This window comes from Haloechinothrix aidingensis (genome assembly GCF_013450155.1).
In the GTDB taxonomy this organism is placed as follows: domain Bacteria; phylum Actinomycetota; class Actinomycetes; order Mycobacteriales; family Pseudonocardiaceae; genus Haloechinothrix; species Haloechinothrix aidingensis.
The window spans coordinates 115,343-212,011 of the sequence record NZ_JACCKD010000005.1; the positions used below are offsets into that span (position 1 = coordinate 115,343).

Genomic DNA, 96,669 nt, shown 5'->3' on the forward strand with positions numbered 1-96,669 from the left:
TTCACCTCAGCCGGGCACGGAGCCGCCGTGTGGATGACGAGCGTGAGGCTCGACAGGTCATAACGGGCGCGCGTCGCGCGTGGGAGCCTGGCCATCTCGGACAGCACGCGCACCGAGCACAGGGTGTGCGATCCGCGGTAACGTCCGATCGCGCCCAGCACCGCCTCGGCAGAGGGCTCGGCGAGCGTGACGACAGTGCCACCTGCCATCTGCACCGCGACGAACGACTGGAGTGATGTCGGCTCGTACAGGGGCATCGCGCACAGGTAGACCGTGTTCGCGGTGATGCCGCAGCACGGCGCGATGTGTCGTGCGGGTCTCGCGCGGTCATCGGGAGCGGCTCCGTACACGCCGAGCGGACGAACCCCCTTCGGCCGACCCGTCGTTCCCGCCGAGTACACCAGCTCGGACCCGTTCCACGGATCGCCGACCGAGACGGAAGCCGAGCTCAGCGCACCCTCGTAGTCCTCGTGATGTTCGATGCCGGAACCACGCACGAAGCGAACGTCGACATGCGGCGTCAACGCCGCCAGGGAGCCGGCGAGCTCGCTCATCGACTCCGAGATGAACAGCGCTCGCGCCCCGCTGTCGTTGATGACGTAGGCGATCTCCTCCACGCCCAACGAGTGATCAACCGGGGTGAACGACAGACCCCGCCGCATCGCTGCCCAGTAGACCTCCGCGCTGAGCACGGAGTTCTCGGCAAGGAGCGCGACCACGTCACCCTCGCGCAGTCCGGCGTGCTGGAGCAACCCCGCCACCCGGGCGGACCTGTCGTCGAGCTCGCCGTACGTCATACGCAGGCCGGTATCGGCGACCACGAGAGCGAGGCTGTCCGGATCCCGCCGCGCATGCTCAGCGAGGTGCATGGACGTATCCCTTTCCGCGTCGCCCGGATCGCCGGTCGTCCGTGCACGGTTGCTGCCGCTGCCGGACACGGGAACCCGTCACACCCTCACGCGCTACGAGGCGCTCGAGCTTGCGTAACGCGCGCAGCTGGAGGGCGGATATCGAACGCGGGTCCCGGTTCATCCGCTCGGCGACCTCCGTGACGGAGAGCCCGCGCAGGAAGCGCAGCTCGACGCACCGCTGCTGGTCGCCGGTCAGGTGAGTCAGGCTGCGACGCACGCTTCCCGCGAGCTCTCTCTCGCAGACGACCTCGGCCGGGTCCGCCGAGCCGTCCGGCGGCTCGACGGACTCGAGAACGGGCGACTCGTATCGCCGGTTCGCCGAGCGCTGGTCGTCCATCACGGCATTGCGGGCGATCGTGATGAGCCACGCCCGGAAGGTCGAGCGCCGGTGCGTCAGCGAATCGATACGCCTCAACATGCGGATAAAGACGTCACTGGTCAGGTCTTCAGCCCGGTGACGCTCACCGGTACGGCTGTAGATGTAGGTGAAGACGGCATCCGCGTGCAGCCGGTACAGCGCCTCCATGGCAGCCATGTCACCGGCCTTGGCCTCCTCCACGAGGTCCCAGATCGACCCGTTCTCGGTAGGCGTCTCGGCCGCCCGGCCGTACGTCGATGACTCGGTCATCCGCGCTCCCGGCCCGCTGTCCTCCGAACGCCTGCGAGCTCGCCGGCCGACGAGCCGCTCGGCGCCGGCAAGAGCGCCCCTGTCGTCACATACGTACCCGGCATGTCCGGCCACTCCTCACGAAACGCCCGCTACAGCACGCCGGCTCTCGGCGAACGACAGCGCATCCCGCCACGATGCCTTCTTGGCGATCATGCCCCGGTACTTCATGATCTCTGTCGGAGCGTTGATCGTCATCGCTCCGGCAACCGAATCCCCGGCGCGGTACAGGGCAACGCAGCGACTGCCCGGGTCCGGGTCGGCGTCGACGATGACCAGTTCGTCGGCATCGGCGACGCCGACGAACTGGATCCTGCTTCCGTACCAGTCGGACCAGAAGTACGGGACAGTGGAGTAGCTCCGCGCCGTAGCCGGATCGAGCGCGTTCCGGGCTGCGCGCGCTCCCTGTTCGGCGGCGCTCGTCCAGTGCTCCAGACGCATCGCGCGGCCGAACAACGGGTTGTACCAGCGCGCCACGTCTCCGGCGGCGTAGACCCCCTCCACACCGGTCCACAGCGTCGCGTCACAGTGGATCCCGTCGTCGACGACAAGGCCGGAGCCTGCCAGCCAGCCGGTCGACGGTGCCGCTCCGATACCCACCACGACAAGGTCCGCATCGAGCACGGAGCCATCGGACAGTACGACACGCTCGACGCGCGCCCGCCCTTCCACGGAATCAACGCTGACTCCGCACCGCAGCCCGGTGGCGTTGCGGGTGTGCAGCGAGCTACAGATCTCCCCCATGGTGCGGCCGACCGCCGCCTGCAACGGTGTGGGCAGGGTCTCGACCACCGTCACGTCGAGACCTCGTTTCCGCGCCGTCGCGGCGACCTCGGACCCGATGAACCCCGCCCCTACGACCACGGTGCGCGCGCCCCCTTCGAAGGCCGCGCGCACGGCCACCGCGTCATCGACGGTGCGCAGGGTGTGCACCCCGTCCAGGCCCTGAGTGCCCGGTAGGTCGCGCGCGGTGGCACCGGTGGCGAGCACGAGAGCGTCGTACGCCACTTCCCGCTGCCCGACGCACACCACCTTGCGCTCCGGGTCCAGCACGGTAGCCGGTTCGCCCAGCATCAGGTGCACGTCGAGCTCGTGACGGAAGGTCTCGCCGCTACGGAACAACGGGATCTCCGGCGCACCGTCGAGGCGGTCACCCTCCAGGAAAGCCTTGGACAGCGGGGGACGATCGTACGGCAGGTGCTCCTCCGCCCCCACCAGCGTGATGCGCCCGTCGAACCCCGCCTTCCGAGCCGCCTCAACCGCCCGGAGGCCCGCCAGCGAGGCGCCGACCACGACCAGGTGCTCCACCGACATGCCGCAGCCCCTACTCGGTGTCCGCGCTCGAGTCGTCCGGCTCCAGCCGGAGCGCCTCCGTGGGGCAACCCTCGACGGCCGCCTCCACGTCCTCCAGCTGCCCTTCCGGCACGGACGACTGTTTCAGCTCCAGCTCACCGTCGTCATTGACCTCGAAGACATCGGGCGCCAGCGACTCACAGATTCCCAGACCGGTGCACTTGCCGTAATCCACTACGACCTTCATCATCGCTTCCTTAGCTACTCGGCGGCTCATCCGACCGGGTTCACGCCCGGCGTCGCGTCCGTCATGTCGGTGATCGTGTGCCACTGCGCCGCGACGTCGTCCATGGACGGTGTCTGCTCGAACCGCAGGCCCGCGGACTGGAACGGCTGCACGCGGTAGTACGTCCCACCCCCGGCGACCAGGGTCATCCCGGTATCGGTGCACTCCTCGGTCAGCAGGTAGCCGACGAGCGGTGCCACCTGCTCCGGCGGTAGCTTGGCAAGCATCTCCGGCGGAGCCACGTCCTCCGTCATCCGCGTCGCCGCCATCGGCGCAACCGCGTTGGCGGTAATGTTGTGCTTGCTTCCCTCAATCGCGAGGGTGTTGACCAGCCCTACCAGGCCGGCCTTGGCACTACCGTAATTCGCCTGACCGAAGTTGCCGAACAGCCCGCTCGTCGAGGCCGCCATCACGACGCGGCCGTACCGCTGCTCCCGGAAGTACGGCCACGCGGCGCTGGTGACGTGATAGCTACCGAACAGGTGTACCCGTAGCACGGCTTCCCAGTCCTCGGCGGTCATCTTGTGGAACGCGCGATCACGGAGGATGCCGGCGTTGTTCACGATGCCGTGGACCGCACCGTACTCGGTCACGGCCGTCCCGATGATCGCCCGTGCGCCCTCCTCGGTGTCCACACTGTCGTAGCTGGCCACCGCATCGCCGCCTGCTTCCCGGATCTCCCGCACGACCTGGTCCGCCATCGCGGTGCTCTCGCCCGATCCGTCACGGGCACCTCCGAGATCGTTGACCACGACGCGCGCACCTTCGCGGGCGAGCAGCATGGCGTACTCACGCCCCAGGCCGCCACCCGCGCCCGTCACGACGACTACGCGATCCTTGACACCAACCAATCGATCCTCCGGCTCTACTGGCATGCCGGTGCGCCGTGTGATCCGGCTACCGTTCCGGGATCACCACACCGGCATGCGTTACTTTTTAATTAATAATAAATAGATTCAGTCGGCTCGTCAAGCTGACCGCGCTACCCCGTGCGATCCGGCCCGACCACGGCGACGAAGGAGACACAGTTGCCGGGCCTGCCGCCGAGGTTGTGTGTCACCGCCAACCGCGGGTCGTCGAGCTGACGCTGTCCGGCCTCACCCCGGAACTGCAGCCAGCACTCGTACAGCATGCGCAAACCACTGGCACCGACGGGATGGCCGAACGACTTGAGGCCACCGTCCGGGTTCACCGGGAGCCTGCCTGTCAGCTCGAAGGCGCCGTTGAGCACGTCCTTCCACGCTCGACCTCGCTCGGCGAATCCCAGGTCCTCCATCAGCACCAGCTCGGTCGGTGTGAAGCAGTCATGCACCTCGGCCAGCGACAGCTCGGTAGCGGGATCGGTTACTCCCGCCTGCGCGAAGGCATCCCGCGCGCTGTGCACGACCTCGGGGAATGTGGTGAAGTCGTAGGCCGGGTCCGATGCTCCGCCGGCAGCCCCGGCGACCAGGGACAGTCCCTTGATGAACAGCGGCCGATCGGTGTACAGATGCGCCTCCTCGGCAGGCACGACGAGTGCCGCCGCGGCGCCGTCCGATACGCCGGAGCAGTCCAGCACTCCGAGACGGCCTGCCACCACCTGTGCCTGCTCGACCTGTTCCTTCGTCACCCCCGAACGGAACTGTGCCTTGGGGTTGAGCGCGCCGTTGGCGTGGTTCTTCCACGCGATGTGGGTCATCGCCTCCCGCATGTCGTTCTCGTGCACGCCGTACCGCGCGCAGTACGCGGGATCCAGGAACGAGAACGCAGCAGGCGCGGTCAGGCTCAGCTCGGCGGCGGTGCCGTCCCCAGGAGGATCGGATCGCACCAGCCCCGAGAATCCGGAGTCCTTGAGCTTTTCCACCCCGACGGCCAACGCCCGGTCATAGGCACCGGAGGCCACCGCATAACACGCGTTTCGCACCGCCTCGGAACCCGTCGCGCAGTAGTTCTCGACGCGGGTGACGGGTTTGTAGTCGGGGCACAACGCCGTGCTCAGCGTCATGCCCGACTGCCCGGATGCCAGCGTGCCCAGCCAGTACGCGTCGACGTCGTCCTTGTTCACCACCGGAGTCGCGGCGAACAGCTCCTCGGTGGCGTCCACGAGGAGATCCGCTGCGGAGGAATCCCAGTGCTCGCCGAAGCGCGTGCACCCCATCCCCACGATCGCCACGCGGTCCCGGATCCCGCTGCTACCCATGATCCGCACCTCGTTTCGCATCGGGCGTCGCCTGCCGGTACCCGGGTGCCTGCGTGTCGGCGACGCGTGCTTTCCAGAAGTAGTTGTGCACGCCGTGGGAGGTGTAGAGCATGCGGAAGGTGAGCGTGACCCGGGTACCAACGGTGATCGTCTCCGGCGCGGCGTCGGCGACCTCCAGCGTGTAGCGCCCGCCGCCGTCGAAGTCGATCACGGCCTCGATGAGCGGAGGTGACGGCGAGAAGGCGAGGTGGTCCACCGTGTAGGTGGCCACGGTCCCCGCCGAGCGGGCCAGCGGGCACGGCACCATGTCGTCCGCGGCGCGGCAACCCTTGCAGACCCGCTGCGGGGGCAGGTGTACGAAACCGCACCGCAGGCACCGTGCGCCGGTGAACGCGAACTTCCACCGCGCGCCGCGCGCCGACGGCGGTCCGGCGGGCCGGTCCGGCTCGGGCCGCCGCGGGGGTTCGCGCTCGAGCAGCCCGCGCCAGGCGAGGTAGGTCGGGTACGGCACGTCGATCCCGCAGGTGAGCTGGTCGGCCACCGGATGTGGCTGCCGCGCCGCGGCGATCCGGTCGGTGACCCGCAGCATCAGCGCGTCGCACCCGTCCGCAACACTGAGCACGAGGATCGTCTCGCCCGGCTGTGCCCGGTCGAGCGCATCGGCCAACCCGAGGCCGGCATCGGCGGCACCCGCGTGACCCACCGGCGAGCCGGTCGTCGAGACGGCACCGGCGGCGAGCCGGCGTACCCGCTTGGCTACCCCGGGATTCGGCGACACCACCACGGCATGGTCGGGCGCGACACCGCCCGCGGCATCCGTCACCGCACGCACCGCTCGCTCGGCAAGGGGCTGGTAGGCCTCCACACCGAACCGCTCCTCCCACTGGCCGGCAGCCGCACCTCCGGGGGCGCGCCAGCGATCGAGAATCTCGGCGGTCTCGGAGACCTGCGCGACGATCTCGGCCACCGCATGGTCCGCGTCGCCGAACAGGAACGCCGCAGCGCCGTCCCCACCGGTGCGCTCGTCACCGGAACCCGGCAGCCCGCGCCGCACGTCGGACATGATCGCCATCCCGCCATCGGCGGCCGCCGCGCGCCACGCCGCCATCCCGGATCGGGCCGAACCCGCGACGTCCGCGGCGAAGGCCGAGGACGGCAGGTCGAGCGCGGCGTGCACGGCTGCCGCGTTGGCCTTGTCGGCATAGGCGGGCGAGGTTGTCGCCAGGTACAGCCCGCCTGCGGGGGCACGGTCTCCCTCCGGCAGCGTGGCGAGCAGTGCCGCCGCGGCCTCGACCCCCATCGTGGTGCTGTCCTCGTCGAAGCCCGCTACCACGCGCGCTCCGGGACCGGACTGCGCACCCAGTCCCGCCGCCATCTCCTCTCGCTGCACGCGGTAGCGGGGAACGTAGCCTGCGTAGGCCACGATGCCGTTGGCGCTGCTCATCCGAACTCCCTCCACACTCGACCGTCACGGTGCCTCGAGCAGCGCGGCCATACCCTGCCCACCACCGACGCACATGGTTTCCAGCGCGTAGTGCCCGCCACGACGACGCAGCTCGTGGAGTGCCGTCGTCAGGATGCGGACCCCGGTCGCGCCGATCGGGTGTCCCAGCGAGATTCCCGAGCCGTTCACGTTCAGCCTCGGCAGCACCTCGTCCATCGGCCGCTCCCACGCCCGCAGCACGGCCAGGACCTGGCAGGCGAACGCCTCGTTCACCTCGATCAGATCCAGGTCGTCGAACCCGACACCGGTGCGCTCGAACAGCCTGGCCGTCGCGGGCACCGGGCCGATACCCATCGTGGTGGGGTCGCACCCGGCGGCGGTCCAGCCCCGCAACCACCCGGCAGGCTCCAGCCCCAGCACGTCAAGCATGTCCTCGGCCACCACGAGGCACGCCGCGGCCGCGTCGTTCTGCTGGCTGGCGTTTCCCGCGGTGACGGTGCCGCCTTCCCTGATCGGGCGCAATGCACCCAGCTTCTCCGCAGTCGAGTCGGGGCGGATGCCCTCGTCCTCGGCCACGACGACGGGATCACCCCGGCGCTGCGGCACCTCCACCGGAACGACCTCGCCGGTGAACCGACCCTCGCGCCAGGCCTGGTCGGCCCGTCGATGGCTCCGGGCCGCGAACTCGTCGGCCTCCTCGCGGGAGACACCGTACTGCTCCGCAAGGTTCTCGGCCGTTTCGACCATGCCGCTGACGGGGCCGAAGCGCCATTCCGGTTGCGAGCGTTCCCGCCCGCGATCGAGCCGGTCGTACAGCGCGACATTACCCGCGCGGTTACCCCACCGGACGGCCGTCGTGTAGTGCTCGATATTGCTCATGCTTTCCACGCCGCCCGCGACGACCGCGTCGGCAGCCCCGGTCTGCACCATCATCGCGGCCGTGGCCACTGCCTGCAGGCCGCCACCGCAGCGACGGTCGAGCTGCATGCCGGCGACATCGATCGGCAGCCCAGCATGCAGCGCCACCCACCGACCGATACACGGGGCCTCGGAGTTCGCGTACGACTGCGCGAACACCACGTCGTCGATCCGCGCGACGTCCACCCCGGAACGGCGCACCAGCTCGCGCACGACGTGCGCGGCGAGCTCCTCCGCGGGCAGCGGCCGCAGGCTGCCGCCGAAAGCGCCGACCGGAGTACGGACCGGGGCGACGATGGCCGGGCGTTTCATGATCGACCTCCCGATGACTCGGCGGCTTCCGCAAGGGCCTGCCGGTGGTCGGGATGCGCGATCGCCAGCATCCGCTCGACACGCTCCGCGAGCGGCACGCCGCGGAGGTCGGCGACCCCGTACTCCGTGACCACGACCCCTGCGTCGCAGCGCGGTGTGGTGACCGGCCCGCCGAGCCGGGCCACGATGCGGCTTCGTTCCCCTGCGGTGGCCGGAAGGGCGACCACGGGTAGGCCGCCCCGCGCCCGAGCGGCGCCGCGCAGGAAGTCCACCGCGCCGCCGACGGCACCCACGTAGGAGCCGCCGACCTCCTCGGCGTTGGTCTGGCCGGTCAGGTCGACCTCGAGCGCGGTGTTGATCGCGACCAGCCCGTCCAGCGCGGCCAGCACACCCGGGTCGTGCGTGTAACCGGTCTCCCGCAGCGTGATCGCCGGGTTGGTGTCGGCGAGCTCCGCGACGCGCCGCGACCCCATGAGCATGCCCGCCACGGTGCGTCCCCGGTCGAGGCTCTTGCGCGCGTTCGTCACGACACCCGCGGCTATCAGGTCGGCTGCCGCGTCGCTCAACAGCCCGGTGTGGATGCCCAGGTCGGTGCGCTCGCCGAGCTCGGCGAGCACGGCGTCGGGGAGGGCACCGACACCACACTGCAGGGTCGCGCCGTCCGGGACGAGCGAGGCGACCTCACGCGCCACCCGCCGCGCCGTCTCACCCGGACTGCTCGGCTCGACGTACGCGGGTTCCCGTGAGGTGTGCACCACCAGGTCCAGCTCGTCCTCGCGTACCTCCCGGCTTCCGGCCGTGCACGGCGCCTGCTCGTTGACCTCCGCAAGCACCACGCGCGCGGTGTCGATGGCTGCCGACAGGTAGTCGTCGCCCGCGCCGAGGCTGTATATACCGGGCCTGCCGGTCGGTGCCAACTGCAGCAGCGCCACGTCGGCACGCAACGGCCCCGCGCACAACAGCCGTGGCAGCACCGAGTAGTGGCACGGCACGATGTCCAGAGTGCCTGCGTCGTACAGCGCGCGGTTGCTGCCGCCGGCCGTGTAGGAAACGAACGACACGTGATCGGCATGCTCGGGGCGCACGGTGTCCGAGACGGGGATCCCGAGGAAACACCGGAATCGCCCGATGTCCGCGCGCTGCCGCATCAACAGCTGCGTCAGGCTGGTCGGCTCGGCGCACGCCTGGCCCCAGGCCACGGTGTCGCCGGGCCGCACGTAGCGGGCCAGCTCCAGCTCCTCCACCGCCGTCGCGCCCATCAGCGGTCCGGTTCCTCGCGCCACCGCGTCGTGGACGGGTCGAGCAGCTGGGTCAGGCGCTCTTCCGGGAGCCAGATGATCGTTTCCAGCTCCAGCGCATCCAGGTTCCGCACGCGGCCGGTGCGGTAATCCTCCAGGCGCAGCCGCGGGCCGTTCCCCGAGTGATCCACGGCGACGCCGACCTCGGCGAACTCGTTGCCCACGATACCGCCGCCGGAATCGTCCACCCGTACCGTACCCGCGCCCGGGGCGTACGGTGTCACGTCGTGCGCGTCGCCGGTGTTGGAGTCGCGTTCGGACATTCTCTCCCGTTCCGGGTCTCAGATGAGGAAGGCCATCGTGCGAATCGGCTGGTCCCGGTTGACCAGGAGGACCTTCTTGTACGCCAGCCGGACCTCGCCGTCGACCACCCGCAACCTGTACGTGGTGCGACCCGCCCAGGTTTCCATCCCGCGCGATGTGGACTCGACGAGCACGAAGTTCGCGCCGACCTCGGTGTCGCCGCCCGCGACCCCGAGGATCTCGATGTTGGACAGGATGCGGCGAAGGTTTGACGGCGGCGACTGCGAGTACCGCTTGCCGGTGCGGAGCTGGTTCAGCCGGGTGGAGATGCGGTTCCGGTTGTCGTGGATGATCGACATCGACGTGGCGGGATCGCTCGTGGCATCGCCCGCCGGAACCCAGTAGAGAGCGTCATCTGTCCACAGCGCCTCCCACGCGTCGTAGTCGTGCTCGTCGGCGTACCGCGCCTCGCGGTAGAGGAACTCCTCGACCTGGCGCAGGGTGAGCGGGCTGTCGGTCACTGCGGTCACGTATCCACCTCCATGAGGCGCCGGTAGTGCGTCCAGAACCCGCGTATTCCCGTCTCGTCGGTCGCCGCACCGGTCCGGTACCCGTCCTCGTCGAGAGCCTCACGGTGCATCCCGCGGCGGATGTCGAGCCATTCCGGCTGCCGCATCTCGAGACCGCGCTGGTTGCGCTCGTACATCTCGGTGTCGTCGGCCAGCAGCATGCCCGCAGGGCCGACAGAGCCGATACTCTGGGAGACCATGCGCGAGTTCAGCTCTTCCGCGCCGCCGAGCTGGACCGCCGTCGAGTGCTGCACGCACTCGTCGACCGAGAGCGGCTGGATGACGAATACCTGGATCTCCGCGATGAACAGGTTGGGAAAGATCATCACATGGGGTGCGCCCTCGACCAGGATGTCCTCGGCCGCCTCGCCGTACGCCTCGCGCATGCGCGCCACGTAGTTCGGTACCCGTGACTCGCTGGTACCGAACCACCGCAGGGTCTCACCGTGCCTGCGGAACTCGGGTCGCAGATCGTTCTCACTGTGGCCGTTACCCAGGTCGCGCGTGACGGCTGTCGAGTTGTCGCTGTAGAGCGGCCCGATGGGGCTCCCCGTGACGCTGAAGATCGAACTGTGTACGAACTGCGGGTGATACCCGTCCGTCTCGTTCTCGGCAAGCAGCTTCCAGTTGGCGCGGGTGCGATGCTGCAACCAGCCCGCACCGAGGTCGATCCTGCCTTCGGGCGACAACCGCGCCAGCCTGTCGATTTCACCGGCAGCAGCACCCAGGTGTTCCGCCAGCGTCGGCCCGTCCTCGGCAAGGCTGGCGAAGACGAAGCCGCGGTAGGAGTCGACGCGCGGCACCCTGCCCAGGGACAGGTCGAGGTTGCCCTTGCCGCCGTAGCCCTTGTTGTACGGGTAACCGAGCAGCTCGCCGGTGTTGCGGTAGGTCCAGCCGTGGTAGGGGCAGCGGAACGCGTTCGCATTGCCACGGGCGTCCTCGCAAACCAGGTTCCCGCGGTGCGCGCATCGGTTGAACACCAGGTGCACGTCGCCGTCTCGCCCCCTGGTCATGATGATGTCCTGCGGCCCGATGCTCTTGCGCACGTAGTCGCCGGACTCGGGGACCTCGCTCTCGTGGCCGACGAACACCCAACTTCGGTACCAGATCCGTTCGAGCTCGTCGGCGAATACCCGTGGGTCGGTGTACAGCGAGCCGTGCACCCGGCTCGGTTCGATCAGAGCCGCGTAGTCCGGCCGGGAGGTCGCCCGGGCCGAATCGGGCACCGTGGTGGTCATCGTGGTCCTTCTCCCTGGCGGGCTGGGCTGGTCGCCATCCCGTTCTCGGTCGGTTGCCGTCGCGCGGCGCCGGCACGGTCGAGGCGCAACGCTTCATGGTCGAACGTGCGTCTTCTTATTTAATCAGTAATAGATTAACTTTTCCACCATGCTCGGAACAAGGCATCGTCGAGGTACGTGACGCACCCCTCAGCAGGCAGGCGGCCTCACACAACGCGGCTAGCCGGGGATGTAACGCCGTACCGCGTCCTCGACACGTACGTCCACCGCGCCGCGCAGCCGCAGCACCTCCAGGTGCGCACCGGTCTCGGTCACGGCGAGCATCTGGTGATCGAGCTCCAGCTCGTCGAGTGCGCACTCGTGCCGTGTCCACGGCACGGCACGCGCAACGTCGTAGGCGGTCCCACCGCCACGGCGGATCTGGCGGCGCACCAGCTCCAGCCGCTCCTCGTGGTGCTGCAGCAGCTCGCGTACCCGGGCGTGGGTACTGTCGAGCACCGGTCCGTGTGCCGGGAGCAGCACGGTGTCCGGCACCGCGAGCGCCGCGGTGAGCGAATCCAGGAACGAGCGCAGCGGTTGCGGTTCCGGTGCCCACTCGAACCCGAGCGACGGCGTGATCCGCGGCAGGATGTGGTCGCCGGAGAACAGCACATCCCTTGCGGTGTGCCGCAACGTGATGTGCCCTCGGGTGTGGCCCGGTGCCCCGACTACCTCCAGCTCACCGCCATCGACGGGGATACGCTCCCCGGGATGCAGCCAGCCGTCCGGAGGGCCGTACGGCACGCTGCGTTCGTACTCCGCGAAAGCCTGGTTCGCGACCTGCCGTGCCAGATCCGGAGCGCCGCACCGCACCAGGAGATCGATGTGATGCGGGAAGCGGCTCCGCTCGAGCCCGAACTCGCCGATGCTGTGCCGTTCGCCGTACCCGGTGTAGAGGGCGGTGCCGAGCGTGGTGCGCCACCGGTACGCCTGCGTGTAGTGATCCCAGTGATGGTGCGTGGCGACACAGACCGCGACATCGGCGAGCCGGTAGCCGAGCTGCCGGAGCGCCTGGTCGACCGTCGCCTGTGTCCGCGATGTGGCCCACCCCGGATCGATCAGTACGAGCCCGTGCGGCCCTTCCAGCACATAGCAGTTGACCGCGGCCGGACCTTCGAACGGCAGGCCGATCGGGATCCGGTGGACACCCGGCACCACAGGGTGCGCGCCGGGCTCGGTCCAGTCCCGCGGTTGGGCGTACGGAATCGACATCACCGGTCTCCCTGCCGACCCGACGGACCACGCGGTCGGGTCGTTGCGGCGTCGGCGTGACACACATGGCGTGGCAACGGCGCCTCAGCTCTCGCCGGCGAGCAGGGCGCCGAGCCGGTCGTGGACGATGTCTTCCGCGCCGGCGACGATCCGCCGGATCAGCTCCGACACCCGCGGGATGTCGTGGATGAGGCCCTGGGCCAGGCCCGCGCTCCACACACCGCGTTCGAGGTCGCCGGTCTCGAAGACCTCCCGTCCCCGCGAACCCGCTACCAGCTCCCGAACGTCCTCGAAGGCGCCACCCTCGTCCAGGACCTCGACAACCTTCCGGCTCACCGAGTTGCGCGCCACACGCGCCGTGTTCCGCAGAGGCCGGAAGATGAGGTCGGTCTCGCGCTCGTTCGCCTCCACCAACCGCTCCTTGACCGCCTGGTGCACAGGGGCCTCGACCGTCGCGAGGAAGCGCGTCCCCATGTTGATGCCTTCTGCACCGAGCGCCAGCGCGGCGACCAGGCCCCGCGAGTCGGCGAACCCTCCCGAAGCGATCATCGGGATGCCGACCCTCTCGGCGGCGGCCGGGATCAGCACGAGCCCGGGGATGTCGTCCTCACCCGGGTGGCCCGCGCACTCGAACCCGTCGATGCTGACGCCGTCGACTCCCAGTTCCTGAGCCTTCACCGCGTGCCGGACACTCGTGCACTTGTGCAGTACCTTCACACCTGCAGCGCGAAACGCGGGGACGTGCTCGGCAGGGTTGAACCCTGCCGTCTCCACGACCGGTACGCCCGAGGAGATGATCGCGTCCCGGTACTCGGCATACGGCGGGGGATCGATGGTGGGCAGGATCGTCAGGTTGACCCCGAACGGCCGGTCGGTCAGCTCGCGGCACCGCGCGATCTCGCGGGTGAGCTCCTCCGGCGTGGGTTGCGTCAGTGCCGTCAGGAACCCGAGCGCGCCGGCGTTGGCCACCGCGGCGACGAGCTCCGCACGCCCGACTCCCTGCATTCCTCCCTGGACGATCGGATAGTCCACACCGAACTCGGTACAGAATCGCGTCGTCATCATGGCGCCGTGTCCCTCCTCGCCGTACGGTCATTCGGTCGGCGGGCCTGCGCTCCGGTCACATCCGGTGCCCGGCTCCCCGGCCCGGCGACACCCGGGCCGCCAACCGCCCCGCGCGCGGCCTCAATCGATCGCATCGAGCGTGCCCGCGTCGGCCACGAAGCGCGCGATCCGTTCGATGGCGAACAGCGTGTAGTCCCGTGGCTGCAGCTCCGGCTCGATCCGGCTGCCACCGAGCGTGAACAGGCCGAACACGAGCCCGTGCAGCGGTTGCTGGCGGTAGGCGAGCCACGCCTCGTCGAACGTGGGGGGCTCCGCGACGCCGGACGCTTTCAGCTGTTCCAGATACAGCTTCAGCAGGTCCTCCTCCCATGCTCGCCGGTCCGCGGGCGCCAACCCACACGCGAGGGCGTAGGAGTAGTCGAGCGCCCAGTGTCCCTGCGCGACGCATTGCCAGTCGTACAACCCCATACCGCCGTCCGCGTCGCGGAGCCAGTTGCCGAGGTGCACGTCCTGGTGCAGTAGCGTGCGAGGACCCCGGCGGTGCAGCTCGAGCGAGCGCATGAAGCCGGGAAAGACCTCGGCACCTCTGGCCCGCAACTCGGGCGGCAGCACGTCCATGGCCCGCCGGAACCCGACGCGGGTACGCCTGGCGAACCCCACCCTGCGGTTGAGGTTGTCCTGCCATTCGTAAGTACCGCGCAGCTTCCCCAAGTCCGCCGACAGCCGCGGGCTTTCCCAGAAGGCAGCGTGGTACGTAGCCAGCTCACGCACCATGTCCTCGGCATCGTGGCGGGTCACGGGATTGAGCATGGGATCGGGGAAGGTCCATCCCATGGCGCTCAGGTCATCCAGGACGACCAGCGAGCGGTACGACATCGGGTCGTAGCCTGCGTAGTACGCACGGGGGCTGCGCAGCCGCAACCCCGGTCGCGCACGGGTGTAGAACAGCGTCTCGCCCTCGACGATCTCGGTGAGGCCCAGCAGCATCCGTGACGCGAACGTCGCCGTGGACTTGGTGAACACGGTTTCCGGAAGGCCGGCAGCCACCCCGGCGTCGTTGTACACGATCGACAGCCGACGTCGCGAGCTCGTGCCGTCGTCACCGCCGGTGACCCGGACCTCCACCACCTCCGCGCCGGGAACGTCGTGGCACAGCACGGCGGTGAGCCAGTCCGGCGTGATGCTCTCCGCCGACGGTGGGACCGCACCCGGTTTCGCACTCAGGGCGCCGGGCCGGGCCTTGTCGCGCAGCACCTTCGCAGCCACGCGCACGGCAGAGCCCGCCGCGGTGATGGTGTCCGTCGTCGCCACGTGGTTCTCCTCCGGTTCGTTGACGGTCCGTTGTGTTCGATCGGTTCGGCCGGCGCTCGCGCTCCTGCTCAGCGCGCGCTGCCTGCCGGGTACCGCTCCGTGATCTGGTCGACGACCAGTTTCGCTGTCTCGGCGCACGCGGTCGTCCCGCCGTTGCCGTACTCCTTGACACCGTCACCGACGTTCCACAGGTTCGGTATCGGAGTCGTGGTGGGCAGGTCGAACCCCGCCACCGCACGTTGTGGCGGCCAGTCGTCACGTGTGATCTCGGTCGACAGGATCTCGGTCTCGTCGAACCCGTGAATCTGCTCGCGCAGGTCCGCCATCAGGTACTCCTTCTCGGCCTCCTCGTCGAAGTCCCCGACCGCCGGTTTCGGCACCGAGGTCCCGGCGTAGAGGTGCCACCCTTCGGGAGCCATCTCGGGACACGTCTCGGTGAAGTTCGCGACGTAGCACAGCCTGCGCGTCTTGGCGAAACTCAGCATGCCGGGCGCATCGAGCAGCTTGCGCCTGCTGGCGACGTTGACGGTCAGCATCGCGCTGGGCCGGTCGGCACGGCGCACGGAGTCACGGTAATCCGCGGGAAGGTTGTCCTCGCCGACAAGGCGCACCGTCGCAGCCGGTCCGGCGTCGCTCACCACGAAGCGTGCCGGGACGTCGGTGACCTCCCCGCCCCTGTCGATGCGCGCGCCGGTCACCATGCCGTCGGCCACCGTCAGCGAACGCACCTCGCTGGACAGCCAGACCTCGCCACCCCCGGCCGTGATCACGTCAGCGAGCGCCCGCCAGATGCCGATCGTGCCCTCCGGGCAGAAGCCGAACTTCTTGAACGCGCTCTTACGCGTGAAGTAGGTCAGGAACACCTTGGCGGGTAGCTCCTCCGAGCCCACGGCGAAGACGGAACCGCACATGTTGTGGAAGATGCCGTGCACCGACTCGTTCTTGGTGTACTTCGCCACCCACTCCGCCGTGGACAGCTGCTCCTCGGGCAGACCGCTGTCGTCCCGGGCCGCGCCGAGCCCGTTGAGCAGCTTCGCGCCCTGCTTCGTCAGCTTCGACAGCAGGTAGCCCCACCCTCCGCCGGAGACATCCACGTCCTTCCCGCCGATGCGGTAGAGGATCGGCGGGTCGGGGCGCCGGATGTCGAACTTTGCCCCGACCTCCTCGAAGGTCTGCTGTGTGATGCCATCGACCTCGATGACGATCGCGCCGTTGTTGACCTTGAATCCATCGATATCCACTGTGGAGGCACGTCCGCCGACACGGTCGCGGCGCTCCACGACGAGGGTCCGGTATCCCTGGTGGGTCAGCCGCGCGGCCGTGAACAGCCCGCCCGCGCCCGCGCCGACGACGATCGCGTCGAAATTCCCTTCGGTGCCGGTCATCTTTTCCTCACCTTTCCTCGCAATGGTCTCCGCGCTCGGACCGATCCGGCTGCCGCGCCGATCGGTCGCCCGGCCCGCACCGACGAGCCGTCAGTACGACTCCGGAAGCCCCAGGCTGTGCCGGGCGACGAAGTTCAGGATCATCTCCCTGCTCACCGGTGCGGTCCGCATGAGCCTGGTCACGAACCACAGGTCGGCGAGGCCGTACTCGAGCGCGAGACCGTTACCGCCGTGCGTCTGGATGGCCTGATCCAGCGCACGCAGCGCTGCCTCGGCTGCCACGTACTTCGCGATGTTGGACGCCTCGGCCGCGTGGCGGCCGCTGTCGTACAGCTGTGCGGCGTGCGCCGTGGCGAGACGGGCCGTCTCGACGTCGATATAGGAGGCAGCCAGTGGGTGGGCGATGCCCTGGTGCGCCCCGATCGGGGTCGACCAGACCTGCCGCTCGCAGGCGTAGGTGCTCGCCTTGCCTGTCGCGTACCTCCCGACCCCGTTGCACAGCGCGGCGGCCAGCACCCGCTCCGGGTTGAGACCGGCGAACAGCTGGCGTAGGCCGTTGCCCGGATCGCCGATCAGGGCGTCGGCGGGGACCTCGACGTCGTCCAGGAACACGGTGAACTGCTTGTCCGGAGCGACGAGCGCCGTCTCTATCGGCTGCAGCGTCAGTCCCTCGGCATCGGTGGGAACCACGAAAAGCGACATTCCGGCCTGCTCGCCGGCGGCCTGCTCGCCGTTGCGTGCCGCCACAAGCAGGGCAGCGCACTCGTTCGCCGCAGAGATGTAGTACTTCCCGCCGGAAAGAGTCCATCCCGTGCCGTTCCAGCGGGCGGTGGTGCTGACGTTGTGGCTGTTCGACCCGGCATCCGGCTCGGTCAGGGCGAACGCCATCTTCCTGCCGCCCGAGGCGATGTCCGGTAACCACCGGCTCTTCATCTCGGCCGAGGCGTGTGCGGTGAGGATCGAGCCGCAGATCGCGGGGGAGATGACCGCGACAAGCAACGGCACTCCGTGCGCGGCCAGCTCCTCCACCACGATCACGAACTCGGACAGCCCCGCACCGCCGCCCCCGTACTCCTCCGGTAGGTGCACGCCGAGCAGGCCGGCGTCACCCAGCTCCTGCCACAGCTCGCCGATGTGCTCGCCGGTGCGCGAGCGCTCGGCGTAGTACTCGTGACCGTACTTGTCGGCGATTGTGGCGACGCTTTCCCGCACGAGCCGGTGCTCGTCGCTGTCGGTGATGAGTCCCGTCATGTCACCGTCCTTGGAACGAGGTCGTGGATTTGTGGACGAAGCTGCGAGCCGCCCCGGCGGCGTCCTCGGTCCCTCCGGTGCGGGCCAGCGCCTCGATCTCGGCGGCGAGCTGGTGGGGCAGGCTCGACGACCAGGAGTTCCACAGCAGTTGGCGGATCTGCCCGTACGCGCGCGTCGGACCCCGCGCCAACCGGCGCGCCGTGGACATCGCCTCGCGCTCGAGGCCATCCGCCTCGACGGTGCGGTTGACAAGGCCCCATTCCACGGACTCGCGGGCGTCCAGCACCCGCTCTTCGAAGTAGAGCTCGGCGGCACGACGTGGCCCCACGAGTCGAGGCAGGAACCACGAGCTCCCGCCGTCGCCGGACAACCCCAGCCCGCAGAAGCCGGTCGCGAACTTGGTGCCCTCCGCGGCGAGCGCGATGTCCGCGCAGTACAGCAGCCCCAGGCCGCCACCCCCGACGGAGCCGTGTACGGCTGTCACGACCGGCACCTCCAGCGAGCAGAACGTCCGGATGGCGTCGTGGTACGGCGTCACCATGGCCCTGAGCAGCCCCGGGAGCTCCTCCGGCTGCACGCGTGCGAACTCGGCGATATCGCCACCGACCGTGAACGCCGGACCGTTCCCCATCAGCAGCACCGCACGGAGCTCGCTGTCGGCAGCGCATCGCCGCGAGATCTCGGCGAGCTCGTCGGCCAGTCGCTGGTCGATGGCGTTGCGCGCGTCCGGCCGGTTCAGCCGGACGATGCCGAGCCCGTCGCTGACCGTGTAGTCGACGGCCGGTGCGCAGTCGTCCCGCTCCGGCAACGCGCTCCGCCAACGCTCGCTGTCGGTGAGCTGCACCAGGTCGGCGATCCGGTCTCCTACGAAGCTCAGCACGTGCGCGAAACCGGCGTCCAGAGTTCCGCCGTTGCGCGCGTGCCCGGTGTAGCGGCCGGTCACCAGCAGCCTGCCGTCATCGAGAAGGGCGAAGTCGTCCGGTTCGGCAGTGGCGACGTAGTGCGCCGCGATGCGGCCCCAGAACTCGCGGCGCATGGCCTCGGGGCCCTCGTACCGGCCACCGAGTTCCAGCGGGAGGCCGTCGGTCGTGCATCCGGTGAAGTCGGGGTGCAACAGCTCGTCGAGCTCGGCCGAGGCGCCCCGCGACAGGGCATGGTAGAGCCGGGAGGCGATCGCCACCGCGCGGTCCTTGTCGACCGGCCGGTCGCGTTCCGGTGCGGAATCCACCGCGTCCCCGCCCGTCTCGTCTCGCATCACGTTATCGCCTCCGCTATATTATAATATAACATAAATAAAGTATTGGCACCGTGTCAAACTCCGGTCGCGGGGCCCGTCACTCGCCGGTCGTTCCGCCGACCCGGTCGCCTGCCCAGCGCGCGAGCCGGAACTTCTGGACCTTGCCCGTGGGGGTCGTCGGTAGCTCGTCGGCGGCCAGGAACAGCACGTGCTTGGGCACCTTGAACCGGGCGAGCTTCTCCCGGCAGAGCTCGAGCACCTCGTCGGCCGAGAGGCGAGCGTCGGGGGCCGGCACTACGCAAACGCACCCGGCCTCGCCCCAACGCTCGTCGGGCACACCGACCGCGTACGCCTGACTCACCCCTGGATGCGTGCTGAGCAGGTCCTCGATCTCCCTGGGCATGACCAGCTCGCCACCGCTCTTGTAGAGCTCCTTGCTGCGGCCGGTGATCTCGAGGTAGCCGTCCTCGCGCACGCGCCCGAGATCCCCGGACCGGACCCATCCGGCGTCGATGGCGGCCGCGGTGTCCTCCGGCTTGCGCCAGAAACCGAGCATGTGGGTCGGTCCCCGCGAGACGAGCTCCCCTTCGGTGTGGGGTGGCAGGTCGGCACCGGTTTCCGGATCCACCGTCCTGTACTCCGCCAGCGCGTCGCTTCCCGGCAGTCCCGCCGCTCCGGCGAGCTTGGGCCTGCCGACGGTCTGCGAGGTCAGCGACAGCTCGTCCTCCGGCAACGTCAGCGTCATCGCGCCGCCGCACTCGGTCATGCCGTACCCGGTCACGATCTCGGTGACGCCCAGCTCGGCACGCACCTGCTCCCACAGCCACACCGGCGCCGGTGCCGCGCCGGACAGGATCGCCGACAGCGACGACAGGTCGTAGGCCGAGCGGTCGGGGTGTTCCAGCAGCGCAACGCTCATCGTCGGCACGCACAGGATGTCCGTCGCGCGGTGCCGCTGGATACCGGCGAAGTAGCCGACCGGGTCGAACTCGGTCTGCGGGACGATCGCTCCCCCGACGGTCATCGCGGCGAGCAGACCCTCGACGTAGCCGAACATGTGGTAGCAGGGCAGCGAGAACAGGATCCGCCTGCCGTCCTCGAACGCACGGGTCAGCGCCGACGCGTAGGCGGTACGTAGCACCGCATCGTGGGTGACGAGCACGCCCTTCGGGGAGCCGGTAGTCCCCGAGGTGTAGAGCATGTCTCCCACATCGTCCGGCCGTGCCCGGGACCCGTCCGAGGCGCCGGGATCACCGTCGCCGAGCGCCGCCAGATCCTCGACCGTGCGCACTCCTTCCGGAGCGCTGCCGCCGGTGGGCAGCACGACGACGTGTGCCAGGTCCGGTAGCTCGGCAGGCTCGCCCTGCCGCCATGCCGGCGCGATCTCGTCCAGCATGCCGGGGTAGTCGAGGCCGCCGTACTCCGTCATGGTCACCAGCACGGAGCATTCCGACTGCGCGAGCACGTAGCCGAGCTCGCCGGTGCGGTAGAGGTAGTTGAACGGGACGGCGACGGCTCCGGCCCTGGCGATGGCGAACTTCAGCGGCACGAACTCGGGGTGGTTGGCCATCAGCATCCCGACGTGGTCACCGCGGCGCACCCCGAGCGCGGCCAGGCCGTCGGCCAGTCGCGCCGCCCAACGTGCCACCTCCTCGTAGGTGAGCGTCCGCTCGTCGGTGATCACGAAGGGCCGCTGGGGGTGTTGCGCCGCACAGTGCTCCAGCCACGCGTCGAGGGTGCGCGGCGTCCATTCGTCGAAGCGCTCCCGGAGGCGCTCGCGTCGCTGCTCGATCTCGGTCGGCACGGTCCCTCCTGCGATCTCGGTGTCTGTGGCTGTACCTGCCGCGCTCCGCCGGTCCCGCCGACGGCGCACCGTTACTCGAGCGGCGTGAGGTCGTCATGGTCGACGGCATCGGTCAGCCGGAACTTCTGCACCTTCCCGGTCGGGGTCACGGGCAGTTCGTCCACGGCGAACCAGCGTTGCGGAACCTTGTACGGGGCGAGCCGCTCGCGGCAATGCGCTTCCAGCGCCGCGCGGAGCCCGGCCCGACGCTCGCCGCGCACCCGGACGGCGGCGGCGACGATCTCGCCCCAGCGCTCGTCGGTGAGGCCGAACACCGCGACCTCCCGTACCGCGTCGTGCTCGGCAAGGCACGACTCGATCTCGGCAGGTGCGATGTTCTCCCCACCACGGATGATGAGGTCCTTGAGCCTGCCGGTCAGCGTGATCATGCCGCGTGCGTCCATCGACCCGAGGTCCCCGGTGTGTACCCACCCGTCACCGTCCACGGTCCGTGCGGTCTCGTCGGGCGCGTGCAGGTACTCGACGAGCTGCTGGTAACCGCGCGCGCAGATCTCCCCCGGCTGACCGAGCGGCTGGATCTCCCCCGTGCTTGTGTCGACGATCTTGCAGTCCACCTGCGGCAGCGGGCGCCCCACCGTGCTCACCAGATCGTCGCGCGAGTCGTCGCGGCGCGTCATGGCAAGCACGGGGGCTAGCTCGGTCTGCCCGAACAGGTTGTGCACCGCCGCCCCGAAGCGCGTCTCCGCGCTCTCGATCATGGTTCGTGGCACGGCCGCGGCACCACCCATCGCGGTACGCAGCCGCGGCACCCGGCCGGTGGCGTTGCGCGCGGCCTCCAGTAGCGCCCCCAGTACCGTGGGCACGTAGAACAGCACGTCGGCACCTTCCCTGCCGATCTGTGCCAGCGCCGCCTCCGGTTCGAACCGCTCGACGAGCACGGTGCACCCGCCGAGCCACAGCGGGCCCAGCGTGCCGATCACGCACGCGGCAGTGTGGAACATCGGCAGCGGGTTCAGACCGATCATCCCCCGCTCCACCTCTGCGCCCTCCATGGTCAGCTTCGCGACGTTGACCAGCGACCGGTGTCGCAACACGACACCCTTGGGGGTACCGGTGGTGCCCGAGGTGTACTGCAACATCGCCACCGATCCCGGCTCGGGCCGCGGGAGCGGTTCGCTGCCGGCGCCGGAGGCCAACCATGTGTCCCATTCGGACAGGCTGATCACGGTGCGCAGGTGCGGGCAGTCCGCGCGCACCGACCGGACGGCGGCGGCGAGGTCGTAGTCGCGGCTCCGGTCGGCATGGATCAGCACCGCGGCGCCCGAATGGCCCAGCGCGAAGCGGAGCTCGTGCTCGCGCAGCACAGGGTTCAACGCGACGAGCGTCATCCCCGCCAGCGCAGCCCCGTACTGGACGATGGGCCACTCGGCGACGTTCGGTGCCCACAGGGCGACGAACTCGCCCGGGTCGGCGATGCCGAGCAACGCTCGCGCAACCTGCTGTGCCTCGCCGTAAAGCTGGCCGTAGCTCAACCGCCGCTCCCGGCCGGTACCGTGCGCGTTGCCGACCAGCGCCGGTGCATCCGGCTGCTCGCCGGCACGCTGGGCGAGCAGCGACCCCACGGTGTGCTCGACCAGCGGCACGCTCTCGTCACGCGGCCACAGCGATTCGCGGATGCGCGAGCCGGGATCGGAAACTGCGGTCATCGTTGCGACCTCCCTGGACACTGCGGGTACCGGAGTCCCACGGCACGCGGTCACCGGTTGCTGAACCGGGCGGTACTGCCGTCGCGAAGAGCCCGCAACGCCACCGGCATGTCCTCGGTCCGGGAGGCCAGTACCTGGTTGCGGTTCTCGATCCCGACCGCGGCGGCGAAGGACGGCGCGTCGATACCCGCATGCAGGGACCGCTTCGTCAGGCGCACCCCGAACGGGCTGTTGGCTGCCACCTCGCCCGCGAGCTGCAGCGCAGCCGAGCTCGACTCCGCGTCGGCGCAGAGCCGGTTGACCAGCCCGAGCCGGTGGGCCTCGTCCCCGTCCACGGACCTGCCCGTGAGCATGAGCTCCGCGGCAACGCCCATACCGACAGTCCGCGGCAGGGTCCACGACAACCCGAGATCGGCTCCGGCGAGGCCGACGCGCACGAACGCCGCGGCGAACGAGGCATTCGTGGTACCGATCCGGAGGTCGGCCGCCAGGGCGAGGGACATCCCGGCACCGACGGCCGGACCGTGTACCGCCGCGATCACCGGCAACGGCAGGTCGACAAGACGTTGCGCGGTCGCTGCCCAGCGTTCCTGGTTGGCCAGCAGCTCGGGTACGCCCATCGACCAGGTGGCTTCCAGCTCGGTGAGATCGAAACCCGCGCAGAAGGCGCGACCCGCACCGGTAAGCACCACGGCACGCACATCGCCGTCGCGTTCGGCCGCATCGAGCACCTCGTCGAGCCGGTCGAGGAGCCCGGGTGTGAGAGCGTTCAACTGCTCCGGGCGGTTCAGGGTGATCTCGAGGACCTGCTCCGCAGGCTCACTCACCAGCAGCGGCCCGTCGTCGATCGTTCGCATCCGCGCCCCACATCCTGTCCGTACGCCACCCGCACAGCGCTCTGATTGAATCAAACATAGATTATTCAGTGGGCGACGTCAACGAACGCCGGCAACCCGGATCGACAAACACCAGCGTATATAGGAAACCGCTACCCCACTTGCGATCCGTCGCGATGTCCAATTATATTCTCTGTTAAATAATGTATCGAGTGCCGCGCCGCCGGGTCGGCTGTGGCCCCGGTCGAAGCCCCGAAAGGAATCCCGATGACGAGCGTGAACGACCTCAGGTGCATCGTGACAGGTGCGGCATCCGGTATCGGGCATGCCGTGGCGGAGCAACTGTTGAAGGGCGGGGCCGAAGTCACCAGCCTCGACCGGAACGAGCCCTCCGCGGGCGTCCAGCGCCACCTCACGGTCGACCTCGCCGACCCGGACAGCATCGACACCTGCGTGCACGAGCTCGGTGGCGGCTGGGACGCCCTGATCAATGTCGCCGGGGTACCGGGCACCGCGCCCGCCGAGCTCGTGTTCAAGGTCAACTTCCTGGGCCTGCGGCACCTCACCGAGTCGCTGTTCGGCCGGTTCAACACCGGGGGTGCGATCGTCAACGTCTCGTCCACGGCCGGTTTCCAGTGGTCCGAACGACTCGGACAGCATCGCGACCTCATCACCACCGAGTCGTTCCACGCGGGGCTGCAGTGGTATCGCGACAACCCGCACGAGGGCAACGCGTACAACTTCGCCAAGGAAGCCGTGACCGTCTACACGATGGCGATGGGTACCGGACTCGCCGCGGAGGGACTGCGCATGAATGCCGTGCTGCCGGGCCCGGTGAACACCCCGATCCTGCCGGATTTCGAGACGTCCATGGGCAAGGACACGCTCGACGGGGTCAAGTTCCTGCTCGGGCGGCACGCCGAACCCGACGACATCGCTCCGGCGGCCGCCTTCCTGGCGAGCCCGGAATCGCGCTGGATCAACGGGCATCCCCTGGTGGTCGACGGGGGTATCACCGGAGCCGTACTGACCGGTCTCGTACCGCCACCCGAGCTCTGAGCATCACCGGTTCGTACGGGGCGAGCAGCGAACCCGGCCACGATCGGGTAGACAGCGAACGCCACGGAAGCTGCCCCTGGAGCACACATGACCGCGTACGCCGACGGCCACGAGCAGCTGGCCGCGTGGCTCGGTGCGCGCGTACCGGCACTGACGGCCCCGCTCGTGTCGTACCGGATCGGTTCCGGCCAGTCCAACCTCACCTTCCTGTTGCGGGATGCCGAGAGCCGGGAGTGGGTCCTCCGCCGCCCGCCGCGCAGCGACGAGGACGGCGGCGAGCACGGAGTGCTCCGCGAGGCGCGCATCCTGCACGCGCTCGCGACAACGGCGGTTCCGGTTCCGGCCGTGGTGGCGACCGGTGCCGGCGAGGCCGGAATCGACGGCCCGTTCGTCGTCACAGAACGGGCGCCCGGAGCCGCGCTCTCCGACGAGCGCGACGCAGCGCAGTTGCCGGCCTCCGAGCGGGCGGAGCTCGGGACCAACGTGATCGCGGCCCTCGCCGCGCTGCACGAGACCGATCCCGGCACTGTCGGGCTGTCGGAGCTGGCCCCGCACGACGGGTACATAGCTCGCCAGATCCGCCGCATGAGCCGCAACTGGCGGTACTGGGGGCAGCATTCCGATGCCGACGGCATGTGGCGGCGGTGCCTCGATCGTCTCGAGAACCGTGCTCCGCGCCCGCAGCGTGTGACCCTGGTCCACGGCGACTACCGGCTGGCGAACGTGCTCGTGGATCGCGCCCGCATCACGGCGGTGCTCGACTGGGAGTTGTGCACGCTCGGCGACCCCATCGCGGACCTGGCCTGGCTCCTCGACGACTGGCGGGCACCGGAAGACCCGGCGATCGCGGTGCCGAGCCCGACGCGAGCAGGTGGGTTCGCGCACCGCGCGGATATCGTCGCAGAGTATGCTGGCCGTACCGGCCTCGACGCGGATGCGCTCGACTACTACCGGGCATTCACCCACTGGAAGGCCGCCACGCTCCTGCAGGGTGTGCTGGTGCGGCGCCGGTCCGGCGAGCTCGGTGAGCACGGAGCGCCCGACCTGGTCGCGCTGGAGGACACGATCCGATACCTGCTGCACGAGGCCCTCGATCTCGCTCGCCAGTACCGCACGCCGTGAACGTGATGGCCGGCCGCCAGCACGAGTAAGGAGCTCACCATGACGCCGGACGACGATTACCTGCACACTCCGGGAGCCGATCCCGCATTCAGCGAGTCGATGTACTTCCACTTCTACGACCCGCGCGCTCGCCTCGGCGGGTTCCTGCGGATCGGTAACCGGCCGAACGAGGGCCACGGTGAGGTGACCGTCTGCCTCTACCTGCCCGACGGGCGCCTCGGCTTCGCCTACGAACAGCCCCGGGTTACGTCGAACGACCGCCTCGACGCAGCGGGGATGCGCGTCGAGGTGCGCGAGCCGATGCGACATCTCGAACTCGCCTTCGACGGGAACGTCACCGTCGTCGACGACCCGACCATGATGACCGATCCCCGTGCCGCACTTGGCGGGAGCCCGGTGCGCGACTGCTCGCTCGCACTGTCGGTGTACGCGATCGCGCCGGAGTCCGAGCACAGCTTCGACGCCGACGACGTCTCGTTCGTGCCGAACCACTACGAGCAGCCGATCGCCGTGGACGGGCGGATCCGGCTCGCGGGCGACGCGACAACCATCCACGGCCACGGACTACGCGACCACACGTGGGGACCGCGCAGCTGGCAGGCGCCCTGGTTCTACCGCTGGGTCCACGGCTGCACCGACGGGTTCGGCTTCATGGGTGCCTGGTTCGGCAGGCAGGACGGCTCGGCAATCCGTGGCGGGTTCGTCTGGGACGGTCGTGTCCAGCACCGCGTGACGGCGATCGATCTCGGTACCGTCCGGGACGACCGCGACGAGCAGGTCGAGGTCGATGTGGTGCTGCGTTCCGCCGCCCGCGAGTGGAAGCTGCACGGCCGGGCACGGGCCACAGTTCCGCTGCGGCACCGGCCGACCGACGACACGACCGGCAGGGTGAGCATGACGCGGATCGTGGAGAGCCTGATGACCTGGACGCTCCACGACGGCCGCGAGCTGTACGGCATGAGCGAGTATCTCGACCAGATCGTCGACGGCCGCCCCGTCGGCCTCGAGGTCTGAGGCTAGCGCAGCAGCAGCACGGCGCAGCCGAGGCACACCACGGCCAGCCACGCATCGAAGTACGACCGTACGCGCGCGGCGTGCCGCAGCTCCATGAAGTCGAGCACGACGAAGCGGGCCTTGGCGAACGCGAGAACCGTCGCGGTCGTAGCGGCGACCCGTGCGGTCAGCAGGCCGTGCGCGGCGCCGCCTGCCACCGCAAGCGAGATCACCGTGACGACCACGAGTCCGATATAGACGTTCCTCGGTCTGCTGCTCGGTTTGGTCATGCGTAGCTCCCGATGTAGAGGAGCGAGAAGATGATCAGCCAGAGCAGGTCGACCATGTGCCAGTAGCCTGCCACGCCTTCGGCCCAGCGAGGGCCGTACGGCGCCTTCCCGGGCGCCAGCGCACGCCGCCACGCCACGAGCAGGGTCGTCCCGATGGCGACGTGCATCAGGTGCACGCCCGTGATGACGAAGTAGTACATGAAGAATGGCGACGTCGTCAGCCCGTGCCCGGCTGCGATCTCCAGCGCGTACTCGACGAGCTTGAGCCCGGCGAACGTGCCGGCCCCCGCGAGCGTGCCGCCGAGGAACCGCCTGGCCCGGCCGAACGCACCCGACCGGTGAGCCTCGACCGCGCGCACCACGAGGAAGGAGGACGTCAGCAGCACGAGCGTGTTCACGAAACCGACCGGTACGGGCAGCGCGGCCGCGTCGGCGGTGAACTCGTGCCGTGCGGAGCCGAACTCCCAGAGATAGGCCCCGAAGAACAGCGCGAACACGGTCATGTCGGCGAGCAGGAACAGCCACATGCCGCGTTCTGCAGGGACGTGTTCCGCGGACCGCGCGATCGACCCGTGCCGGCCCAGGTGGTCGACCATCACGCGACCCCGGGGATCGGGTCACGGCCGGCGGCCCGGGCCACAATCACGTGCCGGATCGTCATGCCCATCGCGACGAGCCAGATCGCGTAACTGGTCAGTGCCAACCAGAAGATCAACAGGCCGTGCCAGGCGAACGGTCCGTCGTGGAAGGCGTAGGCGATCACGTCGAACGTGAAGGTGAACCCGACCCACAGGTTCAGGAAGCCCAGCCACCGCGGCAGTGGCGTCGTGCTGTTCGACAGGATTGCGGTCGCGATCGCCACGTTCTGGATCACGAACGGCCCCACGGGTGTGATGAACAGCAGCCACGCCGTGTCGTTCAGCAGTACCGTCAGTTCCGCCGGTCGCTCCGGGCGGAATCCGGCACTCGCCATGAGCAGCATCGGCACGAGGAGCAACACGGTCGTGACAGTCCCGCTCACCGCCTGGATCGACGTCAGCACCGGCGCGCCCGGCTCGCCGAGCCGCATGACGTACGTGATGGCGGCGATCACGGGGATGACCAGCGAAATCCCGATCGATGCCAGCGCGATCCCCATCGGTACGTGCGTCCCGGAGGAGTAGAAGTCCACGACCTCCCCGGTCGTGCTGCTCGCGCCCAGCGGCACGGGCAGCACACCGGCGATCAGCCAGCCGGTGAAGGCGACGACGACGGTCAGCGGGCCGCACCAGGCGCATGCGAGCAATGCCCGCCGCGAGGTACCCGTCAGTTCCCGTGTCATGACCTCGGTCCCCGGCGATCGTCCCGGTGCTGCGCGACCGCTGCGCGCGCGGTGGCGCGTCCCGCGGCGAGCAGATCGCGTGCGGCGCGCTCACCGGAGAGCAGCGCCGCCTCGATACCGGAGTGGCTCAGGTAGTCCCCTGCCAGCCGGATCCGGCTCGGCATCGCGTCCCGCGTAGCCCGCATGGCCTCGTAATGCCCGGGTGTGGGAGCGATGAGCGCTACGTCCATGCCGAACACCCGGTGGAAGTCCGGCACGGCGAACCCGAACGCGCGGTCGACCGCCGCGCGCGCCCGCGCCACGACCTGTTCCTCGTCGCTGTCGGGGGCCTGGGTGCGATCGAAGTACACGCTGACGGTCTGCCCGCCGGGCGGAACCGAGTACGGGGCACGACGGCTGTTGCGAAGCACCCCGTAGTTGTGGTGTTGCCCAGGGCCCGCTTGGACCACGAGGTCGTGACCGGCGTCGGGCCACGGGTCCGTGTGGTACCCGAGCAGGACGTGGTAGGCGGGAACGGGCTCGACGGCGTCGAGTGCCGCGCACACGCTGCTGTCCACCACGCCGTCGAGCAGCTCCCGGGCCTGCCGGACATCCGTGGCCACGATGACCCCCTGCACATCGAACGGCCCGCCGGGCGCGTGGACCGTCATGCCGTCCGGTGTGTACTCCAGCGCTCGTACCGGCGTGGCCGTGCGGACGTCGACACCGTCGAGGAGCCACGATGCGATCTGCCCCAGCCCGCCAGGCGGCACCCAGAGCTGCGTACGGTGCACCCGGCCCAGCAACGCGATCGTGAACGCCGCGGAGATCGTCTCGGGGTCGGCCCCGGTCAGCGGCCCCATGAGCGGGCGGACGACGTATTCGTACACGCGGTCGCCGAACCGGGCGCGTGCCCATTCCGCCAGCGTTCGCCCGTCGTCCACCGCGGCCAGCTCGTCGGTGTCGAACGGCGCCGGGCCGCGCCGCATCGCCAGCGTGCCGATCGCCCGCACCGCTCGCCGGCGGTCGCGCCAGGTGAGCTGCGGGAGCCGGAGGAACGTCCACGGCCGGTCGAACCGGACCGGGTGGCGCTCGCCGTCGCCGTCCAGCACGGCGGCCCGCGCCTCCCATCGCCGCAACTCGTGCTCGTGCCCGGCTTCCCGGAGGTACCGGAAGGTCGCATCGTAGGAGCCCATGAGGAAGATGGCTCCGGAGTCGGCGGCACCGTACTCCAGGCCGACCGTGCGCGTACGTCCCCCGACGGCCTCCGAAGCCTCCAGCACGAGCGCGTCCACCCCGTGACTGCGCAACGTTCGCGCCGCCGCGGCGCCGGCGACACCGGCGCCGATGACAGCCACCGTCATCGACGACCTCCTCTGCGCGACCGGGCGGACCTGCGCACCCACCCCGCGGCGTGCTCGCTCCAGGTAGCGACCGTGTGCAGCGGGGCGCGCCGGCAGTGGGCCCACAAGGCATGCGTTTAATATTTATTCAATTTTATACATATCCCGACCCGAAGGCAACCAGGAGGTTCGTCGGTGCTCGCCGGCTGCGAGCTCACCCGCCCGCGAGCCACGCGTGGAACCCCACGGCGAGGAGTACCCCTGCCACCACCCAGCAGGCGACACTTCCGCGACGCATCACGCGAGCGCGACGCCGGCGCTCGTTTTCCGGGAGCGACAGTGGTACGAGCCGGTTGGCGTTACGCATGCCCCACCGGCCGAGCAGGAGCAAGCCACCCGCAAGCAGTCCGAAAGCGACGAGCGTGCTCATACCCCTCCTCCGGCAACGTGTCATGCCCCCGGATCCCGCGTCCTGTCCTGCTCCCGCGCGTCCGCGTCCGCGAGCAGGACCGAGAACCGGAAGCCATCCACACCGAACGTCAGTTTCCTGGCTGCTGCGTCGGTTCCGCGTTCGATATGGACGGAGACGTCGGGGGCATCGTTGGTAACGCTTCGGGTTCCTCGGGTCGGTACTCGTCCGCGTAGACGATGTCCGCCTCGGCGATGCGCTCGCCGAGCCAGGATCGCCACTTCTCCAGGGCCGACTCGGTTCGTAGCTGCTGGGCCAGCTGATCCTTGATCTCGTCGAACTCGGCGGGCTCCGGGCTATGGATCTCGTCGACACGGCCGACGTTCCACCCGTGTTGGTTCTTGACGGGCCCGAACAGCTCACCTTGCTCGGCCTCGAACGCTACCTGAGCGTACGACTCCTCGAGCTGCCGTTCGCTGACCGTGCCGAGGTCGCCCCCGTCGTCCCGCGTACTGCCGTCCAGGCTGACCTCACGCGCGACCTCCGCGAACGGCGTTCCGGAGCGCACCTGCTCCAGCACACGTTCAGCCTCGTCCTCCGTCCCGACGACGATGTTGCTGATCGCGCGACGCTCAGGAGTGCCGAGCTCCTCCTTACGCTCGTCGAATGCCTTCTCGACTTCCTGATCGGTCACCTTCCCGACATCGCCTGCCACGGCGTCGGACAGTTCCGCTATCAACAACCGGCGTTTGAGCTCGTCGAGCACGACCTCCTCCGAGGTGCCCTGCTCACTCAGTGACTGGATGAACTGGTTGTACGCCTCGGGACCCTCCCCGAGACGGTCCGAGACGAACCTGGTCAGCGTGTCCCGAGCCTGCTTGTCAGCCACACTGATCTCCCGCTGCTGCGCCGCACGCTGCAGGACCAGGCTCACGGCGTACGACTTGGCGACGTCCTTGTCGAACTGCTGCCGTTCCTCCCCGTCACTCGGCGCACTGATCCCGTACAGGGAACGCAGCATGTCGGTGTGCTCGTCGAGTTCCTCTTCGGTAACGAGGTTCTCCCCGTACCGGAAGGCCACATCGTCCGGCAACCACGCGGGGACGAACGACAGCACACCTTCACCCGCGTAGGTTCCGAACACAGCACGGCCGGAATGCAGCCAGAAGTAGCCGCCGGTCGCGAGGAGCGCCACGACGAGTGCGGCGGCGACAGCCGCACGGCCGCCCCGTGCCCGCGGCCACCGCACGGACTTCCCTGCACGAGCGACGAACCGGATGGCGCGGTGGATCATTCCGCGATGCTGCCGGTCGCCACCCGCTGCTTCGCTCTCGACCGCAGCCTCCGTCCGATCCGAGTCCTCCCTGGCGGCATTCTCGGGCTCGTCGTACGAGGTTTCCGGTTCATCGCTCATGGAACAGCTCCCACACTCTCCGAGGCGTTGGTCTGTGTCGCGGTCGTAGCGGGACCGGCGCGCTCGCCCGGACCGGTGCCGGTCGCCCACACGACGCAGTGCGCCGAGATCAGCGACAGGAGCACGGACCCCGTCAGCAGGAGCCCGAACTCGCGAACGGCGGCCAAATCGGACATGGTGAGTACCACGTAGCCCAATGCGGACGTCGCGCTCGCAAGCAGGACCGACCGCCGCAGTGACGGGCTGCGTCGCCGGGTGGCTTCGGAAAGCATCACGGTGAACTCGCAGGCCACAGCGGCGGTCAACGAGCCGAAAGCAACCGTCAACGGGCTCAGCGGCACGCCGAGCAACCACAGGGCGAACAGGCCCGCGCCGGTCGCCGTACCGGCGGCGAGCACCGCACGGGCGGCGTCCGCCCGCCGGCGCAGAACGATGAGCAGCACGATACCGGCGGCCGCGATACCGGCGACGTTGCTCAACACGCGATTCTCCGACAGGAGCTCGTGTGCGCGCACCGCGGCCACCGGCAGTCCGGTGATCGCCATCTCGTACCCGTCGGGAACGTCCGGCAGCGACTCACGCAGGTCATCGCGAAGAGCATGCAAGGTATCGAGGTCGTCGAGCTGCACGCCGTAGCTCAGCAGCGCGACCTCGCTGTCACTGCGGAACACGGCGTCCGTCAGGTACGCAGGCAGCAGGCGCACGGCCGCCGCCACTTGTCCCGCCGTCGGGTCCGGGCCGAGGAAGCGCAGCAGGCTCGACGGCGTCGTCACCGTGCGCAACTCATCACCCTGATTCGCCACGGCGGTGTTGTGTGCCTGCTGTGCCCAGCCGAACGCCTCCGGCGCCAGCACGTCATCGCCCCGCAGCATGATGTCGAGCTCGCCGGATGATCCCACTACCGATTCGACGTGCTCGGCGTCGGCCATTTCCGGCAACCCCGCCGTGAACTGCCGGAAGCTCCCGTCCAGCCCCAGGTTCGGCAAGGCGAGCCAGCCCGAGGCGCCCACGAGCACGATCCCTGCCACCGCAACGAGACGGACGAAGGGCCGGGGCACTCGGCCGCCCGAAGCTCCCGTTGCCGCAGGCGGAGTCTCCCCGGCGGTGGCCGCCACCGGCGCCGCACCAGCACGGTGCGAACGCCGGAACAGCAGCGTCCCGATACCGGCTGCCATGAGCACACCGATGGCGAGAGCGAGACCGAGATCGCGCACGAACGGTAGCGGTGAGAGAACCAGTGTCGCGAAGCTCGCCGACGTCGCCAGGACGACCGCGGTCACGACGCGAGGCGCCGCTCGCTTCGCGAGGTATGTCGGGTAGTAACTGCCCAGTCCGAGCAGGACCGAGAGGAACGCAACCACCCCGAGGGAGATCGGTCGCCCGATCCACCCGAACACGGCCAACGTAGCTGCCACGGCCAGCAGCGCGCTCGCCAGCGGAAGTAGCCGGTAGCGCAGGCGCGCCCACGGGATCGCGATGAAGCAGGCTCCGATAGCCACGACCGCGATCCCACCCAGCAGCGGAACCTCGCTTCGTACCTGGGCTCCCAAGCCTGCCGAGACGGCAGGTACACCTGAGACCGTCACATCACGAGCGTCCAGGTCCGCGTCCGATACCGTGGAGCGAACGTCGCTGACCAGCTCGCCGGTAGCCTCCTCGCTCAGCCCGTGGCGTGGCCGCACGTGAATCGCGACCGCGTCGTCGCGAGGCACGACGAACCTCCACTGGGGACGTGGTGCGCCGTCGGCGTCGAACACGACTTGCTGGACGAAGTCGCTGTTGTGCAATGTCGGCAGGCCCGCAGGAAGCCCCTGTACGAGAAGGTCGCCGTAACGCTGGTCGAACTCGCGTACGGCCTTCTCGCCTGCTCGCTCGGCCGCAGCATCCGAGGCGCCATCTCGCTTCGCCTCGTCGACCGCCTGGGTACGTATGCCGTCCCGGCGTCCGCTGAGCTCGGCGAGCAGATCTTGGGTGTGTCCCGCGATCTGGTTCAACATCGTGCCCGGCCCGTATACGGTCGCTACGTTGGCGAGTTCGGAGAGCTCACCTTCCATACCGAGCAGCGGCAGTAGGTGGTTGTTCTCGAACTGCTGGCGGGGCATGTTCGACTCGACCAGCACCACGACAGGATCGCCACCGAAGGACTGGTTGACCGTTTCCAGGTCCTCCATGACCGGGTCATCGACGGGGAGGAACGAGGCGAGCTTGGTCTCCATCTCCACTTGTGCCAGCCCGGACACGACGAGGGTCCCGAGCCCGAGCGTGGTCACTGTGAGCCCCAGCGCCCGTTTCGTGGGTCGCCGTACGCCGCGCCTGATGACCGCGCAGCTGCGGCGAACCCGAGCGGATCCGCCGCGAAGCGCGGCGCCGAGACGGGGCTTCAGCGGCCGGGGCCGCCGGAAGGCCGGCAGCAACCTCACTCAGTTCCCCTCCTCCACGCGTGGGTAGCTTCCCTCGAAGGGAGCCGGGCGTTCCGCCTGGCCCGGGCCCGGGTAGGGGTTGACGCGCGGGCTGAGGTCGTTGGTCCCGCCGGGTATACCCGCCACGCTCTGCTCGTTCGGGACCACCGTGAACGGGACGTGGTGGCCTCCGAGCCGGGTCGCGTCCGCCGCGTCGGCGGTCGTGGCGAACCATGCCGCCAGGTCCTGCCCGTAGGGACGCAGGTACGCCAACATGGGGTTCACGTCGGCCAGTGCGGTACTCGCGTGCGGCAAGAGGCTGCGCACGTCCTCGCCGACCGGCGGTATGCGCTCCAGCGTCTCCGGCGCACGCTTCAGGACGCTGTCCAGGTGCGGCAGCAAGCCACGCAGATCGGCCGAGGTTTCCGGCAGTTGTCGCAAAGCGGCCGTGAGATCCGGAGCCGCCGCATCGAGATTGGCCGCGACCGGACCGAGGTCCTCGCCGAGGCGTTCCAGATCATCGCTGGCGCCGCGCGCGGTATCCAGCAGCCCCGGGAGCTTGCGCATGACGTCTTCGAGATGCTCGTTACCATTCGCGGTCACTTCGGTCAGCTTCTCGGCGTCGCCGACCAGTTGCGCGATCTGCCCTTGCCGGGTGTCGAGCGCGCTCAGCAACGTCGCCGCATTGCCGCTGAGTTCACGGAGTTCTGTGGATTGGTCCGCGAGCGCGTCCAACACCGTCTCTCCCTGCCGTCCCATGTGTCCCAGGCCACGGAGCGTCGCGGAGATCTGCTCAGCCGTACCGTCGGTGGCCATGCCCAGCGAACGCAGGGTTCCCGCAAGCGCTTCGCGTGTCGGCTGGTCAAGGCTGACCAGGACGTCGTTGAGGTCGACCGCTGGTTCGGCCGAACCTTCGGGTAAGGCCGAGCCGGCCGGGATCGCTTCGCCGTCACCGTCGTCGATCTGCAGGAACGTCTCCTGCAACAGCGTCTTGTACCGGACGGTCACCGCGGCACCCTCGTGCAGCGGAGCGTACTCGTCGTCCAGCTCCACAGTGACCCGAGCGTGATCCTGTTCCGTCTCGATCTCGACGACCGAACCGATCTCGACACCATCGGCCATCACATCCGACGCGTGGACGAGATTGTCCACTGTGGGGACGTCGAGAGATACGCGGTACCCTTCCTCGCTCACCAACGGGATCCGGCCACCCGCTCCCGTCCACAGGAAGACGAACACACCGGCGCACAGCGCCACGAACGCCAGCACGACGGCGAGTCGAAGGTATCCGAGTATCGATGTCGGGATCCGCATGATCGGCTCCTCAGTTCCCCTGGGACGGCAGGTCGTCGAGCAGTGGGATCGTGTCCGGCGCGCCCACCAGGTGGGCGCGGATCACCGGCGCGTTTCCGTCTCGCAGGCTGGTCACCGACGCCGTGTTGTAGGTGAACGCTCGCAGGTCCTCGAGGTAGGGCACGAGCGCCGCGGTGACCGGATCCAGTTGCGCGCTGATATCCGTGAGGTCACCGAGCGCGGCGCGCGTATCACTGAGAACGGGGCGCAGGTCGGCTGCGACCGGCTTCAGCCGTTCGACCACCGGGTTCGCCTTGTCGATAACGGTATCCGCCTCCTCCACGGTCGATCTCAGCTGCGCAAGGGCACCTGGCAGGTCGTCGGACGCCTCGCGGACATTGTCCAGAGTGGGATCCAACTGGCCGGACAGCTCCTGCACCGCATCGGTCGCCCGTCGGAGCTGCGAGGTGAACTCGGGGAGCTGTTGAATGGACTCGTCGAGTGGGTGGCTCCGGTCGCTCAGGACGCTCAGGCTCTCCTCCAGGTCCGCTGCCAACCGGGTGAGCCTCTCGTTGTCCTCGCCGACGGATCGCGAGATCGTCGCGAGCGCGCTCACCAGCTCGGCCAGCGTGTCCTGGCGTTCGTGCAGCTCTTCCACGACCGGGCGCAGGTCCCGCATGACCCTGTCGGTGCCCGCGACGCCGCCTGCCAGCTCCTCGCTGGCGTGAGTCAGCGCGACATCGGCTTCGTTGATCACCGCCGCCAGCGCGTCCCTGGTGTTCTCGTCCAGGTGTTCGGTCACACGGTCGACCGTCACCGGCGTCTCCGTGTTGCCCACGGGAAGCCGCTGGCCGGCCTCGATGGGTTCGCCGGGGGGACCGCCGGGATCGATGGTGACGTACATCTCGTTCAACGGGCTCTTCGGCCTGAGAACGAGGCTGGCGTTGTCGTAGATCCGGTGCTGGGGGTCGACACCCAAGCTGAGAACCGCCTTGCCGTCCTCGCTCACCTCGGATTTCTCGATCGTGCCGACCGTCACGCCTGCGATCCGCACCCCCTGACCCTGGCCGGCAGCGACACCGTGCGCTTCGTCGAAGACCGCTTCGAACTGGAAACGGTCGGTCCATGGCCAGGTGGTCAAGCCCGAGCCCTGATTGTTGACGATCACGACCCCAGAGGTGACGCCGAGCACGATCAGGCACAGGAGGACCAGCGCGTTCCTGCCGAACCGCGGTTCGGTCCGTACCCGTTGCCAGGTCTTGCGCAGTCGCCCGGTCGCCGTATTCATCGAGCACCTTCCTCACCGATGCCGGCCAGCCGGCCGAAAAGCTGTTCCAGGTTCACCGGCAGACCCCGAACCGAACCCGGCCCCACCGTCGCGGCCATGCGGAACTGATGACCGTCGGCGTCGAGTGTGCTGATCGACCCGGCCAGCCCGCTCAATGCGTACGCCAGTGCCTTGTAGAACGGGAAATCCGCACCGCCGCCTTCGTACTTCCCCTCGCCGTGCCACGGCGAGCGAACCGTATCCAGCACGGGTCCGCGAACCCGGTCGAGTACCGGCCCTCGAACGTCATCGAGCAACGTCGTTGCCCCGTCCACGGTCGGCGCGAGATCCTCCGCCATCGGTTCCACGTCCTTCAACGTCTCGTTGAGATTCGAGACCAGTGGACGTGCCTGGACCAGCACCGGATCGAGCTGCTCGAGTGCGGCATCCAGCTCCTGCGCGATCGGCCGAGCAGGGCCTGCGGTAGCCTTCACCTTCTCCAACGTCGTATCCAGCCGGGTGAGGCCCGATTCCGCGGAGTCGAGCGTGGCAGGCAGGGCGTCGAGCGTTTGCCGCACATCCCCGGAACGGCGCCCCAGAACGTCGCTCGTCTCCGCGAGTCCCTCTAATATGGACTCGAGTTGATGATCGGGTGTATTCAGGGCCGCCGCAGTATCCTCCAAACCGCTCACAATGGAGGTCAGATCCGTTTCCGGACGCCTACCTTGTGCCGCGCTCAACACATCCGCGGCCGGATCGAGAGTGTCCGGAGCGCTGTCCAGCAGGTCCTGAAGCGCGGTTCTGCCTTCGTCGTCCAACGCACCCTCGAGGTGCGTGACAGTATCCTGAAGGGCTCCAAGGGTGTCCGGTTGCAGCTCCCGCGTGATCTTGTCCAGCTCGACGGGCACGGACGTACGCTTCTCCGGGATATCGCCGTCGAAATCTCCGGGATCCCCACCCGGTATCAACTCGACGTAGTAGTAGCCACCGAGGATCGTCACCGGCCGTACGCGTGCAGACGGACGCGACCGCAGCTTGTCGTAGTCGTCACTGTCCACCTTGAGTGTGGCGACGGCACCACCCTCGCCGTCGCGCCGGACATCGGTCACGTCACCGATAGTCACACCGGCCATCCTGACGTCTGTACGGTGAGCGCGAATTCCGTACTTGTCCGCGAAATGGACGGTTACCTTGTCACCGGATCTCAACGTCTCGGAGATCGGCTCCTTGAACATGACCAGTGTCCCGACGATCGCCAGGACAAGGATGAACACCACTCCGAGCACGAAGGGTGATGCGGCCGACCGTTTCAGGTGTACGAACTTCGGCATCACGACCCGTCCCCCTTCGGTTCGATGAGACCGCTCTTGCGATCGTTTCCGGCCTCGCCCGGGCCCGGGTACGGGTTGCGCGCCACGGTCGGATCTGATCCGGGCAGCATGCCGGTGGCCGCTGACTCGCCACTCGGTACGTAGACCAGGCTGAGCCAGTGGCCCGACTCGTCCGAGTTGTCGAGCGTCCGTTTGAGATGCGTGAAGAAGTCGGCGATCTCCGACGAGTACGGCGCGAGCACCGCGAGCGGGTCCGTCGCCTCGCCGAGGGCCCGGGTGACCTGCGGTGCTACCGGGCGTGCATCCGCCATTACCTCGGTCAGCTCGTCGACAGCAGGCACCGCCTCGTCCGAGACGGCCGGTAGCCTGTCCAATGGCTGCGGGGCCTCACGCAGCACGCCCCGCAGATCCGGTAGCGCTTGCCCGAGCGCCTCGCCGCCCGGACGCAACTCGGTCATCGCCGACTCCGTGTGCGCCAACGGCTCGTCCAGCGCTCCAAGCGCGTGCCGGACGTCGCGCAACGTCTGCGGCGCCTGCGCGATGGATCGCCGCAACGGCTCTCCCCCGTCGACCGCGACCGCCCGCAGGGTAGTACCCAGCTGTCCTGCCAGGTCCGCGATCTGATCCTGCCTCCCCTCGAACCTGCCTGCCAGCGTGTCGAGATCGCTCAGCAGCCGGGTCACGTCAGCGCCGTCGTCGACGGCCAAGGAGCGCGAGACGGTGGCGAGGTCGGGTAGCGCTTCCGGTAGTCCCTCGATCGCATCGCTGATGTTTCGCTCGTGCCCGGAGAAGCCGGTACCCGTTTCCCGGAGGAACGAACCGAGGGACTCCCGAGTGGGTTCGTCCAGGACTTCGAGGAGCTCCGTGACGTCCCGGGCCCCACCGGTCTCCGTCGCGGCTAGCACCTGGCCGGGCTGGATCTTCCCGGCGTCCGGGGTGCCGGGGTTGAGTTCGACGTACTTGGCACCCAGCGCCGAGCGAGCGCCGACCGACGCCGTTCGTGCCTCGGCATTGCGGTAGACCGTGTCGATCTCCGTGAGCTCGAGCTCGGCGATCGCCCGGCCGTCTTCGTACGAGACCTCGCTGACCCTGCCCACGCGCACGCCGCCGACCCGGACATCGTCGTCCTCGCGGAGCGTTCCGACATCGTTGAAGGCGGTCTTGACCGTCATCTCGGTCGTCCCCGGCAGGCCGCCCGTAGCGTTCACGCTGAACACGACAGCTGCGGCGAAGACCGTGATGACGGCCGTTCCCACCACAAGGGAACGCCGCCACTGCTTCTCACGCCGCGTCATCACTGCCCACCTCCGATCAAGAGCTCCAACGCGCCGGCTTCCTGCTCCCGGCTCAAGCCGGTCGCGCCGCCTCCCTCGTCGTCCTGCGGAGCCAGGAGTCCGTGTGACTGGGAGGGCTCCTGAGTATCCGGCATACCGGACAGCAGATCGTCCACGTTCTGCTGCTCGTCGTCCTGGTCGCCGGATTCCTGCTCGCCTGCCGTGCCGGTCAGCTGCGGTAGCAGCATCTCGGCCATCTGCGGACTGACCACGAGCTGGCCGCGGAAGTAGTGCGAGATCCCGTCATGGCCGTTCGTGGCCAGCGCCCAGTACCGGATGAAGTCGAGAACATCACCGATGCTTCCCGCGAGCGAGTCCACGATCGGCTGTGCGTCCGACGCCACGGACCGCAGGTCGGGCGAGGCCTGGCGCAGTTGGGCCGTCACCGGTCGGGCCTCGGACAGCAGCTCCTCCCCACGGTCGAGGACCGGTTTTGTGCTGGCGAGCGCGGGAGTCGCGGAGTTCGCGAACGACTCCACCTCGGCGCTGAGCTCTTCGAGGTCGTCGGTCGTGGGCCGCAGCGCTTCGAGTGTCGGAGTGGTCTGTTCCGCGGTACCGGCGAGCCTGCCCAGCACGTTTCGCGCTTCGGCGAGCGTGCCCGGCAGCTGCGTCAGTGTATCCCTGAGGTGGCGCTGCTCCTCAGCGGTCACGGCGGTCAGCTGCGAGGTGGCCTCGACGAGCGCATCGAGCGTGCCGCCCTGCTCATCCGCGAGCGCGCCTGCGACGGGCTCGACACGATCGACGACGTCGCCGAGGAGCTCGTTCTGCTCCTTCAGGATGTTCACCAGCCTCCCGGTGTCTTCCATCGCCGGGGCCAGCGCCTCGATAGTGGCGTCGAGGTTCTCTCCCTGGCCGTCCATGCCACGACCGAGGGCGGTGATCAGCGCGGCGAGCGCCTGGCCCGTCGGTTGGTCGATCGTGTTGAGCACCTGGTCCAGCTGCGCGGCCTGATCGTTCTGGCTTACCGGGAGGATGTCGCCGTCGTTCAACGTCCGGGACGAAGGGGAGCCCCTGTCCAGATCGACGTAGTACTCACCGAGCAGGCTGGATGCGCGAACCGTAGCTGTGGCGTCTTCGTAAACCGGTAGGGCGTCGTTGGTCAGGTGCAGCGTTACGCGCGCCAGCTTCGTCGACTTCTCGCCGCCGGCAACCCCCATCTCGACGATCTCACCCACCGGGACCCCGTCGACCTTCACGTCGAGGCCGGCCATGAGCGGGCTCGCGTCACGGAACTCGGCACCGACCAGTATCCCGTCACGCTCGCCGGTGTCGACCGTCGCCCAGCCGGCACTGCCGAGGACGACCACGAGCGCGAGAGCGACGATGCGAGTCACCGAGGCGCGGCCGCGCAGCATCGGCATGGTCGAGCGAGCTGGACGTCTCACCGGACACCACTCCCTTGCGCGTCGCGCCACGGTTGCCCCACCAGCGCTCCGGGTGCGGGCTGGCGATTCGACTCGAAACCCGGTGGCACGACTCCGGGGTTCACCCCGGGCGTCATCGCGCCACCCAGCACGTTGAACCGGGCGTAGTGCCCGGTACCGGTATAGTTACCGGCCGCCGAGTTCCAGTTCGTGAATACCCCTGCCGCCTCCGGCGTGTAGGGGCGCAGGAAGTCCAGCGGTTCGAGCAGGCCCTCGACAACGGCCTCCGTGCCCGGAAGCACGTCACGTGCCGAGTCGAGCATCGCGGGCGTACCCGCCAGTGCCTCGTCGGCCGATCGCAGCGTCGGCCGTAGTCGGTCCATAACCGGCCGCAGCTCCGTCAGCACCGGCTCCAGGTTCCGCGCCACCGACGGCAGCCGGTCGGTCGCCGGTTCGAGCTCCTCGAGCAACGGGGATGCCTCGTCGACGACACCGGGCACCTTCCCGAGCGTGTCGTCCGCACGCTCGACTGTCTCGGGGAGCTTCTCCAGGGATTGCCCCAGCTTCTGCCGCTCCTCCGCGACGTCCGCGGAGAGCTGAGAGAGGTTCTGTACGATCGCCCGAACCTTGCCGTCGTCAGCGGCGAGCGTGCCGGTCATATCGTTCAGCTGGGAGACGATCTGCGAGATCGCCTCGCCGTCTGCTCCGATACCCTTCAACACCTCGCCGAGTGCCTGGAGAGCGGGGCCCGCCGACTCCAGCGTCGCCTGAAGGTCTTGCTCGTGCCCGCCCACCGTGGTGTTCAGACTACTGATCAGCGAGTTCAGGCGTTCCCGAGTCGGCTCATCGAGCGCCGCCAGGACCTGGTCGACCTCCATCGGTTCGGGCATCTTCCCCTTGAGCATCCCGCCTGCCGGTATCGTGGCATTCTCTTGTGGACCGTCGTGCACCTCGACGAAGCGCTCTCCCACAAGGGACTTCCATTTCACCGTGACCTTCGCCCCGTCGTGCAACGGCGCGTGGCTGCCATCGATCTCGAGCGTCAGCCGGGCGTGCCCGTCCTGCGCACGGACATCGGCCAACGAACCCGACCGGAACCCGTCGATCAACACCGGGCTACCGCTGTTGAGGTTGGTGGCCGTCGGCAGAACGACGTCGACGGTGTAGTCCTCGTCGTTGGCCAGCGACACGCCGCCGACCGCCGCAGCCACCAGCGCAGCGACCCCCACAAGTACCGCGATCCGTCTCATAGCTCAGTCCATCCCCAGAGGGCCTGCCGATGCTCCGGAAAGGAACTGTCGAACGAACGGATCCTCGCTGCCGAACGCACTGCTGGCATCACCGTAGTGGACCACGTTTCCCTTCCACAGAACGCCGACGTAGTCACTGACCTTCTTCGCGCTCTGGATGTCGTGTGTGACGACGAGATAGGTACCGCCGTGCTCGCGGTGAATGTCGAGTATCAGGTCGCACAGCAGGCTGGTACGGACGGGGTCCAGTCCCGAGTCGGGCTCGTCGAACAACACGATCTGGGGCTTCATCACGAGGGCCCTGGCGAAACCGGCTCGCTTGCGCATGCCCCCGGACAGCTCCCCCGGGTACTTGTCGATCGCCTCTTCGAGGCCGACTTCCTTGATGTGGGACATGACCGTGTGCTCGATCTCGTCCTCAGCCCTGTCGGTGTGCTTCCGCAACGGGAATGCCACGTTGTCGTAGATGTTCATGGACCCGAAGAGAGCACCGTCCTGGAACAGCACGCCGAACTTCTTCCGGATCTCGTAACGCTCGCTCTCGCTGATTCCCCAGATGTTGCGCCCGAAGACGAGTACCTCGCCTTCATCCGGCTCGAGCAGCCCGACGAGGTGTTTGATCAGCACGCTCTTGCCCGTACCCGACGGCCCGAGAATGGTCGTGATCGCCTCGTCGGCGAAGTCCAGACTCAATCCCTTCATGACGGCCGAGTCGCCGAACGCCTTGTGCAAGTTCCGAACCTGCATGCTGTTACCGTCGGCGTCGCCGTGCGAACCGTTGTCCGTCCGGTCCCTGCGACCACCGTCCGGTGCGGTCCCCGTGACGGGCCGCTCGCCACGGGCAAAGATCTTCTCCAGCATGAAATGGCTCCCTCAGGGTTCCCGCGACTCTAATTTGCTATGGGAGCGTTCGGGTCGACGCCCCATAGGAACTGCGTCATCAGTAATCCGACAACGTGGATCAACAGCAGGTTGAGTATCATCGACTTCGCCGTGTTCTTGCCCACTCCTACCGGCCCACCCGTAGCCGTGTACCCGTAGTAGCACGAGACAAATATGACCACAGTGGCCATAGCCATGACCTTGACCAGGGAGAACGTCAGGTCGACCGGATTCTGGAAGAGCCAGAAAACGAACTCGTACGTACCTTCCGACACGCCGCTGAGCATGTAGACGTTGACCAGGTAGGCGCCCGCATACGCAACACCCACGCCGACGAGGAACAGGAACGGGACCGCGATCCAGGCGGCGAGTATGCGCGTACCCACGAGGTAGCTTCTGGACTTTACTCCCATGACCTCCATGGCGTCGATCTCTTCCGCGATCCGCATGGAACCGATCTCGGCGACGAACCCGCATCCCACTTTCGCGGCGAAGATGTAGCCGAACATGTACGGCACCATCTCGCGCAACAGGCACCACGCGCTGAACGCGCCGGAGTACAGGGGAGCCCCGAGCTGGTCGAAGAAGTACTTGCCCTCCAAACCACACTGGTATCCCATGACGAACTGCATCATCCAGATGATGAGTCCGCTGGAGAGTATGAGAATGGCTGCCTGACTGAGGATCTCTCCACTGTGATGCCGGAGGTCCGGCAGGGAGCGAAGCACCTGCCCGGAGAACCGGATGATCTCTCCGCCTGTGGTCAGGGCGGCACGCACGTGGCGCCCCACCCCGGACGGGGTGACATCCACGTACGCGGCATTCCGGTGCGCCCCGTCCCGTTCGGGTTGCCGGTCGTCACCGTCTCCGTGCCGCACTGCGCGCGTCATAGTCGCCGATCCTCACTTGAATACCATCATGTCGGGGTTCAGGCCGAGAAGTATGGTCGTGAACACCGCGTTGAAAATCCAGATGGCCGCGAACGCGATCACTACGGCCTGGTTCACCGCCCTACCGACGCCGATCGGCCCGCCTCCGGCCGCGTAGCCCTTGTAACAACACACGACGCCGATGATGAGCCCGAACAGCGACGTCTTCACGACGCTGGCCCATACGTCCGTCGTCGTCGCGTTGGCGAAGAACTGCGAGTAGAAGCCTGCCGCGCTCGCTCCACGGATCGTCACGGCGCCGATGAAGATGCCGACGACACCGAATACGAGGGATACCAGGTTGAACAACCCGGTCACGATCGTCATGGCGACGACTCGTGGTACCACCAGCATCCTGATCGGATCGACGCCCAGTACCTCCATCGCGTCGATCTCGTCCCGGACACGCCGCGCACCGAGGTCCGCGGTAATGGCGGTGCCCATCACGCCGGCGATCACCATGGCATTGATCCACGGCGCGAACTCCCGGATGCTCCCCAGGACCGCCAGACCGCCGAGACGCTCCGGTACGCCGAGGAGGGTGGTCAGGTGTCCCGCCTGGATGCCGGCCGCACCGAGCCCGAACACCGTCGTCGAGACGATCAACGGGAACCAGCACAGCTTGAGTGTCAGGAAGATCTGGTCACGCACCTCGCCCCAGTAGCCGATGGGATGACGAACGGCCGACCAAAGGGTCCGTCCACCGAACATCACCATCGCGCCCGCCTCAGCGACCGGGACCGCGGCCGAACGCATCAACCGTCCCGACCGCCTGCGCGCGGGTGCCGAGGGTTGCTCTTCGCCTTGTTGCTCCGCGGTATCAGCGGGCGAAGTCATAGAACCCTCCCACGGTGTTCCGTACCGTCTGTCCTCTGATGCCTGGTCGTGTGATGCCTGGTCGTGCCCGTACGGCGCCGTACAGGGCACAGGAGAGGCGTCCGGCGCGCGTGAGGCCGTACTCGGAAGGCGCCCCACCTACCTCGGCGCGTGCGGTACGAGATGCCTCCTACCCGGTCCACTCCACCGCCTCTCACCGGTGGCCATGTCTCAGTGTGTGCTTAATTTAACCTATTATAAGTTACCACGCAACATCCACGGCACACGGGGTGCCGGCTCGGCAGTGCTGCGACTCAACAGGAAGCCGAACCAGCTGCCCGCAGCGTTCTCCGCCTGCATTGCCGATGTCTCGGCATCGCCGAAACCGGACGGCCGGGCCACGCTCCGCCACGCGACGCACCGTTACCCACCGAACGTCACCGGTAGCCGGAAGGCACTACCTGTACCCGCGCGCCGATTCGCTCGGTACCTCGCGAGACACCGATCGTCGCACAAACTGCAATATGTTTATAATATAACATAAATTTTTATATCTCACCGGGCCTGCGATCCCTGCTACCGCGGCGCCCTCCTGAACCACGCTACGTGCACGTACCCGGCACCGGCGCCGACGAGCACGGCGGTGGACGCGGTAGTGGCGATCTGCACCAGGTCAACACTTCTCGTGACGAACACGACCAGCGGGAGAACGAGCAGGTATGCCGTCAGCGCCGCCGTCGCTCCCTGGACGGCGGGGACGCGGTGCGACCCGCCGCGCGCTGCCGCCACGACGAAGGCCACGACGGCCACGAGAGGAAGCCAGACCATTCCGGCGGCGGGCACGATGCCAACCACTACGGGCGCGGCGAGACCGCCGATGACCAGGACCGTGAAGCCACTCGATGCTCCGCGGAGCACGGCGGGCGGGTCGACCGACGCCAACCATCGCATGGCGCTGCTTCCTTCCCGGGCTACAAGAAGCGCCGCAGTACGGCGAGCTTCAACCTGCTGTACGGCGGGTACATGATCGACGGATCGGGGCGGGCGGGTTTGGTGAGGACAGCTTTACGATGGCTGAGCCGTTCGAACCCCCACTTGCCGTGGTACGCGCCGATGCCGCTGTCGCCGACGCCACCGAACGGGAGGTGCGGTTCCAGGCAGTGCATGGCGACATGGTTGACAACCACACCTCCGCTGCTGACACGGTCCAGAACGCGGTCGCGCTCGCCGGTCGAGTCACTGAACAAGTAGCAGGCCAGCGGCTTCGGCCGCTCGTTGACGAAGGAGACCGCGTCGTCGAGCGAGTCGGTACCGAGCACAGGCAGGATGGGCCCGAAGATCTCGCTGCTCATCACGCCCGAGTCCGGGTCAGGATCCACGACGACCGTCGGCTCGATGCCCAGCGCGGACCTGTCGGTCCGTCCGCCGAGCACGATCTCCCCGTCCGTACCCTCGAGCATCGTCGCGAGCCTGTCGAACTGCCGCTCGTTGACGATGCGCAACGTACCTCCGCCGGCACTCGACGCGAACTCACGCATCGCGTCGGTCAACGCACCGACGAAACGGTCCCGTATCGCGCCGTCCACCAGTACGTAGTCAGGCGCGATGCACGTCTGCCCGGAGTTCATCAGCTTCATCCAGGCGACGCGCCGCGCGGCGACGTCGACATCCGCGTGCCGCGTCACGATGACCGGGCTCTTCCCACCCAGCTCCAGCGTGACGGGCGTCAGGTGCGGGGCAGCCGCGGACATGATCCGCCTGCCGATCTCCGTGCCACCTGTGAAGAACGCGTGGTCGAAGCCGCAGGCGAGAAGCCGTTGGGTCACGTCGGCATCCCCCTCGGTCACAACCACGGCATCGCTGTCGAGATACCGCGGCAGCATCCGCGCCAGGAACCCGGAACACGCGGGCGCGTACTCGGAGGGCTTGACGACCGCACAGTTGCCAGCGGCGAGGGCGGCGACCAGCGGGCCGAGGGAGAGGTAGATCGGGTAGTTCCACGGTCCGATGATCAGTACGAGCCCGAGCGGTTCGTACTGGTACCAGGCCCGTCCCGGTAGCGAGTGCATCGAGACCCGGGTACGGTGCCGCTTGCTCCACTTGCGTACGCGTTTCCGCGCGAACCTCGCCTCGGCCTTTGTCGAGGCGATATCGCCGAGCCAGGCCTCACCGTACGGCCTTCCCAGGTCCTCCCACAGTGCCTGGGCGATCTCACGTTCCGTGTCTTCGAGGAGGCGCTCCAACGCCCGCAGCTGGCGTACGCGCCATTCGACATCGCGCGTACGGCCCGACTCGAACGTCGCCCGCTGCGCCTGAACGGCTTCCTCGATGTCCGCCGGTCGCACTGCCGCACCGCTGGTTACGCCAGCACCGCCACCGGCGGCCTCGTCCGTGACCGGTGCGGTCGAGGTTTCTGAGCTCACCGCTTACTCCCTTGCGTCCGGGGCATCTCATGGCCGTTGCGCGCACCACGAGCACTCGCGTACACAGTCTAGCGCATTTTATAGTTCGCGTTAAATTATAGGGCGGTCTCGCCGGCGCCGCAGTTCCCGTCGCGGTATCACGGGACACTCCCGGACCCGGTGTGCACCTACACGCTGCCCAGCGAGACAGCCTGCGACACGGCCATGGGCATGGCGATCGCCGGCACCGCGACTCGGTGGCCGAATTGCGACCGGGTAGCCGTGCGGCCGGAATGCCTCTACCCTCGTGGAGGTTATGCCGAGCATGAACAACTGGACGTTGACACAGGGCTACGAGACCCGCGACGGCATCGTGCGGTGGGACCGCTTCGGTGCCGGACCGCCCGTCGTGCTCCTGCACGGCACACCGTTCTCGTCCTATGTGTGGCGTGACGTCGCCGCCGCGTTGGCAGCGGATCACGAAGTCTACGTCTGGGACATGCTCGGCTACGGGGCTTCGGACAAGCATGCCGGTCAGGATGTCTCGCTCGGCGCGCAAGCCCTGATCTTCGCGGAGTTGCTCAGCCACTGGGGGCTGCAGCGACCCGCTGTCGTCGCCCACGACTTCGGTGGTGCCGTCGCCCTGCGCGCCCACCTGCTGCACGAGGCGAACTACGAGCGGCTCGCGCTCGTCGACGCCGTCGCGCACGCGCCGTGGGGCACCGGCCTGTTCCGGCTCGTGCGGGAGAACCCGGACGTGTTCCCGCAGTTGCCCGCCGAGGTGCACGAGGGGGCGCTGCGCGCCTATGTCGGCACCGCGAGCCACCGTGGCCTGGCGGACGGGACGCTGTCGGCGTACCTGGCGCCGTGGCTCGGCGACGAAGGGCAGGCCGCGTTCTACCGCCAGATGGCCCAAGGAGACGAGAGCTACACCAACGACATCCAGGACAGCTACGGCGGTCTGGACCTGCCGGTCCTCGTGTGCTGGGGAACCTGCGACACGTGGCTACCGCCCGAGAAAGGGGACCAGCTCGCCGCGGCGATCCCGGATGCCCGGATCTGCTGGCTGCGCGGGGCAGGCCACCTCGTGCAGGAGGACGCCCCGACGCAGCTGCTCAGCGCGCTCAAGGAGTTTCTCGCGAACGAGCGGTGACGCCTACCGGTACCTCGGCACCACCGCGCGCCGGGTCACAGCACGGTCAGCTGTGCCGCGCCGTGGGTCAACACCCGCGCACCCGTCTCGGTCACGAGGAATGTCTGGCTCAACCCGACGCCGCACCTGCCCAGGTACCGGAACGAGGCCGGGATGTGGAACACCATCCCCGCTTCCAGCGGCTCGGGGTTGTCCCTGGTGATGTAGAAGGGGGCGCCGTCCATCCAGTGTGGCTTGTGGGCCAGCCCGACGGGGTAGCCGAACAGGTGGTGGAAGACGACGCCGTCCGGTAGCGGCCCGAGCGCGGCAGCGGCGGCGTTCGCGACGTCCGCGCAGGACACCCCGGCCCGTGCCGTGTCGAGCACCGCGGCCACCGCGGTCTCGGCCAGCTCCGCGAGCACCCGCTCGTCCGGGCCCGGTGGACCGTGCGCCAGCGTACGCATCACGGGAGCGTGGTAGCGGTGATGCGCCCCGGAGAACTCCAGGAACGTCGTGCCGGGGCCGAGCCGCCGATGCGACCAGCTGGAATGCGGGATGCCTCCGCGCACGCCGGTGGCCACGACCGGTCCCCACGCCGATGCGGAGTTCGCGCCGTCGAACAGGGCGGCCGAGATCGCGCCCGCGACGGACGAGTCGGTCGCCTCCGGCTCGCGCGCCGCCGCTACGGCCGCGTCGACACCCGCGCGGGTGCGTTCCGCCGCCTCCGCGACACACCGGACCTCGGCCTCGGACAGCCGTAACCGCACCGTCTCCACCAGGTGCTCACCACGGACCACCGTGACACGGCTGCCCCGCAGGTACTCGACAGCGTGCGGCGGTGTGGACGCGTGACCGACCTCGATACCCACCCGAGCCCCCGCGGGCAGCACACCGGCCGCGTGCTCGAGGAAGGTCTCCAGGCCGCGTAGCGCGTCCGCGTAGCCGCAGTAGCCGATATTGTCCACTCGGGCGCTGGCCAGCGCGCGCCCCAGCTCGAGGTCCGGCACGTACAGGTAGGTCGCCGACTCGGTCACCAGCAACGGCTGCGGTGCCGTCTCGGCCGTGTGGTACCCGCAGAGGTACTCGACGCTTGACGGCCGGAACGCGAGCATCGCGTCCATGCCCCCGCGCGCCATCCGGTCGCGCACGCTGGTCAACCGCTGCTCGTACTCGGCGTCGTCGAACGCGCGGTCGGACTCGTCCCGCACAGCCGCGATCGCGTCCGCGGTGAGCCAGGACCTGCGCGGCACGCTGTCCAGCCCCGTGACGTTCGGCGCGTACGCGGGGAAGGTAGCCCGCTGCTGGTCGTCTCCCGTGGCTCCGCCCTCCTTCGCCGGACCGGCCGACGGCGCCCGGACCGCCACCGAGTATCCATCATCAGGCAACAGCGTCAGCATGCCAGGAACGCAGCCACGACGGCGGGCGAACACGCGGGCGCTCCCCTCGCGCGGCTCCGGTCCCGGCGCGGCAGCAGCACCGGGCGCGCACGGACATTCCTTACCCCGGCGAGTCACTCGGCCGCGAGAGTTGTGTCTGGCTGACAAGTTCCGGAGCTCCCGGTAACGGGCTCGTATCCGGCCGTCGAGGCCGCCGTTGGTCGGGACAGCACAGCGAGCGGCTCGCGCGAGCAGCCGGGCACGCGGAGAGGAGTAGCCATGCGACGCACAGCGCACAGGGCCACAGCGCTGTCCGTGACCACAGCCGTGACGGCGGCGGTACTCACTGGGGCACTGGCCGGCGCGGGCGCCGCGACGGCGGAGTCCGGGTCGTTCTACCAACCGCCGTCCCCGCTGCCGGACGGGCAGCCGGGGGACGTCATCCGGCACGAGGAGATGCCGTTCCACCTCGACCCCGCACAAGGTGTCGAGTCACCGGCGGACGCACACCGGATCATGTACCTGAGTACCGATGTGGACGGTGATCCGATGGCGGTCACCGGGACGGTGCTGACCCCCCGCGACCCGTGGTTCGGCATCGGTCCGCGCCCGGTCGTGGGGCTGGCCCCGGGCACGCAGGGCATGGGCGACGAGTGCGCCCCATCGCGCCGCATGGAGGACGGCACCGAGTACGAGAGCGCGTTCGTCTCCGGGCTGCTCGAGCGAGGCTACGGCGTGGCTGTCACCGACTACCAGAACCTCGGCACTCCCGGAGACCACACCTACGTGATCCGCGAGCCGCAGGCGCACGCCGTGCTCGACGTGATCCGCGCGGCGCAGGGTCTGTCCGAGGCAGGACTTCCCGGGTCGGGTCCCGTCGCGACGGCGGGCTACTCGCAGGGTGGCGGAGCATCGGCGGCCGCTGCCGAACGCGCACCCGACTACGCGCCCGAGCTCGACCTGCGCGGCAGCTACGCGGGAGCGCCGCCCGCCGAGCTGTCCTCGGTCGCCGAGAGCCTCGACGGCGGGCACGCGGCGGGCCTGCTCGGTTACGCCGTGCTGGGCTTCAACTCGGCCTACCCGGAGCTCGACATCGAGTCGCTGCTCAACGAGGAGGGCCGGCGGCTGGCCGACGAGGTCCGGCAGGAGTGCGTCGAGGAGACCTTTACCAAACACGCCTTCACCCGCTCCGAGGACCTCACGGCCGACGGCAGGCCGATAACCGCCTACCTCGACGAGGAGCCCTACCGGTCACGCGTGGCGGAGAACCGGCTCGGCAGGACCGCGCCGGAGGCACCCACACTGGTGCTGCACTCCCGCGTCGACGACATCGTGCCCTACGAGCAGGGCAGGCAGATGGCCCGCGACTGGTGCGAGCAGGGCGCGAACGTCCGGTTCAAGACACTGACCTCGCCGACCCATGCCGGCGCCGTTCCCGAGGCGTCGATCACCGCGTTCAACTGGCTGGAGGCGCGCTTCTCCTCGTTCCCGCACCTCGGCAACTGCGGCACGTTCTGACGTAGCACCTCCGCCCACCGGCCTCCCGGCGGCGGCCCGTTAGGCTGCGTGGATGACCCCACGACAGCGGCACACCCGATGAGCGCGCGGTTCCAGGAGCTCGACTGGCGGCACACCTCGATGGGTGAGCTGGTGCTGCGCCGGCGCTGGGACGGCACGGTGGGCAGCGAGGTCTACGAGGTCAAGCTCGATGACGAGTACCTGATGTCGAGCCTGTTCACCGTTGCCGAGGAGGCCATCGCACACCGGGCGCTCGAGGAACTGAGCGGAGCCGGGCTCGACATCGCCGTAGGCGGCCTCGGGCTCGGCTACACCGCGCTGGCCGCGCTCCGGGACGAACGGGTCGGTTCCCTGGTCGTCGTCGACGCCCTCGCCGAGGTGATCGAGTGGCACCGGCGGGGACTGGTTCCCGCCGGTGCGGAGCTGGCAGCCGACCCGCGGTGCACGATGCTGCACGGCGACTTCTTCACGCTGCTCGAGCAGGGTTCGGGCCTGCGGCCCGGCGCAACGGACAACGGCACCTTCGATGCCGTCCTCGTCGACATCGACCATTCCCCGCGTCACCTGCTGCACCCCGACCATGCCGGGTTCTACCGGGCCGAGGGCCTCGGCCGCCTCGCGGCACACCTGCGTCCCGGCGGGGTGTTCACGCTCTGGTCGAACGACCCGCCGGACGACGAGTTCACCGGAGCGCTCACCGGATGCTTCGCCGAAGCCGGCGCCGAGGTCGTCCGGTTCCCCAACCCCCTGCAGGGCCGCGAGGCGACCGCGACCGTCTACCTCGCACGGACGCACCCGCGGTCGGAGTGATCAAGCGGTGGCCGCCTGATCATGGTCGGCTCAGCGGACGGAACACCACCAGGATCACGACGGCGGTCAGCGCCGGCCGAGCATCTCCCGCATCGTGTCGATCTCTGCCTCCTGGACCTCGATGATGTCCTCGGCCAACTCGCTCGCCTCCGGACTGGTTCCCTCGGCCAGCTGGGCGTTGGCCATATCGATGGCACCCTCGTGATGCTCGACCATAATCTCCATCCACATTCGGTCGAACTCGGCACCGTCACTGCGTTCGAGCATGGCCATATCCTCTTCGGACATCATTCCCGACATTTCGTGATCGGTGTGCCCATCGCCGGACACAGGAACGGACTCGCCCCACCTTTCGAGCATCGTCGTCAGGGCCTCGATCTCCGGTTCCTGTCCCTGCCGGATCTCCTCGGCGAGCTCGATCAGTTCCTGGCTGTCGCTGCGGTCGGGCACCAGGTCGGCCATCTCCACGGCCTGCTCATGGTGCGGCATCATCTCCGTGGCGAAGGCGACGTCCGCTTGGTTGAACCCGGCGTCTTCGGCCTCCTCGGCGACGTGGTTACCGCATCCGGTGAGCAGCGCACCGGACGCCAGGATCGCCAGGGGCATCATGACTCGTTCACGTGTGAACACGCTTCATCCTCCGTTATCGGTAATGCGTGCTGATACATACGGGTCTCGGCCGTGCGCGGCACGGCTCGCGGCGCGAGCGCCACGAGCCTCTACACCCGGATCACGCACACCGAACGGAGGATCTCCTTACCGTCGCGCGCGGGAGGTGGTCGCACCCGCGCCAGGTGGCCGCCGGATCTTGGCAGGATCGATGTGTGCGGCCACCTGCCTGCGCCCGGGCCGAGCGTCCCGAGCGCGGTCGCGAACGCGGCCAGCACCGCCAGGCACAGGTGCAGCAGATCATGCGGGCCCTGCCCGTCATGAGTACCGGGCTCCTGCCGCTCGGTAGGCACATGCGACTGGCCATCGTGTGATGGCGCGGCGGAGGCAGCGGGGACCGGGGCGGCGTGTTCCGGTGGCCCGGAAACGAGGTGATGCATGACCAGCGTGCCGGCCGCGACGGAAAACAGAAGTGCCAGTCGCGCGACCGTCTCCGCACCAGACCCTCGCATGGCCCAACTGTAGCGGGACTCGCCCAGGAACTTCGCGTCAGGCGAGGCTCAGCGACCCGTGCCCTCCGTCCACGCGACCAACGCGGCGAGCGCAGCCGCCGCGGCCGTGGAACCTCCGGCCGCCGCCAGCACGAGACCGCGCCGGACACGCGGCAGCCGACGCCAGGAGCCGACGGTGGCCAGGGCGTCCACGGCGTCGGCCGTGCCGCCGGCCACGAGCCAACCCGTCACCGGTTGGTCGCTGAACGCGCTGGTGACCGTGCCGGCGCCGATGGCGACATCCCGCGCACCGAGGGCCCTCCCGAGCACCGCGCTCGACTTCTGCGGGCGGACGCGCCCCACCCACAGCGTCACCAGCGTGTTCGGCTTGGCCAGCGCGAACAGTCCCACACCGACGCGCAGCGCGCCGGAAAGCGCGGTCAACCGTCGCACCGTGATCGTGCTCTCGCTCATTCGACCCGTCCCTTCGTCTCGCCCGCGGGTAGTCTCGCACTCACGATCACGCGTCGCACACCGACCGCCCCGGCGCCCTCTTGGCAGTCGCCGCACCGACGGAAGCCGGCCGGGACAACCCTTCAACATACCGAACGCTGCCTGCCGAAACCCGTGCACGCGCGATCCGCCGTCGTGACGGGCTTCCGACTCGTCACAGGGCGTACCGGTACCGTCCCGCGCGCCCTCGACGCTCGACGGGACGACACCCGTGTACGGGCTCGCGTGACCCCAAGCGTGCATCAGGACCAACCGCACCCCGCGATCGGCGGCCTCCCCCGCACCCCACCGGATGGTTTCGAGCGCGTGCCTGCCCCATCCACACCGACGACGACCGGCAGTTTGGCGTGTACCGGGTTGCTCGTCGTGTCTCCACACGTCGTTTCGTGTTGCCGAGTTAATGCGGTGGTCCGGTCGTCGCCTGCGGCAGGAGTCCCCGTGCCGCAAGAACTTCCGGCCTACCCGGGCGCGACTCGCCCGACCTCACCGCAGAGCTCCCCGCGTTTCATTGCGGCGCAGGTAGTCGCGAAGGTCACGCGGGGACTCCTGGCCGGTATCGGCCGGGTACCCGAACCGCAGCAGGATCTGTGGGTAGCCGGTGATGCCAAGTCCGTCCCGGATACGGTCACGTACCTCATCGAGATGCAGCGGCTGGGTCAGGACGCTGCCCGCCAGCCCGCTCGCCACCGCGGCGAGCCAGGCGCGCTGCACGGCAGCACCCGCGCGCACCTGGTCGGCTGCCGTGTCCGTGTCGGTGGCGATGATCAGCAGCTGTTCGCCCGCCAACCGCCCGGCCAGCGTCGGTACGTCCGTTATCCGGGTGGTGGCGCGAACGAGCCCCGCCCACGGCAAGGTGTCACTTCCGGCCGCAGCACGACCATTGCCAGTGGCGCCCGCTACGTGACCCCCGTTCCACGCGGCGAGCTCCCGCTGGAGCGCGGCGTCGGCGCGCAGCACCGACGCCGCGTAGGTCAGTGCCTCCGCGACCCGTTCGATCTCTGGCGCCATCACCCGGTGTGCGCGAACGTCCTCGCCGGATCCTTCCCGGGCCAGAGCCGATGCGACGCCGGAGTCGACCTGCTGGCTGGTGAACGGCCTTCGGTAGCTACGCCTCCGGTACAGCGCACCGTAAAGTGCCATGTCGCCGTCATCGACGCTACGACGGGCCCCGGGGGTGATACGCGCGATCAGCGCGGGCCGGTCCGGTTCCGGGAACAGCTCAACGGCACTGCTCCACCCGAGGGACCGTGCGGCCACTCGCAGGTTGGTGACTGCCGCACCACAGGACAGCAACAGGTCGCGCCCGGTGGGGTCGTGTTGCCGCGGTGGACGGTCGGTCCATTCGAGCAGATCCACGCGCTCGGATCCGGACTCCACGATCCACGGCATGGTGTTGTGCACCGAGGGGGTCGTGCACAGTGCGCGGTCGAGTACCGCGAGGTCAGCGAGTGTCCATCCGGTCATTCCTTGCTCCTTCAAAAGGCGTCGAACACAACTGTCTCGACACCCGCTGGTGAGCCGGAAGGGCTTTACGGATGCACTACCAGGGACGTTCGTCCCGGATGGCGACAAACGTTCCCACCGGCGCCGGACCGCCTCCCCGGCAGGCATGTCGACGGCAGGCACGACCCCGCGACGCGCGGTAGGATCACCGCTGCCGCTGCCCCGGACGAAGTGAGGCGATGGTGACCGGTCGCGCGAAGAGTCTCCTTGCTGTCCTGATCGTGGCTGCCATGGGCGCAGCCGCGGTGATCGGCCTCGTGGTTCTCCTGGGTGACGACGACCCGGAACCGTCCCAGCCGGAACCGACGGCCCAGGAGACGGACGAGCCCGAACCCCCGCGTGCCCCGCTGACCGGTGAGGCGATCGACGACGAGTCCGACCTCGACCACCCGGCCGTGGCGGTCAAGGTCTCCGACGTCGAGCAGGCCCACCCGCAGGTGGGCGTGGACCGTGCCGACATCGTGTTCGTCGAGTTCCTCGGCGTGAACTACACGCGGCTGGCCGCCGTGTTCCACTCGGACCTCCCGGACGAGGTCGGGCCGGTGCGCTCGGTTCGCCCCTCCGACGCACCCCTGCTCGGGCCGATCGCTCCAGCCTTCGGCAACACGATGGGCTCCGAGTGGATCATGGACTACGTCTACGGTGCCGGTGAGCTCGACGACCTCGGCACCCAGCGCGTCTCCGGAAGCAATGCGTACACGCTGAACCAGCAACGTCCGCAGCCCGATCACGTCTTCGCCCATCCCGGCGAGCTGCTCGGCCTGACGGACTTCTCCGAGCCCCCCGAGCCGTACTTCTCGTACTCGTCCGAGGACGAGGCAAGCACAGCCGAGCAGGCGGGAGGATCCGGCTCCTCGGTGCAGCTCGCGTACGGCAGCGGCTCCCCGATCACCTGGACCTACGACGAGGAGAACGGGCAGTACCTTCGCGAGCACCAGCGCGGTGCACACGAGATGGCAGGCGGTGAGCGGATCAGCGCAACCAACGTCGTCGTCATCGAGGCCGAGGCTGAGACCGGCAAGATCGGCGACGGCGGTGGGCAACCGGTGCCGATCCAGGACCTCGTCGACAGCGAGGGGTCGTTCGTGGCCCTGTCCGGCGGATCCTCCGTGACCGGTACCTGGTCGAAGGGCGGCGAGAACGACCGGTTCGAGCTGCGCACCGACGACGGGGAGCAGCTCAGGCTCGCACCCGGCAACACGTGGGTCGAGCTACCCCAGCCGTCCACGGGCGTAACCACCGGCTGACGGGCCGCTCGAGCTCACAGGCCGGAACCGGCAGCGAACGGCTCAGCTCGCCACATCACCGCGCTGCCCGACCGCCACGACCGGCACCCGGACCTCCAGCATCCCCGGTTTGTAGCTGGCGCTGATGCCACCGGTGTCCGCGCCGGACGGCAGGCCGACACTCCTGGTGAGCGCACCGTGCCGTGCCCTCTCGCACCTCATGGTGACCAGCAGGGCGTCCCCGGAGGTCCAGATCGTGATGTCCGCCTTCGAGCCCGTGGCCGGAACGGTCACGTGAACCAGGTACATGCCATCGGTGTAGTACTCCTCGACGTGGCCGAGCTCGTGTGGGTACGAGGCGGCCGACCGGTCGGCATTCCCGCTCGCCTTCGCCGTGTCGTGCTGTGGCTGGCTGGTCACGATCATCGTTTGTCCATCCTCATTGTCGACCGCGGGCGATATGCGCACGGCTCCGCTGTACGCGGCTGGGGCTACCGGGTGGCCGGTAGTGCGGTGAGCAGCCCGAAATGGCCGTCGTAGCGGCGGTAGAGCACGCTCACGTTCTTGGTGTCGATGTCCACGAACGGGATGAACGGCAACCGGCCTGCGCCCAGCCGGTGCTCGGCCGTGCTCAGTGAGATCACGGGCGCATCGAGCGCGCCGGAGATGACCGGGTCCTGGGCCGGACGGCTGCGATGACGGTCGCTCGGCGATCCCTGGGTGAGGCGCGTACCGCCGCTGCCGTCACGCCAGAGGACGCTGTCCCGGCCGCTCTCCCTCTCCGTGAACAGGTGAAAGTTGTAGTCCCGGATGTCCATGTCGAACGCGGCATCGGACACGCTGCACACGACCGGGAGACATCGCTTGGTACGGATCGTGCTGGGACTGCGCACCGAGCGGTGCGCACCCACCATGCGCTGGATCGTCAGCTCGTGCCGCCCCCGGACGCTGTGCCGGAGCTTGTCTCCCCAACCCGCACCACGCAGCTCCGCGACACGCACGACCCGCTCCCGGAGTCGCTCGACGGCCCGGTCGACAGCGTCCGGACCGGTCGGCGCGCTCGCTTGTGCTCGGACGAACCACCCGTCGATGTCGACGTTCGTCTGGGCGATGACCGGCCCCGTCACGGCGACTTCCCAGTACCGCGTGAGCCGGACCCGTGCCGCCAGCACCGGCAAGGCGTCATCGGTGATCAACTCCGCGATGCGCGCGGCCGCGTAGTCGGCGGTGCCGGTATCCACCGCACCACGCACGGTCACCCGGACGTCCGGCACCGGGCGGTATGTCGCGTGCGGCAGTGTCGCGGTCATCGTGCTCCTCCAGCTGGCGGCGCGTGGTACGTGCAGGTCAGCACGCCCAGCGCATAGAAGGAACGTAACCGTCGGTCTGCGGGCCCCGGAAGAGTCGAAATGCCCTCACCGCGACGGACCTTCGCCGCTGCACCCGGAGGGACGCACCGCGCCACGGTGGCACCGGGCCGCGTCCGCGCGCACGGGCTATTACGGAACGGATACACGTTCGCACGGGAAGTGAAACAACCCTGTACCGGGGCCCGAACGGCGTGCTGTGATCGATAGCGATTGGAGGGGTGCGATGACGGTCTCACACACCGTGCCACCGCCCGACGTTCTCGATACGTTGAACGCCACAGTGCGCTACACCGCTCAACCCCTCGCAGGGGAGATTCCCAATCATTCCACAGTGGAGTCAGCGGTGATGCTGGCCGCGCGCGCTCCATCGATGCTGCACGATCGGCCGTGGCACTGTCGGGTCACGGGTACGACCATCGAGCTGCACGCCGCATCCCGGCGGACCGACACCAGCGAGGACCGGGGTGTGCTGGTCAGCTGTGGTGCCGCGCTGCACCATCTGATGGTCGCCTTCGCGGCGTTCGGCTGGGCCGCCACCGTCGTGCCGTTCCCGGCAGCGCGGCTCGCCATCATCGCGCGCGTATACCTGCACGAGGCAGAGCCGACCGACCACAGCATCCGGCTGGCGGCAGCGATCGCACGCCGCTGCCACGACGGTTCCGCGCGTGCGGCGAGCCCGGAACACGCCGCCGCGGGCCACCGCGCGGACCGGATCGAGGCGCTGCGCGCGTATCCCCCCGTCGCGGGCACCATGCTCACCCCGATCCACCATCACCCGGACCTCGACCACCCCGACGGCCCGGCCCGCTCTGCGGGTACCGCCGCGGATATCCGCGTGCCGCACCCCCGGCTCCCCGTGGACGAGACACCACCGCCCCCGGATCAACGGTGGTTCGCGCTGGCGACGCGGACCGATCAGCGGGAGGCACGGCTACGCGCCGGCCTCGCGTTGAGCACGGTGTCGCTCCTGGCGACCGAGCTCGGGTTGAGCTGCGAGGCGCGGGTCGCGCCCGCGCCGCGTGCCCGCAACGGCTCTATCCGCCACGTCCTGCTGCGGGTGCGCTGACCGCAGGTGTGGCTCGGCCCGTCACCCCGGCACGCCGAACCGGATCCGGGGGACACGGACCGTGTAACCAGGGACTTTCGGCCACTGTGCCCGCGGTGCCCGGTGAGCGAGTATGGAGCCGTGCACAACGAGCAGAACCCGCAGGCCGTGGTGGGCCCGCCAGGTGCGAGCGATGCGGAGCGTTCCCGGGCGGTACGGACCGTCGCCGCACACGCTACGGACGCCGGGGACCTCGAGCAGCTGTTGGACATGCTCGGGCTCGCCGCAGGCGAGGCGCGCGAGCCGGGAAGCGCGCCGGACCAGATCACCCGCGCGCACCGCGAGGCGCTCCGTGCCGCTCCCCGTAACCGCAGGTTGCTGGCTAGCGAGCTGGCGACCGTGCTCACCTCGGGATCGTCGCAGGAGCACTGACCGCACACGGGTCCGTTCCTGCTCAACCACCCGCGCATCCCCAGGTCCGCACGGGCAGCCCGGAATTTGACAAATGGTCGGCAGTTGCCGACCATTCTGCTATGGCAGACTGTACGGTATCCGCCGACCATAATTCGGCACCGGACTACGAGCTGGACGAGCAGCTGGAGCTCACCCACCCACGGCAGTACCGCGCGCTCTTCAACGAGACCCGCGCCGACATCGTCAACCTGCTGCTGGAACGCGCAGCGACCACCTCCGACCTGGCGCAGGCGCTCGGCAAGCCGAAAGGCACCATCGGACACCACCTCAAGACGCTCGCCGACGCGGGCCTGGTGCGGGTGGTGCGCACCAAGCGGGTCCGGGCGATCGACGCGATCTACTACGGCCGCACGGCGCGCGTGTTCCTCTTCGACCGCATCGGGGAGGCCACGAACCAGCCCCAGCGCACCATGGAGATCGCCTCCTCCGAGATCGCTCGCGTACCTGCCGGGTCCCAGCTACCGCAGACGGTCGGGTTGCGCCACGTCCGGATCCCCGCCGAGCGCGCGGAGGAGTGGAAACGCAGGCTCCACGAGCTCGTCGACGAGTTCGTCCGCGAACCACGGTCGGGCGAGGTCAGCTACGGCCTGCTTGTCGGGCTGTACCCGACCGATCGCCCGAGCCTGCCCACCCCGGAAGGTGCCGGGGAGGACGGGTGACCTGCCACGCCCCGGCAGAGGGGCGCCTGGGGGCGAACTACTGGAAGCTGCTGTCCGCGCACTCCTTCTCCAACCTCGGGGACGGGCTGCGGCTGGTCGCGATCCCCTGGCTGGCATCGGCCATCACGCGGGAGCCGATGTTGATCGCGCTGGCCACCGCGGCGGTGCGGGTGCCGTGGCTGGTGTTCTCGCTGCCCGCCGGAGTGATCACCGACCGGGTGGACCGGCGCCTGCTTGTCGCCTGGATGGATGTCGCGGGCGCCATCACGATGCTCGCCTTCGCCGGGATCGTGCTCGCCAACCAGGCGAGCATCGCCGATCCCGCCGCGCTGGCCGCGGGCACCGCCGGTCCTCCTGCCAACCAGGCGGTGCTGCTGGGCTTGCTGTACCTGACCGCGCTGCTGATCGGGCTCGCCGAGGTGCTTCGGGACAACTCCGCGCAAACGCTGATGCCATCGATCGCGCCGAAGGACCGCCTGGAGCGGGCCAACGGCCGCGTGTGGGGTGCGGAGATCGTGATGAACCAGTTCGTCGGTCCGCCGCTGGCAGGCGCGCTGCTGGGAGTCGCCCTCGCCCTGCCGTTCCTCGTCAACGTCGGCACCTTCGCGCTCGCCGCCGGGCTGGCGTTCGCGATCGCCGGGTCGTTCGCACCACGCGGTCCGGCCACCACGGGACGGATCGCCTGGCGCACCGAGATCGGCGCGGGGCTGACCTGGCTGTGGAACCATCGCCTGCTGCGGTCACTGGCGCTGATCCTCGGGGCCCTGAACGCGATGGGCACGATGGCCGTGTCGATCTACGTACTGTTCGCGCAGGAGATCCTGGAGCTGGACGCCGGTACGTTCGGGCTGTTGCTCACCGGTACCGCCGCAGGTGGGGTGCTGGGGTCGTTGCTGGCCGCCCGGATCAGCGGCGTGATCGGCCCCGGCCGGGCACTGTTCACCGCGATGCTCGGTATGGGGCTCGGCTACGGTGTCATCGGGCTCGCCCCGGTCGCCGCGCTGGCGTGGCTGATGCTGCTGGTCATCGGCTTCCTCGTGGTGCAGTGGAACGTGGTCACCGTGTCCCTGCGGCAGAGCATCGTGCCCGACCACATGCTGGGGCGGGTGAACTCGGTGTACCGGTTCTTCGGGTGGGGCATGATCTCGGTCGGCAGCCTGCTCGGAGGCTTGGTGGTCTCGGCGGGCGAACCGCTTCTGGGGCGCGAGTGGGCGCTGCGCACACCCTTCCTGCTCGCCGCAGCTGTACATCTCGCGCTGCTGGTCTACGCGCTACCGCGCATCAACAACCGGCGCGTGCGCGAAGCAACGTCGGCCCAGGAAGCCGGTGGGCTCATCGGGACGACGTAGGCATTCGCCTCGAGGTGCGCTACCGAACCAGGTGCCCGTGTTCGTGCGGGACGCTCTCGATGTCCTCCGAGGTCCGGTCGGTCAAGCGGTGCGCCGGCCCGGACAACGCCCTGGAGGTCGCGAGCTTGCCACCGATCCCGGACCGTTCGTATCTTGTGTATCCAGGCGCGCGATTCCCTCCGCGAGGATCGAATCGTCGTCATGGCCGCGCGGCACCGCACGTGCTCGCGTGATGTTCTCGTGCTCGCCGATGACGACGTCGACGGTCCGTCTGTTGCTAAGTATGGCTACTCCTTGCCTTGTGGTGACGAAGCCCGAGCGATGGCCCCGCGCCCGTGACCCCATACCGTAAGCTCCGCCGGTAGCGACCAAGCCAGGAGCGATTCGGGGCGAGAGGTCCGTGAGGTCTCCGCCTCGGCGTTGGCGGTGGTTCTCCACTGGCACGCATCCCCACATCCAGTACATCTGTCGCGCGAGACGACCATGACCGCCGCATCAGAGTGCGCGGTATCCCGGGGTCGAAGCAGGTTGCCGCACAGGTACCGACCGGTCGAGTGCAGGCAGGACTCAGCTCGAAGCGCCGAGCCCACCGATCCATCCCGCGACGCCGCTGACGGCATGTGGGATGTAGAACGGGAGGAGCTTGCCCCCGACCGTGTTCTGCAAGGCCATGCCGACGGCGATGCCGATCGTCGCGGCGAACGAGAGCCAGAACAAGCCGGACACGGCGATCACGATGGTTGCCACGCCGATCAGCACGACGGTGCCGAGCAGCGCGTGGCGGATCGAGCAGGCACACGGTGGCGGCTGACGTCGACCGGCACGACCCCAGCACAGGAGGTTCTGCGTCGTGGCCCCGGATAGGAACGATGCACGTCTACAGGAAGCGACGCAGCACCCCGGCATATACGCGCGCCAAGCACGACGCATTCATCCGGACGTCACAGTCACCAACCATGTCGGAGGAGGGGAACGTACCCGGAGCACTTCGTTACCGTTCCGCGCGCGGCGACGGCCCGCGCGCGATCACGCGCACAACCCAGTACAGCGCCACGCTGCCCGCTGCCACGACGAGCCAGAGTGCGATACCTGTTCCCGTAGCCCTGTCCTGTGCCTGTTCGGGGGTCAGTGGCGGCTCCACCGGTTCTCCGGCGGAGTCCACCCAGATCGGCAGCTCCATTCCCTCGGTCATACCGGCACGCACCGTGATGGTTCCTTCCTGACGTCCGGGACCGTGTGGGGACGGCCATGTCGCGCGGACGCCGGGACGGTTATCCGACATACGAACCGGCATCGCGACCCCGTGTGACGAGCGCGCGTCCTCCAACAACTGCGCCGTGACCTGAGAACGGGCCTCGTGTTCGGCATGGGAGAGCTCGAGCTGACGGTCGTGTACGGTGGACCCGACCATCACCGCAACCGGGATCGCGAGCAGGACCGCACCGAGGAGGACGGGCAGTACCCGTTCCGGGAGCCGCTCCGGTCCCCATCGACGCCGGATCCGAGCGGCGAGTGCACTCCACCGCCGGGCGTACCGCGCACCAACATCTCGCATGACAGGCCTCACTTCCGGTCGGTGTTCCAGCGGTCCGGAAAGCCGTGCTCGCCGGCGACGTATACCCCGCTCGCTGGACTCGTCCGGCCTGCGGCTCACCGGTGTGTCGAGGAGAACGGATGCGCCGGCTTCGTACCTAGGGCCGCGCGTCCCTGACGGAAAGGCCCTTCGACCCGTTGGTCCGCGAGCGGCGTAACACCGAAACACCGGCCGGGTCCGTGAACGACGAGCGTTCGTCTCCGGATCCGGGGACCTTTGCCTCCAGAGGGCAGGGTGGTCGCGCGCGATACTGGCCATGCCGGGTCAGCCTGGCAGCCCGCCCGAGGAACCTGTCAGGTTCGACAGCCCGTTCGCGAACGGGCTGGACTGGCCCAACGTCGCACGACCGGGAAGTCCGACCTCGGGCGGGACCTTCCTGACCCTCGCGGCGCAGCGGCGGACCGACCCTCGCACCGCCGGGAGAGTCTCCGGTATCCGATCGCGCGGCCGGACCAATGTGGGTGACGCTACCCCGCCACCGCGTCCAGTGCGGCCTTGATCCGCTGCTGCGCCTCGTCGGCCATCGGCTGCAGGGAGCCGTTCTCGGGTACCGCTACCATCACCTGCGGCTGGAGTGCTTGCACGATCGTGCGACCGTCCTCCTGTGCCCGGACGACGACGTTACAGGGCAGCAGTAACCCGATGTCGCGCTCGACATCGAGCGCCTGCTGCGCGAGATGGGGGTTACAGGTACCCAGGATTACGTAGCTTTCCATGTCGTGGTCGAGCTTGCTCTTGAGTGTCGCCTGTACGTCGATCTCCGTCAGGGTGCCGAATCCCTGCTCCTGGAAACACTCCTTGACCTTCGACACGGCACGGTCGTACGGGAGGTCAACGGTGACGGTGGTCGCGTAGTCCATGTGTGGGCTCCTTACCCGACGAATATCAGTTCCCGCCCTGACCGGCTCGTGCCGACGCTGCGCACCATATACGGGTCGGGGTACGTTCAGCGTAGCGAGGTGATCACACCGGCATCAATCAGGCGCGGTACCTCGACGGGGTGCGATAGGAACTGATCACCAGCCGCTGCGCATCCGGCGAGCCGGCTCACGGTGTTCGCCCGATGTCCTTCCGCATCAACTCCTACCGGGACTTCCCCCTGCATGGCTGTCTCGCCCGCCTGCGGCAAGGGTGAAGTATGCCTCCTCCTCCTGCGCGAAGTGCAGGGTGAGGATGGCATCCAGCCCGTACAGGGTGGCGCGCAGGTCGTCGACCTGGTCCTCGGCGATGCTGCCGCGCCCATCGGCCAGGTGCCGCCGCAGCCGGCGCGCGAGCCGGCCGATCTCGGTGTGCGCCCTGCTCATCGTGATCGTCCCTTCCGGACCTCCGAGCAGCTCGGCCAGCGCGGGATACAGCATCGTCTCCTCGGCGTGCTCGTGCGGGAGCAGCTCGGTCGTCAGCAGCTCATCCGCGTGCCGCACGGCCAAATCGGCTTCCGGTCCCGGGCCCCTCGACAACGCGTCGGCTGCCTGCCGCACTGCGGCACGTGCCGCGTGTAACCCGTCGTGCTCGCTCGCGAACCGGCGCAGCAGGGCGTCCACGTGCGCCGGTGTCCGCCGGATACGGCCGCGCACCGCGCGCAGCGCGTTGAGGATCACCGCCACGTCGATAGCTTCCTGTGCCAGCGCGCCTGCGACAGGGACCAGCCAGCCCACCGCCGCCGCGCTCATCGCCACCAGCGACAGGGCGGTGCCGATCAGCGCGCTCTGCACGGCCAGTCGCCGCGAGCGCCGTGCGACGTCCATGGCGTCGGCGAGGCGGTCGATACGGTCGTCGGTGATGACGGCATCGGCCGCCTGCACCGCTGCCGTCGACCCGCGCGGCCCCAGGGCCAGCCCCACATCGGCGGCGGCGAGCGCGGGTGCGTCGTTGACGCCGTCCCCGATCATGACGGTCGCGCCACGAGCCTGCTCGGCGCGCACCCTGGCGATCTTTTCGGCCGGGCCTGCCTCGGCCTGCACCTCGTCGACGCCGAGCACGCTCGCCACTTCCGCCGCATTGGCGACTCGGTCACCCGTCAGCAGCACCACGCGCTCGACACCGACGTCGCGGAGCCTGCGCATCGTGCCCGCGGCGTCAGGCCGGATGTTGTCGCGGACCATCAGTGCTCCCACCGGCTCGCGGTCGAAGGTCACCCAGATGATCGAGGCAAGATCGAGTTCGCCACGTCGCGCTACGCCCCGAGCCCATCCGGGCAGCACCGTCGCTTCGGGGACCCGCCCCACGGTGACCTGGCGCTCGCCCACCGTGCCGCTCACCGCCCAACCCGGCCGCTCGGTGACCGAGAACGCCGGTGCGGGCTCGATTCCGGCGCGCCCTGTGGCACGCACCACCGTGGCAGCCAGCACGTGGGACGAGTAGCGCTCCACCCCGGCGGCCGCGCCCAGCACCTCGGCGACTGTGACACCCGGCGCGCACACGACGTCGACCACCTCGGGCCTGCCCGCGGTCACCGTGCCGGTCTTGTCCATCACGACCGAGCGAGCATGGCCGAGCTTCTCCAGAGCCGCCCCGCCCTTGACGACCACCCCGGCACGGGACGCGCGGGACAGGCCACCGGTCACCGCGATCGGCACCGCGAGGAGTAGTGGGCACGGGGTGGCGGTGACGAGTACCGCGACGGCCCGTACCGGATCCCCGGACAGTGCCCACGCCGCCCCGGCGATGCCCAGCGCGAGCGGGAGGAACCACACCGCCACATGATCGGCGATGCGCGCGACAGGGGCGCTTCCTGCCGCGGCCTCCTCAGCCAGGCGCACCATGCCAGCGTAGGTGCTGGCCTCCGCTGTCGCTGCCGCCACCACGTCCACCGCGGCACCGGCGTTCGCCACGCCACTGCGCACGGTCTCGCCTGCCGCGCGGGTCACCGGCGCCGCCTCGCCGGTCAGCGCCGACTCGTCGAACACGCCCTCGGCGGCGAGGGTCGCGTCCACCGGAACGATCTCCCCGGGCAACACCACAACGAGATCGCCAGGGGTTACCCGATCCACGGCGACCGTGACGATCTTCTGCTCCCGTCGCAGGAGTACCCGGCCAGGCGCGCGTGACAGGAGCGCCGACAGGTCGCGGCCGGCCCGCCGCCGGGCCGCGGCCTCCAGGGTGCGGCCGGTGGCTACCATCAGTGCGATGACCGCCCCGGCCAGGTACTCACCGACGATCAGGGTGCTGGCCAGCGCAAGCACCGCCAGCAGGTCGGCGCCGTACCGTTTGCGCCGCAGGTCGGCGATGACCCACCCCACCGCGGGTAGCAGGGCGGTCCCCGTCGCTACCGCCCACAGCACGCGGGCGGGTAGCGTCTCGACCCACCACATGAGACCGCCCGCGGCCAGCAACGCCGCGACGCCGACCAGCAGCAGGCGATCCCGGGACAGGCGCAGCCGCACGGCGACCTCCTTCACGCGCTCGGCGCATGCCTCATCGCGGCGACCTGCCCGGACCCGCCTCGCGCGGCACCATCCGGTCCAGCGCAGCTTCTGGCACGCGCTGCCCCATCCGGCTGATCAGTATCCCGACCACGAGGGCCGTGCAGGCCAGTAAGCCCAGGCCCACGGCGTAACTGTCCAGCCACCCGTAGAAGGCACCCATCAGCAGCGGCGGGACGAACCCGCCCAGCCCGCCTGCGGCGCCGACGAACCCGGTGACCGCACCGACGCGCTCCGGGCTGGTCAGCAGCGCTACGAGCGCGAACGTCGCCCCGGCTCCCGCGCCGAGCGCGGCGGCTATGACCAGCAACAGGACGGTACCGAGCGGCATGAGCGGCGGTGCGAACGCCTGGAGCGCAGCGCAGGCCGCCACGGTGCCGTAAGCCCCGGCGAGCACGCGCGTCGGGTGCAGCCGGTCGGACAGCCACCCCCCCACCGGCCGTGCGACCACGGCCACCAGCACGAACCCGCCCATCCGGCCGGCCGCGTCGGCATCGGCGAGACCGTAACTGTTCGACAGGTACGTGGGCAGGTACACCGAGAACGCGACGAACCCGCCGAAGGACAGCGCGTACACGCCCGACGCCCGCCACGTGACGGGCAACCGCACGGTGCTTGCCAGGCGCCGGATCACCGACCCCCCGGAGATCTGTCGCCCCGGGGCATCCCGCAGCAGCCACGCGGCGATGAGCGCGTACGCGATGAGCACCGCGGCGGCCAGCAGGAACGGGAAGCGGATGTTGACCGTGTTGACCAGCGGGACCGTGGTCAACGCCGCGATCGCCGAGCCTCCCATCCCCGCGCCGTAGATTCCCAGCGCCAGGCCGCGCCGGTGGGCCGGGAACCATGCGTTGACCACGGGGATCCCGATCGCGAACGCCGTGCCGCCGATACCGAGCACGAAGCCTCCGGCCAGCAGCGCGGCGAAGCTCGCGTGCCCGCCGAGCCCGATGAACAGCACCGGCAGCACCGTGATCAGGGAGACCGCGGGAAACATCACGCGTCCACCGAGCCGGTCGGTGAGCGCGCCCACCGGGATGCGGCCCAGCGACCCGACGATCACAGGGACGGCGACGACCATAGACAGTTCGAAGGCGCTCAGTCCAAGGCCCTGCTCGAACCGCGGGCCAAGCGGGCTCAGCAACGTCCATGCCCAGAAGTTCAGCGCGAAGCCGAGTGTGGCAAGGACCAGTACCTGCCACGCCGCGCGGCTCACGCGCGGTCGGGGACGGCTGGATGCGGGCATGCGGCTCGCGTATGTGGTCATGCCCACCAGGTTGCGGTGCGCAACCCTCGCCGGCCTAGGGTGCTACGGCCCCTCGCGCGGCACCCTAGGACCATCGCGGATGGGGCCTTTCGTCTCTGTCTCCCGTACCGCCGGAAACAGCAGTCTGGAGACCATGACAGACCGACCGCTGCCCGCGTCGCGATTCTTCCGCCGCGCGGATGCGCCGGACAACGGCCATGCCCTGCACCTGACCGACAACTCCGACTGGGATCACTTCTACCGGGACCGATGGTCACACGACAAGGTCGTGCGCTCGACCCACGGCGTGAACTGCACCGGCTCGTGTTCGTGGAACGTGTTCGTCAAGGACGGTCTGATCACCTGGGAACACCAGGCGACCGACTACCCGTCCGTCGGGCCGGACTCGCCGGAGTACGAGCCTCGCGGATGCCCGCGCGGCGCCTCGTTCTCCTGGTACACCTACTCCCCCTCGCGCGTGCGCTACCCCTACGTACGGGGGGTGCTGCTGGAGATGTGGCGCGAGGCGCGCGGGCGGCTCGGTGACCCCGTCGCGGCGTGGGCCGAGATCACAGGCGATCCCGAGCGCGCCAGGACCTACAAGCGGGCCAGGGGCAAGGGCGGCCTTGTCCGGTCCAGCTGGGACGAGGTGACCGAGCTGATCGCCGCCGCGCAGGTACACACGGCCAAGGCCTACGGGCCCGACAGGGTCGTGGGCTTCTCGCCGATCCCGGCCATGTCGATGGCGTCGTTCGCCGCAGGAACGCGGTACCACTCCCTGATCGGCGGGACCCTGCTGTCCTTTTACGACTGGTACGCGGACCTGCCGATAGCCTCCCCGCAAGTGTGGGGCGACCAGACCGACGTCCCCGAGTCGGCGGACTGGTGGAACTCCAGCTACCTCGTCATGTGGGGCTCCAACATCCCGGTCACCCGCACGCCGGATGCGCACTTCCTCACCGAGGCACGCTACAAGGGCACCAAGGTGGTCGCGGTCAGCCCCGACTACGCCGACAACGTCAAGTTCGCCGACGACTGGCTGGCCCCGCTTCCCGGCACCGACGGGGCCCTGGCCATGGCGATGGGCCATGTGATCCTCACCGAGTTCTTCCGGGACCGCGAGGTCCCCTACTTCACCGACTACGTGCGCCGCTACACGGACCTGCCCTTCCTGGTCTCCCTCGAGACGCACGGGGACCGGTACCGCGGCGGCAAGTTCGTCACCGCCGCGGAGCTCGGTGACGGCACGGAGGGAGCCGAGTTCAAGACGGTGCTGCTCGACGACGCGACCGGCGCGCCGGCCGTCCCCAACGGCTCGCTCGGCTTCCGCTGGTCCGAGTCCGGAGCCGGCCGGTGGAACCTCGAGCTCGGCGAGGTAGACCCGGTGCTGTCGCTGTACTCGCGGGCAGACGAGCACGTCGAAGTCGAGCTCCCCCGGTTCGACAAAGGCGAGAGGGAAGGCGGGAGCACGCTCTGCCGCGGGGTACCCGCGATCCGGCTCGGCGACCGGATGGTAACCACCGTGTTCGACCTGCTGATGGCACAGTACGGGGTGTCCCGGTGGGGACTGCCCGGCGAGTGGCCGGACTCCTATCAGGACCCGACCGAGCCGTACACCCCGGCCTGGGCGGAGGAGATCACGTCGGTTCCCGCAGCGACCATCACGCGCATCGCTCGCGAGTTCGCCCGCAATGCAGAACGATCCGGCGGGCGCTCGATGATCGCCATGGGAGCGGGAACGAACCACTGGTTCCACTCGGACACAATCTACCGGTCATTCCTGTCCCTCGTCCTGCTCACCGGATGCCAGGGCCGCAACGGCGGTGGCTGGGCCCACTACGTCGGGCAGGAGAAGGCCCGGCCACTCACCGGCATGCAGCACATGGCCTTCGCGTTGGACTGGCAGCGGCCCACCCGGCACATGGCTGGAACGGCCTTCTGGTACCTGGCCACCGACCAGTGGCGTTACGAGTCCTTCGGTGCGGGAGAGCTCGCCAGCCCGCTCGGATCGGGGACGCTGGCAGGGGCGTCGTTCGCCGACTGCAACGCCAAGGCCGCGCGGCTGGGGTGGCTGCCGTCGCACCCGACGTTCAACCGGAACCCGCTCGATCTCACCGACGAGGCCACGGCAGCGGGGCGCAGCGTCGCCGAGCACATCGTGCACGAGCTACGCGAGGGTTCGCTTGCGTTCTCCGCGGAAGATCCGGATGACCCGGCCAACTTCCCCCGTGTACTGACGGTATGGCGCGCCAACTTGCTGGGCTCTTCGGGCAAGGGAAATGAGTACTTCCTGCGGCACCTGCTCGGCACCGATGCCGAGGTACGCAGCGAGGAGACCGAGGAGAGCGCTCGCCCGTGCGATGTGGCGTGGCACGACGGCGCGGCGGAGGGCAAGCTCGACCTGCTCACCGCTATCGACTTCCGGATGACCTCCACAGGACTGTACGCCGATGTCGTCCTGCCGACGGCCACCTGGTACGAGAAATACGACCTGTCGTCCACGGACATGCACCCGTTCGTGCACGCCTTCAACCCCGCGATCGCACCGCCCTGGCAGGCCCGCTCGGACTACGACACGTTCCTCTCGATCGCCGACCGGTTCGCCCCGCTCGCCGCGGAGCACCTCGGTACCCGCACGGACGTCCTCGCGGTGCCGCTGACCCATGACACGCCGGACGAGCTCGCCCAGCCGGGTGGCGTGGTGCGGGATTGGAGGCGCGGCGAGTGCGACCCGATCCCCGGGAAGACGATGCCCAAGCTGGTAGAGATCGAACGCGACTACGGCGCCGTCGCCGAGAAGATGCGCGCCATCGGACCCCTGCTGGACACGCTGGGCGCTACAACCAAGGGGATCACCTACGACGTCACGCCGGAGCTAGCATACCTGCGCAGCCAGAACGGTGTCCGTTCCGGCGGGGTGGTCGAAGGCCGGCCGTCGCTGTCCACAGCCGAGCGGATGTGCGAGGCCATCCTCGCCCTGTCGGCCACCACCAACGGCAGACTGGCCAGCCAGGGGTTCCGCAGCCTGGAACAGCGGACTGGAACCAGGCTGGCCGATCTCGCCGAGGAGCACGAGGGCAAGCGCATCACCTTCGGCGACACGAAGAAGGGACCCCAACCGGTGATCACCTCGCCGGAATGGTCCGGCAGCGAGAGCGGTGGACGGCGTTACTCCCCCTTCGTGATCAATGTGGAGCGCGAGAAGCCCTGGCATACCCTAACGGGTCGGCAGCACTTCTTCGTCGACCACGACTGGATCATCGAGCTCGGCGAGCAGCTCCCTGTCTACCGGCCGCCGCTGAACATGCACCGGCATTTCGGCGACCAGGGGCTCGATGGCGGAGCGGAGGTGACGGTCCGGTACCTCACCCCGCACTCCAAGTGGTCGATCCACTCCGAGTACCAGGACAACGCCTACATGCTCGCGCTGTCCAGGGGCGGACCCACCATATGGATGTCCACCGAGGACGCAGCCAGGATCGGCGTCCGGGACAACGAGTGGATCGAGTCGTACAACCGCAACGGGGTGGTCACCGCGCGCGCCGTGGTGTCCCACCGGATGCCGGAAGGCACCGTGTACATGTACCACGCCAAGGACCGTACGGTGAACGTGCCACGCACCGAGATGACCGGCAAGCGCGGCGGCGTACACAACTCGCTGACGCGCCTGCTGCTCAAGCCTACGCACCTCATCGGCGGGTACGGGCAGTTCACCTACGCCTTCAACTACTACGGCCCCACAGGCAACCAGCGCGACGAGGTGACCGTGATCCGGCGGCGCGGCCAGGAGGTGGAGTACTGATGCGACCGATGGCTCAGGTAGCCATGGTGATGAACCTCGACAAGTGCATCGGCTGCCACACCTGCTCGGTGACATGCAAGCAGACCTGGACCAACCGCGACGGCACCGAGTACGTCTGGTTCAACAACGTCGAGACGAAGCCGGGTATCGGCTACCCCAAGGGCTACGAGGACCAACGACACTGGCGCGGCGGGTGGGTCCTGGACCGGCGCGGCAGGTTGAAGCTGCGTTCCGGTGGCAGGGTGAAGCGGCTGCTGAGCCTGTTCGCCAACCCGACCCTCCCGTCGATCGACGACTACTACGAGCCGATCACCTACGACTACGACACGCTGATCAACGCACCCGCCGGCCCGTACACGCCGACCATCCGCCCCAAGTCCGCGCTGACGGGCAACGACACCGCCATCACCTGGGGCGCCAACTGGGAGGACGACCTGGGCGGCGCCGCCGAGAACGCCGGGGGCGACGTCAACATCGCCGCGATGCCGGCCGAGGCCGCCGAGCGCGTGCGGTTCTCCTTCGAGCAGACGTTCATGTTCCACCTGCCCCGGATCTGCGAGCACTGCCTGAACCCCGCGTGCGTGGCGGCCTGCCCGTCCGGCGCGATGTACAAGCGCGAAGAGGACGGCATCGTCCTTGTCGACCAGGACCGCTGCCGCGGCTGGCGGATGTGCGTCTCGGCCTGCCCCTACAAGAAGGTCTACCTCAACCACCACACCGGCAAGGCCGAGAAGTGCACGTTCTGCTTCCCGCGCATCGAGTCCGGCCAGCCGACCGTGTGCGCGGAAACCTGCGTGGGCAGGCTGCGCTACATCGGCCTTGTGCTCTACGACGCCGATGCCGTCGAAGCCGCAGCCAGCGTGACCGACCCCGGTCAGCTGCTCGAGGCGCAGCGCGGGATCTTCCTCGACCCGGAGGATCCCGCAGTGATCCACGCCGCACGGGCAGCGGACATCCCGGAGGACTGGATCGCCGCGGCCCAGCGCTCCCCCGTCTACCAGCTCGCGGTCCGCGACCGCGTGGCACTTCCCCTGCATCCGGAGTACCGCACCCTGCCCATGGTCTGGTACATACCGCCGCTCTCCCCGGTGCTGGACGCGGTGTCCGACGCCGAGGGGGACAACACCGACCCCGACCAAGTATTTCACGCCATCCGGGACCTGCGCATCCCCGTCGAGTACCTGGCGAGCCTGTTCACCAACGGCGACGCCGAGGTCGTGGCCGGGGTGCTGATGAAGCTCTCCGCGATGCGCGGCTACATGCGCGCGCGCACGCTGGACGGTTCGGTCGCGAACGAGCTGCTCGACGCGACCGGGATGACCGCCGACGAGATGGAACGGCTATACCGGCTGCTGGCGATCGCACCCTACGAGGAGCGTTACGTGATCCCCGCTGCCCACCACGAGGACGGCGCGCGGCTGGCGGGCCTGGACACCGGGTGCAGTCTCGACCGGCCGGGCGGGCCGGGCATGAGTGGCGCCCTGGAAGCGGCGGGCAAGGGTCCGGTGGACCTACCAATGCCCATCCCACCCCCTGCGAGGTCGGGAGGCAGGCGATGAGCCACCGGAGCACGACGCTGCAAGTCGTCTCGCTTCTGTTGGAGTACCCGGACGAGGAGGTGCTCGGGCAACACACCTGGCTGGCACAAGCCGCACGGAACCTGCCCGATCGTCACACGCGGGAGAACCTGCTGCGCTTCCTGGACTACCTCACCGCGACCGCGCCGATGGACCTCGCCAGGCACTACGTCGAGGTCTTCGACCTGCGCAGGCGCAGCTGCCTGTACCTGACCTACTACCTGCACGGGGACACCAGGAAGCGTGGCACGGCACTGCTGGCGCTCAAGCAGAGCTACCGCGCGGCGGGTCTCGTACCACCAACGGACGAGCTTCCGGACTTCCTCCCCATGGTGTGCGAGTTCGCCGCGCTGGCCGGGCCAAACCGCGGCGAGTCCCCGCTGCGCCAGCACCGCGCCGGTGTCGAGCTGATCCGCACCGCGCTGCACGACACGGGCTCCGCCTACGCGCACGTGCTCGATGCGCTCTGCTTGCTACTGCCGGACCTCTCACCCACCGGCTGGGACCGGTTGCGCAGGCTGACACGTGAAGGACCACCTTCCGAGGAGGTCGGTCTCAGCCCCTACGGGCCCCCGGAGATTACCCACGGAACGGAGGTCAGGACGTGACCGCATTCGACATCGCACTGTGGGGGATCGTCCCTTACATCGCGCTCACCGTGTTCGTGGTGGGCCACATCTGGCGGTGGCGGGTCGACCAGTTCGGCTGGACCACGCACACCACGCAGCTGCTGGAGAACCGGTGGCTGCGGCTCGGGTCACCGCTGTTCCACTTCGGTCTTCTCGCGGTGATCGCGGGCCACGTGCTCGGGCTGCTGGTTCCCGCGTCCTGGACGCACGCGCTCGGAGTCTCCGAGGCTGTTTATCACGCGCTCGCGGTGTGGGGCGGTGCCCTCGCGGGTCTCGCGATGATGGCGGGACTGGCCCTGCTGCTGGCTCGAAGACTGATCAACGGCCGGGTACGGCGCACGACCTCGAGCATGGACAAGGCCATGTTCACGGTCCTGGTCGTGCTGGTCGTGCTCGGCATGGTGCAGACCGTCGGGGTGAATCTGCTCGGCGGCGGGTACGACTACCGGGAGACTGTCGCGGTGTGGTTCCGTGGCATTTTCTACCTCCAGCCGGACGCATCGCTCATGGTGGGCGCGCCACTGGCCTACCAACTGCACGCGCTCGTCGCCTGGATCTTCATCGGGATGTGGCCGTTCACCCGGCTGGTGCACGCCTGGTCGGTTCCAATCGCCTACCTGTGGCGGCCGTACCTGGTCTACCGCAAACGCTCCGGCACCCCGGCCGGTGCGCGCCGGTAGCCGACCGGCTAGTCGTCCAGCAGGTACGCGCGCAGCCGCACGATCTCGTCGTCGCCGACGCCGTGCCTCCGCAGCCAGCCGCGCGCGCCCCCGTAGTGGCGCTCCAGCTCGTCCAGGAACGCCGCCATCGTCTCGGGCCGCGGCCTGTGCGCGTCAACGGGAATTCTGTCGATACCGTCGGCGTAGGTGGGTGAGGCCCGCAGCCGGTCGAGCACGGCCGTGATGCGCTCACCGGTGGCGACATAGTCGGCGATCACCGCGTCACGTTCGACCCCCGCGGCGGACAGGGCCAACGCGACCACGACACCGGTACGGTCCTTCCCCGCGGCGCAGTGCACCAGCGTCGCGCCCTCCTCGTCCAGCACCGAGCGGACGGCGGCGACCACGCTGTCCGGGCGCTCTGCCAGGTACCCCAGGTACATCCCGCACACGAAGTCGTCCGGGTACCTGCTCAGGATCCGCTCCCGCCTGGTGAGCAGCACGTCGGACGAATCGGCTGCGGAGCCGTCCGTCTCGGGAAGCATCGAATGGTACAGGTGGCGCACCTGCGGTACTCCGGTCAGCGCACCGCGGCCCTCCGAACGCACCTCGGAGCGCGTTCGCAGGTCGACCACGGTGCGGACGCGCCACTCCCGCACGAGAGTTGTCACATCCGCCTGCGACAGGCCGCGCAGGTTGTCCGCGCGCACCAGCTTCCGTTCGGCGATACGACGCCCGTCCTCGGTCGGCAGCCCGGCCAGGTCCCGGACGTTGGCGGCCCCGTGCAGTTCGATCCAACCCACACAACCATTCTTACGCGACGTCCCCGCGCTGCAGGGCAAGGGTGACCAGGCCGACATGCCGACCCCGGGAGACGGGTGTCACGCCTGCGCTCCGGAGCGCACGATCGCGACCGGTACACCCGCGTGGTGCAGCACCTTCTGGCTCACGGATCCGAGGCCCAGGCCAAGCAGCGGTCCCCGGCCGCGAGAGCCGACCACAATCAGTTCGGCGGGCGACTCCTCGCGACCCGCTTCCTCCAGCAGCATCTCGGCGGGCTTGCCGCGCCGGATCCGTACGGTCACCTCGACATCGGGGTACTTCTCCCGCCATCCGGCCAGCCGCTCGGAGGCGACCAAGGATTCCAGCTGACTTTCTTCCTCGTGCGAGGTAGCGATGGACAGCTCGGGCCAGTCGGTGTCGACCGTGGCCTGGTTCCACACGTGCACCGCCACGAGGGGGACGCCTCGCTGAGAAGCGGCGTCGAAGGCGAACTCGACGGCGGGATCACTCCGCCTGGAACCGTCGATCCCGACGACCACGCAGCCCGCGCCGTCCACATCGCCGAGGCCCACATCGGCGGGGGTCTCTCGGCCATCGCCGTCCTTCGGCACGACGACGACGGGGCACTCGCCGTGTGCCGCGAGCGTGACCCCCACCGACCCGACGAGCAGTCCCGCGAACCCGCCGAGCCCCCGGCTGCCGAGCACGACCAGGCGCGCGTTCTTGGACTCAGCTACCAGAGTCGCCGCTACCGGGCCGATACGGACGTTGGTCTCCACCTGGATGTCCAGAGCCTCCGCCAAGGCGGCATCTTTCGCCTCCGCCAACGTGCTCTCGCCCGCCTCCACCATGGCTTCGTCGAACCGTTCCTTCGGTGGAGCCGGGTAGCGCGGCAGAGTATCGGGGATGTAGCAGACATGCACGAGCGAGAGAACGGCTCCCCGCCTGCGGGCTTCCCTGGCGCCCCAGCAGGCCGCTCGGCGTGCGGAGTCGGATCCGTCCACACCGACAAGGATGGTGTGGCGTGCATGGGCGTTACTGGTCATGATGCTCCTTCCGTGTTGTCGCCGGCCCGCATGGGGCTCAGCATTCGTTGCGTCTGGGGGCCTGGTCGAGCATGGTGCGCGAACCGGGTGGGCTATTCATGCTCATCTGCGCTGACGGCTGCCGGCGGGCGGCGCGGGGTCGGGCCGAGGGGGTAGCCGTAGCCGATCCGCAGCAACGTGTGCAGCTCGCCGTCGGAGGCGAACAGCTCGGCGAGCTCCGCTCGCGTCCGCGGAACCTCGAAGGGCTGGGACACGAACGACGCGACGAGTCCGAGTTGCGTGGCTGTCAGCAACGCCCGCTGTATGCCGGCACCTGCCCGCAGGGTGGAGCGAACGCCCGCGACCGAGGTGAGTGCCGCGACCAGCAGCGGCTGCTGCTCGAACGGGCGGGCGGGCAGCCCGTCGTGCGCGTGGTAGCTCCGCAGCGCCAGCACGCCATCCTGCTGCGGCGTCGGCCCCTCCGCGCTCGCCGGAACCCCGTCCTGCCGGGACTCGGTCCCGCTGGTCCAGGCGCTGATCTCCTCCGCGTAGGCCGGTTCGGTCCGCTGGATGTGGTCGGCCCTGCGCACCAGGCGCGCGATGCGGTCGTAGCGTGCGGAGGCCTCGATGAACTCGAGCTTGGCGCCTTCCACTCGTGCGGCCGAGGCGAGCTTGCCGCGAGCCGTGAGCGGTACGGCTCTGTCCAGGAACGGGTGCCGGTTGGTGTGCCGCCTGGAGATGGCCTCGGCGAGCTTGTACTCCGTCGACGTCGCGGTTCGCTCACCGCCGAGCCGTACCGAGGCGAGCAGGTCCGGCCTCTCGCTGTCCGGCAGGAGGTCAACGAGCGCGAGCCGGTCCTGACCGCGCAGGGAGACGCGTAGGTTGCACAATGCGGCGCCGCAGGCAAGCAGGGCCTCACGAGCATCGGGGTCGGCGACCGGAAGCACCCGGCCACGGTCGAGGTACAGGTCGATGCGGTCGCCGCGCACCCGGAACCACCAGGGCTGCGTGTTGCAGGGGGAGGGCGCGAGCACGGCGTCGGCCAATGCCCTGTCGATGATCTGCGCCGTCGCGGCCATCCGTCTGCGTCCTCTTGCTCGGGAGCGTGTGCTGCTGACGGGATCCATCCTGCGCGCACTCGGACAGGTGGCACCATTGCGCTTGGTCCTCGATCACGAGGGACTTTCGGCCAGTGCCCGCCCCGGTACCCGCCGCGTAGCCTGGAGGCGGAACGCGAACAGTAAGGGTGCGACATGATCCAGGTGTTTCTGGTTGACGACCATGAGGTGGTCCGGCGCGGGCTCGCGGAGCTGCTCGAGTCCGACCCGGAGCTGACTGTGGTCGGTGAGGCCTCTTCCGTATCGGAGGCCGCCGCCCGGATCCCGCCACTGCGGCCGGATGTTGCCGTGCTCGACGTGCGGCTACCGGACGGCAACGGCGTGGAGCTGTGCCGCGACCTCCGCTCGGACATGCCCGAGCTGAACTGCCTGATGCTGACCTCGTTCACCGATGACCAGGCCATGCTGGACGCGATCCTCGCAGGGGCGGGGGGCTACGTCATCAAAGACATCAAGGGCGCCGACCTGATCGAGGCCGTACGGGAGGTCGCCAGCGGACGGTCACTGCTGGACAACCGCGCCGCAGCCGCGCTGATGTCGAAAGTGCGGGACGACGCCACGGACAACGGCCCGCTGGACACCCTCACCGAACGCGAGCGAGACCTCCTCGCCCACATCGGTGAAGGGCTGACCAACCGGCAGATCGCCCAACGCATGTACCTCGCGGAGAAGACCGTGAAGAACTACGTTTCCCGGCTACTGGCCAAGCTGGGTATGGAACGGCGCACCCAGGTGGCAGTACTGGCAACCAAACTACAAAGCAACAAGCCACACACCCGCTGACGTCTGCGCATATCGCTCCGCCGGCGTATGGCCCATTCATCCACCCGGTGGCATCCTGACGATATGCCGGGTGACGCGCACCGAACCGACCGCAACACCGACCCCCCCATCCGCGACACCCTCTCGCAGCTGAAACTGCGCGAGCTGCTGGGCGGCGTCCAGCAGCGCATCGAACTCATGATCGACGCGCGCGACCAGATGGACGGCTTGATCGAGGCGTTCCTGGCCGTAGCATCCGGACTGGAGCTGGACGCGACCCTGCGGCGTATCGTCAACGCCGCGATTAACCTGGTCAACGCCCGTTACGGCGCGCTCGGAGTGCGCGGCTCCGACGGCAAACTCACCGAGTTCGTCTACGAGGGCATCGACGAGGAGCAACGCGCGAAAATCGGCAACCTGCCCGAGGGGCGCGGCCTGCTCGGCGAACTGCTGACCCACCCCCAGCCACTGCGCCTGGACGACCTGACCGCCCACCCGTCCTCCGTCGGGTTCCCCGAGCATCACCCACCCATGCGCAGCTTCCTCGGCGTGCCCATCCGGGTGCGGGACCAGATCTTCGGCAACCTGTACCTGACCGAGAAGTCCGACGGCAAGCCGTTCAGCGAGGACGATGAGGTCGTGGTTCGCGCGCTGGCGGCGGCGGCAGGCATCGCGATCGAGAACGCTCACCTCTACGAAGAGGCCCGCCTGCAACAGCGCCAGCTGGAGTCCACAGGCGAGATCAGCACCGAGCTACTCAAAGGAACGGACCCCGGGACGGTGCTCGAGATGGTTGCCGAGCGGGCACGCGAGCTCACCGACTCCGACCACGCCTTCCTTGCTCTTCCTGACGACACCGAAGCCTCTCCGGAGGACGTCGACGAACTGGTCATCTCCGTGACGGTGGGCATGGGAACCAGCGAGCTGGTCGGCCGGACGATCCCGGTGCATGGCTCGACGGCCGGAGAGGCCTTCAACACCAGGACCCCGTGCCGGGTCAACCAGCTAGCCTACAACCCAGCTCAGGACACAGAGGTGGGGCTGGGGCCTGCCTTCGTCCTGCCACTACGCGCTGCCGACTCGGTCACCGGTGTCCTGGTCACCACGCGCAGTAGCGGCTCGGAGCCGTTCGCCGAGGATCAGCTGCCCATCGCCGCGGCCTTCGCCGACCAGGCCGCGCTGGCGTTGCAGTTCGCGCAGGGTCAACGGCAGATGCGCGAGCTCGATGTGCTGGCCGACCGCGACCGTATCGCACGGGATCTGCACGACCACGTCATCCAGCGCCTCTTCGCGATCGGACTGTCCCTGCAGGGCTCCGTATCCCGCGTGCGCGCCAGCGACGTGCAGCGCAAGCTCTCCGGCATTGTCGACGACCTGCAGGACGTGATCGGCGACATCCGTACGGCGATCTTCGACCTGCACGGCGGGCACGGGAGCAGCGCCAACGTGCGCGACCGGCTGCATGCGGCTGCGACCGAGATCACAGGGGATGCCTCCATACACACCACCATCCGCATGTCCGGTCCGCTGAGCGTGGTGGGCGACGACCTCGCCGAGGCCGCCGAGGCCGTGGTGCGGGAAGCGGTGAGCAACGCGGTGCGCCACTCACTCGCGCAGAATCTGACCCTGACCGTGTCGGTCGCCGATGACCTAACCGTCGACGTGACCGACGACGGCGTCGGTATCCCGGACGAGGTCGCGCACAGCGGCCTGCGCAACCTCACTCAGCGGGCCGAGGCGGCGGGCGGCATGCTGCGCATCACCACGCCCGAGTCCGGGGGTACCAGCCTGGTGTGGTCGATTCCGCTGCCCTGACGTTCCGGGCTGTCCTGTTCCTCAGGTCCCGACGCGGCCCCGGTCATTGCCCGTGAGATCGCGGCTGAGCTCCTCGACCGGGTAGCGCGGCGTGGGTGGCACCGGGTCGGCGTTGATGGGCGCCCACCCGACGCGCAGCACCATGTGCGGCTGCCCTTCGTTACCGAGTACCTCCTGCCGCACCAGCTTGCGGGTGTGATCAACCTCCAGTGCCTCGGTGAGCGGGCAGGTCGCCAGCCCGAGGGCAGTCGCGGACAGCAGCACCGCACTTGTGGCCTCACCGGCACGCAGCACCGCCATCCGGTCATCGGTGACGCTGCCCAGCACGAGCAGGATCCCGGCGTCCTCGGTCGCCGGATGATCCGGTGACCGAGGGAGTCGCGGGTTGGCAAAGGCCCGTACCGGCAGCGCGCCGGGCACGGGCTCCGGGTCCGGGGCCGGTGCGTTGCGGGCGGGCACCCCGGCCGGTGAACCGTGCCGCCCGCTCCAGTGCGCCAGCTCGAGCTGGTAGGCGGCGTCCCTGGCGTGGCTCTGCGCGGCCCGCGCGATCGCGTCGACGACGTGCCTGCGCATGTAGGTCTCCCGCACCACCCGGACGGCCACATCCTCGTCGGCAGCACGGGCGGCGAGTAGCGAGCTGTGCGTGGCCGGGACCGGCCACGAGCTGTAGTGCCGCCTGTCGGAGCGGCGACGCGGGATCGCGGCAGCCATCGCGATCTCCTCGTCGGCAGGCTCGTGGCGCCGCAGCTCGATGGAGGCGAGATGGTCCGGCTCCGCTGGGTTCGGCAACCGGTGCACCACTGGGCGCCATCCGAGTGCCGCGAACGCTACCCGGAGGTGGTGCAGCGCGATCCCGCAGCTCAGGATCAGGTCCCGGCAATCCGGGTCGGTTCGGCGCAGCCACATGCCCGGATCGGCGTACACGTGCACGCTTCGATTCCCGATCCGCCACTGCCACGGCTGGGTGTTGTGGACCGACGGCGCGCGCCCCGCTAGCGCGAGCGCGGTGGTGAGCGTGTCGCCGTCGGGTAGTCCGCGGTCCATAGTTTCCCGCCCTTCACCGGCGTTGGTATACCTACACTGGCACGTGCCGGGACAGGCACGGCAGGGACGGAAGGCCCTGGTGCCCGGGACGTTCGCACGGGCAGGCCGCCGATCGACGTTGTGTGCAAGGAGCGGGCCATGAACCGAGCAGGCGAGCGAGCCGAGACGATGCGGGCCTGGCGGGTGCGGGCGCCCGGACCGATGAGTACCGGCCCGCTTGTCGAGTGCTCCGAGCCGGTACCGCGCCCGGCTGCCGGTGAGCTGCTGGTGCGGGTGCGCGCCTGCGGCGTGTGCCGCACCGACCTGCACGTCGCGGAGGGGGACCTTCCTGTGCACCGCCCGGGTGTCGTCCCGGGCCACGAGGTGGTCGGCGAGGTCCTCGCCGGTTCGCGCTCCGACCGCTTCGTGCCTGGCGACCGGGTGGGGATTGCCTGGATCCGGGGCACATGCGGAACGTGCCGGTACTGCACGTCCGGTGCCGAGAACCTGTGTCCCGGCTCGACCTATACCGGCTGGGACGCCGACGGCGGCTACGCCGAGTTCGCCACGGTCGACGCCGCGTACGCGCACCGCCTTCCCGGCGGGTACTCCGATGGCGAGCTCGCCCCGCTGCTGTGCGCGGGCATCATCGGGTACCGCGCCCTGCGACGGGCGGACGTACCCGCCGGCGGGCGCCTGGGTATCTACGGCTTCGGCGCCAGCGCCCACCTCGCGGCGCAGGCGGCGCTGGCCCGCGGCGCCACCGTGCACGTCATGACCCGCAGCGCCACGGCACGCGAGCTGGCGCTCGAGCTGGGCGCCGCCTCCGCGCAGGGCGCCACCGAGGCACCACCCGAACCGCTCGACTCGGCGATCCTTTTCGCCCCGGTCGGTACGCTCGTGCCCCCGGCGTTGGAGGCCCTTGACCGTGGGGGAACGCTGGCCATCGCAGGCATCCACCTGTCCGACGTGCCCGCGCTGAACTACCAGCGACACCTGTTCCTGGAACGCGAGCTCCGCAGCGTGACCGCGAACACGCGCGCCGACGCCACTGAGTTCCTCGACCTCGCGGCCACGAAGCGCTTCCGGCTACACACCACCAGCTACCCACTGTCCGAGGCGGACACCGCACTGGCTGACCTGGCTGCTGACCGGGTCACGGGGGCAGCCGTGCTGGTGGCGTGACAGCGCCTGCCCGCAGGCTACGCGGCCGTGCATGCGGGGCGATACGGTCGTACGGCCCCGCACACCTGCCACGAACTCAGCTGCCGTTGGTTACCGGGATACGGTGAACCGGCGACTCCGGCTCTCCAACCGAAAGCGACACGGTCAGGATTCCCTTGTCGTAGTGAGCCTCGACATCATCCTCCCTGGCACCCTGGGGAAGGTCGACCGTCCGTACGAACGATCCGTAACTGAACTCCGAACGTGCCTTACCCTGGCTCCGTTCCTCCCGCTGGGCCTTGATGGTGAGCCGCCCGTCGTGGACCGTGATCTCGATGTCCTTGTCCGGGTCGAGGCCGGGAAGCTCGGCCCGAATCACATAGCTGCCCTCGGCGAGCTCATCCTCTACCCGGATGAGGCGGCTGTCCAGAATCGGGCGCATCCACGCCAGAGACGGGACGCTGTCGAACAGGTCCGTCACGTCGGGGACTATCGAGTGTCGCTGGTGGCGTGTGGGAAGAAGGCTCATCACAGCTCCTCTGATCGTGTGGTCGGTACACCGCGGATTCCACCCCTGTCGCGCACTATCACCTAGGGGCCGTCGTCCTATCCGTGCGGGACGTTGGTCCGCACGGAGGGGACCCGTCATCGGCGGGCGCCATCCCGCTAAGGACCAATGGCCCGGGTAGCGGTGTCGGCAGGCCCTGCTCACACACCGGTCTCCCGCACTGCAATCGGGTGTGAGCAACTCAGCTGACTGCGAGGAGAACGTCATGACCGTGACAGCACCGCCACTCGATCGCGCGCAGAGCCAGGCCGGAGTACACCAGTGGTCGCCCGCCGAGAAGGGTGTACTGGTACGCGCCGCCTGCCGCTCTCCCTACGCGGAGTTCGCCACGCCGTGGTCCGTCGACTTCGACGGCGCAACCGCCCACGTGCTGCAGCGCGAGCACGTGCGCCCCGTCTCGCACCGAGACCAGATGCTGGCCTGCGGTGCGGCAGGAGCGACCCTCGCGACAGCGTTCCGGATCCTGGGGTGGCATGCATACCCGGAGCTGCTACCCAACGCGCTGCGGCCGAATATCGCCGTGCGGTTGACCGCTTCGAAACGGCACCGGATCACCCGGCGTGACATCGCGCTGTACGCCGCCATATTCCACGCCGTTCCGACCCGCGAGCCGCAGGATATAGCCGAACTTCCGAAGTCCCTGACCGCCGAGCTGCTCGCCTGCTCGGTCGCCGGATGCACGTCGGTCGAAGTCGTGTCCGCCGGGTCCCGGGAGGCCAGACGTGCCAGCGTCGATTCCGGGCTACTGGTGTGCACCGCGGACGACACCACACGGGACCACCTGGCCGCCGGATTCCTAATGCAAATCCTTCGGCTGATCGCCGGAAGCCGGGGTTGGGCCACGCACCTGGTCACCGGGCGATTCTCCGCGGACAAGGCGCGCAGGCATCGGCTCCACACGGATGATGTACCGCAGCTGGTGCTACAGGTCGGCCCGAGCCCGGCGGACGAGTCCGGCGCGAACGGCGACATTCCATCCGCCGCGCGGTGACGTGCGACGGCAACGAAACCGGCAAACACGCTCGTGTCGCCGCGGGCGGCGCCGGACAGCGAACAGGAGCACACCATGAAGGCACGCGAACTTATGACCAGTCCCGCAATCCGTGTCCGGGAGAGCACACCTGCGCGAGAGGCAACGGCACTTCTCACCGAGCACGCTTTCGCTTCCCTGCCGGTCGTCGACGAGCACGACCGAGTCGTCGGGATCTTCACCGAGTACGAAGCGTTGCGTGATTTCGGGGGGACAGCGAGCGGCGCCGAGCGCGCAGTCGGATCCGTGATGACCGCGCCAGTCGAGGTCGTGACACTGGAGACGGACGTGTCGGAGGTCGCCAAGCACATGCTGGCAGACCGGCTCCGCTGCATTCCCGTCGTCGACGACGATCAATTGGTCGGTGTCATCAGCCGCCGTGACCTGCTGCGCACATTGGTACGCCGGGATGACGTCGTCGCGGCCCACCTGCGTACCCGCCTGGAGAACTACTCGGGGGCGCAGGACTACTGGACGGTGTCGGTCACCGGTGGCGTGGTCACAGTGAGCGGCGAGTTCCGCGACACGGCCGAACGACAACTCGTCGAGGCATTGGTGCGCACCGAACCCGGTGTGCTGGAGGTGGAGACAGTCACCCCACACGTGCGGTACCGGCCGAGCCCGGTGGAGCACTTCTGACCGGTCACGTCACCACATCTGATTCGTCTCGTCGTTCTGGGGATCGCCGGACACGCGGGCCTTGCGTACCAGGGCCTGCGTACTTTCGCCCATCTCCGCCAGCTCGCTCGGATGGTCGACAACGACAACGCACCGCTCATGCAGCCGTACGATATCGCCCGCCGCCCCGAATCCCGACAGGGCACGAAGTCCCCGGACCAATGGACCACGACCTCTACGTTCGGCCCGCCCCTGCGAGTCAGGCTGGCGTCATGGACACCGCGCAATCGCCCCCGCACGCAGCGCTCCAGACGACCGGATGGGTCGAGGTACGGGAGACGCACGCCGGCACCGTCTTCCTGGTCGGCGAGCGCGCCTACAAGATGAAAAAGCCACTCGATCTCGGTTTCCTCGACTTCACCCGTGTGGAGAACCGCGTCAGATCCTGCCACCGGGAAATCGAGCTCAACCGGAGGCTCTCGCCCGACGTTTATCTGGGATCTGCGGAGATGCTCGGACCCGGGCGGGAGCGGGAACCGTTCGTGGTCATGCTACGGATGCCTGCGGCGCGCCGGCTGTCCACGCTGGTCGAGAATGGTTACGACGTCAGCGAAGCGATTTACCAGCTGGCCGCGCTACTCGCACGATTCCACGAGTGTGCCGAGCGTGGGCACCACATCTCCGCCGCGGGCACCCGCGACGCCCTGTATGCCCGCTGGCAGGCGAGCTTAGATCAGGTACGTCACTTCCGGGGTGCCGTCCTGGATCCTCGCGTGTTCAACCACATCGAGCACCACGCCCTCACGTTCCTTCGCGGGCGCGACGCGCTGTTCGACAGCAGAATCGCCGCGAACAAGCTTGTCGACGGGCACGGCGACCTACTCGCCGATGACATCTTCCTACTCGACGACGGTCCCCGGGTGCTCGACTGCCTGGAGTTCGATGACCAGCTGCGCTGGGTTGACGTTATTGACGACATAGCCTTCCTGGCCATGGACCTGGAACGGCTCGGGTCACCCGCGCTGGCAGGGTCTCTTCTGGACACATACGCGGAGATATCAGCGGACCCGTCCTGCGCGGCGTTACGCCATCACTACATCGCGTACCGGGCGTTCGTACGGTGCAAGGTCGCCTGCATACGGTACGCCCAGTCGGACGACCCCTCGGCGGAACTAGCACGCCAGCACGCCGATCTGGCGTTGCGGCACCTACGCGAGGGTGAGGTACGGCTGGTGCTCGTCGGCGGACTGCCCGGCTCGGGCAAGTCGACACTCGGCGAGCAGCTCGCCGGCCGCCTGGACGCAGCGCTGCTAAACACCGACCGGATACGCAAGGAGCTCGCCGGAATCGACTCGCAGGACGGTTCGTCCTCCGAATTCGAGTGCGGCATCTACGCCCGTACGCACACCGAGCGCACCTACCGTGAAGTTATCGACCGAGCACGGGCGCTGCTGGCCCAGGGCCGGAGCGTGGTGCTCGACGCTTCATGGACCAGCCGGGCGCATCGCTCCCTGGCCGCCGAAGCGGCCAGCGACACGCACGCTCGCCTGGTCCCGCTGCGGTGCTGGGTACCGCCGCCGACCGCGGCGGACCGGCTCGACAGCCGCGTAGGTTCGGTCTCGGACGCAACCCTGGAGATCGCGAGCCGGATGGCCGCGCAGGCAGACCCCTGGCCGGATGCTTACACGATCAACACGGACGGCCCCGTGTCCGCGTCGCTCGAGCAAGCCCTCGACCGGTGTCTCACTGCATGATGCTCCACCCGCCCGGCCACCCAGGTGATATGTCCGGGACACACCGGAAGCTGGCGCCGGCCGGCCTTGCCTGGGTCCCATACCGACGTCGTAGGCACAGCTGTACACCAACCGGCCGCGGTGTTACGGTGACTGAGTGGCTCACCCACCGACCAACACCGCACTCACCCGCGAGACGCTGGTGGACGCCGTCGAGCGGAACCTGCGCCAGGAGATCCTCGCGGGCACCTACACGTCCGGGCAGTACCTGCCGCCCACCCGCGAGCTGGCCGAGCGGTACGACGTGACCAGGACGACCCTCAAGCACGCGCTGATGCGGCTGTCCCAGGCCGGCCTGGTGGAGACCAAACACGGCGTCGGAACCCGGGTGCGGGACTACGAGAGGCAGGGCGGGCTCGAGCTGTTACCCATGCTGGTGGCGGAGAACGCCCCCGGCTGGGTGCGCTCGGTGTTCGAGGTGCGTACCGAGATCGGCGCGACGATCGCCGTGCGCGCAGCACGCGACGCATCCGAGCACCACAGGCAGCGGCTGGGCACCCTGGCGCGGCAGCTACGCGAGGCGCCGGACGCCGACGCCGCGCAGATCACCGAGTGCGAGTGGCACCGGGAACTGGCCGCCGCCACCGGCAACCGGGTCTACCCCCTGCTGATCAACCTCGTGCTGGATACGTACCTGCGCCAGCGGCACGCCGTGCGCGGCGCATTCGACGAGCCTGCCGCGGCGGCCGACCGGCTGGACCCGCTGTCCGAGGCGGTGTGTTCGGGCGCGGACGCGGAAACCGTGCGCTCCAGGGCGACGGACTACCTGGAGCGCACCGCCCAGCTGATGATCGAGAGCATGCTCGCCCGCGGAGGTGACCAATGACAGCGAACACCCTGCACACCACGTTCAGCGAGACCATGGCGGGCCAGTGCCGGATCAGTGACACCGGGTCCCGCACGAGCTGCAGGCTGGACCTGGACGTCACCGTCGCCGAGCTGTTGCATCCGATGGCCGACACCGTGGCGGACCTGCGCGGGCGCGTCACCGTACCCGGCCTGGCCGAGGGCTCCGCCGCGCACGGGACGTTGCACATCGCGCCGCTGACGCGCAAGCGGCTGCGCTACCAGCTCGACTTCACCGCGCTCGACGGGCGCGCGCTCCACCTGGACGGCTGGAAGTCGGTCAGCTTCAAGCGCCCGCTCCGCTCGATGACCACGCTGCCCGCCACGATCACCGACGAGTCCGGTCAGGTCGTCGCCGAGACGGTTGTGCGCTTCTCGATCCCCCGCCACCTGTGGCCGATGCTACGCAGCTTCCGGCTCCGCAGGAACAGGCAGTCTCATGTGGACGACTTGCTGCCCCGCTGGGACGGCACGCCAGGCAGGCTCGAGGTGTGGTACACGACGTTGACCGACCCGGACACGGGCACCGGTGTCTGGGTCCATCACGAGCTCGTCGCGCCCAGTGACAGCGGCCCGGCCCGGCTGCACGGATGGGCCGCGGTCTTCCCTCCTGACGGTCCGCCGGTCCTGGACCGGTTCGGGCCGCGGGACTGGCACCCGCCGCGGCACGGCTGGATCGCCGACACATCCGATGTCACGATCTCGCCGACGCACCTGCGCGGGACGGCAGGACAGATCGAATGGGACCTGCACGCCGAGCCGTCCGGACCGACACTGTTCACGTTCCCGCAATGGGCGTGGCGCACCGGCGTACTACCCGGAGCCCAGGTCGTCCCGCGCCCCGCGGAACGCTTTCGCGGCGCCATCCGGTACCAGGGCCACAACCTGCACCTCGCCGATGCTCCCGGCGCGACCGCGCACATATACGGGCACGGCAACGCCCGGCGGTGGGCATGGCTGCACGCGGACCTCGGGGACGGGGACGTCGCCGAGGTCGTGGCCGCCGTGTCCACCCGGCCGGGGTTGCGGCGGCTGCCGCCCCTGCCGTTCGTGCGGCTGCGCATCGGCGGGCGGGAGCTTCCCGCCGGGGACACGCTGCTCGCTGCGCTGCGGTTGAAAGCCGACGTCGGCCTACCGACCTGGCGGGTGTGGGGCAGGTCGGGGGAGTACTGGCTGCACATCGAGGTGACCCAGCCTCCGGAGGACACAGTGGACGTGGACTACCGGAACCCGGACGGCAGCCCGGCTGTGTGCCACAACACGGAGCGGGCGCACGCTCACCTCGTCGTGCAGCGCCGCACCGGCGGGCGGTGGACTACCTATCGCGAGTGGACCCTGGACGGGACCGCGCACGCCGAGGTCGGTTCCGGCGTCACCGACGGCAGCGGCCACGAACGTGGCAGCCACTGAACCCACGTAGAAGGTGACGGGATGACGAAGGTGACCGCGCCACCACGAGCACTGACCGGGACGGTCGCGGCACTGCTCGGGATGGACACCGCCGCAGAGGCGGCGCCCGTCGCGGAGCGGGTCGATGCGCTGTGCCGGGGCTTCCCCCGATTCGCGCGCTTCGGGCTGCACGCCGGGTCCGGCGCCCTCGACACCGCGGCGGTGCTGCTCACGGGCAGGCGGTTCGACCAGCTCGACGCCGACCGGCGGGACGAGGTCTGCAGGACCCTGACCGCGCGCCCCGCGCTGGCGACGCTGGTGGATGCGCTGAAGATGCCGCTGCTGCTGGCATCCGGATCGGCGGAACCACCGCCCGAGACCGGCATCGTCCGCCCGGACCCCGAGCTGGACTGCACCCCGGCGGACTGCTGGCCTGCCCGCGCCACCGCGGACGCCGTCGTGATCGGATCGGGCGCGGGCGGCGCGATGGTCGCGCGCACCCTGGCGCGGGCCGGGCTGTCCGTCGTGATCGTCGAGGAAGGCAGCCGGTTCGGCGTCGAGGACTTCCGGGGCCGCCCGCCTGCCGACCGGTTCAGCGAGCTGTACCGGGACGGCGGTGCCACAGCCGCGCTCGGGGCGCCACCGGTCCTGCTCCCGCTCGGCAAGGGCGTCGGCGGCAGCACCCTGATCAACTCCGGTACGTGCTACCGGCCACCGGCCGAGGTCGTCGAGCGCTGGCGCAGCGCGGATGGCATCGAGCTGGTGGAGCGGTTCGACGAGCTGGTTCCTGAGGTGGAGCGCACGCTGGGGGTGGCCGAACAACCGACGGACGTGCTCGGCCGCAACGGGGAGCTCGCGCTGGAAGGCGCGCGGCGGCTCGGGTGGCAGGCGGGCCCGCTGCACCGCAACGCCCCCGGCTGCGGCGGCTGCTGCCAGTGCGCAGTGGGGTGCCCGCGTAACGCCAAGAACGGCGTGCACCTCAACGCGCTGCCGCAGGCCTGCGCCGACGGTGCGCGCATCGTCACCGAGCTGCGCGTCGACCGCGTGCTCGTCGACCGTGGTACTGCGGCGGGCGTCGCGGCACGGCGCCCGGACGGCACGCCCGTGGAGATCCTGAGTCCCCGGGTGGTCGTCGCCGCCGGTGCCACCGAGACACCACCCCTGCTGCGCCGGTCCGGGCTCGGCGGCCACGCCCAGCTCGGCCGCAACCTGGCACTGCATCCCGCGACGAGCCTCGCCGGTCGGTTCGCCGAGCCGGTCGAGTCCTGGAAGGGGGTGCTGCAGAGTGTCGGAATCGAGCAGTGGCACAACGAGGGCATCTTGCTCGAGGCCACGGCGGCGCCGCCGGGCATGGGCACGTTCGTGCTGCCCGGCACGGGACGCGAACTGCGCGCGGAGCAGGAGGCCTCGGCACACCTGGCCACGCTCGGGGCGATGATCGCCGATGAGCCGTCGGGGCGGGTGCACGGCAGGCGCAGGTCGGTGCTGAGCTACCGGCTGAGCCGGACCGACCACGGCAAGCTGCGTGCCGCGCTGCGCGCGATCGGCGACGTGCTGTTCGCCGCGGGAGCCACCGAGGTGCTCACCGGCCTCCCGCGCCACCCCCGCGCGGCCACACCGGCAGAGCTGCATGCCATCACCGAGCGGCTGGCGCGACCCGAGCTGCACCTCGCCGCCTTCCACCCCACCGGATCGGTCCGCATGGGCGCCGACCCGGAGTCCAGCCCGGTGGACGAACGCGGGCGGCTACGGGGAACCTCCGGCGTGTACGTCGCCGACGCGTCCGTGCTGCCGAGCTGCCCGACCGTCAACCCGCAGGTCACCATCATGGCCACGGCGCTGGCGATCGCCGAGAGCGCCGTCGCCGACGGGTGACCCGACTATCGGACACCCCCGACGCGGCACCGGCCGGGGGTCAGCGGGTTGGTGGTTCGGTGAGGTGTGCGCAGGACAGGCACACGGTCGGTCCGGCCATGCGTGTGTCGTAGGTGGTCTGTCGCACGCGGTATCCGCACATGGTGATGATCACCGGCATGCCGCGTGCCGCCTCGATGCGGCGGATGGCATGGCGTTGCTGCGCCACCGTCACCCACCGTGTCACGTGTCCTGCTCGCAGGTGGTGCAGCGTGGGTGGCGGGCGATGCGGCTGCAGGGGTCGTGGCCGTAGATCGGCAGGCACCAGGCGCCGCAGGGGGCTTGGTAGCCGCGGGGGAAGGCGTGGCCGGGCACGATCGGCTGCAGTGGGCTGCCGGGGGTGATGTAGTGGGCGGGCAGCGTGTGGCCCCCGGTGGGGATTTCGGGCATCCACCCGTGCGTGGGCAGCCGGGAGGCCGCTGTCATAGTCCGCCCCGGTCGAGCTCGTACCCGTCGCGGGTGGCGACCATGCGCGGGCGCGTGTCGTGCGGGTCGTGCTGCCACCGGCGCGACAGCAGCCAGCCGCGCGCCCTGTCCCAGGGCACGAGCGTGAGAAACGGCAGAGCGAACAGGAGCAATAGCCAGAGCCAGAACATGGTCGTCTCCCCACAGACAGTACGATGACAGCACCACTGAACTGGTACCAATTGGTACCGATGGTACCGAAACAATATGACTTCTGTACCGCAGGCAACAATGCACTGTTCGAGTGATGGGCGGTCACGCGCAGTGTCGGCGTAGCATGTGGTGCATGCCCGGTACCACCCCGAAAGCGCGAGCGATCGGCGCCGAGTTGCGCCGCGCACGCGAGTCAGCCGGATACGGTCTCCGGGAGCTCGCTACCGAGCTCGGCACTTCCCACGCTTCCCTATCCCGGTGGGAAACCGGGCAACGCGCACCCCGCCCTGAGGACGTCGCCGTATTCCTGACCGCGGTCAATGCTCCCGCCGAGCAGCGTGAAGAGTTGATCGAACTCGCACGTGACCCGGACGGATCGCACTGGCTGTCCATCAATATGCCGGATCGACAGCGCCAGCTCGCCACGCTACTGGAGATCGAGCGAGACGCCACAGCAATCACCGCCGTCTCGCCGTTGCTGATACCCGGCTTACTGCAGACAGCCGACTACGCCCGGGCCATGATGATCGCGGGAGACGTCGACCGCGATGAGATCGATATGAGAGTGGCAGTACGCGTCGGGCGACGTGAGGCGATCACCCGTCGCAACCCGGCACGGCTGTCTGCCGTCATCTGGGAACCAGTGCTGTACCAGGAGATCGGTGGACACGCGTTGATGGCCGACCAGCTGCAGACGCTGCACGACTACGGGCACCGCGACAACGTGGAGCTGCGCGTGATTCCCACACGTTGCCCGTGGCATCCCGGGCTGGAAGGTCCGTTCGCGCTGACGGAGTTCGACGACCGCGACGCGGTGGTGCACCTTGAAAATCGGATCAGCGGGCTGTTCCTCCATGACCCCGATGAGGTGAAACGCTACCGCGACGCGGTGAATAAGGTTCGCGAGGTGGCGATGGGCCCCAGCGACTCGCTCAGGCTCGTCGCCGATGTCATCAACAGCAAGGAGACGACAGCATGACGGTACCCGGCAGGACCGATACTTGGAGGAAGAGCAGTCGCAGCACCCAGACCGACAACTGCGTGGAGGTGTCCCTCTCCCGGTCCGCACGAGTGCGGGACACCAAGGACCGCGACGGCGGCACCGTCCAGGTGCCGTTCACCGCGTGGCGCGCGTTCACCGCGAGCCTGTCCGAGCTGTGACAACGACGCAACGAGGCCTTCGCCCTAGGTCACGGGCGGGGGCCTTGTCTATCCATGGCGCCGACCGACCGCGGAGTCCGATCCGCCCCCGTACAGCCGGTGCGTCGCTGGTGACATTGGCCCGATGTGACCGGGACGTTGGTCCCCGGACCTGACGACTCTGGTCGCTGCTGCCAGTGCTGCCGGGCGAGGCAAGCTGGGCACACCAACGCTCTTCGCACGCCAGGAGGCAGCAATGTCACAGTCGACGGTCGCGGAATTCATGACCAGGAACGTCATCAGCGTGACGCCGGGTACCCCGTTCAAGGAAGCTGCCCAGCTACTCAATGAGCATGAAATCAGCGCGCTGCCGGTGCTCGGGCCGCAGTCGCAGGTCCTCGGCGTGGTCTCCGAGGCCGACCTGCTGGTCAAGGAGCAGTACGAGGGTGTCATCCGCATGCCGAACCTCTTTGCGGGCCGGCGCCGCTGGCGCCAGTTCCGGAAGGCCACCGCCACCGCCGTGGCGGACGTGATGACCACCAAGGTCAAGACCATCACACCGGAACAACCCCTGTCACAGGCAGCCCGCCTGCTCATGGCGGGGCGGCTGCGCAGGTTGTTCGTCGTCGACGAGAGCGGCGCGCTGCTTGGCGTGCTCGCCAGGCGGGATGCGCTGCGGGTGTTCACACGGGACGACGACGAGCTCGCCGAGACCGTACGGCGCGAGGTGCTCCGCAAGGCGTTGTGGGCCGCACCAGACGAGGTATCGGTAGAGGTTACCGACGGCGAGGTGACGCTGTCCGGGGTGGTGGATCGCCGTAGCGAGGCCGAGCGGGCAGGCGGGATCACAGCGCAGCTGCCCGGCGTGGTCGCCGTGCACAACGACATCCACTACACGATGGACGACATAGCAGCGGCCAAGGCCTAACAGGCGGGTACATCGGGCTCGAGGAGCGAGTCGACGTCGCCCGCGGCACGGCACTGGCGCTGAGGGTCCGCGCGGACCGCTACACCCGCTGGCGCTGTTCGCGGTCCTGCCGCGCCTGCCGCGCCGGGCTCTGCTCGGCGGCTTCCTGATAGGCGACCCGTGCCCGGCCGACCAGCTTGTCGCCGATATCGGACAACGGCCCCGTCTTGTGCCAGACCAGCTCGTTCTTCTCCCAGAACGGGTCGCCGACGATGGGGCGGACGGCGATACCGGGGGTCGCGCGGAAGGTCGACAGACCCAGCCCGATCGCGTAACCGTCCCTGATCAGCTCGCGTGCCTCGCTGGCACCCGCCTCGTACCGGATGACCGGCTCGAACCCGCGCTCGTGGCAAGCCATGGTCAGATTCTCGCGGATCCGGTTGTCGGCAGGTGGCTTGATCACCCAGTCCTCCCCGGTCAGCTCCGCGAGGTCGACCTCGAACCGCGCGGCCAACGGGTGCGTCTCCGCGAGCAGCAAGCACATCGGCGCGGTAGCCACCACGCGGCGGTCCAACTCCGGCCTGGCCGGGGCCTCGTACCCCGCGCTTTCCACCAGCGCCGCCAGCTCGATGAACCCGCCGACGACGAGGTCGCACAGCAACGCGCCGGAGTCCTCGCTGAGCAGGGTCACCTCCGCGGTGGAGTTGAGCTCGCGCAGGATCGGCATCAACCGGGTACCCAGCGGCCCCTGCGTGGCGCCGCAGCGCAGCCGCTCCGTCTCCACCACGGCCCCGCAGTGACGCGAGGCCGCCAGGCTCAGCTCGTCCATGGCCGGCAGCACCGCGCGCGCACGGGCGAGCACATAGGAACCGAGCGGGGTCGGGCTCGTACCGCGCTCGTGCCGGACGAACAGGGCACCTCCCAGTGCGCGTTCGAGGCGCTGAAGCTGGCGGCTGAGGTTGGGCTGGGACATGCCGAGTGCCGCCGCCGCCCTGGTCAAGCTGTTGTGCTCGGCAACGGCGCACACCACCCGGAGGTGCCGCGACTCCAGCTCCATACGCCGCATGCTAGCCGTTCGGCACGCGCAGCACACCCCTTCCGAAGTCGGATACCGAGGCAAGCCTCACCCTGTCGAGCGACGTTTATGCACCGGCTGACAACACGAAACCGGAACGTTCCCGTGCGATAACCGGAGAGCATGCCCTGATGGCATGACGTATGTCCCTTCTCATCACACATAGTGCGCAGTGTCAGGGTCGACGACCAAGGAGACACGGCTCGATGAGACTACGAACACTCGCCCGAGCGACGACCAGCGTGCTGGCGCTGGCCTCACTGGCACTGGCAGCACCACTCACGGCGGCGGCCGGGACCACGGAACCCGGCGACGACCACGTCCAGCCCTACATCGTCGACGGCGACCCCGCGAGCGAGACCTACTCGTTCATGACTTCGCTGCAGCGCAGCAACGGGCAGCACGTCTGCGGCGGCTCGCTGATCGAACCGGACTGGGTGGTCACCGCAGCGCACTGCGTGGACGGCATCAACATCGCACAGGTACGGATCGGAACCATAACGCGGGACTCCGGCGGCACCGTCGCCCGCGTCACCGCCGAGCACACCCACCCCCAGTGGAATCCCCGCACGCTGTCCAACGACATCGCGCTGCTCGAGCTGGACCGGCAGGTCTCCGAGCAGCCGATCACGATCGCCGACGGCGGTGACCGGCAAGGCACCCCGACGCGGATACTCGGCTGGGGCAGCACCAGCGGGGAACGCGACTCCGGCACCCGGCACCTCCAGCAGCTCGACCTCGAGGTCACCTCCGGGTGCACGAACGGCTTCGACCCGTCGAACGAGCTCTGCCTCGGCGACGACGACCCGGACTCCAACGCCTGCTACGGCGACTCCGGAGGACCCTCGATCATCGACGTGAACGGCCAGTGGCAGCTCACCGGCGCCACCAGCCGCGCGGGACAGGGACGCCACCCGTGCCAGGACAACGACGCCGCCATCTACAGCCACGTCGGAGCGCACCAGCAGTGGATCGACGACGTCACGGGCGGCGGCACCGACCCCGGTCCCGGACCGGAGCCGTGCGACGGTGCGGACGCGTGGTCGGCCTCCACCCACTACGAGCCGAGCGACCAGGTGAGCCATAACGGCCATCTCTGGGAGGCCACCTGGTACGTCTGGCACTACGAGCCCGGGCAGAGCGCCTACTGGCGCGATCTCGGAGCCTGCTGAGCGTCTCCCCGCTCCGGGTCGATATCAACAACACAGCCGCAGGTGGGCGATCCCCGCCGGCGGCAGGAAGGAAACCCTGCGGGCACCGAGGTAAACAGCCCGGCTCGTGCACAGGGCGCGGTGAGGTGGGCGAACTCCTGGGGGAGTTCGCCCACCTCACTGTGCGCAGGAGGCCACCGGCTCCGCCTGCCCGGGTCGCAGCACCTGGATCTCGGCGAGCAGCTTCTCCACCAGCTCGTCCAGGCCGACCCGGTGCTCGATGCGGGACAGCTGCTCGGGGTTGGTGTGCGTGGCGACGTTCGGCGGCAGGATGAGCGTGCAGCAGTCCTCGTCGGGCAGCTTCGAGATCTCGCTCGTGCCGAGCCCGCGGGCCTCGCGGACGATCTCTTCCTTGTCCCATCCCACCAGCGGCCGCAGGATCGGCAGCGAGCAGGCGTTGTCGATCGTCGCCATGTTCGACAACGTCTGGCTGGAGACCTGACCGAGACTGTCGCCCGTGACAAGCGCCTCGGCACCCAGCCGGCCCGCGAGTGTCTCCGCCGCCCGTACGAACAGCCTGCGCTGCGCGACGATCTGGGCCTCCCCTGCACCGCCGACCGCGAGCGCGCGCTGCGCGTTACCGACCGGCACGGAATGCAGCGTCACATCCGGCTGGAACCGGGAGAGTTCGCGCACCAGCGCGTACGCCTTGTACGTCGACGACGGACCGGTGTACGGGGCTCCGGTGAAGTGCACGAACTCGCAGCGCAGCCCGCGTCGCATCGCCCGGTAGGCCGCCACGGGCGAGTCGTAGCCGCCCGAAAGCAGCACCACGGCATGGCCACTGCACCCGACAGGAAGGCCGCCCTGGCCGCGGTTGCGTTCGCCGGAGACGAACACCTCGTTGCGGTCCACCTCGACCTCGATCTCGATGTCGGGGTTGCTCAGGTTCACCGGCAGACCCACCTCGGTACAGACCCGTTCCCCGATGAACGCGTTGAGCTGCGTCGACTTCATCGGGAAGCGCTTGTGCCTGCGCCGGGCACGGATCGCGAAGCTGGGCCTGCTGCCTCCCTCGCTGCGTCGCCGCGCGATGTCGACAGCCGCCTCGGCGGCAGCCTCCGGCGTCTTGTCCACCCGCACACCGGTCTGCACAACGCTGATCCCCATAACGCGCTGCGCGCGCGCCTCCAGCTCCTCGACGGACAGCTCCGGGCAGGACACCGCGAGAGCGCCCTGGCGCCACAGCACCCGCACATCACCGAGCGAGCGGGGGAACGCGTGTTCGACACCCCTGCGCAGGTGCGCCTCGAACCAGCTGCGGTTGCGCCCCTTCAGGGCGATCTCGCCGTACTTCAGCAGCACGCACGGCTGCGGACGCATGTATCTCACCTCCCGGCAGCCAGAACAGGGGCGAACCCGCCCGGCCCGCGCGTACACAGACTCCGTAACCCCTCTACGGTAGCCGATCGCGCCCCTACGATGCTGCCCACCCACAGCAGGCCCCGGCGCGACCACCGCTTGCCCTGATCGCGCCGCGCGCCCGCCCACAGCGCGACGTGGCGCCGTACGACACGATCCCGCGATCCTCGCGGCAGGATGGCGCGCACCTCGACGGGCCCGCAGACGGTGTGGCGACGGAAGTATCCGGCACGTGACGTGCCGCACGCCGGTCACGACGTGATCAGATCGGGCTGCGGTCACCCCCGCCGACCGCACGACCCGAGCCGGCATACATGCCCGCGCTGGTTCCGAAACCGAGGACAACAGCCTCGTCGCCGGCACACGACGAAGCTCAAGAACTCCACAGTGGACACCGCGGATGTATGGACAAGCCCTCGGCCGATTAGTACCGGTTAGCTCAAGCACGCATTGCTGCGCTTCCACTTCCGGCCTATCAACCCACTGGTCTGGTGGGGGCCTTAACCCTCGCGGGGTGGGAGACCTCATCTTGGAACGGGCTTCCCGCTTAGATGCCTTCAGCGGTTATCCCATCCGAACGTAGCTAACCAGCCGTGCCCCTGGCGGGACAACTGGCACACCAGAGGTTCGTCCGTCCCGGTCCTCTCGTACTAGGGACAGGTTTCCTCAAGTCTCCTGCGCGCGCGGCGGATAGGGACCGAACTGTCTCACGACGTTCTAAACCCAGCTCGCGTGCCGCTTTAATGGGCGAACAGCCCAACCCTTGGGACCAACTGCGGCCCCAGGATGCGACGAGCCGACATCGAGGTGCCAAACCATGCCGTCGATATGGACTCTTGGGCAAGATAAGCCTGTTATCCCCGGGGTACCTTTTATCCGTTGAGCGACACCCCTTCCACCAGGTGGTGCCGGATCACTAGTCCCAGCTTTCGCTCCTGCTCGACCCGTCGGTCTCACAGTCAAGCTCCCTTGTGCACTTGCACTCGACACCTGATTTCCAACCAGGCTGAGGGAACCTTTGGGCGCCTCCGTTACTCTTTGGGAGGCAACCGCCCCAGTTAAACTACCCACCAGGCACTGTCCCTGAACCAGATCATGGTCCG

General features: G+C 69.0%; 88 protein-coding genes and 1 rRNA gene (2 of these 89 only partly in view). 28 read left to right on the forward strand and 61 right to left on the reverse strand.

Features of this window, described 5'->3' with window-relative positions; genetic code table 11:
• The 21 genes from H0B56_RS14825 to H0B56_RS14925 form a co-directional block, all read right to left on the reverse strand.
• On the reverse strand, window positions 1–869 hold the 5' portion of the coding sequence (locus H0B56_RS14825) for an AMP-binding protein (protein ID WP_180893653.1). It extends 676 nt beyond the left edge of the window; 869 of the gene's 1,545 nt are visible here — the first part of the coding sequence; it begins with the start codon at window positions 867–869; its stop codon lies off the left edge, out of view.
• The gene (locus tag H0B56_RS14830) at window positions 856–1,539 is read right to left on the reverse strand and encodes an RNA polymerase sigma factor (RefSeq protein ID WP_180893654.1); all 684 of its coding nucleotides are present in this window, start codon (window positions 1,537–1,539) and stop codon (window positions 856–858) included. The genes H0B56_RS14825 and H0B56_RS14830 overlap by 14 nt, the downstream gene beginning before the upstream one ends.
• A 117-nt stretch (window positions 1,540–1,656) precedes the next feature.
• Entirely contained in the window at window positions 1,657–2,892 is a 1,236-nt protein-coding gene (locus tag H0B56_RS14835; RefSeq protein WP_180893655.1) for an NAD(P)/FAD-dependent oxidoreductase, read from the reverse strand.
• A gap of 10 nt (window positions 2,893–2,902) precedes the next feature.
• On the reverse strand, window positions 2,903–3,121 hold the full coding sequence (locus H0B56_RS14840) for a ferredoxin (protein WP_343063909.1): 219 nt from the start codon (window positions 3,119–3,121) through the stop codon (window positions 2,903–2,905).
• A gap of 23 nt (window positions 3,122–3,144) precedes the next feature.
• Window positions 3,145–3,978 (reverse strand): SDR family oxidoreductase, encoded by an 834-nt coding sequence (locus H0B56_RS14845; protein ID WP_343063910.1) that lies wholly within the window; start codon window positions 3,976–3,978, stop codon window positions 3,145–3,147.
• Between the two features lie 161 nt (window positions 3,979–4,139).
• Window positions 4,140–5,336 (reverse strand): acetyl-CoA acetyltransferase, encoded by a 1,197-nt coding sequence (locus tag H0B56_RS14850; RefSeq protein ID WP_180893656.1) that lies wholly within the window; start codon window positions 5,334–5,336, stop codon window positions 4,140–4,142.
• Window positions 5,329–6,780, reverse strand: a complete 1,452-nt coding sequence (locus tag H0B56_RS14855) for an OB-fold domain-containing protein (protein WP_180893657.1) — start codon at window positions 6,778–6,780, stop codon at window positions 5,329–5,331. The genes H0B56_RS14850 and H0B56_RS14855 overlap by 8 nt, the downstream gene beginning before the upstream one ends.
• Before the next feature lie 24 nt (window positions 6,781–6,804).
• Window positions 6,805–8,010: an acetyl-CoA C-acetyltransferase gene (locus H0B56_RS14860; RefSeq protein ID WP_180893658.1), complete on the reverse strand. Its 1,206-nt coding sequence runs from the start codon at window positions 8,008–8,010 to the stop codon at window positions 6,805–6,807.
• Window positions 8,007–9,269 carry an acetyl-CoA hydrolase/transferase family protein gene (locus H0B56_RS14865; RefSeq protein WP_180893659.1) on the reverse strand — a complete coding sequence of 421 codons (1,263 nt, stop codon included), beginning with the start codon at window positions 9,267–9,269 and terminating at the stop codon, window positions 8,007–8,009. Before H0B56_RS14865 ends, H0B56_RS14860 begins: the two co-directional genes overlap by 4 nt.
• A complete protein-coding gene (locus H0B56_RS14870) occupies window positions 9,269–9,571 on the reverse strand; it encodes a hypothetical protein (RefSeq protein ID WP_219632786.1) in 303 nt (100 codons plus the stop codon). Before H0B56_RS14870 ends, H0B56_RS14865 begins: the two co-directional genes overlap by 1 nt.
• A gap of 18 nt (window positions 9,572–9,589) precedes the next feature.
• The gene (locus H0B56_RS14875) at window positions 9,590–10,081 is read right to left on the reverse strand and encodes an aromatic-ring-hydroxylating dioxygenase subunit beta (RefSeq protein WP_089302953.1); all 492 of its coding nucleotides are present in this window, start codon (window positions 10,079–10,081) and stop codon (window positions 9,590–9,592) included.
• Window positions 10,078–11,358 (reverse strand): aromatic ring-hydroxylating oxygenase subunit alpha, encoded by a 1,281-nt coding sequence (locus H0B56_RS14880; RefSeq protein ID WP_180893660.1) that lies wholly within the window; start codon window positions 11,356–11,358, stop codon window positions 10,078–10,080. Before H0B56_RS14880 ends, H0B56_RS14875 begins: the two co-directional genes overlap by 4 nt.
• A 219-nt stretch (window positions 11,359–11,577) precedes the next feature.
• Window positions 11,578–12,609, reverse strand: a complete 1,032-nt coding sequence (locus H0B56_RS14885; RefSeq protein WP_180893661.1) for an MBL fold metallo-hydrolase — start codon at window positions 12,607–12,609, stop codon at window positions 11,578–11,580.
• Window positions 12,610–12,693: 84 nt separating this feature from the next.
• A complete protein-coding gene (locus H0B56_RS14890; RefSeq protein ID WP_180893662.1) occupies window positions 12,694–13,674 on the reverse strand; it encodes an NAD(P)H-dependent flavin oxidoreductase in 981 nt (326 codons plus the stop codon).
• Window positions 13,675–13,794: 120 nt separating this feature from the next.
• Entirely contained in the window at window positions 13,795–14,985 is a 1,191-nt protein-coding gene (locus H0B56_RS22960; RefSeq protein ID WP_180893663.1) for a phosphotransferase, read from the reverse strand.
• 68 nt (window positions 14,986–15,053) lie between these two features.
• Window positions 15,054–16,370 (reverse strand): phytoene desaturase family protein, encoded by a 1,317-nt coding sequence (locus H0B56_RS14900; protein WP_180893664.1) that lies wholly within the window; start codon window positions 16,368–16,370, stop codon window positions 15,054–15,056.
• A gap of 90 nt (window positions 16,371–16,460) precedes the next feature.
• Entirely contained in the window at window positions 16,461–17,621 is a 1,161-nt protein-coding gene (locus tag H0B56_RS14905; RefSeq protein ID WP_180893665.1) for an acyl-CoA dehydrogenase family protein, read from the reverse strand.
• A gap of 1 nt (window position 17,622) precedes the next feature.
• Window positions 17,623–18,876, reverse strand: coding sequence for an enoyl-CoA hydratase-related protein (locus H0B56_RS14910; RefSeq protein ID WP_180893666.1), 1,254 nt, complete (start codon window positions 18,874–18,876; stop codon window positions 17,623–17,625).
• A gap of 79 nt (window positions 18,877–18,955) precedes the next feature.
• On the reverse strand, window positions 18,956–20,662 hold the full coding sequence (locus tag H0B56_RS14915) for an AMP-binding protein (RefSeq protein WP_180893667.1): 1,707 nt from the start codon (window positions 20,660–20,662) through the stop codon (window positions 18,956–18,958).
• A gap of 71 nt (window positions 20,663–20,733) precedes the next feature.
• Entirely contained in the window at window positions 20,734–22,368 is a 1,635-nt protein-coding gene (locus tag H0B56_RS14920; protein WP_180893668.1) for a class I adenylate-forming enzyme family protein, read from the reverse strand.
• 50 nt (window positions 22,369–22,418) lie between these two features.
• A complete protein-coding gene (locus H0B56_RS14925) occupies window positions 22,419–23,225 on the reverse strand; it encodes an enoyl-CoA hydratase/isomerase family protein (protein ID WP_089302943.1) in 807 nt (268 codons plus the stop codon).
• Between the two features lie 246 nt (window positions 23,226–23,471).
• Here H0B56_RS14925 and H0B56_RS14930 point away from each other — a divergent pair, with 246 nt between their 5' ends.
• From H0B56_RS14930 to H0B56_RS14940, 3 genes are all read left to right on the forward strand, one after another.
• Window positions 23,472–24,263, forward strand: a complete 792-nt coding sequence (locus H0B56_RS14930; RefSeq protein WP_180893669.1) for a coniferyl-alcohol dehydrogenase — start codon at window positions 23,472–23,474, stop codon at window positions 24,261–24,263.
• 87 nt (window positions 24,264–24,350) lie between these two features.
• Window positions 24,351–25,385 carry a phosphotransferase family protein gene (locus H0B56_RS14935; RefSeq protein ID WP_180893670.1) on the forward strand — a complete coding sequence of 345 codons (1,035 nt, stop codon included), beginning with the start codon at window positions 24,351–24,353 and terminating at the stop codon, window positions 25,383–25,385.
• A gap of 39 nt (window positions 25,386–25,424) precedes the next feature.
• Window positions 25,425–26,399: a DUF7065 domain-containing protein gene (locus tag H0B56_RS14940; protein WP_180893671.1), complete on the forward strand. Its 975-nt coding sequence runs from the start codon at window positions 25,425–25,427 to the stop codon at window positions 26,397–26,399.
• A gap of 2 nt (window positions 26,400–26,401) precedes the next feature.
• On the opposite strand, the gene H0B56_RS14945 is transcribed toward H0B56_RS14940, so the two are convergent.
• The 18 genes from H0B56_RS14945 to H0B56_RS15030 all read right to left on the reverse strand — a co-directional run bounded on the left by H0B56_RS14945 (window position 26,402) and on the right by H0B56_RS15030 (window position 46,422).
• A complete protein-coding gene (locus H0B56_RS14945) occupies window positions 26,402–26,668 on the reverse strand; it encodes a cytochrome C oxidase subunit IV family protein (RefSeq protein ID WP_180893672.1) in 267 nt (88 codons plus the stop codon).
• Entirely contained in the window at window positions 26,665–27,264 is a 600-nt protein-coding gene (locus H0B56_RS14950; protein ID WP_180893673.1) for a cytochrome c oxidase subunit 3, read from the reverse strand. The genes H0B56_RS14945 and H0B56_RS14950 overlap by 4 nt, the downstream gene beginning before the upstream one ends.
• Window positions 27,264–27,989, reverse strand: coding sequence for a hypothetical protein (locus H0B56_RS14955; protein ID WP_180893674.1), 726 nt, complete (start codon window positions 27,987–27,989; stop codon window positions 27,264–27,266). Before H0B56_RS14955 ends, H0B56_RS14950 begins: the two co-directional genes overlap by 1 nt.
• Window positions 27,986–29,332 carry a protoporphyrinogen/coproporphyrinogen oxidase gene (locus H0B56_RS14960; RefSeq protein WP_180893675.1) on the reverse strand — a complete coding sequence of 449 codons (1,347 nt, stop codon included), beginning with the start codon at window positions 29,330–29,332 and terminating at the stop codon, window positions 27,986–27,988. The genes H0B56_RS14955 and H0B56_RS14960 overlap by 4 nt, the downstream gene beginning before the upstream one ends.
• A 193-nt stretch (window positions 29,333–29,525) precedes the next feature.
• Entirely contained in the window at window positions 29,526–29,741 is a 216-nt protein-coding gene (locus H0B56_RS14965) for a hypothetical protein (RefSeq protein WP_180893676.1), read from the reverse strand.
• 109 nt (window positions 29,742–29,850) lie between these two features.
• Window positions 29,851–31,134, reverse strand: coding sequence for a peptidyl-prolyl cis-trans isomerase (locus H0B56_RS14970; RefSeq protein WP_180893677.1), 1,284 nt, complete (start codon window positions 31,132–31,134; stop codon window positions 29,851–29,853).
• The gene (locus H0B56_RS14975; RefSeq protein ID WP_180893678.1) at window positions 31,131–33,404 is read right to left on the reverse strand and encodes an RND transporter family protein; all 2,274 of its coding nucleotides are present in this window, start codon (window positions 33,402–33,404) and stop codon (window positions 31,131–31,133) included. The genes H0B56_RS14970 and H0B56_RS14975 overlap by 4 nt, the downstream gene beginning before the upstream one ends.
• Window positions 33,405–33,554: 150 nt before the next feature.
• Window positions 33,555–34,847 carry an MlaD family protein gene (locus tag H0B56_RS14980; RefSeq protein ID WP_180893679.1) on the reverse strand — a complete coding sequence of 431 codons (1,293 nt, stop codon included), beginning with the start codon at window positions 34,845–34,847 and terminating at the stop codon, window positions 33,555–33,557.
• Window positions 34,848–34,857: 10 nt separating this feature from the next.
• Window positions 34,858–36,114, reverse strand: a complete 1,257-nt coding sequence (locus H0B56_RS14985) for an MlaD family protein (protein ID WP_180893680.1) — start codon at window positions 36,112–36,114, stop codon at window positions 34,858–34,860.
• Entirely contained in the window at window positions 36,111–37,424 is a 1,314-nt protein-coding gene (locus H0B56_RS14990; RefSeq protein WP_180893681.1) for an MlaD family protein, read from the reverse strand. Before H0B56_RS14990 ends, H0B56_RS14985 begins: the two co-directional genes overlap by 4 nt.
• Window positions 37,424–38,719 carry an MlaD family protein gene (locus H0B56_RS14995; protein ID WP_180893682.1) on the reverse strand — a complete coding sequence of 432 codons (1,296 nt, stop codon included), beginning with the start codon at window positions 38,717–38,719 and terminating at the stop codon, window positions 37,424–37,426. Before H0B56_RS14995 ends, H0B56_RS14990 begins: the two co-directional genes overlap by 1 nt.
• On the reverse strand, window positions 38,719–40,143 hold the full coding sequence (locus H0B56_RS15000) for an MlaD family protein (RefSeq protein WP_343063911.1): 1,425 nt from the start codon (window positions 40,141–40,143) through the stop codon (window positions 38,719–38,721). Before H0B56_RS15000 ends, H0B56_RS14995 begins: the two co-directional genes overlap by 1 nt.
• A complete protein-coding gene (locus tag H0B56_RS15005; RefSeq protein WP_180893683.1) occupies window positions 40,140–41,372 on the reverse strand; it encodes an MlaD family protein in 1,233 nt (410 codons plus the stop codon). The genes H0B56_RS15000 and H0B56_RS15005 overlap by 4 nt, the downstream gene beginning before the upstream one ends.
• A gap of 3 nt (window positions 41,373–41,375) precedes the next feature.
• Complete coding sequence (locus H0B56_RS15010) at window positions 41,376–42,233, reverse strand: ABC transporter ATP-binding protein (protein ID WP_180893684.1); 858 nt, start codon at window positions 42,231–42,233, stop codon at window positions 41,376–41,378.
• Between the two features lie 29 nt (window positions 42,234–42,262).
• On the reverse strand, window positions 42,263–43,144 hold the full coding sequence (locus H0B56_RS15015) for an ABC transporter permease (protein ID WP_180893685.1): 882 nt from the start codon (window positions 43,142–43,144) through the stop codon (window positions 42,263–42,265).
• A gap of 12 nt (window positions 43,145–43,156) precedes the next feature.
• Complete coding sequence (locus H0B56_RS15020) at window positions 43,157–44,020, reverse strand: MlaE family ABC transporter permease (RefSeq protein WP_180893686.1); 864 nt, start codon at window positions 44,018–44,020, stop codon at window positions 43,157–43,159.
• A gap of 555 nt (window positions 44,021–44,575) precedes the next feature.
• Window positions 44,576–44,950: a hypothetical protein gene (locus H0B56_RS15025; RefSeq protein ID WP_180893687.1), complete on the reverse strand. Its 375-nt coding sequence runs from the start codon at window positions 44,948–44,950 to the stop codon at window positions 44,576–44,578.
• A 20-nt stretch (window positions 44,951–44,970) separates the two neighbouring features.
• Complete coding sequence (locus H0B56_RS15030; RefSeq protein WP_180893688.1) at window positions 44,971–46,422, reverse strand: aldehyde dehydrogenase family protein; 1,452 nt, start codon at window positions 46,420–46,422, stop codon at window positions 44,971–44,973.
• Between the two features lie 304 nt (window positions 46,423–46,726).
• On the opposite strand from H0B56_RS15030, the gene H0B56_RS15035 reads away from it, so the two are divergent.
• Entirely contained in the window at window positions 46,727–47,554 is an 828-nt protein-coding gene (locus tag H0B56_RS15035) for an alpha/beta fold hydrolase (RefSeq protein ID WP_180893879.1), read from the forward strand.
• 35 nt (window positions 47,555–47,589) lie between these two features.
• On the opposite strand, the gene H0B56_RS15040 is transcribed toward H0B56_RS15035, so the two are convergent.
• On the reverse strand, window positions 47,590–48,918 hold the full coding sequence (locus H0B56_RS15040; RefSeq protein ID WP_246361214.1) for a M24 family metallopeptidase: 1,329 nt from the start codon (window positions 48,916–48,918) through the stop codon (window positions 47,590–47,592).
• Between the two features lie 270 nt (window positions 48,919–49,188).
• Between H0B56_RS15040 and H0B56_RS15045 the strand changes: the two genes are divergently transcribed.
• The gene (locus tag H0B56_RS15045) at window positions 49,189–50,427 is read left to right on the forward strand and encodes a lipase family protein (protein ID WP_180893690.1); all 1,239 of its coding nucleotides are present in this window, start codon (window positions 49,189–49,191) and stop codon (window positions 50,425–50,427) included.
• 78 nt (window positions 50,428–50,505) lie between these two features.
• Window positions 50,506–51,237, forward strand: a complete 732-nt coding sequence (locus H0B56_RS15050; RefSeq protein WP_180893691.1) for a spermine/spermidine synthase domain-containing protein — start codon at window positions 50,506–50,508, stop codon at window positions 51,235–51,237.
• 66 nt (window positions 51,238–51,303) lie between these two features.
• On the opposite strand, the gene H0B56_RS15055 is transcribed toward H0B56_RS15050, so the two are convergent.
• The 4 genes from H0B56_RS15055 to H0B56_RS15070 all read right to left on the reverse strand — a co-directional run bounded on the left by H0B56_RS15055 (window position 51,304) and on the right by H0B56_RS15070 (window position 54,314).
• On the reverse strand, window positions 51,304–51,867 hold the full coding sequence (locus H0B56_RS15055) for a DUF305 domain-containing protein (protein WP_343063912.1): 564 nt from the start codon (window positions 51,865–51,867) through the stop codon (window positions 51,304–51,306).
• A gap of 89 nt (window positions 51,868–51,956) precedes the next feature.
• Entirely contained in the window at window positions 51,957–52,358 is a 402-nt protein-coding gene (locus tag H0B56_RS15060; RefSeq protein WP_180893692.1) for a hypothetical protein, read from the reverse strand.
• Between the two features lie 48 nt (window positions 52,359–52,406).
• Window positions 52,407–52,811 carry a hypothetical protein gene (locus tag H0B56_RS15065; RefSeq protein ID WP_180893693.1) on the reverse strand — a complete coding sequence of 135 codons (405 nt, stop codon included), beginning with the start codon at window positions 52,809–52,811 and terminating at the stop codon, window positions 52,407–52,409.
• A 522-nt stretch (window positions 52,812–53,333) separates the two neighbouring features.
• Window positions 53,334–54,314 (reverse strand): Acg family FMN-binding oxidoreductase, encoded by a 981-nt coding sequence (locus tag H0B56_RS15070; protein ID WP_180893694.1) that lies wholly within the window; start codon window positions 54,312–54,314, stop codon window positions 53,334–53,336.
• A 269-nt stretch (window positions 54,315–54,583) separates the two neighbouring features.
• Between H0B56_RS15070 and H0B56_RS15075 the strand changes: the two genes are divergently transcribed.
• Entirely contained in the window at window positions 54,584–55,600 is a 1,017-nt protein-coding gene (locus H0B56_RS15075) for a DUF3048 domain-containing protein (protein ID WP_180893695.1), read from the forward strand.
• A gap of 42 nt (window positions 55,601–55,642) precedes the next feature.
• On the opposite strand, the gene H0B56_RS15080 is transcribed toward H0B56_RS15075, so the two are convergent.
• Together H0B56_RS15080 and H0B56_RS15085 are read right to left on the reverse strand one after the other, a co-directional pair.
• The gene (locus tag H0B56_RS15080; RefSeq protein WP_180893696.1) at window positions 55,643–56,005 is read right to left on the reverse strand and encodes an Hsp20/alpha crystallin family protein; all 363 of its coding nucleotides are present in this window, start codon (window positions 56,003–56,005) and stop codon (window positions 55,643–55,645) included.
• Window positions 56,006–56,070: 65 nt separating this feature from the next.
• Window positions 56,071–56,889, reverse strand: coding sequence for a sigma 54 modulation/S30EA ribosomal C-terminal domain-containing protein (locus H0B56_RS15085; RefSeq protein ID WP_180893697.1), 819 nt, complete (start codon window positions 56,887–56,889; stop codon window positions 56,071–56,073).
• Window positions 56,890–57,172: 283 nt separating this feature from the next.
• Here H0B56_RS15085 and H0B56_RS15090 point away from each other — a divergent pair, with 283 nt between their 5' ends.
• From H0B56_RS15090 to H0B56_RS15105, 4 genes are all read left to right on the forward strand, one after another.
• On the forward strand, window positions 57,173–58,015 hold the full coding sequence (locus H0B56_RS15090; protein WP_180893698.1) for a nitroreductase family protein: 843 nt from the start codon (window positions 57,173–57,175) through the stop codon (window positions 58,013–58,015).
• Between the two features lie 102 nt (window positions 58,016–58,117).
• The gene (locus H0B56_RS15095) at window positions 58,118–58,426 is read left to right on the forward strand and encodes a hypothetical protein (RefSeq protein ID WP_180893699.1); all 309 of its coding nucleotides are present in this window, start codon (window positions 58,118–58,120) and stop codon (window positions 58,424–58,426) included.
• A 101-nt stretch (window positions 58,427–58,527) separates the two neighbouring features.
• A complete protein-coding gene (locus H0B56_RS15100) occupies window positions 58,528–59,127 on the forward strand; it encodes an ArsR/SmtB family transcription factor (protein ID WP_180893700.1) in 600 nt (199 codons plus the stop codon).
• Window positions 59,124–60,476: an MFS transporter gene (locus H0B56_RS15105; RefSeq protein ID WP_180893701.1), complete on the forward strand. Its 1,353-nt coding sequence runs from the start codon at window positions 59,124–59,126 to the stop codon at window positions 60,474–60,476. The genes H0B56_RS15100 and H0B56_RS15105 overlap by 4 nt, the downstream gene beginning before the upstream one ends.
• 567 nt (window positions 60,477–61,043) lie before the next feature.
• On the opposite strand, the gene H0B56_RS15115 is transcribed toward H0B56_RS15105, so the two are convergent.
• The 5 genes from H0B56_RS15115 to H0B56_RS15135 form a co-directional block, all read right to left on the reverse strand.
• Window positions 61,044–61,223 carry a hypothetical protein gene (locus H0B56_RS15115; protein ID WP_180893702.1) on the reverse strand — a complete coding sequence of 60 codons (180 nt, stop codon included), beginning with the start codon at window positions 61,221–61,223 and terminating at the stop codon, window positions 61,044–61,046.
• A gap of 244 nt (window positions 61,224–61,467) precedes the next feature.
• Window positions 61,468–62,031 (reverse strand): Rv1733c family protein, encoded by a 564-nt coding sequence (locus tag H0B56_RS15120; RefSeq protein ID WP_180893703.1) that lies wholly within the window; start codon window positions 62,029–62,031, stop codon window positions 61,468–61,470.
• 506 nt (window positions 62,032–62,537) lie between these two features.
• Window positions 62,538–62,930: a DUF302 domain-containing protein gene (locus H0B56_RS15125; RefSeq protein WP_180893704.1), complete on the reverse strand. Its 393-nt coding sequence runs from the start codon at window positions 62,928–62,930 to the stop codon at window positions 62,538–62,540.
• Window positions 62,931–63,146: 216 nt separating this feature from the next.
• The gene (locus tag H0B56_RS15130; RefSeq protein WP_180893881.1) at window positions 63,147–65,381 is read right to left on the reverse strand and encodes a heavy metal translocating P-type ATPase; all 2,235 of its coding nucleotides are present in this window, start codon (window positions 65,379–65,381) and stop codon (window positions 63,147–63,149) included.
• A 103-nt stretch (window positions 65,382–65,484) separates the two neighbouring features.
• Window positions 65,485–66,759 (reverse strand): MFS transporter, encoded by a 1,275-nt coding sequence (locus tag H0B56_RS15135; protein WP_425484535.1) that lies wholly within the window; start codon window positions 66,757–66,759, stop codon window positions 65,485–65,487.
• 133 nt (window positions 66,760–66,892) lie between these two features.
• On the opposite strand from H0B56_RS15135, the gene H0B56_RS15140 reads away from it, so the two are divergent.
• Genes H0B56_RS15140 through narI form a run of 4 tightly spaced genes read left to right on the forward strand, consistent with a single transcriptional unit; the run spans window position 66,893 to window position 73,426 of the window.
• Window positions 66,893–70,540, forward strand: coding sequence for a nitrate reductase subunit alpha (locus H0B56_RS15140; RefSeq protein ID WP_219632787.1), 3,648 nt, complete (start codon window positions 66,893–66,895; stop codon window positions 70,538–70,540).
• A complete protein-coding gene (gene narH / locus H0B56_RS15145) occupies window positions 70,540–72,099 on the forward strand; it encodes a nitrate reductase subunit beta (protein ID WP_180893706.1) in 1,560 nt (519 codons plus the stop codon). The genes H0B56_RS15140 and narH overlap by 1 nt, the downstream gene beginning before the upstream one ends.
• The gene (gene narJ, locus H0B56_RS15150; protein WP_180893707.1) at window positions 72,096–72,725 is read left to right on the forward strand and encodes a nitrate reductase molybdenum cofactor assembly chaperone; all 630 of its coding nucleotides are present in this window, start codon (window positions 72,096–72,098) and stop codon (window positions 72,723–72,725) included. The genes narH and narJ overlap by 4 nt, the downstream gene beginning before the upstream one ends.
• A complete protein-coding gene (narI, locus tag H0B56_RS15155) occupies window positions 72,722–73,426 on the forward strand; it encodes a respiratory nitrate reductase subunit gamma (protein ID WP_180893708.1) in 705 nt (234 codons plus the stop codon). The genes narJ and narI overlap by 4 nt, the downstream gene beginning before the upstream one ends.
• 8 nt (window positions 73,427–73,434) lie before the next feature.
• On the opposite strand, the gene H0B56_RS15160 is transcribed toward narI, so the two are convergent.
• The 3 genes from H0B56_RS15160 to H0B56_RS15170 all read right to left on the reverse strand — a co-directional run bounded on the left by H0B56_RS15160 (window position 73,435) and on the right by H0B56_RS15170 (window position 76,292).
• The gene (locus H0B56_RS15160; RefSeq protein WP_180893709.1) at window positions 73,435–74,208 is read right to left on the reverse strand and encodes a tyrosine-protein phosphatase; all 774 of its coding nucleotides are present in this window, start codon (window positions 74,206–74,208) and stop codon (window positions 73,435–73,437) included.
• Window positions 74,209–74,286: 78 nt separating this feature from the next.
• Window positions 74,287–75,234, reverse strand: a complete 948-nt coding sequence (locus tag H0B56_RS15165) for a universal stress protein (RefSeq protein ID WP_180893710.1) — start codon at window positions 75,232–75,234, stop codon at window positions 74,287–74,289.
• 92 nt (window positions 75,235–75,326) lie between these two features.
• The gene (locus H0B56_RS15170) at window positions 75,327–76,292 is read right to left on the reverse strand and encodes an Acg family FMN-binding oxidoreductase (RefSeq protein WP_180893711.1); all 966 of its coding nucleotides are present in this window, start codon (window positions 76,290–76,292) and stop codon (window positions 75,327–75,329) included.
• Between the two features lie 174 nt (window positions 76,293–76,466).
• On the opposite strand from H0B56_RS15170, the gene H0B56_RS15175 reads away from it, so the two are divergent.
• Entirely contained in the window at window positions 76,467–77,114 is a 648-nt protein-coding gene (locus H0B56_RS15175; protein WP_180893712.1) for a response regulator, read from the forward strand.
• 63 nt (window positions 77,115–77,177) lie between these two features.
• Entirely contained in the window at window positions 77,178–78,908 is a 1,731-nt protein-coding gene (locus H0B56_RS15180; RefSeq protein ID WP_180893713.1) for a sensor histidine kinase, read from the forward strand.
• Window positions 78,909–78,929: 21 nt separating this feature from the next.
• On the opposite strand, the gene H0B56_RS15185 is transcribed toward H0B56_RS15180, so the two are convergent.
• Window positions 78,930–79,952 (reverse strand): Acg family FMN-binding oxidoreductase, encoded by a 1,023-nt coding sequence (locus tag H0B56_RS15185; RefSeq protein WP_180893714.1) that lies wholly within the window; start codon window positions 79,950–79,952, stop codon window positions 78,930–78,932.
• Between the two features lie 168 nt (window positions 79,953–80,120).
• On the opposite strand from H0B56_RS15185, the gene H0B56_RS15190 reads away from it, so the two are divergent.
• Window positions 80,121–81,116, forward strand: coding sequence for a zinc-binding alcohol dehydrogenase family protein (locus tag H0B56_RS15190; RefSeq protein ID WP_180893883.1), 996 nt, complete (start codon window positions 80,121–80,123; stop codon window positions 81,114–81,116).
• Window positions 81,117–81,192: 76 nt separating this feature from the next.
• On the opposite strand, the gene H0B56_RS15195 is transcribed toward H0B56_RS15190, so the two are convergent.
• A complete protein-coding gene (locus tag H0B56_RS15195) occupies window positions 81,193–81,576 on the reverse strand; it encodes an Hsp20/alpha crystallin family protein (protein ID WP_343063913.1) in 384 nt (127 codons plus the stop codon).
• A 292-nt stretch (window positions 81,577–81,868) separates the two neighbouring features.
• Here H0B56_RS15195 and H0B56_RS15200 point away from each other — a divergent pair, with 292 nt between their 5' ends.
• The 6 genes from H0B56_RS15200 (at window position 81,869) to H0B56_RS15225 (ending at window position 89,214) form a co-directional block, all read left to right on the forward strand.
• Entirely contained in the window at window positions 81,869–82,654 is a 786-nt protein-coding gene (locus tag H0B56_RS15200; RefSeq protein WP_180893716.1) for a hypothetical protein, read from the forward strand.
• A 75-nt stretch (window positions 82,655–82,729) separates the two neighbouring features.
• Window positions 82,730–83,332 carry a CBS domain-containing protein gene (locus H0B56_RS15205; RefSeq protein WP_180893717.1) on the forward strand — a complete coding sequence of 201 codons (603 nt, stop codon included), beginning with the start codon at window positions 82,730–82,732 and terminating at the stop codon, window positions 83,330–83,332.
• 251 nt (window positions 83,333–83,583) lie between these two features.
• Window positions 83,584–85,065: a bifunctional aminoglycoside phosphotransferase/ATP-binding protein gene (locus H0B56_RS15210; protein WP_180893718.1), complete on the forward strand. Its 1,482-nt coding sequence runs from the start codon at window positions 83,584–83,586 to the stop codon at window positions 85,063–85,065.
• A 136-nt stretch (window positions 85,066–85,201) separates the two neighbouring features.
• The gene (locus H0B56_RS15215; RefSeq protein WP_180893719.1) at window positions 85,202–85,930 is read left to right on the forward strand and encodes a GntR family transcriptional regulator; all 729 of its coding nucleotides are present in this window, start codon (window positions 85,202–85,204) and stop codon (window positions 85,928–85,930) included.
• A complete protein-coding gene (locus H0B56_RS15220; RefSeq protein ID WP_219632789.1) occupies window positions 85,927–87,360 on the forward strand; it encodes a hypothetical protein in 1,434 nt (477 codons plus the stop codon). Before H0B56_RS15215 ends, H0B56_RS15220 begins: the two co-directional genes overlap by 4 nt.
• A gap of 21 nt (window positions 87,361–87,381) precedes the next feature.
• Window positions 87,382–89,214 carry a GMC family oxidoreductase gene (locus H0B56_RS15225; protein WP_180893720.1) on the forward strand — a complete coding sequence of 611 codons (1,833 nt, stop codon included), beginning with the start codon at window positions 87,382–87,384 and terminating at the stop codon, window positions 89,212–89,214.
• A gap of 40 nt (window positions 89,215–89,254) precedes the next feature.
• On the opposite strand, the gene H0B56_RS15230 is transcribed toward H0B56_RS15225, so the two are convergent.
• A complete protein-coding gene (locus tag H0B56_RS15230; protein ID WP_180893721.1) occupies window positions 89,255–89,440 on the reverse strand; it encodes a hypothetical protein in 186 nt (61 codons plus the stop codon).
• A gap of 235 nt (window positions 89,441–89,675) precedes the next feature.
• Window positions 89,676–89,849 (reverse strand): hypothetical protein, encoded by a 174-nt coding sequence (locus H0B56_RS15235; RefSeq protein WP_180893722.1) that lies wholly within the window; start codon window positions 89,847–89,849, stop codon window positions 89,676–89,678.
• Window positions 89,850–90,004: 155 nt separating this feature from the next.
• On the opposite strand from H0B56_RS15235, the gene H0B56_RS15240 reads away from it, so the two are divergent.
• The 3 genes from H0B56_RS15240 to H0B56_RS15250 all read left to right on the forward strand — a co-directional run bounded on the left by H0B56_RS15240 (window position 90,005) and on the right by H0B56_RS15250 (window position 91,939).
• Window positions 90,005–90,850 (forward strand): helix-turn-helix domain-containing protein, encoded by an 846-nt coding sequence (locus tag H0B56_RS15240; RefSeq protein ID WP_180893723.1) that lies wholly within the window; start codon window positions 90,005–90,007, stop codon window positions 90,848–90,850.
• The gene (locus H0B56_RS15245; RefSeq protein WP_180893724.1) at window positions 90,847–91,032 is read left to right on the forward strand and encodes a DUF397 domain-containing protein; all 186 of its coding nucleotides are present in this window, start codon (window positions 90,847–90,849) and stop codon (window positions 91,030–91,032) included. The genes H0B56_RS15240 and H0B56_RS15245 overlap by 4 nt, the downstream gene beginning before the upstream one ends.
• A gap of 235 nt (window positions 91,033–91,267) precedes the next feature.
• Complete coding sequence (locus H0B56_RS15250; RefSeq protein ID WP_180893725.1) at window positions 91,268–91,939, forward strand: CBS domain-containing protein; 672 nt, start codon at window positions 91,268–91,270, stop codon at window positions 91,937–91,939.
• A gap of 79 nt (window positions 91,940–92,018) precedes the next feature.
• On the opposite strand, the gene H0B56_RS22970 is transcribed toward H0B56_RS15250, so the two are convergent.
• Window positions 92,019–92,975, reverse strand: coding sequence for a LysR family transcriptional regulator (locus tag H0B56_RS22970; RefSeq protein ID WP_180893726.1), 957 nt, complete (start codon window positions 92,973–92,975; stop codon window positions 92,019–92,021).
• A 224-nt stretch (window positions 92,976–93,199) separates the two neighbouring features.
• On the opposite strand from H0B56_RS22970, the gene H0B56_RS15260 reads away from it, so the two are divergent.
• Complete coding sequence (locus tag H0B56_RS15260; protein ID WP_180893727.1) at window positions 93,200–94,165, forward strand: trypsin-like serine protease; 966 nt, start codon at window positions 93,200–93,202, stop codon at window positions 94,163–94,165.
• 156 nt (window positions 94,166–94,321) lie between these two features.
• On the opposite strand, the gene thiI is transcribed toward H0B56_RS15260, so the two are convergent.
• On the reverse strand, window positions 94,322–95,527 hold the full coding sequence (gene thiI, locus H0B56_RS15265; RefSeq protein WP_180893728.1) for a tRNA uracil 4-sulfurtransferase ThiI: 1,206 nt from the start codon (window positions 95,525–95,527) through the stop codon (window positions 94,322–94,324).
• 443 nt (window positions 95,528–95,970) lie between these two features.
• Window positions 95,971–96,669 (reverse strand): 23S ribosomal RNA (locus tag H0B56_RS15270); it runs 2,258 nt beyond the window's last position.

Coding starts and splice junctions, on each gene's coding strand:
- H0B56_RS14990 (WP_180893681.1), bottom strand. CDS start 37,424: ATGCCGAAGTTCGTACACCTGAAACGGTCGGCCGCATCACCCTTCGTG.
- H0B56_RS14850 (WP_180893656.1), bottom strand. CDS start 5,336: ATGGGTAGCAGCGGGATCCGGGACCGCGTGGCGATCGTGGGGATGGGG.
- H0B56_RS15190 (WP_180893883.1), top strand. CDS start 80,121: ATGCGGGCCTGGCGGGTGCGGGCGCCCGGACCGATGAGTACCGGCCCG.
- H0B56_RS14925 (WP_089302943.1), bottom strand. CDS start 23,225: ATGCGAACGATCGACGACGGGCCGCTGCTGGTGAGTGAGCCTGCGGAG.
- H0B56_RS14995 (WP_180893682.1), bottom strand. CDS start 38,719: ATGACGCGGCGTGAGAAGCAGTGGCGGCGTTCCCTTGTGGTGGGAACG.
- H0B56_RS15170 (WP_180893711.1), bottom strand. CDS start 76,292: ATGGCCGCGACGGCGCAGATCATCGACAGGGCATTGGCCGACGCCGTG.
- H0B56_RS15245 (WP_180893724.1), top strand. CDS start 90,847: ATGACGGTACCCGGCAGGACCGATACTTGGAGGAAGAGCAGTCGCAGC.
- H0B56_RS15060 (WP_180893692.1), bottom strand. CDS start 52,358: ATGCGAGGGTCTGGTGCGGAGACGGTCGCGCGACTGGCACTTCTGTTT.
- H0B56_RS15140 (WP_219632787.1), top strand. CDS start 66,893: ATGACAGACCGACCGCTGCCCGCGTCGCGATTCTTCCGCCGCGCGGAT.
- H0B56_RS14980 (WP_180893679.1), bottom strand. CDS start 34,847: ATGCGGATCCCGACATCGATACTCGGATACCTTCGACTCGCCGTCGTG.
- H0B56_RS15015 (WP_180893685.1), bottom strand. CDS start 43,144: ATGACGCGCGCAGTGCGGCACGGAGACGGTGACGACCGGCAACCCGAA.
- H0B56_RS15180 (WP_180893713.1), top strand. CDS start 77,178: ATGCCGGGTGACGCGCACCGAACCGACCGCAACACCGACCCCCCCATC.
- H0B56_RS15125 (WP_180893704.1), bottom strand. CDS start 62,930: ATGGACTACGCGACCACCGTCACCGTTGACCTCCCGTACGACCGTGCC.
- H0B56_RS15035 (WP_180893879.1), top strand. CDS start 46,727: ATGAACAACTGGACGTTGACACAGGGCTACGAGACCCGCGACGGCATC.
- H0B56_RS14910 (WP_180893666.1), bottom strand. CDS start 18,876: ATGCGAGACGAGACGGGCGGGGACGCGGTGGATTCCGCACCGGAACGC.
- H0B56_RS14985 (WP_180893680.1), bottom strand. CDS start 36,114: ATGAATACGGCGACCGGGCGACTGCGCAAGACCTGGCAACGGGTACGG.
- H0B56_RS15080 (WP_180893696.1), bottom strand. CDS start 56,005: ATGATCGTGACCAGCCAGCCACAGCACGACACGGCGAAGGCGAGCGGG.
- H0B56_RS14905 (WP_180893665.1), bottom strand. CDS start 17,621: ATGACGGGACTCATCACCGACAGCGACGAGCACCGGCTCGTGCGGGAA.
- H0B56_RS15025 (WP_180893687.1), bottom strand. CDS start 44,950: ATGCGATGGTTGGCGTCGGTCGACCCGCCCGCCGTGCTCCGCGGAGCA.
- H0B56_RS15220 (WP_219632789.1), top strand. CDS start 85,927: ATGACAGCGAACACCCTGCACACCACGTTCAGCGAGACCATGGCGGGC.
- H0B56_RS15065 (WP_180893693.1), bottom strand. CDS start 52,811: ATGAGCGAGAGCACGATCACGGTGCGACGGTTGACCGCGCTTTCCGGC.
- H0B56_RS14880 (WP_180893660.1), bottom strand. CDS start 11,358: ATGACCACCACGGTGCCCGATTCGGCCCGGGCGACCTCCCGGCCGGAC.
- H0B56_RS14950 (WP_180893673.1), bottom strand. CDS start 27,264: ATGGTCGACCACCTGGGCCGGCACGGGTCGATCGCGCGGTCCGCGGAA.
- H0B56_RS15260 (WP_180893727.1), top strand. CDS start 93,200: ATGAGACTACGAACACTCGCCCGAGCGACGACCAGCGTGCTGGCGCTG.
- H0B56_RS15050 (WP_180893691.1), top strand. CDS start 50,506: ATGAGCGCGCGGTTCCAGGAGCTCGACTGGCGGCACACCTCGATGGGT.
- H0B56_RS14840 (WP_343063909.1), bottom strand. CDS start 3,121: ATGATGAAGGTCGTAGTGGATTACGGCAAGTGCACCGGTCTGGGAATC.
- H0B56_RS15010 (WP_180893684.1), bottom strand. CDS start 42,233: ATGCTGGAGAAGATCTTTGCCCGTGGCGAGCGGCCCGTCACGGGGACC.
- H0B56_RS14865 (WP_180893659.1), bottom strand. CDS start 9,269: ATGGGCGCGACGGCGGTGGAGGAGCTGGAGCTGGCCCGCTACGTGCGG.
- H0B56_RS14940 (WP_180893671.1), top strand. CDS start 25,425: ATGACGCCGGACGACGATTACCTGCACACTCCGGGAGCCGATCCCGCA.
- H0B56_RS14970 (WP_180893677.1), bottom strand. CDS start 31,134: ATGAGCGATGAACCGGAAACCTCGTACGACGAGCCCGAGAATGCCGCC.
- H0B56_RS14860 (WP_180893658.1), bottom strand. CDS start 8,010: ATGAAACGCCCGGCCATCGTCGCCCCGGTCCGTACTCCGGTCGGCGCT.
- H0B56_RS14955 (WP_180893674.1), bottom strand. CDS start 27,989: ATGACACGGGAACTGACGGGTACCTCGCGGCGGGCATTGCTCGCATGC.
- H0B56_RS14965 (WP_180893676.1), bottom strand. CDS start 29,741: ATGAGCACGCTCGTCGCTTTCGGACTGCTTGCGGGTGGCTTGCTCCTG.
- H0B56_RS15090 (WP_180893698.1), top strand. CDS start 57,173: ATGACGGTCTCACACACCGTGCCACCGCCCGACGTTCTCGATACGTTG.
- H0B56_RS14885 (WP_180893661.1), bottom strand. CDS start 12,609: ATGTCGATTCCGTACGCCCAACCGCGGGACTGGACCGAGCCCGGCGCG.
- H0B56_RS14870 (WP_219632786.1), bottom strand. CDS start 9,571: ATGTCCGAACGCGACTCCAACACCGGCGACGCGCACGACGTGACACCG.
- H0B56_RS15120 (WP_180893703.1), bottom strand. CDS start 62,031: ATGCGAGATGTTGGTGCGCGGTACGCCCGGCGGTGGAGTGCACTCGCC.
- H0B56_RS15205 (WP_180893717.1), top strand. CDS start 82,730: ATGAAGGCACGCGAACTTATGACCAGTCCCGCAATCCGTGTCCGGGAG.
- H0B56_RS14935 (WP_180893670.1), top strand. CDS start 24,351: ATGACCGCGTACGCCGACGGCCACGAGCAGCTGGCCGCGTGGCTCGGT.
- H0B56_RS14835 (WP_180893655.1), bottom strand. CDS start 2,892: ATGTCGGTGGAGCACCTGGTCGTGGTCGGCGCCTCGCTGGCGGGCCTC.
- H0B56_RS14900 (WP_180893664.1), bottom strand. CDS start 16,370: ATGACCGGCACCGAAGGGAATTTCGACGCGATCGTCGTCGGCGCGGGC.
- H0B56_RS15135 (WP_425484535.1), bottom strand. CDS start 66,759: ATGACCACATACGCGAGCCGCATGCCCGCATCCAGCCGTCCCCGACCG.
- H0B56_RS15020 (WP_180893686.1), bottom strand. CDS start 44,020: ATGACTTCGCCCGCTGATACCGCGGAGCAACAAGGCGAAGAGCAACCC.
- H0B56_RS15235 (WP_180893722.1), bottom strand. CDS start 89,849: ATGTTCTGGCTCTGGCTATTGCTCCTGTTCGCTCTGCCGTTTCTCACG.
- H0B56_RS15250 (WP_180893725.1), top strand. CDS start 91,268: ATGTCACAGTCGACGGTCGCGGAATTCATGACCAGGAACGTCATCAGC.
- H0B56_RS15085 (WP_180893697.1), bottom strand. CDS start 56,889: ATGACCGCGACACTGCCGCACGCGACATACCGCCCGGTGCCGGACGTC.
- H0B56_RS14855 (WP_180893657.1), bottom strand. CDS start 6,780: ATGAGCAGCGCCAACGGCATCGTGGCCTACGCAGGCTACGTTCCCCGC.
- thiI (WP_180893728.1), bottom strand. CDS start 95,527: ATGCGTCCGCAGCCGTGCGTGCTGCTGAAGTACGGCGAGATCGCCCTG.
- H0B56_RS15070 (WP_180893694.1), bottom strand. CDS start 54,314: ATGACCGGATGGACACTCGCTGACCTCGCGGTACTCGACCGCGCACTG.
- H0B56_RS15075 (WP_180893695.1), top strand. CDS start 54,584: ATGGGCGCAGCCGCGGTGATCGGCCTCGTGGTTCTCCTGGGTGACGAC.
- narJ (WP_180893707.1), top strand. CDS start 72,096: ATGAGCCACCGGAGCACGACGCTGCAAGTCGTCTCGCTTCTGTTGGAG.
- H0B56_RS14960 (WP_180893675.1), bottom strand. CDS start 29,332: ATGACGGTGGCTGTCATCGGCGCCGGTGTCGCCGGCGCCGCGGCGGCG.
- H0B56_RS15005 (WP_180893683.1), bottom strand. CDS start 41,372: ATGAGACGGATCGCGGTACTTGTGGGGGTCGCTGCGCTGGTGGCTGCG.
- H0B56_RS15185 (WP_180893714.1), bottom strand. CDS start 79,952: ATGGACCGCGGACTACCCGACGGCGACACGCTCACCACCGCGCTCGCG.
- H0B56_RS14945 (WP_180893672.1), bottom strand. CDS start 26,668: ATGACCAAACCGAGCAGCAGACCGAGGAACGTCTATATCGGACTCGTG.
- H0B56_RS14930 (WP_180893669.1), top strand. CDS start 23,472: ATGACGAGCGTGAACGACCTCAGGTGCATCGTGACAGGTGCGGCATCC.
- H0B56_RS14920 (WP_180893668.1), bottom strand. CDS start 22,368: ATGACCGCAGTTTCCGATCCCGGCTCGCGCATCCGCGAATCGCTGTGG.
- H0B56_RS15225 (WP_180893720.1), top strand. CDS start 87,382: ATGACGAAGGTGACCGCGCCACCACGAGCACTGACCGGGACGGTCGCG.
- H0B56_RS15175 (WP_180893712.1), top strand. CDS start 76,467: ATGATCCAGGTGTTTCTGGTTGACGACCATGAGGTGGTCCGGCGCGGG.
- H0B56_RS15100 (WP_180893700.1), top strand. CDS start 58,528: ATGGCAGACTGTACGGTATCCGCCGACCATAATTCGGCACCGGACTAC.
- narH (WP_180893706.1), top strand. CDS start 70,540: ATGCGACCGATGGCTCAGGTAGCCATGGTGATGAACCTCGACAAGTGC.
- H0B56_RS15210 (WP_180893718.1), top strand. CDS start 83,584: ATGGACACCGCGCAATCGCCCCCGCACGCAGCGCTCCAGACGACCGGA.
- H0B56_RS22970 (WP_180893726.1), bottom strand. CDS start 92,975: ATGGAGCTGGAGTCGCGGCACCTCCGGGTGGTGTGCGCCGTTGCCGAG.
- H0B56_RS15045 (WP_180893690.1), top strand. CDS start 49,189: ATGCGACGCACAGCGCACAGGGCCACAGCGCTGTCCGTGACCACAGCC.
- H0B56_RS15130 (WP_180893881.1), bottom strand. CDS start 65,381: ATGTGGTGGGTCGAGACGCTACCCGCCCGCGTGCTGTGGGCGGTAGCG.
- H0B56_RS14890 (WP_180893662.1), bottom strand. CDS start 13,674: ATGATGACGACGCGATTCTGTACCGAGTTCGGTGTGGACTATCCGATC.
- H0B56_RS15165 (WP_180893710.1), bottom strand. CDS start 75,234: ATGACCAGTAACGCCCATGCACGCCACACCATCCTTGTCGGTGTGGAC.
- H0B56_RS14830 (WP_180893654.1), bottom strand. CDS start 1,539: ATGACCGAGTCATCGACGTACGGCCGGGCGGCCGAGACGCCTACCGAG.
- H0B56_RS15200 (WP_180893716.1), top strand. CDS start 81,869: ATGACCGTGACAGCACCGCCACTCGATCGCGCGCAGAGCCAGGCCGGA.
- H0B56_RS15240 (WP_180893723.1), top strand. CDS start 90,005: ATGCCCGGTACCACCCCGAAAGCGCGAGCGATCGGCGCCGAGTTGCGC.